At 49.3% G+C, this 115,343-nt stretch carries 108 protein-coding genes, 1 tRNA gene and 2 pseudogenes (2 of these 111 running past the window's edge); 76 read left to right on the top strand and 35 right to left on the bottom strand.

The window, feature by feature from the left end; genetic code table 11:
• Positions 1 to 567 carry the 5' portion of a spore protease YyaC gene (gene yyaC, locus ABD796_RS28010; RefSeq protein ID WP_344914543.1) on the bottom strand. 45 nt of this gene lie to the left of the window's left edge, so 567 of the gene's 612 nt are visible here — the first part of the coding sequence; it begins with the start codon at positions 565 to 567; the stop codon falls past the left edge of the window.
• Positions 568 to 732: 165 nt separating this feature from the next.
• Between yyaC and ABD796_RS28005 the strand changes: the two genes are divergently transcribed.
• From ABD796_RS28005 to ABD796_RS27990, 4 genes are all read left to right on the top strand, one after another.
• Positions 733 to 969 carry a putative Se/S carrier protein gene (locus ABD796_RS28005; protein ID WP_344914619.1) on the top strand — a complete coding sequence of 79 codons (237 nt, stop codon included), beginning with the start codon at positions 733 to 735 and terminating at the stop codon, positions 967 to 969.
• Between the two features lie 74 nt (positions 970 to 1,043).
• A complete protein-coding gene (locus ABD796_RS28000; RefSeq protein WP_344914541.1) occupies positions 1,044 to 1,919 on the top strand; it encodes a mechanosensitive ion channel family protein in 876 nt (291 codons plus the stop codon).
• 29 nt (positions 1,920 to 1,948) lie between these two features.
• Entirely contained in the window at positions 1,949 to 2,164 is a 216-nt protein-coding gene (locus ABD796_RS27995) for a DUF951 domain-containing protein (protein WP_344914539.1), read from the top strand.
• Between the two features lie 120 nt (positions 2,165 to 2,284).
• Positions 2,285 to 2,375 (top strand) — tRNA-Ser (locus ABD796_RS27990).
• 114 nt (positions 2,376 to 2,489) lie between these two features.
• Here the strand turns inward: ABD796_RS27990 and ABD796_RS27985 are convergent.
• Complete coding sequence (locus tag ABD796_RS27985) at positions 2,490 to 2,675, bottom strand: YjzC family protein (protein ID WP_344914537.1); 186 nt, start codon at positions 2,673 to 2,675, stop codon at positions 2,490 to 2,492.
• Positions 2,676 to 2,908: 233 nt separating this feature from the next.
• Between ABD796_RS27985 and rpsF the strand changes: the two genes are divergently transcribed.
• From rpsF to ABD796_RS27965, 4 genes are all read left to right on the top strand, one after another.
• On the top strand, positions 2,909 to 3,193 hold the full coding sequence (gene rpsF, locus ABD796_RS27980) for a 30S ribosomal protein S6 (RefSeq protein WP_344914535.1): 285 nt from the start codon (positions 2,909 to 2,911) through the stop codon (positions 3,191 to 3,193).
• Positions 3,194 to 3,243: 50 nt separating this feature from the next.
• Positions 3,244 to 3,750: a single-stranded DNA-binding protein gene (gene ssb, locus ABD796_RS27975; RefSeq protein ID WP_344914532.1), complete on the top strand. Its 507-nt coding sequence runs from the start codon at positions 3,244 to 3,246 to the stop codon at positions 3,748 to 3,750.
• 20 nt (positions 3,751 to 3,770) lie between these two features.
• The gene (gene rpsR / locus ABD796_RS27970) at positions 3,771 to 4,046 is read left to right on the top strand and encodes a 30S ribosomal protein S18 (RefSeq protein WP_138880904.1); all 276 of its coding nucleotides are present in this window, start codon (positions 3,771 to 3,773) and stop codon (positions 4,044 to 4,046) included.
• A 195-nt stretch (positions 4,047 to 4,241) separates the two neighbouring features.
• The gene (locus ABD796_RS27965; RefSeq protein WP_344914528.1) at positions 4,242 to 4,739 is read left to right on the top strand and encodes an RNA polymerase sigma factor; all 498 of its coding nucleotides are present in this window, start codon (positions 4,242 to 4,244) and stop codon (positions 4,737 to 4,739) included.
• 101 nt (positions 4,740 to 4,840) lie between these two features.
• Here ABD796_RS27965 and ABD796_RS27960 read toward each other — a convergent pair whose 3' ends face one another.
• Positions 4,841 to 6,082: an SGNH/GDSL hydrolase family protein gene (locus ABD796_RS27960; protein WP_344914526.1), complete on the bottom strand. Its 1,242-nt coding sequence runs from the start codon at positions 6,080 to 6,082 to the stop codon at positions 4,841 to 4,843.
• 229 nt (positions 6,083 to 6,311) lie between these two features.
• On the opposite strand from ABD796_RS27960, the gene ABD796_RS27955 reads away from it, so the two are divergent.
• The 12 genes from ABD796_RS27955 to ABD796_RS27900 all read left to right on the top strand — a co-directional run bounded on the left by ABD796_RS27955 (position 6,312) and on the right by ABD796_RS27900 (position 20,676).
• Positions 6,312 to 7,247 (top strand): DUF2232 domain-containing protein, encoded by a 936-nt coding sequence (locus ABD796_RS27955; protein ID WP_344914524.1) that lies wholly within the window; start codon positions 6,312 to 6,314, stop codon positions 7,245 to 7,247.
• Positions 7,248 to 7,266: 19 nt separating this feature from the next.
• On the top strand, positions 7,267 to 9,228 hold the full coding sequence (locus ABD796_RS27950; protein WP_344914522.1) for a DHH family phosphoesterase: 1,962 nt from the start codon (positions 7,267 to 7,269) through the stop codon (positions 9,226 to 9,228).
• On the top strand, positions 9,225 to 9,665 hold the full coding sequence (rplI, locus tag ABD796_RS27945; protein WP_344914520.1) for a 50S ribosomal protein L9: 441 nt from the start codon (positions 9,225 to 9,227) through the stop codon (positions 9,663 to 9,665). The genes ABD796_RS27950 and rplI overlap by 4 nt, the downstream gene beginning before the upstream one ends.
• 28 nt (positions 9,666 to 9,693) lie before the next feature.
• Entirely contained in the window at positions 9,694 to 11,055 is a 1,362-nt protein-coding gene (gene dnaB / locus ABD796_RS27940) for a replicative DNA helicase (protein ID WP_344914518.1), read from the top strand.
• A 182-nt stretch (positions 11,056 to 11,237) separates the two neighbouring features.
• Positions 11,238 to 12,524: an adenylosuccinate synthase gene (locus ABD796_RS27935; RefSeq protein WP_344914516.1), complete on the top strand. Its 1,287-nt coding sequence runs from the start codon at positions 11,238 to 11,240 to the stop codon at positions 12,522 to 12,524.
• 192 nt (positions 12,525 to 12,716) lie between these two features.
• Positions 12,717 to 13,289 carry a hypothetical protein gene (locus ABD796_RS27930; protein WP_344914514.1) on the top strand — a complete coding sequence of 191 codons (573 nt, stop codon included), beginning with the start codon at positions 12,717 to 12,719 and terminating at the stop codon, positions 13,287 to 13,289.
• Between the two features lie 379 nt (positions 13,290 to 13,668).
• Positions 13,669 to 15,024: a peptidoglycan DD-metalloendopeptidase family protein gene (locus tag ABD796_RS27925; protein ID WP_344914512.1), complete on the top strand. Its 1,356-nt coding sequence runs from the start codon at positions 13,669 to 13,671 to the stop codon at positions 15,022 to 15,024.
• 170 nt (positions 15,025 to 15,194) lie between these two features.
• The gene (gene yycF, locus ABD796_RS27920; protein WP_344914510.1) at positions 15,195 to 15,914 is read left to right on the top strand and encodes a response regulator YycF; all 720 of its coding nucleotides are present in this window, start codon (positions 15,195 to 15,197) and stop codon (positions 15,912 to 15,914) included.
• A gap of 2 nt (positions 15,915 to 15,916) precedes the next feature.
• The gene (gene walK, locus ABD796_RS27915; RefSeq protein WP_344914507.1) at positions 15,917 to 17,758 is read left to right on the top strand and encodes a cell wall metabolism sensor histidine kinase WalK; all 1,842 of its coding nucleotides are present in this window, start codon (positions 15,917 to 15,919) and stop codon (positions 17,756 to 17,758) included.
• Positions 17,755 to 19,032 carry a YycH family regulatory protein gene (locus tag ABD796_RS27910; RefSeq protein ID WP_344914505.1) on the top strand — a complete coding sequence of 426 codons (1,278 nt, stop codon included), beginning with the start codon at positions 17,755 to 17,757 and terminating at the stop codon, positions 19,030 to 19,032. The genes walK and ABD796_RS27910 overlap by 4 nt, the downstream gene beginning before the upstream one ends.
• Positions 19,033 to 19,074: 42 nt before the next feature.
• Positions 19,075 to 19,833 carry a two-component system regulatory protein YycI gene (gene yycI, locus ABD796_RS27905; protein WP_344914503.1) on the top strand — a complete coding sequence of 253 codons (759 nt, stop codon included), beginning with the start codon at positions 19,075 to 19,077 and terminating at the stop codon, positions 19,831 to 19,833.
• Positions 19,834 to 19,836: 3 nt separating this feature from the next.
• Positions 19,837 to 20,676 (top strand): MBL fold metallo-hydrolase, encoded by an 840-nt coding sequence (locus ABD796_RS27900; RefSeq protein WP_344914501.1) that lies wholly within the window; start codon positions 19,837 to 19,839, stop codon positions 20,674 to 20,676.
• Here ABD796_RS27900 and ABD796_RS27895 read toward each other — a convergent pair.
• Complete coding sequence (locus ABD796_RS27895) at positions 20,642 to 20,851, bottom strand: hypothetical protein (RefSeq protein ID WP_344914499.1); 210 nt, start codon at positions 20,849 to 20,851, stop codon at positions 20,642 to 20,644. The two genes, ABD796_RS27900 and ABD796_RS27895, sit on opposite strands and share 35 nt — an antisense overlap.
• Before the next feature lie 176 nt (positions 20,852 to 21,027).
• On the opposite strand from ABD796_RS27895, the gene ABD796_RS27890 reads away from it, so the two are divergent.
• The 10 genes from ABD796_RS27890 to ABD796_RS27845 all read left to right on the top strand — a co-directional run bounded on the left by ABD796_RS27890 (position 21,028) and on the right by ABD796_RS27845 (position 31,081).
• Complete coding sequence (locus tag ABD796_RS27890; RefSeq protein ID WP_344914497.1) at positions 21,028 to 22,236, top strand: S1C family serine protease; 1,209 nt, start codon at positions 21,028 to 21,030, stop codon at positions 22,234 to 22,236.
• A gap of 3 nt (positions 22,237 to 22,239) precedes the next feature.
• Positions 22,240 to 22,407, top strand: coding sequence for a CxxH/CxxC protein (locus ABD796_RS27885; RefSeq protein WP_344914495.1), 168 nt, complete (start codon positions 22,240 to 22,242; stop codon positions 22,405 to 22,407).
• Between the two features lie 74 nt (positions 22,408 to 22,481).
• Positions 22,482 to 22,961, top strand: coding sequence for a 23S rRNA (pseudouridine(1915)-N(3))-methyltransferase RlmH (gene rlmH, locus ABD796_RS27880; protein ID WP_344914493.1), 480 nt, complete (start codon positions 22,482 to 22,484; stop codon positions 22,959 to 22,961).
• Positions 22,962 to 23,174: 213 nt separating this feature from the next.
• Positions 23,175 to 23,984, top strand: a complete 810-nt coding sequence (locus ABD796_RS27875) for a hypothetical protein (RefSeq protein WP_344914491.1) — start codon at positions 23,175 to 23,177, stop codon at positions 23,982 to 23,984.
• Positions 23,985 to 24,371: 387 nt separating this feature from the next.
• On the top strand, positions 24,372 to 24,932 hold the full coding sequence (locus ABD796_RS27870; RefSeq protein WP_344914489.1) for a hypothetical protein: 561 nt from the start codon (positions 24,372 to 24,374) through the stop codon (positions 24,930 to 24,932).
• Positions 24,933 to 25,250: 318 nt separating this feature from the next.
• Positions 25,251 to 26,753 carry an anti-phage protein gene (locus ABD796_RS27865; RefSeq protein WP_344914487.1) on the top strand — a complete coding sequence of 501 codons (1,503 nt, stop codon included), beginning with the start codon at positions 25,251 to 25,253 and terminating at the stop codon, positions 26,751 to 26,753.
• Between the two features lie 120 nt (positions 26,754 to 26,873).
• Positions 26,874 to 27,038 carry a hypothetical protein gene (locus tag ABD796_RS27860; RefSeq protein ID WP_344914485.1) on the top strand — a complete coding sequence of 55 codons (165 nt, stop codon included), beginning with the start codon at positions 26,874 to 26,876 and terminating at the stop codon, positions 27,036 to 27,038.
• A 19-nt stretch (positions 27,039 to 27,057) separates the two neighbouring features.
• Positions 27,058 to 27,363, top strand: coding sequence for a hypothetical protein (locus ABD796_RS27855; protein WP_344914482.1), 306 nt, complete (start codon positions 27,058 to 27,060; stop codon positions 27,361 to 27,363).
• 304 nt (positions 27,364 to 27,667) lie between these two features.
• Positions 27,668 to 29,407, top strand: coding sequence for an ABC-F family ATP-binding cassette domain-containing protein (locus ABD796_RS27850; RefSeq protein ID WP_344914480.1), 1,740 nt, complete (start codon positions 27,668 to 27,670; stop codon positions 29,405 to 29,407).
• 99 nt (positions 29,408 to 29,506) lie between these two features.
• Positions 29,507 to 31,081, top strand: a complete 1,575-nt coding sequence (locus tag ABD796_RS27845; RefSeq protein ID WP_344914478.1) for an ABC-F family ATP-binding cassette domain-containing protein — start codon at positions 29,507 to 29,509, stop codon at positions 31,079 to 31,081.
• Positions 31,082 to 31,495: 414 nt separating this feature from the next.
• On the opposite strand, the gene ABD796_RS27840 is transcribed toward ABD796_RS27845, so the two are convergent.
• A complete protein-coding gene (locus tag ABD796_RS27840; RefSeq protein ID WP_344914476.1) occupies positions 31,496 to 32,050 on the bottom strand; it encodes a TetR/AcrR family transcriptional regulator in 555 nt (184 codons plus the stop codon).
• A gap of 314 nt (positions 32,051 to 32,364) precedes the next feature.
• On the opposite strand from ABD796_RS27840, the gene ABD796_RS27835 reads away from it, so the two are divergent.
• The 4 genes and pseudogenes from ABD796_RS27835 to ABD796_RS35720 all read left to right on the top strand — a co-directional run.
• On the top strand, positions 32,365 to 33,204 hold the full coding sequence (locus ABD796_RS27835) for an SDR family NAD(P)-dependent oxidoreductase (RefSeq protein WP_344914473.1): 840 nt from the start codon (positions 32,365 to 32,367) through the stop codon (positions 33,202 to 33,204).
• 2 nt (positions 33,205 to 33,206) lie between these two features.
• On the top strand, positions 33,207 to 33,878 hold the full coding sequence (locus tag ABD796_RS27830) for an SDR family NAD(P)-dependent oxidoreductase (protein ID WP_344914471.1): 672 nt from the start codon (positions 33,207 to 33,209) through the stop codon (positions 33,876 to 33,878).
• Positions 33,879 to 33,955: 77 nt separating this feature from the next.
• Positions 33,956 to 34,324 (top strand): DUF6069 family protein, encoded by a 369-nt coding sequence (locus ABD796_RS27825; protein WP_344914469.1) that lies wholly within the window; start codon positions 33,956 to 33,958, stop codon positions 34,322 to 34,324.
• Between the two features lie 259 nt (positions 34,325 to 34,583).
• A pseudogene (locus ABD796_RS35720) lies at positions 34,584 to 34,769 on the top strand (SMI1/KNR4 family protein); the annotation flags it as partial.
• 228 nt (positions 34,770 to 34,997) lie between these two features.
• Here the strand turns inward: ABD796_RS35720 and ABD796_RS27820 are convergent.
• Both ABD796_RS27820 and ABD796_RS27815 read right to left on the bottom strand, forming a co-directional pair.
• A complete protein-coding gene (locus tag ABD796_RS27820) occupies positions 34,998 to 35,447 on the bottom strand; it encodes an RtcB family protein (RefSeq protein ID WP_344914617.1) in 450 nt (149 codons plus the stop codon).
• 59 nt (positions 35,448 to 35,506) lie between these two features.
• Positions 35,507 to 36,964 (bottom strand): pyridoxal phosphate-dependent decarboxylase family protein, encoded by a 1,458-nt coding sequence (locus ABD796_RS27815; protein ID WP_344914468.1) that lies wholly within the window; start codon positions 36,962 to 36,964, stop codon positions 35,507 to 35,509.
• 188 nt (positions 36,965 to 37,152) lie between these two features.
• Between ABD796_RS27815 and ABD796_RS27810 the strand changes: the two genes are divergently transcribed.
• The gene (locus ABD796_RS27810) at positions 37,153 to 37,653 is read left to right on the top strand and encodes a protein kinase family protein (protein WP_344914465.1); all 501 of its coding nucleotides are present in this window, start codon (positions 37,153 to 37,155) and stop codon (positions 37,651 to 37,653) included.
• On the opposite strand, the gene ABD796_RS27805 is transcribed toward ABD796_RS27810, so the two are convergent.
• Entirely contained in the window at positions 37,639 to 38,604 is a 966-nt protein-coding gene (locus tag ABD796_RS27805) for a helix-turn-helix transcriptional regulator (RefSeq protein ID WP_344914462.1), read from the bottom strand. The two genes, ABD796_RS27810 and ABD796_RS27805, sit on opposite strands and share 15 nt — an antisense overlap.
• Before the next feature lie 106 nt (positions 38,605 to 38,710).
• Here ABD796_RS27805 and ABD796_RS27800 point away from each other — a divergent pair, with 106 nt between their 5' ends.
• The 4 genes and pseudogenes from ABD796_RS27800 to ABD796_RS27785 all read left to right on the top strand — a co-directional run.
• Positions 38,711 to 39,190, top strand: coding sequence for a GyrI-like domain-containing protein (locus tag ABD796_RS27800; RefSeq protein WP_344914460.1), 480 nt, complete (start codon positions 38,711 to 38,713; stop codon positions 39,188 to 39,190).
• A gap of 23 nt (positions 39,191 to 39,213) precedes the next feature.
• Positions 39,214 to 39,636 carry a DoxX family protein gene (locus tag ABD796_RS27795; protein ID WP_344914457.1) on the top strand — a complete coding sequence of 141 codons (423 nt, stop codon included), beginning with the start codon at positions 39,214 to 39,216 and terminating at the stop codon, positions 39,634 to 39,636.
• A gap of 156 nt (positions 39,637 to 39,792) precedes the next feature.
• Positions 39,793 to 40,272 (top strand): GyrI-like domain-containing protein, encoded by a 480-nt coding sequence (locus ABD796_RS27790; RefSeq protein WP_344914454.1) that lies wholly within the window; start codon positions 39,793 to 39,795, stop codon positions 40,270 to 40,272.
• 25 nt (positions 40,273 to 40,297) lie between these two features.
• Positions 40,298 to 40,372 (top strand): annotated as a pseudogene (locus tag ABD796_RS27785) (phage tail protein); the annotation flags it as partial.
• Positions 40,373 to 40,611: 239 nt separating this feature from the next.
• Here ABD796_RS27785 and ABD796_RS27780 read toward each other — a convergent pair.
• Together ABD796_RS27780 and ABD796_RS27775 are read right to left on the bottom strand one after the other, a co-directional pair.
• Positions 40,612 to 41,217: a hypothetical protein gene (locus ABD796_RS27780; RefSeq protein ID WP_344914452.1), complete on the bottom strand. Its 606-nt coding sequence runs from the start codon at positions 41,215 to 41,217 to the stop codon at positions 40,612 to 40,614.
• A 162-nt stretch (positions 41,218 to 41,379) separates the two neighbouring features.
• Entirely contained in the window at positions 41,380 to 42,291 is a 912-nt protein-coding gene (locus ABD796_RS27775) for a helix-turn-helix transcriptional regulator (RefSeq protein WP_344914450.1), read from the bottom strand.
• A 100-nt stretch (positions 42,292 to 42,391) separates the two neighbouring features.
• Between ABD796_RS27775 and ABD796_RS27770 the strand changes: the two genes are divergently transcribed.
• Positions 42,392 to 42,859, top strand: coding sequence for a VOC family protein (locus tag ABD796_RS27770; RefSeq protein ID WP_344914448.1), 468 nt, complete (start codon positions 42,392 to 42,394; stop codon positions 42,857 to 42,859).
• A 97-nt stretch (positions 42,860 to 42,956) separates the two neighbouring features.
• Complete coding sequence (locus ABD796_RS27765) at positions 42,957 to 43,529, top strand: YdeI/OmpD-associated family protein (RefSeq protein WP_344914446.1); 573 nt, start codon at positions 42,957 to 42,959, stop codon at positions 43,527 to 43,529.
• A gap of 87 nt (positions 43,530 to 43,616) precedes the next feature.
• Here ABD796_RS27765 and ABD796_RS27760 read toward each other — a convergent pair whose 3' ends face one another.
• The gene (locus tag ABD796_RS27760) at positions 43,617 to 44,480 is read right to left on the bottom strand and encodes a helix-turn-helix domain-containing protein (protein ID WP_344914444.1); all 864 of its coding nucleotides are present in this window, start codon (positions 44,478 to 44,480) and stop codon (positions 43,617 to 43,619) included.
• 28 nt (positions 44,481 to 44,508) lie between these two features.
• On the bottom strand, positions 44,509 to 45,252 hold the full coding sequence (locus tag ABD796_RS27755) for a phytanoyl-CoA dioxygenase family protein (RefSeq protein ID WP_344914442.1): 744 nt from the start codon (positions 45,250 to 45,252) through the stop codon (positions 44,509 to 44,511).
• Between the two features lie 429 nt (positions 45,253 to 45,681).
• Here ABD796_RS27755 and ABD796_RS27750 point away from each other — a divergent pair, with 429 nt between their 5' ends.
• The 8 genes from ABD796_RS27750 to ABD796_RS27715 all read left to right on the top strand — a co-directional run bounded on the left by ABD796_RS27750 (position 45,682) and on the right by ABD796_RS27715 (position 56,782).
• Positions 45,682 to 46,485 (top strand): sugar phosphate isomerase/epimerase family protein, encoded by an 804-nt coding sequence (locus ABD796_RS27750; protein WP_344914440.1) that lies wholly within the window; start codon positions 45,682 to 45,684, stop codon positions 46,483 to 46,485.
• Between the two features lie 421 nt (positions 46,486 to 46,906).
• On the top strand, positions 46,907 to 48,694 hold the full coding sequence (locus ABD796_RS27745; protein ID WP_344914615.1) for a sensor histidine kinase: 1,788 nt from the start codon (positions 46,907 to 46,909) through the stop codon (positions 48,692 to 48,694).
• Entirely contained in the window at positions 48,687 to 50,303 is a 1,617-nt protein-coding gene (locus tag ABD796_RS27740; RefSeq protein WP_344914438.1) for a response regulator, read from the top strand. The genes ABD796_RS27745 and ABD796_RS27740 overlap by 8 nt, the downstream gene beginning before the upstream one ends.
• A gap of 156 nt (positions 50,304 to 50,459) precedes the next feature.
• Positions 50,460 to 51,848 carry an ABC transporter substrate-binding protein gene (locus ABD796_RS27735; RefSeq protein ID WP_344914436.1) on the top strand — a complete coding sequence of 463 codons (1,389 nt, stop codon included), beginning with the start codon at positions 50,460 to 50,462 and terminating at the stop codon, positions 51,846 to 51,848.
• Between the two features lie 77 nt (positions 51,849 to 51,925).
• Positions 51,926 to 52,825 carry a carbohydrate ABC transporter permease gene (locus tag ABD796_RS27730; protein ID WP_344914613.1) on the top strand — a complete coding sequence of 300 codons (900 nt, stop codon included), beginning with the start codon at positions 51,926 to 51,928 and terminating at the stop codon, positions 52,823 to 52,825.
• 138 nt (positions 52,826 to 52,963) lie between these two features.
• Positions 52,964 to 53,746, top strand: a complete 783-nt coding sequence (locus ABD796_RS27725) for a carbohydrate ABC transporter permease (RefSeq protein WP_344914611.1) — start codon at positions 52,964 to 52,966, stop codon at positions 53,744 to 53,746.
• Positions 53,747 to 54,280: 534 nt separating this feature from the next.
• Positions 54,281 to 54,868 carry a sensor domain-containing protein gene (locus ABD796_RS27720; RefSeq protein ID WP_344914608.1) on the top strand — a complete coding sequence of 196 codons (588 nt, stop codon included), beginning with the start codon at positions 54,281 to 54,283 and terminating at the stop codon, positions 54,866 to 54,868.
• Between the two features lie 123 nt (positions 54,869 to 54,991).
• Positions 54,992 to 56,782 carry a response regulator gene (locus tag ABD796_RS27715; protein ID WP_344914606.1) on the top strand — a complete coding sequence of 597 codons (1,791 nt, stop codon included), beginning with the start codon at positions 54,992 to 54,994 and terminating at the stop codon, positions 56,780 to 56,782.
• Positions 56,783 to 56,893: 111 nt separating this feature from the next.
• Here ABD796_RS27715 and ABD796_RS27710 read toward each other — a convergent pair whose 3' ends face one another.
• Positions 56,894 to 58,909 (bottom strand): serine hydrolase domain-containing protein, encoded by a 2,016-nt coding sequence (locus ABD796_RS27710; protein WP_344914434.1) that lies wholly within the window; start codon positions 58,907 to 58,909, stop codon positions 56,894 to 56,896.
• A gap of 343 nt (positions 58,910 to 59,252) precedes the next feature.
• Between ABD796_RS27710 and ABD796_RS27705 the strand changes: the two genes are divergently transcribed.
• Positions 59,253 to 59,783 (top strand): DedA family protein, encoded by a 531-nt coding sequence (locus ABD796_RS27705; RefSeq protein WP_344914604.1) that lies wholly within the window; start codon positions 59,253 to 59,255, stop codon positions 59,781 to 59,783.
• 159 nt (positions 59,784 to 59,942) lie between these two features.
• Here the strand turns inward: ABD796_RS27705 and ABD796_RS27700 are convergent, their stop codons facing one another.
• Entirely contained in the window at positions 59,943 to 60,149 is a 207-nt protein-coding gene (locus ABD796_RS27700; protein WP_344914432.1) for a helix-turn-helix transcriptional regulator, read from the bottom strand.
• 267 nt (positions 60,150 to 60,416) lie between these two features.
• On the opposite strand from ABD796_RS27700, the gene ABD796_RS27695 reads away from it, so the two are divergent.
• Complete coding sequence (locus ABD796_RS27695; RefSeq protein WP_344914430.1) at positions 60,417 to 62,111, top strand: methyl-accepting chemotaxis protein; 1,695 nt, start codon at positions 60,417 to 60,419, stop codon at positions 62,109 to 62,111.
• A 123-nt stretch (positions 62,112 to 62,234) separates the two neighbouring features.
• On the opposite strand, the gene ABD796_RS27690 is transcribed toward ABD796_RS27695, so the two are convergent.
• A complete protein-coding gene (locus ABD796_RS27690) occupies positions 62,235 to 63,119 on the bottom strand; it encodes a helix-turn-helix transcriptional regulator (RefSeq protein WP_344914428.1) in 885 nt (294 codons plus the stop codon).
• A 123-nt stretch (positions 63,120 to 63,242) separates the two neighbouring features.
• Between ABD796_RS27690 and ABD796_RS27685 the strand changes: the two genes are divergently transcribed.
• Positions 63,243 to 64,802: an ADP-ribosylglycohydrolase family protein gene (locus ABD796_RS27685; RefSeq protein ID WP_344914426.1), complete on the top strand. Its 1,560-nt coding sequence runs from the start codon at positions 63,243 to 63,245 to the stop codon at positions 64,800 to 64,802.
• Positions 64,803 to 64,960: 158 nt separating this feature from the next.
• Here ABD796_RS27685 and ABD796_RS27680 read toward each other — a convergent pair whose 3' ends face one another.
• Positions 64,961 to 65,599: a nitroreductase family protein gene (locus ABD796_RS27680; RefSeq protein WP_344914424.1), complete on the bottom strand. Its 639-nt coding sequence runs from the start codon at positions 65,597 to 65,599 to the stop codon at positions 64,961 to 64,963.
• Positions 65,600 to 65,713: 114 nt separating this feature from the next.
• Here ABD796_RS27680 and ABD796_RS27675 point away from each other — a divergent pair, with 114 nt between their 5' ends.
• On the top strand, positions 65,714 to 66,076 hold the full coding sequence (locus ABD796_RS27675) for a MerR family transcriptional regulator (protein ID WP_344914422.1): 363 nt from the start codon (positions 65,714 to 65,716) through the stop codon (positions 66,074 to 66,076).
• 214 nt (positions 66,077 to 66,290) lie between these two features.
• On the opposite strand, the gene ABD796_RS27670 is transcribed toward ABD796_RS27675, so the two are convergent.
• Positions 66,291 to 66,911: a TetR/AcrR family transcriptional regulator gene (locus ABD796_RS27670; protein WP_344914420.1), complete on the bottom strand. Its 621-nt coding sequence runs from the start codon at positions 66,909 to 66,911 to the stop codon at positions 66,291 to 66,293.
• Between the two features lie 116 nt (positions 66,912 to 67,027).
• Here ABD796_RS27670 and ABD796_RS27665 point away from each other — a divergent pair, with 116 nt between their 5' ends.
• Complete coding sequence (locus tag ABD796_RS27665) at positions 67,028 to 68,206, top strand: MFS transporter (protein ID WP_344914418.1); 1,179 nt, start codon at positions 67,028 to 67,030, stop codon at positions 68,204 to 68,206.
• Between the two features lie 99 nt (positions 68,207 to 68,305).
• Here the strand turns inward: ABD796_RS27665 and ABD796_RS27660 are convergent, their stop codons facing one another.
• Complete coding sequence (locus tag ABD796_RS27660) at positions 68,306 to 68,659, bottom strand: DoxX family protein (RefSeq protein WP_344914416.1); 354 nt, start codon at positions 68,657 to 68,659, stop codon at positions 68,306 to 68,308.
• A 140-nt stretch (positions 68,660 to 68,799) separates the two neighbouring features.
• Here ABD796_RS27660 and ABD796_RS27655 point away from each other — a divergent pair, with 140 nt between their 5' ends.
• The gene (locus tag ABD796_RS27655; protein WP_344914414.1) at positions 68,800 to 69,159 is read left to right on the top strand and encodes a winged helix-turn-helix transcriptional regulator; all 360 of its coding nucleotides are present in this window, start codon (positions 68,800 to 68,802) and stop codon (positions 69,157 to 69,159) included.
• Between the two features lie 63 nt (positions 69,160 to 69,222).
• Here the strand turns inward: ABD796_RS27655 and ABD796_RS27650 are convergent, their stop codons facing one another.
• Both ABD796_RS27650 and ABD796_RS27645 read right to left on the bottom strand, forming a co-directional pair.
• Positions 69,223 to 70,263, bottom strand: a complete 1,041-nt coding sequence (locus ABD796_RS27650; protein WP_344914412.1) for an NADH:flavin oxidoreductase — start codon at positions 70,261 to 70,263, stop codon at positions 69,223 to 69,225.
• A 175-nt stretch (positions 70,264 to 70,438) separates the two neighbouring features.
• Positions 70,439 to 71,020 carry a TetR/AcrR family transcriptional regulator gene (locus ABD796_RS27645; RefSeq protein WP_344914410.1) on the bottom strand — a complete coding sequence of 194 codons (582 nt, stop codon included), beginning with the start codon at positions 71,018 to 71,020 and terminating at the stop codon, positions 70,439 to 70,441.
• A 192-nt stretch (positions 71,021 to 71,212) separates the two neighbouring features.
• Between ABD796_RS27645 and ABD796_RS27640 the strand changes: the two genes are divergently transcribed.
• Both ABD796_RS27640 and ABD796_RS27635 read left to right on the top strand, forming a co-directional pair.
• A complete protein-coding gene (locus ABD796_RS27640; protein WP_344914408.1) occupies positions 71,213 to 74,350 on the top strand; it encodes a hybrid sensor histidine kinase/response regulator in 3,138 nt (1,045 codons plus the stop codon).
• An 88-nt stretch (positions 74,351 to 74,438) separates the two neighbouring features.
• The gene (locus ABD796_RS27635; protein WP_344914406.1) at positions 74,439 to 75,572 is read left to right on the top strand and encodes a hypothetical protein; all 1,134 of its coding nucleotides are present in this window, start codon (positions 74,439 to 74,441) and stop codon (positions 75,570 to 75,572) included.
• Between the two features lie 4 nt (positions 75,573 to 75,576).
• Here ABD796_RS27635 and ABD796_RS27630 read toward each other — a convergent pair whose 3' ends face one another.
• The 3 genes from ABD796_RS27630 to ABD796_RS27620 all read right to left on the bottom strand — a co-directional run bounded on the left by ABD796_RS27630 (position 75,577) and on the right by ABD796_RS27620 (position 80,347).
• Entirely contained in the window at positions 75,577 to 77,544 is a 1,968-nt protein-coding gene (locus ABD796_RS27630) for a helix-turn-helix domain-containing protein (protein ID WP_344914404.1), read from the bottom strand.
• Between the two features lie 213 nt (positions 77,545 to 77,757).
• Complete coding sequence (locus tag ABD796_RS27625; RefSeq protein ID WP_344914402.1) at positions 77,758 to 79,308, bottom strand: right-handed parallel beta-helix repeat-containing protein; 1,551 nt, start codon at positions 79,306 to 79,308, stop codon at positions 77,758 to 77,760.
• Between the two features lie 256 nt (positions 79,309 to 79,564).
• On the bottom strand, positions 79,565 to 80,347 hold the full coding sequence (locus ABD796_RS27620) for a helix-turn-helix transcriptional regulator (RefSeq protein ID WP_344914400.1): 783 nt from the start codon (positions 80,345 to 80,347) through the stop codon (positions 79,565 to 79,567).
• A 233-nt stretch (positions 80,348 to 80,580) separates the two neighbouring features.
• On the opposite strand from ABD796_RS27620, the gene ABD796_RS27615 reads away from it, so the two are divergent.
• Both ABD796_RS27615 and ABD796_RS27610 read left to right on the top strand, forming a co-directional pair.
• On the top strand, positions 80,581 to 81,915 hold the full coding sequence (locus ABD796_RS27615) for an ABC transporter substrate-binding protein (protein WP_344914398.1): 1,335 nt from the start codon (positions 80,581 to 80,583) through the stop codon (positions 81,913 to 81,915).
• A gap of 54 nt (positions 81,916 to 81,969) precedes the next feature.
• The gene (locus ABD796_RS27610) at positions 81,970 to 82,743 is read left to right on the top strand and encodes a LamG-like jellyroll fold domain-containing protein (protein WP_344914396.1); all 774 of its coding nucleotides are present in this window, start codon (positions 81,970 to 81,972) and stop codon (positions 82,741 to 82,743) included.
• A gap of 104 nt (positions 82,744 to 82,847) precedes the next feature.
• On the opposite strand, the gene ABD796_RS27605 is transcribed toward ABD796_RS27610, so the two are convergent.
• Positions 82,848 to 83,840 (bottom strand): Gfo/Idh/MocA family protein, encoded by a 993-nt coding sequence (locus ABD796_RS27605; protein WP_344914394.1) that lies wholly within the window; start codon positions 83,838 to 83,840, stop codon positions 82,848 to 82,850.
• A 138-nt stretch (positions 83,841 to 83,978) separates the two neighbouring features.
• Between ABD796_RS27605 and ABD796_RS27600 the strand changes: the two genes are divergently transcribed.
• Entirely contained in the window at positions 83,979 to 84,866 is an 888-nt protein-coding gene (locus tag ABD796_RS27600; RefSeq protein WP_344914392.1) for an AraC family transcriptional regulator, read from the top strand.
• A gap of 583 nt (positions 84,867 to 85,449) precedes the next feature.
• On the opposite strand, the gene ABD796_RS27595 is transcribed toward ABD796_RS27600, so the two are convergent.
• Genes ABD796_RS27595 through ABD796_RS27585 form a run of 3 tightly spaced genes read right to left on the bottom strand, consistent with a single transcriptional unit; the run spans position 85,450 to position 88,852 of the window.
• On the bottom strand, positions 85,450 to 86,991 hold the full coding sequence (locus ABD796_RS27595; RefSeq protein ID WP_344914390.1) for an extracellular solute-binding protein: 1,542 nt from the start codon (positions 86,989 to 86,991) through the stop codon (positions 85,450 to 85,452).
• A 33-nt stretch (positions 86,992 to 87,024) separates the two neighbouring features.
• Positions 87,025 to 87,891 carry a carbohydrate ABC transporter permease gene (locus ABD796_RS27590; protein ID WP_344914388.1) on the bottom strand — a complete coding sequence of 289 codons (867 nt, stop codon included), beginning with the start codon at positions 87,889 to 87,891 and terminating at the stop codon, positions 87,025 to 87,027.
• A gap of 19 nt (positions 87,892 to 87,910) precedes the next feature.
• Positions 87,911 to 88,852 (bottom strand): ABC transporter permease, encoded by a 942-nt coding sequence (locus ABD796_RS27585; protein ID WP_344914385.1) that lies wholly within the window; start codon positions 88,850 to 88,852, stop codon positions 87,911 to 87,913.
• 306 nt (positions 88,853 to 89,158) lie between these two features.
• Here ABD796_RS27585 and ABD796_RS27580 point away from each other — a divergent pair, with 306 nt between their 5' ends.
• The 9 genes from ABD796_RS27580 to ABD796_RS27540 all read left to right on the top strand — a co-directional run bounded on the left by ABD796_RS27580 (position 89,159) and on the right by ABD796_RS27540 (position 101,212).
• Positions 89,159 to 91,417, top strand: a complete 2,259-nt coding sequence (locus ABD796_RS27580) for a helix-turn-helix domain-containing protein (protein WP_344914383.1) — start codon at positions 89,159 to 89,161, stop codon at positions 91,415 to 91,417.
• Positions 91,418 to 91,620: 203 nt separating this feature from the next.
• Complete coding sequence (locus ABD796_RS27575) at positions 91,621 to 92,442, top strand: helix-turn-helix domain-containing protein (RefSeq protein WP_344914381.1); 822 nt, start codon at positions 91,621 to 91,623, stop codon at positions 92,440 to 92,442.
• A gap of 160 nt (positions 92,443 to 92,602) precedes the next feature.
• Positions 92,603 to 93,640: an ABC transporter substrate-binding protein gene (locus ABD796_RS27570; RefSeq protein WP_344914378.1), complete on the top strand. Its 1,038-nt coding sequence runs from the start codon at positions 92,603 to 92,605 to the stop codon at positions 93,638 to 93,640.
• A 103-nt stretch (positions 93,641 to 93,743) separates the two neighbouring features.
• Positions 93,744 to 97,352 (top strand): ABC transporter ATP-binding protein, encoded by a 3,609-nt coding sequence (locus tag ABD796_RS27565; RefSeq protein WP_344914376.1) that lies wholly within the window; start codon positions 93,744 to 93,746, stop codon positions 97,350 to 97,352.
• Positions 97,353 to 97,620: 268 nt separating this feature from the next.
• A complete protein-coding gene (locus tag ABD796_RS27560) occupies positions 97,621 to 98,313 on the top strand; it encodes a response regulator transcription factor (protein WP_344914374.1) in 693 nt (230 codons plus the stop codon).
• A gap of 82 nt (positions 98,314 to 98,395) precedes the next feature.
• Positions 98,396 to 99,319 carry an ABC transporter ATP-binding protein gene (locus ABD796_RS27555; RefSeq protein WP_344914372.1) on the top strand — a complete coding sequence of 308 codons (924 nt, stop codon included), beginning with the start codon at positions 98,396 to 98,398 and terminating at the stop codon, positions 99,317 to 99,319.
• Positions 99,312 to 99,989, top strand: a complete 678-nt coding sequence (locus ABD796_RS27550) for a hypothetical protein (protein WP_344914370.1) — start codon at positions 99,312 to 99,314, stop codon at positions 99,987 to 99,989. The genes ABD796_RS27555 and ABD796_RS27550 overlap by 8 nt, the downstream gene beginning before the upstream one ends.
• 18 nt (positions 99,990 to 100,007) lie before the next feature.
• Positions 100,008 to 100,916, top strand: a complete 909-nt coding sequence (locus ABD796_RS27545) for a sensor histidine kinase (RefSeq protein ID WP_344914368.1) — start codon at positions 100,008 to 100,010, stop codon at positions 100,914 to 100,916.
• A 5-nt stretch (positions 100,917 to 100,921) separates the two neighbouring features.
• Entirely contained in the window at positions 100,922 to 101,212 is a 291-nt protein-coding gene (locus ABD796_RS27540; RefSeq protein WP_344914365.1) for a hypothetical protein, read from the top strand.
• A gap of 63 nt (positions 101,213 to 101,275) precedes the next feature.
• Here ABD796_RS27540 and ABD796_RS27535 read toward each other — a convergent pair whose 3' ends face one another.
• Positions 101,276 to 102,244, bottom strand: a complete 969-nt coding sequence (locus tag ABD796_RS27535) for an Ldh family oxidoreductase (protein ID WP_344914363.1) — start codon at positions 102,242 to 102,244, stop codon at positions 101,276 to 101,278.
• Positions 102,245 to 102,545: 301 nt separating this feature from the next.
• Positions 102,546 to 103,724, bottom strand: a complete 1,179-nt coding sequence (locus ABD796_RS27530; protein ID WP_344914361.1) for an epoxide hydrolase family protein — start codon at positions 103,722 to 103,724, stop codon at positions 102,546 to 102,548.
• 151 nt (positions 103,725 to 103,875) lie between these two features.
• Between ABD796_RS27530 and ABD796_RS27525 the strand changes: the two genes are divergently transcribed.
• Together ABD796_RS27525 and ABD796_RS27520 are read left to right on the top strand one after the other, a co-directional pair.
• Positions 103,876 to 104,829, top strand: coding sequence for a helix-turn-helix transcriptional regulator (locus ABD796_RS27525; protein ID WP_344914359.1), 954 nt, complete (start codon positions 103,876 to 103,878; stop codon positions 104,827 to 104,829).
• Positions 104,826 to 105,194 (top strand): SDR family NAD(P)-dependent oxidoreductase, encoded by a 369-nt coding sequence (locus ABD796_RS27520; RefSeq protein WP_344914357.1) that lies wholly within the window; start codon positions 104,826 to 104,828, stop codon positions 105,192 to 105,194. The genes ABD796_RS27525 and ABD796_RS27520 overlap by 4 nt, the downstream gene beginning before the upstream one ends.
• Before the next feature lie 38 nt (positions 105,195 to 105,232).
• On the opposite strand, the gene ABD796_RS27515 is transcribed toward ABD796_RS27520, so the two are convergent.
• The 3 genes from ABD796_RS27515 to ABD796_RS27505 form a co-directional block, all read right to left on the bottom strand.
• Complete coding sequence (locus ABD796_RS27515; protein WP_344914355.1) at positions 105,233 to 105,664, bottom strand: flavodoxin domain-containing protein; 432 nt, start codon at positions 105,662 to 105,664, stop codon at positions 105,233 to 105,235.
• A 12-nt stretch (positions 105,665 to 105,676) separates the two neighbouring features.
• Entirely contained in the window at positions 105,677 to 106,159 is a 483-nt protein-coding gene (locus tag ABD796_RS27510) for a MarR family winged helix-turn-helix transcriptional regulator (protein WP_379119006.1), read from the bottom strand.
• A 270-nt stretch (positions 106,160 to 106,429) separates the two neighbouring features.
• Positions 106,430 to 107,884, bottom strand: a complete 1,455-nt coding sequence (locus ABD796_RS27505) for an esterase-like activity of phytase family protein (RefSeq protein WP_344914353.1) — start codon at positions 107,882 to 107,884, stop codon at positions 106,430 to 106,432.
• Positions 107,885 to 108,091: 207 nt separating this feature from the next.
• Here ABD796_RS27505 and ABD796_RS27500 point away from each other — a divergent pair, with 207 nt between their 5' ends.
• From ABD796_RS27500 to ABD796_RS27485, 4 genes are all read left to right on the top strand, one after another.
• Positions 108,092 to 110,083 carry an AraC family transcriptional regulator gene (locus ABD796_RS27500; protein WP_344914351.1) on the top strand — a complete coding sequence of 664 codons (1,992 nt, stop codon included), beginning with the start codon at positions 108,092 to 108,094 and terminating at the stop codon, positions 110,081 to 110,083.
• Positions 110,084 to 110,314: 231 nt separating this feature from the next.
• Positions 110,315 to 110,491: a hypothetical protein gene (locus tag ABD796_RS27495; protein ID WP_344914349.1), complete on the top strand. Its 177-nt coding sequence runs from the start codon at positions 110,315 to 110,317 to the stop codon at positions 110,489 to 110,491.
• 157 nt (positions 110,492 to 110,648) lie between these two features.
• A complete protein-coding gene (locus tag ABD796_RS27490) occupies positions 110,649 to 111,155 on the top strand; it encodes a MerR family transcriptional regulator (protein WP_344914347.1) in 507 nt (168 codons plus the stop codon).
• Positions 111,152 to 111,583 (top strand): SRPBCC family protein, encoded by a 432-nt coding sequence (locus tag ABD796_RS27485; RefSeq protein ID WP_344914345.1) that lies wholly within the window; start codon positions 111,152 to 111,154, stop codon positions 111,581 to 111,583. The genes ABD796_RS27490 and ABD796_RS27485 overlap by 4 nt, the downstream gene beginning before the upstream one ends.
• A 108-nt stretch (positions 111,584 to 111,691) precedes the next feature.
• Here ABD796_RS27485 and ABD796_RS27480 read toward each other — a convergent pair whose 3' ends face one another.
• From ABD796_RS27480 to ABD796_RS27470, 3 genes are all read right to left on the bottom strand, one after another.
• On the bottom strand, positions 111,692 to 112,462 hold the full coding sequence (locus ABD796_RS27480; protein WP_344914343.1) for a class I SAM-dependent methyltransferase: 771 nt from the start codon (positions 112,460 to 112,462) through the stop codon (positions 111,692 to 111,694).
• A 230-nt stretch (positions 112,463 to 112,692) separates the two neighbouring features.
• The gene (locus ABD796_RS27475) at positions 112,693 to 114,147 is read right to left on the bottom strand and encodes an MDR family MFS transporter (protein WP_344914341.1); all 1,455 of its coding nucleotides are present in this window, start codon (positions 114,145 to 114,147) and stop codon (positions 112,693 to 112,695) included.
• Between the two features lie 35 nt (positions 114,148 to 114,182).
• Positions 114,183 to 114,422 carry a hypothetical protein gene (locus tag ABD796_RS27470; RefSeq protein ID WP_344914339.1) on the bottom strand — a complete coding sequence of 80 codons (240 nt, stop codon included), beginning with the start codon at positions 114,420 to 114,422 and terminating at the stop codon, positions 114,183 to 114,185.
• Between the two features lie 435 nt (positions 114,423 to 114,857).
• Between ABD796_RS27470 and ABD796_RS27465 the strand changes: the two genes are divergently transcribed.
• Positions 114,858 to 115,343 carry the 5' portion of a peptidoglycan DD-metalloendopeptidase family protein gene (locus tag ABD796_RS27465; protein WP_344914337.1) on the top strand. 57 nt of this gene lie beyond the right edge of the window, so the window shows 486 of its 543 coding nt (coding positions 1-486); it begins with the start codon at positions 114,858 to 114,860; its stop codon lies off the right edge, out of view.

Genomic DNA, 115,343 nt, shown 5'->3' with positions numbered 1-115,343 from the left:
CATCATCAAGGAGCGAAAGATGGAGCGGGAGATGATCTCGGACATTCTCATGACGACGCTCAATCTCGTGTTTTGCAAAACGAAATATTCCATGAATCCGCCAACGTTCACGATGCCGGTAACATGCATATCGCCAAGCGAAGGAAGCTCCTTCTGCACGCCGGCGCCCGGTTTGACCGGCCCATCGGCTACGGTGATGCATCCTACGCTGGACACTTGACCGAGGCATGCATCTATAGCGACAATGTAAGGAGAGTCGTACGACCGTTCGATCTCGGCAATGGAGTCGTTCAGATTCATGGCGTGGACCGGTTCATCCAAAGTCCCGAATAAGTGCAATCCGCTGTATTGGTGCTTATGGAGATGAGTGCCGATTAAAGGACCGAGCGAGTCGCCGGTCGACCGATCCGTTCCGATGCAAACGAATACGATTTGTTGATGGGAGGGGACTTGCGCGAAATATTGAAACAAGCGCTGAGTCAGTCCGTTCACGACGTCGGGATCGCTGTAATTGAAACGATATGAGGCTGGGTCGGGTTTCTGGAATAAGCCGAGCGAAAACTTCATGGACGGTTCCTCCCAAATTGGATCTTGTATTCGTACGATCTCTTGTATCGTTCGCTATTGTTCTACTAGTATACGAATAAGAGAGCCTATTTATACGTAGCAAAGCGATAGAATCGCACGACTTTTGCACGCAGACGGAAACGGAGGGGAATACGCTTGGAAACGATGCTGATCGCCTTTGACTCGACCCAGCAAGCGCTGAGAACGGAGATGCTGCTTGAATATGCAGATGTGGATATCGACATCCGTCCTACGCCGAAAGAGATTACCGCAGGCTGCGCTCTGTCGATCGATTTCCCCGCCGACGATCTGGAACAGGTGAAGAGCATCATTCACGACGAGAACGTGGAAATTCGCGGAATTTTCAGAAAAATAAACAATGAGTACAATCAGGTGGTTTAAGCTGGACAAACGCTTTCTTACACGACGCGCGAATCAAAATCATGTGCCATACACGCATTATCGGAGGACAAGCCATGGATGGAAATACGAATCATACGTTGGCAGAGCTGGTGCAGGATTTGAGCGGATGGGAGCATTTTAAACAGACGACTTGGAATTATATCGTCGATCCGGTCAACTGGACCACCTGGCTGACGGTGGTACTGAAAGTCATCATTATTTATGCAGCGGGTCATATCGTGAATATGATAACGAGACGCGCAGTCTCCCATATGATTCAGGAACGGGAGAAAAGCCCGCTCAAGTTCGATCCGCGCCGAACGAAGACGATCGGCAAACTGATCGGCAGCCTGATTTCGTCGACGGTCAATTTTTTTATGATTATTTTAATATTGTCGCAGTTCGGGTTTAATCTGGCGCCGATTTTGGCGGGGGCGGGCGTGCTTGGCTTGGCGATCGGCTTCGGGGCGCAGAGTCTGGTGAAGGATGTCATTACCGGTTTCTTTATTATATTCGAGGATCAATTCGCGGTAGGGGATGTTATCCAGACCGGCACGTTCAAAGGAACGGTTGAAGAGATCGGCATACGTGTTACCCGGATCCGCAATTGGACGGGGGAAGTGCATATCATCCCGAATGGTCTTATTACGCAAGTCACTAATTTTTCCAGTCATAATTCACTTGCTGTGGTTGATGTGACGGTCGCTTATGAAGCAGATTTGGAGAAGGCGCTGGTGATTACGAAGGAAACGGTGCTGCGCGTCTATGAAAGCAGCGATCTGATCGTGAAGGAGCCCGTTGTGCTGGGCGTTCAGACGGTAACCAATACGGATGTAACACTGCGGATTTCCGCCGAATGCCGGCCTAATACGCAGGCGGACATCATGAGGGTGCTGAACTTGGAGCTGATGAAGGCGCTGGAGCAGAACGGCCTGAAAAAAATCGGCTGATCGCTGAGGGATAGGGGAGGGCGTTACGAGTGGAGAGAAAAGTATTCGACCTGGGCGATACGGTGCAAATGAAGAAACCGCACCCATGCGGCACGAATGAATGGGAAATTATCCGTATGGGGATGGATATTCGGATCAAATGCGTACATTGCAAGCATAGCGTGCTTATTCCGCGCGCCGAATTCGAGAAAAAGATGAAAAAAGTGCTTAAGACAGCGGCGCCCAAAGAAGAATCGGACACTTGATCCGGAACGGATTTGACCTACAGGTTTGCCGGTAAATTTAGCTAAAAACAACACTTGCTAAATGCCAAATCGGTGTGCTATAATCATTCTTGTCCTTATTTTTGGGGACAAGGCCGATACGGAAAGGTACCCAAGAGGCCCAAGGGGGCTGACTCGAAATCAGCTAGGCGTCGCAAGGCGTGCGTGGGTTCGAATCCCACCCTTTCCGCCATACTTCAAACATGATGAACCTCTCACCCGTGAGAGGTTTTTTGCTATTTAGCCACAAACAAACCTCCCGCAGAAGGAGGTCTGTTCGGCTAAAGCGGTTAGCTCTGGCGTTGGATCAATTGTTGCCTTTTTTGGTCCATTTCCGATCCTTGTTGGTCGTCTCGGGAAATTTTTCGCCGGCCTTCATATGGATTTGCTTCGGATCGTTAATACCCATATGAAAATCGTTTTCTCCGATTTCGATATAGGTTCCGTTGTTCGGGGCGACCGCGCCCGGTTTGAATTCCGTTTGTTCTCCCATGTCGTCACCTCCGGCTCATACAGAATGAGTGGTACGCCCTATAGGTTGCGAAAAATCGGCTTATTCCATTCCGGCGCGAATCGACCAACATTTAGATGAAACCGCAGCGGTCACCGACTTGTATTGTGAAACCAGTTTTGATATAGTGATAAGGTGCGAGTTTTGATTGAAAAGCCCGCTCCTTGCTTCTGGTCAATCCGGAAGCCGCTAAGTCCAAAAGGAGGTGAATATCCATGCGCAAATACGAAGTGATGTACATCATTCGCTCTGACATCGAGCAAGAAGCTGTTCAAGCGACGATCGAGAAATTCCAAGGCATCATCAACAACGGTGGCGAAATTGCAAAGCATGACGTAATGGGCAAGCGCCGTCTTGCGTATGAGATCAACAAGTTCCGTGACGGAGTTTATGTGTTGGTTCATTTCAACGCAACTTCCGAAGTCATCGTCGAGCTTGACCGCGTGATGAAGATTTCCGACGAAATCATTCGTTACCTGATCGTCAAAGACGTAGCTTAATTTATTGCGCTTATTTGTTTTGCAGTCCGATCGTTAGGGAGGGGTTTCGATTGTTGAACCGTGTTATTCTGATCGGCAGGCTTACTCGCGATCCGGAGCTGCGTTATACGCCTTCCGGCGTAGCCGTTACGCAGTTTACGATTGCGGTAGACCGTCCGTTCTCGAACCAGCAAAACCAGCGTGAAGCCGACTTTATTCCGGTCGTTACATGGCGGCAATTGGCGGAAACGTGCGCAAACTATTTGCGCAAAGGCCGATTGACGGCAGTAGAGGGCCGTATTCAGGTTCGCAACTACGACAACAACGAAGGCAAGCGGGTATATGTGACCGAAGTAATCGCCGATAACGTACGTTTTCTGGAATCGGCGAACAGCGGAGGGAACCGCGATGAGTTCGGCGGCGGCGGAGGCAATGGCGGTCCTGGCGGAGGCAGCTCTGGTGGCAGCGGCGGAGGAAACGGCGGCGGCAACCGATACGGGGGATCGCGGAACGACCAAGATCCGTTCTCGGACGATGGGAAGCCCATCGATATTTCCGATGATGATTTGCCATTCTAGGCAGAAAGGAATGATCTCGCATGAACAACAGACGTGAGGGCGGAGAAGACCGCGGCGAACGCAAGTTCTCCAAAAAAGGCGGACGCAACAAGCGCCGCAAGGTATGTTACTTCACAGCCAACAAAATCACTCACATTGACTATAAAGACATCGAAACGCTGAAGAAATTCATCAGCGAGCGCGGCAAAATTTTGCCACGCCGTGTCACCGGTACTTCGGCGAAATACCAACGCATGCTGACGATCGCAATCAAGCGGTCCCGTCAAATCGCATTGCTGCCGTATACAACGGAGTAGGATCGGCGATAGCCGTCTTGACCGGATATATGAATACGTGAATGAAAGAAGCAGGGCGCTTGCGCTCTGCTTCTTTTTTTGCCCGCGGAATGTCTATTTTAAGAGAAAGTTAAGAATTAGGCCTGATTCTCCTTAAGGTTTGCGCGGTACAATAGTCCCGTGGATCAAAAAGAAACATGAAAGAGGCTGGGCCACATGACACAAGCTGAAGAACAATCGTTTCAACATGTATATAGACTTTATCGGGTGCCTTTGCACCGTTATTTGGCGCGTCGGACGGGCGATGACAGCGAAGCGGCCGATTTGGCGCAGGAGACGTTCGTACGCATGTACGAGAAGCGGGTTCAGCCCGAGACGGCCAAGGCATGGCTGTTCAAGACGGGCTATCATCTGTTCGTCGACCAGTGGCGTAAAAAAAGAAGAGCCGTGCACGTTCCGCTCGACTCGATTCCGGATATGCCGATGCTCGACGCTTCGCCCGAAGGGGCGGCGGTTGGGGCCGAGCTGCGCAAGGAGATTCGCCAGGCGCTCGATCAATTGAAGCCGCGCGACCGCCAAGTGCTGCTGCTGCTGATGAACCGCGGTCTGACCTATAAGGAAATTGCCGAACAGATCGGCGTCACCGAAAATGCGATCAAAACGTTGGTGCACCGGGCCCGGAAACGGATGAGAGAGCTGCTGGAAGCGCGCTGATCCGAAACTTGGACAGATCGCGCCTTCCTTCTTAAATAAAGAAAAACCTCCGACTCTTTTGGAAAAGGGTTAGGAGGTTTTTGGCGTGTCTACAATAAGCATTACGGGTTAATATAGGCGGTACTGCTCTGGGGGACGTATTGGACGTCGAAGCCCAGCCCTTCCGCCATAAGACGTAGCGGGATATACGTTTTGGTTTCCCCGGCGCTCTCATGGGCGTGCGGGGCTGGCAGCTCGCCGATCGTCTTCGGTACGCCGCCCACGACAATGGTGGCAGAGTCGATCGTCAGCGCCACGCTGTTGCCGCTGTAGCGTACGGTCGCGGTTTGGGTAGCGGCATTCCAGTCGACCGTGGCGCCCAACGCCTCGGCATATTCCCGCAGCGGGACGAAGGTGCTGCCCTGCAGCAAGGCGGGCACATGCGGCGTTTGCACCGTGCGGCCGGCAACCACGACCGTAATCGGCTCGGTTCGAATCAGCCCGTTGCGGTATTCGCCCCAGATGGACTTGGCGAATATTTCGGCTATTTTGTCGTAGCCGGATTGATTCGGGTGAATGTCTCTGACGGCGATATGCGAATACGTGCCTTCGTTGCCTACGAAAGCTTCGGCGACCGGAACGGCGGTAATCTCGTATTTCTTGTCTCGGAACGATTGCTCGATCTTTTTCAGCGTCGCGGTGAACCCGTTTTTCAGCTTCTGGGCTTTCGGATATTCGGCCTTCATCACGGCAGGCACCGGAGAGTACTGATCGGCTATGTAGATGCGGGCCTTCGGGTTGATCGCGAATAGATTTTGCAGGACGGAGGTCACATTATCGGTGTAGGTGCTCATCCACTGGCTGGCGAACGTATCCAGTTGGGCATCGTCCATGTCTTTCAGCTCGTTGATGATTTTGGCTCCAATATCGTTGCCGCCGATCGTAATCGTAATGAACGTCGCCGCGGCGATGTCCGCTTTGATCTTGGCCGTATCGGCAACGACTTGATCGGCGCGCGGATCGGGCAGCGAAGGCTGGATATCCGAGCCCTTGATCTTCCGTCCTTCGGCGACCGCCTGCATCATCGTTTTCAGACCGGAGCTGGTCAAGCCGCCGATGCCGTAATTGGCCATCGTGATGCGTCCGCGCAGCAGCGCTTGCTCGTATACCCGGTCGGAATAGCCGTAGGGGACCGAGGCGGTCGTTAAGCCGGGTTCGAAGCCGATGGCGAGCGAATCGCCGAAAATAACGTAGCGCTCGGGCGCAGCGGACGCCGGGGCCGTTCCAGCCGCCAGTGCTGCCGGACCGAGCCAGACCAGCAGCAGGCAGCAGGCGAGTCCGAACATTGCAAGTTTTCTTCTCAAGATAAGTCCCTCCTGGAAAAATAACGGTTTGTAAACCATTCGCTGCCGGATAGCCGGATACCTGCCGTTCCTAGCCCGCAGACCGGGTTTTTGGCGAACGAGGCCGCGCGCGGGACAGTACCCGGCGTTTGTGCTATAATTTGTAACAGAGCCGTAAAGAAAGAGCTATCCTGCCGGAAGCCGGGCACATCGGTATCGGAACAACCTGATTCGTTAAGAGGTGAAGTTTTTGTCGAACAAGCAAGCCTTGTTTTGGAGCCTTATCCTGGTAGTGCTGCTCTTGCTGATATTCAGCCCGCTGGCATTGATAGCGGTCAGCTTGGCCATGATCCCAACCGTAGTTTTGTTCGTAAAATTGGATATCAAACGCTTTATCGTTCATTACGCGCTGGCGCTGGTTGTGGTCTATGCGGCAACCGCTTTATTCGGGGCGGGCATATTGGGAACCGCGTCGGCGGTATTCTCGTTGTTTTTGTTTATTCCGAGTATCGTGATGGGCATTTTGTACAAGCGCCAAGCGACGGCGCGCTCGGTCATTACCGGCGGAACGATCGCTTTTCTCGCCCAATTGCTGCTGTTCCTGCTGATTTTGACGCTGTTCGGCGTTCATGTGACCGATGAGATGCGGCAATTCGTGCGCAGCAGCCTCGACACCGTGCCGCCGGAGCTGAAGCAGATGCTGCCGGAAACGTTGATCGAGCAAGTGATCGACATGATGATTCAACTGCTGCCGCTTTATTTGATCGGCATTTCGTTCTACTACAGCGTAGTGACGCATTGGCTCGGCCGCAAGGCGCTTGTACGCAGCGGCGAGACGGTTGCCGCGATGCGTCCGGCGAAGGAGTGGATGCTGCCGCGTTCGTTCGTCTGGTATTATCTGATTGCGCTTGTGCTCGGACTCGTATTCACCGGAGGCAGCGGATCGATGATTGCTATGGTGCTGCTGAACGTGATGCCGATTCTGATGTTCGCCTTTGCCGTGCAGGCGTTCGCTTTCTTTTTCTTTATCGCGGACACGCGGGGCTGGTCCAGAGGCATTCCGATCGCGATTGTAATCGTGTTTTTCCCGTTGATGCTGCTGCTGCCTTTCTTCATGCAACTGTTGACCTTGTTGGGTTTGTTCGACGTCGCCTTCCCGATTCGCGGCAGAATGAAGAAATCATAGAAGTTTAGGAGCGAGACGTATGCCGAAGTTTTTGTTGAATCGCTGGCATGGACTTCATATTTACTGGTCGTCGATCGCTATCCTGCTGCTGTCGATCGCGCTTTTTTTCTATGAATGGGTGCTGGGTGCCGTGGGAGTCGCCATCGGGGGAGTGCTGGCGTATTATACGCTGGCGGCCGAGCGCTCGTTCCGCAAAGGACTGAACCAATACGTCGGAACGATCTCGTACCGGATCAAGAAGGCCGGCAACGAGGTGTTCAACGAGCTTCCGATCGGCATCGTGCTGTACGACGAGGAACGGGCGATCGAATGGCATAATGGCTATGTCGGCAAAATGCTGGACCGCGAGTCGCTGATCGGCGAACCGCTGTTCGAGATGTTTCCCGGGCTCAAGGGCAAGGATGATAAGGACAGCAAGCTGGAGTTAGCCGTCGGAAAGCATATTTTTCAAGTGCATGTGAAGGCGGAGCACCGCCTCCTCTATTTTCAGGACGTGACGGCGTTCAAGGCGTTAACGATGAAGTATGAAGAAGAGAAGATCGCTCTCGGGATCGTCATGCTGGACAATCTGGACGAGGCGACCCAAGGCATGGACGATCAGAGCCGCAGCGTCATGCTGGCCAAGGTTACCGGAGAGCTGACCGGCTGGGCGCAGAAGCATGGCGTGTACATACGACGGACCGCGTCGGACCGGTTTCTGATCTTCATGAACAACAAGGCGCTGCGTCAGCTGGAGCAGACGCGGTTCGAGATTTTGGACGATGTGCGCGACTTGACGATCGAATATAAGCTGCCGCTTACGCTAAGCATCGGCCTGGGAGCCGGCGTCGAGAGCCTGATCGAGCTCGGACAGCTCGCTCAGACGAGTCTGGACATGGCGCTGGGCCGCGGAGGCGACCAGGCGGCGGTGAAGGTGGGGCAGCGGCTGTCGTTCTACGGAGGACGCTCCAATGCGGTTGAGAAGCGCACCCGGGTACGGGCTCGCGTCATCTCCCATGCGCTGCGCGATTTGATCCGGGATAGCGACAAGGTGGTCATTATGGGACACCGCATCCCGGATATGGACGCGATCGGTGCCGCTGTCGGCGTGCTGAAGGCGGTGCATGTCAGCCAGAAGGAAGGCTATATCGTCCTGGAAGGAATGAATCCGTCGATATTGAAGCTGATGGAGGCGATCAAGGAGGACGAGAAGCTGCACCGCTGGTTCATTACGCCGGAGCAGGCGATGCAAATTACGACGCCGCGCAGTTTGGCCGTAGTCGTCGATACGCATAAGGCGTCCATGGTGGCAGAGCCCAAGCTGCTGCAGCAGACTCACCGGATTATGGTCATCGATCATCACCGCCGCAGCGAAGAGTTTTTGAACGAAGCTACGCTCGTCTATATGGAGCCTTACGCCTCGTCAACGTGCGAGCTCGTTACCGAGCTGCTGCAATATTTTCACGATAGGCTGTCGATGGATGTGCTCGAGGCGACCTCGCTGCTCGCCGGCATCGTCGTCGATACGAAGAGCTTCTCGCTGCGCACAGGGGCGCGCACCTTCGAGGCGGCTTCCTTCCTGAGGCGCAACGGAGCGGATTCCGGACTGATTCAGCGGATGCTCAAGGAAGATCTGGAGCAGTACATCCGCAAAGCCGAGGTCATCAAGCATGCCGAGATGATGTACGATCATATCGCAGTGGCCTCTACGGAGCCGGGGCGCAAATATTCCCAATTGCTTATTGCCCAGGTTGCCGATACGCTTATTAATATGACGGATATTATGGCTTCCTTTGTCGTCAGCGAGCGCACGGACGGTCTGATTGGCATCAGCGCCCGGTCGCTCGGTCAGATCAACGTCCAAGTCGTCATGGAGCGGCTTGGCGGGGGAGGGCACCTGACGAATGCCGCCACACAGCTGGACGGAACGCTGGAGGATGCGCTTGCCAAGCTGAAGCGGGTACTGAAGCAAATGAATGAAGAGGAGGGGCTATTCGAATGAAAGTGATCTTTCTGAAGGATGTCAAGGGACAAGGGAAAAAAGGGGAAATCAAGGATTTGTCGGAAGGCTACGTTCGCAACTTCCTGCTGCCGAAGGGACTGGTAGCGGCGGCTTCGGATGGCAATGTGAAGCAGTTGGAGCACCAGAAGCAGGCGGAGGACAAACGCAAGGAGAAGGAGAAAGCCGATGCCCAGGCGCTCGCCGCGAAGCTTGGCGAAATGGTCGTCGTGATCAAATCCAAAGCGGGAGAAGGCGGCCGGCTGTTCGGTTCGATCACAAGCAAGCAAATCGCCGAGGAGCTGGAGAAGGCGGGCATTCATCTGGACAAGCGGAAAATCGAGATGACCGACGTGATCCGCTCGTTGGGCACGACGATCGTTAAGGTCAAGCTGTACCCGGAAGTGACGGCCGAGCTGCGGGTGCAAGTATCGGAATGAGCGGGCCGCGTGAAAGAAGGCGCTTGATATGAACGGGGAACAGTTTCTCGAAAACCGCATGCCGCCGCAAAATCTCGAGGCGGAGCAGGCGGTTCTCGGGGCCATCCTACTTGACAGCGAAGCCCTGATTACCGTTATGGAGAGGATCGGCAGCGACGATTTCTACCGAACCTCCCACCAGCACGTATTCGGCGCGATGCTCGAGCTGGCCCAGCAGAACGAACCTATCGATCTCGTTACGCTGACCGCCAGGCTGCAGAATAACCAGCAGCTCGAAGGGATCGGCGGTATCGGCTATTTAAGCCAGCTGGCCAATGCCGTTCCGACGGCGGCCAATGTGGACTACTATGCGCAGATCGTCGAAGAGAAATCGATGCTGCGGCGGCTGATTCGCACCGCCACGCAGATCGTCTCCAGCGGCTACGCCGGCGAGGAAGATGTCAGCAGTCTGCTTGGCGATGCCGAGAAGCGCATACTGGAAATTTCCCATCGCCAGTCGGGAAGCGGCTTCATCGCCATACGCGACGTCTTGATGGAAGTATTCGAGAAGGTCGAGTTTCTGTACAACCATAAGGGCGGCTCAAGCGGCATCCCGTCCGGCTTTCCCGATCTCGACCGGATGACGTCCGGCTTCCAGCGCTCCGACCTGATTATCGTGGCGGCCCGGCCTTCTGTCGGGAAGACGGCGTTCTCGCTCAATATTGCCCAGAACGTCGGGGTGCGCGCTAGAGAGACGGTAGCCATCTTCAGTCTCGAAATGGGCGCCGCCCAGCTCGTCCAGCGGATGATCTGCGCGGAGGCCAATGTGGACGCGACACGGATGCGTACGGGGCAGCTGGAGGGCGACGATTGGGAGAAGCTGACGATGGCCATCGGGACGTTGTCGGAGGCGGATATTTATATCGACGATTCGCCGTCGGTTACCGTGGCGGATATACGCGCCAAATGCCGCCGGCTGAAGCAGGAAAAGGGACTTGGCATGATCCTGATCGACTACCTGCAGCTGATCCAGGGACGCGGCAAATCCGGAGAGAACCGGCAGCAGGAAGTATCGGAAATATCCCGGACGCTCAAGCAGATTGCCCGGGAACTGAATGTGCCGGTCATCGCGCTGTCGCAGCTCAGCCGCGGCGTCGAGCAGCGGCAGGACAAACGGCCGATGATGTCCGACTTGCGGGAATCGGGCTCGATCGAGCAGGATGCCGACATTGTCGCCTTCCTGTACCGCGACGACTACTACGACAAAGAGTCGGAGAAAAAAAATATTATCGAAATTATTATCGCCAAGCAGCGGAACGGGCCGGTCGGCACCGTCGAGCTTGCTTTTTTGAAAAACTACAACAAATTCGTCAGTCTCGACCGGACGCATCAAGAGGCCGGGGCGAGCTGACCGGTAACGGGATAGATCGGATCGGAAAGTGTATAATTTCCGAACATTCAATAGGTTATCGTTCAAATCGTTCGTTATTCGTTGACTTTACACGGAGTGACTGCTACACTGAAAATGCCGCCTTGGCGAGACAAAGCGGTGATCTCGGTGTGTCGTCACACCTTAACTTGGAGGTTAAGCGTATGTCAACCGTTGTTGTCGTCGGTTCCCAATGGGGCGATGAAGGAAAAGGCAAAATTACCGACTTTTTGGCGGAAACCGCCGAAGTGGTCGCACGATATCAGGGCGGGAACAACGCCGGGCACACCATTTTGATTCAAGACAAAAAGTACAAGCTGCATTTGATTCCGTCCGGAATTTTTTATACGAATAAAGTTTGCGTTATTGGCAACGGAATGGTTATCAATCCTTCCGCACTTATTGAGGAAATCAACTACATTCACGAAAACGGCTTCTCCACGGATAATTTGAAGATCAGCGACCGCGCCCATGTTATCATGCCGTACCATCTGCTGCTTGACGGCTTGGACGAGGACCGCAAAGGCGCGAATAAAATCGGTACGACCCGCAAAGGGATCGGCCCGTGCTATATGGACAAAGCGGCACGCAACGGCATTCGCATCGCCGACCTGATGGATGCCGACGAGTTCGAGCGCAAGCTCCGTCACCTCGTTGCCGAGAAAAACACGCTTATCGAGCAAGTATACGGCGGTAAAGGGCTCGACGCCGATTCGATCCTGACGGAATATTTGGCTTATGCGGAAATGCTCCGTCCTTACGTGACGGATACGTCCGTCGTCTTGAACGACGTCATCGATCAAGGCAAACGCGTGCTGTTCGAAGGCGCCCAAGGCGTTATGCTCGATATCGACCAAGGCACCTATCCGTTCGTAACGTCCTCGAACCCGACGGCGGGCGGCGTCTGCATCGGTTCGGGCGTAGGCCCGACCAAGATTCACCAGATTATTGGCGTTGCCAAAGCGTACACGACGCGCGTAGGGGACGGACCTTTCCCGACCGAGCTGAACAACGAGACGGGCGATTGGATTCGCGAGAAAGGCAACGAATACGGTACGACGACTGGCCGTCCGCGCCGGGTAGGCTGGTTCGACAGCGTAGTCGTTCGCCATGCGAGAAGAGTTAGCGGCATTACCGGTTTGTCGCTTAATTCGATCGACGTGCTTTCGGGCCTCGACACCGTCAAAATCTGCACGCACTACGAATACCGCGGTCAAAAGATCGACTACTACCCGGCCAGTCTGAAGATGCTGTCCGAATGCACGGCGATATACGAAGAGCTGCCGGGCTGGAAAGAAGACATTACGGGTGCCCGCTCGCTCGAGGATTTGCCGGAGACGGCCCGCCATTACGTAGAGCGCGTCGCTCAACTGACCGGCATTCCGATCTCGATCTTCTCCGTTGGCCGCAATCGCGAGCAAACGAACCTGGTTCGTCCGATTTACGCTTAATCTCGGCTCCAAGCCGTTGCGCCGTTCCACGACATACGAACCGCTCTTCCTTAGCCCTTCCGGGTAAGGAGAGCGGTTTTTTGCATGCTCAGCGGGCTCGAAGCTTTATCGGGTCGTTTCAAGCACTGTATTTTCGTCAATACTGGCTAATAACCCAAGCAGGACGGAAGCGACGAAAGGCAGGCGTACTCAATGAAACTGTTCCGATGGCTCGGAAACGTCATTTTGGTCGGAATCGTAGCGGCAAGCATATCGGCGGCAACGACCTATTACGTGTTGAACGTGTATGTGCGGGAGATGTTGAAGCCCTATGAAGCGGTATTGCCGCTTCCCGAGATGGGCATTTCCGATTTTATCGGGAAGCTGTGGACGTATTCCAATCCTTCGAATACAAGGAGCACGGCGACAGCGGGGACAAGCATTGGGTCCGCACCGGAACCGGCCAAGCCGACAGCGGCTCAGCAGGAGGATGAAGCGGTGGCCGCCTGGTCGCAGAGCGGCAGAGAGGCTGCCCGCGAGAAGGATAAGATCGTCATCAGCACCCAACAGTTTCAGGAAAAGCGGGAGAAGCTATCCGGACAAGACAAAAGCGACGTCTTCACGATGCTGTCTACGCGATTGCCGGAGGACGCGCTTCAGCGTATTTCGACAATGCTCGAGAGCGGGCTTACGGCGGGGGATCTGCAGGAGATCGAGAAGATCGTGCAGCAATACTTGAAGCCGGAGGAGTATACGAAATTGATGGAGATCGTAAACAAATACTAGATTCGAAGGATAGCGGCACCTGTCGCTGAATGCAATCTTTGCTTATGGGGCCTGCATTCCAGGTTCTCCTCGGGTTGCTTTACCACGTAAAGTTGAAACGATTGGACATCCTGTGGTAAAGTAGAAACATTGATGTCGGCATATGCTGCCGAATATTGCCAAAGTTTCGTCAAAACCATCGTAAGAGGAGACACTCATGGACTCATTCAAGGGTAAACATTGGGTTAAGGCTGCGCTCGGTTCCGCGAAGCGTATGTTTTCTAAAGCCCATTACATAAGCTTGACTGAAAAAATCAGGCAACGGAAACCTCTTCACCGTACGGAATCTCTGCTCCGGACGTACAGGCTCCGCCTTCTTCAAGGTGTAGGGGCTTTGGGATTGCTGGCTTCGATCTCCATCGGAGGCAACGAATATGTGCAAATGCATACGTACGAAGTGTACCACGTCTACGTTGGCGATCAGTTGGCCGGAACCGTCAGCGATCCGAAGATCGTGGAAGACTTTATTATGGGCAAAGTGAAGCAATTGGAAGAGGAAAACCCGAACGTACATATGGTTTTGAACAGCGATCAGGTCGCCTATAAAGCTGAAAAGGCTTACAAAATACAAAGCGACGACAGTGAAGCTCTATCCTCTCTGGACGGGCTGCTGAAAAGCCACGCAGTAGGCGTTCAGCTCGTCGTGAACGATAAGATGCTCGGCGTCGTCAAGGACAAGGAAACGGCCGAGACCGTGCTGAGCCGGATCAAGGAGAAATATGCGCCGCAGAAAAAAGATGCGGGTCGCGTATCCGTACTGTCCGCCGCACCGGAGCCCAAAGTCGGAGAGCCTCTGATCGAGTCGGTCGACTTCGCGGAGAAGGTGAATATGAATATCACCGAGATCAAGCCCGAAGACGTGGCCAATCCGGACGATCTGGTTCGCAAGCTGGAAACCGGCAACGTAGCGCCAAGCAAGTATACGGTCGAGAAGGGCGATTGCGTAGGCTGCATCGCCAAGAAGCTGGGCATTTCCAAGCAGCTCATCTATGAGAAGAATCCGTGGATTCAGGACGATAAGATCCGTGTCGGAGACGTGCTCGACGTAACGATGCTGAAGCCCGCGCTAACGGTCGTCACCGTCGAGAAGGTCGTCGAGAACCAGGAAATCCAGCACGAAATCATCTACGAGAAAGACGATACGATGAGGGCCGGGGAAATCAAGACGACCAAGCCGGGCAAGAACGGCATGAAAAAGGTCACGTTCCGGGTAACGAAGGAAAACGGCTATATGATGGATATGGAGCTGGTCGATGAACTGGTCGTCGAGCAGCCGATTCCGGAATACGCCAAAAAAGGAACGAAGGTTATTCTCGGCGAAGGTACGGGCAAGTTCATATGGCCGGTGCTGAACGCCAAGCTGTCGGACTATTTCGGGATGCGCTGGGGTAAAATGCACAAGGGCATCGACGTTACCGGAAACCGCAATATTATGGTAGCCGATAACGGTGTAGTTACTTATACGGGAAACAAGAACGATGGTTACGGAAATAAGGTCGTCGTCGACCATAAAAATGGTTATGTGACCGTATACGGCCACTTGAGCAAAATTGAGACGACAACGGGGAAAGTGTTGGAGAAAGGCGAGAAGATCGGCGTCATGGGCAGCACGGGCGATTCCACCGGCGTCCATCTCCACTTCGAAATCCAGCGCAACGGCGAAGCCGAAAATCCGCTGAAGTTTTTGTCGCGATAGGCAGTCCGTTCTCATAAGCGCGTGTACCCCGAGGTGTGGGGCCGAATCCGTTTCGGCTCCGGACCTCTTTTTGATTTAACAGGGATATTTTACTATTAACCGGCAAGATGCGATTTGAAACGCTATCTATGGTAATATAGAGAAAAGAATCGAAATGGGCGGTGAAGCGGATGCACGGAAAAATACTGGTCGTGGACGACGAGCAACCGATTGCGGAAATATTGAGATTCAATCTGGAAAAGGAAGGCTACCAGGTCGTATGCGCATTCGACGGCGGCAAAGCGGTAGAGCTTGCCTTCTCCGAGGATCCGGACCTTATTCTGCTGGACATCATGCTTCCGGTCAAGGACGGCATGGACGTATGCCGCGAGGTGCGCACGAAGAAGGATACGCCGATCATCATGCTGACGGCCAAAGATTCCGAGGTGGACAAGGTGCTGGGTTTGGAGCTTGGCGCCGACGACTACGTGACGAAGCCGTTCGGGACGCGGGAGCTGCTGGCCCGGGTAAAAGCCCATTTGCGGCGGCAAAACAAATCTGCTCAAACACAGCAGGAGTCGGCCGCCGAATCGGCAGGCTTGCATTTGCACCGGCTATCGATCGATACCGACATGTATTTGGTGTACAAGGACGGCCAAACGCTGGATCTGACTCATCGGGAATATGAGCTCGTTTACTATATGGCGAAAAACTGCGGCAGGGTTATGACGCGCGAACATTTGCTGCAAGCGGTATGGGGCTTCGAATATTTGGGCGATGTCCGAACGGTTGACGTTACCATCCGACGGCTGCGGGAAAAGATCGAGGATGATCCCAGCCGGCCGGAATACATCATGACCCGCCGCGGACTCGGCTACACGATGCGCAACCCGAAAGCGGGAGGCGCTTGACGTTGAAAGGATTGCGGATTTTCCAAACGATCCAGAGCAAGATCATAACCATCTACATCTTGCTTATTCTGATGGCGATGCAGCTGATCGGCATCTACTTCGTCCGCACGATGGAACGATCGTTTATCGATAATTTCGCCTACTCGCTGAAAGGGCAGGCCGACGTGCTGGCCGGTTTTGCGGAGCCGTATTTGGCGGAGAACCAAAGCGCGGCTTCTTCGGCGGAAGGGAAGAAATCCTATGCCGAGCTGAACGGCATCGTCAACAACCTGTTCAACATCAACGATGCGGAGATTCAGATTATCGATGCAAACGGCATCGTGCTGACGACGTCGGCGCAAGCGAAGACCGGCCTGATCGGGCAAAAAAATATTCAAGCCGAAGTCGTATCCGCCCTGCAGGGCATCAAGGACATCGAGTCCGAGACGATCGACAACAACGGCCAGCGCCGTAAAGTCGTGGCTCAGCCGATCGGCGACGGGGCGAAGGTGCTCGGGGCGGTATACATTGTCGCTTCGATGGAATCACTGTACGGCACGATGAACCGGATCAATAAAATTTTCCTATCGGGCACCGGGATCGCTTTGACGCTGACGGTGTTTCTCGGCGTCATTCTGGCCCATACGATCACCAATCCGATCAAGGCGATTACCCGGCAGGCGACGGCGATGGCGGAGGGCAATTTCAATCAGCTCGTCTCGGTCAAGGGGCAGGATGAGATCGGCCAGCTGGGCAATGCGTTCAATCATATGACGAACCGGCTGAAGGAAGCTCTATCCCTGAACGAGGAAGAACGGGAGAAGCTCGCCTCGGTGCTTTCAAATATGAACGACGGCGTAATTGCCACGAACGATCAGGGCGTCATTATCGTCGTAAACCGGCAGGCCAAGCAGATGCTGCAGCTCGGCAACGAGGACATTACGGAACGGAGCATCTCCGAGGTGCTGGGCATTGCCGAGGAGAAGATCGGCCATTATGTGCAGAACGAGCACCAGACGGCGACGATCCAGATCGGCGGGGAGGAAGAAGGGGACTTCATCACGCTGCGCGTCGTCTTTACGCCGATTCACCGTCGGGACAAAGGCATAACCGGAACGATCGCGATGCTGCACGATGTCACCGAGCAGGAGCAGTTGGAGGACGCCCGGCGCGAATTCGTGGCCAACGTATCCCACGAGCTGCGGACGCCGCTGACGACGATGAAGAGCTATCTGGAGGCATTGGACGACGGGGCGATCGAAGACCCTGCGCTTGCGCACCGTTTCGTCGGGGTTATGCGCAACGAGACGGAGAGGATGATTCGGCTCGTCAACGATTTGCTGCACCTGTCGCGGCTCGACTCCCGCAACGCCTTGATCAGCAAAGTGCCGACGAACATACCGGATATGCTCGAGGAAGTGGCGGACCGGTTCTCGTTCCAGCTTCATCAGAAGGCCATCTCCATCGAGATCGATGCCGGGGCGGACATCCAGAGCGTGATGCTGGATCGCGATCAGATCGACCAGGTGCTCGACAATCTCGTTTCGAACGCGATTAAATATACCCCTGAAGGGGGAGCCATCGCGCTTCGCGCAACCCTTACGGAGAAGGCTTGGCTGGAGATTGCGGTTCAGGATAACGGAATCGGCATTCCCCGCAAAGATTTGACGCGTATTTTCGACCGGTTTTACCGCGTAGATAAAGCCCGTTCGCGCAATATGGGGGGGACGGGGCTCGGGCTATCGATTGCCCGGGAAATAGTAAAGGCGCATGGCGGAACGATCGCACTCGATTCCGAGCTGAATCAGGGAACGCGGGTTACGTTCGCCCTGCCCGTCCAGCAGATGGAAGGTGAGCCGGCATGATCGAGAAATTCAAAACGGCGGCGCTCGCTTTCCTCGTACTGGCGAGTCTGCTGCAAAGCTACCTGCTGCTGTTCAGCTCTCCGCGCCAACTGCCTACGAACAAGACGGAGTATGTGCAGGCGGACCCGATCGGCACCCAAATCTCGGCCGAGGAGCTTATTTTTCCGGAGCAGATCGTGCTGCATACCGGCAAGCAGACGCATATGGCGCTTTATCCGAACCATGCGCACTTCAAAGAGATTATGAAGATGCTCAAGGGACGGACGTTCGATAACTTCCGGAAGTCGGGGCCGATGCAGACCGGTCTGGATTGGGAGGAAATCCGCAGCAAGCAGGCCGGCGTGGAGGTGCGTTTTTCCCGGGGAGGCGTGCCGTTCAGCATTTTGAAGGGCGTGTTCCAACTGCGCGGGGATCTTCCGCTGGATACGGAAGGGGTCAATCGCATCTGGATCTATGTCAACCGCGATGCCGAGGAGGTCCGTACTTTTTTCCTCACCGACTATAACACGTATGAGGCTCGCGCCGACTTGAACAATAAAAACGTCGAGCAAATGGTCGGTTTCGGCGAGCTGCTGGTCACTTACCATATGAAGGACGATTTCTACTTGCCCGACACCCCGCTCGAGGTGGCCAAATATAAAATTGCTACAAGCACGATGCCGATCGATCAGCTGCAGAAGACGCTGTTCGTCGACCCGCTCAATACGCGCAATTTCCGCAATAAGGACGATTCGGATATTTACTATACCGATGGAAAAAGAGGGCTGCAGGTGAAAACCGCGCAGCTGTGGATGAGCTACACCGACCCGGTGCCAGCAGTCGACAGCCGCAACGATGTGAAGGAAAACCTCAATTCCGCCGTCCAGTTCATCAACCAGCACGGAGGGTGGAACGGCACGTTCATGGCCCGTTCGCTAACGCAGTCGCAGCTAATCGGCCGGCAGCAGTATACGTTCCGGCAATATTACGACTCGTTCCCGATCATCGGCGACCGCAGCGAAACGTTCGGGCTGATCCGGGTTGTGCTGCAAAACCGTGTCGTTGCCAACTACGACAGGTCGATCATGATGCTGGACACCGGCAAGGTGGAGCGATCGCTGAAGACGCTGCCGGGCGGCAAAGTCTTGGACGACATGTTGAATGCCTATAGCCGGAAAAACCAGATTGTCGCAGTCATGCCCGCTTACCAGCCTATCGCGCGCGAAGGGGAGATGGAGCTAAATCCGGTATGGGCGGTTGAACTGCGAGACGGGACGTACGATGTGTTGAAATAATAAAGACCGGGCAGCGGGAATAAACGGGGGGAATCGGCAAGTATGGATTGGAGCAGAGCCAAGTCGATATTCATATTGTCCTTTCTGGCGCTTAACCTGCTGCTGGGGTATGAGCTATGGAGCGGCAAGTGGAACGCGATCGGCGAATCGAAGAAAACGTCGGCGGATATCGCTCAAGAGCTGGATCGGATTATGGTTAGCCGGGGCATCAAGATGAGCGCATCCGTGCCGAAAGAGACGCCGAAAATGCGGGAGATCACGGTCAAATGGGTAGACGGCGAAACGTACGGACGCAAAATCTCGCTGCCGGAGCCGCTCCGGTATAATTTGTTTCTGAGCAAAGGCTCGCTGAAGGATTTGGCCAGCCGGGCTATTCCCAAGATCGAGTCGTACGCGTACGACCGGGTGACGAGTAAGGACGGCCTGTTTATGATGAACCAGCTGTTCGGGGAATACCCGTTGTTCGATGTGAATCTGGAGCTATACATGACGAACGGCGAAGTAACCGGCTATCGGCAGGCGTTTGTCGAGGTCGATACCGGATCGGAAGGCAAAGAAGAGAAGAAAGTCATCTCCGCCTATACGGTGCTGCGGACGCTGGCGGAGAAATATTTGCAGAACGGCTCTGTGGTGACGGACATCCGGCTCGGCTACCATGGGCAGTTTTTCGAAACGGAGCAGTGGTCGACCTTGCCGACATTCCCGACGTGGCGGGTGGCGCTGGATAACGGGGATATTTATTACGTACAAGGCTTCCGCGGCGATGTGGAGACGGCCGAGCGGGGAGCCAAGAAGCCGTGAAGGATGAATCAGGGTACAGAGGGGAATGACGGTTTAACGATGCGGTATACGGTATTGGCAAGCGGTTCGACGGGCAATTCGCTGCTCGTGGAGAGCGGTCAGACGCGGGTGCTCGTGGATGCGGGGCTGAGCGCCAAAAAAATCGAACAGCTGATGGAGGAACGGGAGGTCAAAGGGGCGGAGTTGGACGCGATTCTGATCACCCACGAGCATTCCGACCATATTAAGGGAGTCGGCGCGCTCGCGCGCAAGCACGATCTGCCGGTATACGCCAACGAGAAGACGTGGGAAGCGTTGAACAAGCATCTCGGGGAGCTGGCCGAGGAGAAGATCAAAGTGATGGAGACCGGCAGCGTCGTATCGTTCGGAGAACTCCAAGTCGAGTCTTATCCGATCTCGCACGATGCCGCCGAGCCGGTCGGCTATTGCTTCTACGAAGGCGAGAGCAAGCTGAGTCTCGCAACTGATCTCGGCTATGTCAGCTCCAAAGTGAAAGAGAAGATCATAGATTCCGACGCGATCATTCTGGAGTCCAATCATGATGTGGAGATGCTGCGGATGGGCAAATATCCGTGGAATATCAAGCGGCGCATATTGGGCGACACGGGACACTTGTCCAACGAAGCGGCGGGCGTCGCCCTGGGCGAGATTTTGTCCGGTCAGACCGAAACGGTCTATTTGGCGCATTTGAGCCGGGATCACAACTTGATGGATTTGGCCAAACTGACTGTGAATAATATATTAGAGGAGCGCGGGATTGCCGCCGACGAGCGCAAGGTCGAACTGAAGGATACGTATTTCGACCGGCCTACGAGATGGGATACGTTGGGTCGGGAATCATAATCCGGTCCAGCTCGGCCATTCTCGACTCGATCTCGCTGCGCGTCATGACGCCCTTCTCGATAAGCAGATCCATCAGCGCGGTAATAAGCAGAGTGTTGCGATAGTGCTCTTCCTTCAAGTCGGCCAGCTTGCCGATCCAGTTAATCTCTTGCATGGGGGAATGGATACGATTCATTCATTTTTCTCTCCTTTTCCAGTGAAATCGGCTCGAACTTTCGGTTCAAATCTAGTAAAATAAAGGGAGCGGCGCTTTGTTACTAGTATAGGTCGCGAGACGTAAAAACATTCCTCTTTTTTCCGGTTGGAAATCGAGTGGAAATAGAGTGAAGTCACCCGAGAGGAGAAGCGGGCATGAGCTTGTTTGATGATGATTTCTACACGACGAAGCTGCCCCGAAGAACCCGCTGGACGCATGACGGCTCGGAGCTTTCGTCCGTCAGGCGGAGCCGGAACGCACTTCCCGCAGTCATGCCGATTGCCGGGGCCGCTGCCGTGCTCATGCTGGGCTCGATCCTGATCTGGAGTGGCTCGAATCGGCATGATCCGGTTCAACCGGCTGCCGTTCCCGTCATGTCCACCGGCAACAGCTACCAGTTTATGGAGGACCAGGTCGTCCGCGCCGTGGAACAGGTGAAACCTGCAGTCGTCAGCATTATTAGCGCGATCAAGGAGGACGGTACCACCGACACGAAGAGCCTGGGGATCGGCTCCGGCGTGTTGTTCCGCAAGGACGGCGACAGGGCGTACATCGTGACCAATAACCATGTGGTGCAGTCGGCGACGCAGATCGAGGTTATTCTGGCGAATGGGGAGCACCGCAAGGGAAAGCTGAAGGGCAAGGACCTCATTACCGATCTGGCGGTAATCGAGATCCCGTCCGGCGGCATCCAAGAGGTTGCCGAATTCGGCGATTCGGGCAAGCTGAAGGCCGGGCAGACGGCGATTGCGATCGGCAGCCCGCTCGGTTTGCGGTTTGCGCAAACGACGACGGTCGGCGTTATCAGCTCGCCGCACCAGAAGGTGCCGATCTCGTTTGCCGGGGACGGGAACTACGACTGGGAGATGGATGTGATCCAGACGGATGCCGCGATCAATCAAGGCAACAGCGGCGGAGCCTTGGTCAACCTGGAGGGCAAGCTGATCGGCATCAACAGTATGAAGGTGGCGGAGAAGGGCGTCGAGGGGCTAGGCTTTGCCATTCCGATCAACTCCGCCAAGGAGACGATCGAGAGCTTGATGAAGTATGGCAAGGTGAAGCGTCCTTATCTGGGCATTACGACCGAGCCGCTGCGGGCGTACAAGGGAACGGAAGTGTTAAAACTTCCGGATTCGGTCAAGAATGGTCTTATCGTCATCGATGCGATCGGGCCTTCCAAGGAAGCCGGGCTTGCCACCAATGACGTCATTACGGAGCTGGACGGGAAGCCGGTGTACGACAATATTACGCTGCGCCAATATTTGTACGGGGATAAGAAAATTGGCGACAGCATCAAAATTACGTATTACCGGGGCGGGAAGAAAGCGATCGCCACGGTTCAACTGAGCGAGAAAGAGGACTAATCGATGCTTGTCGTATGCAAGGAGCACGTAGAGCTGGCCATTGACATCTTCGTCGACGAATATGAGGAAGCGCCGGACATTTACGATTTGAACGAAGTCCGCTTTACCGCATGGGAGCCTCCGGCTACGTGCGAGCGGTGCGGGAATAAGCCGCAATATTTGGTGATTTGAGGGAACGGGGGCCTGCGAAGGGCTCCTTTTTCTATTAATGGTTGTCATTCGGATCGAAGAGGAGATAAGGGCACGTGCATATTCAGATTGTGGCCGTAGGGAAGCTGAAGGAAAAATATTGGACGGACGGCATCGCGGAATACGCGAAGCGGCTGGCGCCGTATGCCAAATTGACCATCACCGAGGTGGCCGAAGAGAAGGCGCCGGAGCGGATGAGCGAGGCTGAGGAGCAGCAGGTGAAGCAGAAGGAGGGGGAGCGGATCGCGGCTGCGCTCAAGCCCGACAGCTATGTCATCGCCATGGCTATCGGCGGACATATGTGGTCGTCCGAGGAGCTGGCCGGCCAGTTGGACCGGCTCGGGACGTATGGCAAAAGCCACGTCACCTTCCTGATCGGCGGCTCGAACGGGCTGTCCGACGATGTGCTGAAACGCGCCGACGCCAAGCTGTCGTTCGGCCGTATCACCTACCCCCACCAGCTCATCCGCCTCGTCCTCGTGGAGCAGGTTTATCGGGCTTTTAAGATTATGCGGGGGGAACCCTACCATAAGTGACGGCGAAAAATTGGTTTGTCGATGGAATACAACGTGAAATAATACGCCTCTGAGACCATTGGTTTCAGAGGCTCTTAGTTCTTTATGACTAAAGGTTTGTCCACTATTTTCCATGTGTATGGTATGATTAGATAGGGTAAGCGGTTTCGGATACCAGGCTGTAAAATGAATGGTATTCACAAAGTTCGTGAACACGATGTGGAGGTCGTTCTTTTGACTACAGAACAAGTTAAATCCTGCTTTGTAATTATGCCAATTGCAGACACTGATGGCTATGAGAAAGGGCATTTTAGTAGAGTATATCATCATATAATAAAGCCCGCTTGTGAAATGGCTGGTTTTATTGCGACAAGAGCTGATGATGTGAAAAACACAAATATGATAATTCTAGATATTATAAAGAAGATTGTAAATGCAGACATGGTTGTATGTGATTTAAGTTCGAGAAATCCTAATGTAATGTACGAGTTAGGAATCAGGCAAGCATTTAACTTGCCAGTTGCACTTATTAAAGATTCATCAACCAATAGGATATTTGATATTTCATCATTAAGAGATGTTGAATATGATAGTAGTTTAAGAATTGATACCGTTACAGTTGCAGTTGCAAACATATCGAATGCAATAACAGCAACATATGAGAATAAATCTGATACAAACTCTTTAATCCAATTATTAGGGATAAATGCAGCAAAAATACCGGATAAAATGGAATTAAACCCTGATACAAGTATATTATTAAACGCAATAGAAGGACTGAGTCAAAGCATTAGAAACAGTATTGAAAATACTGAAACAAGAAATGAAAAGGAAATAAATAGAGGGACAGTAATTAAAATGAAAGAAAATGTTGTAGAATATCTTGATTTTAAAAAAAACATAGGACACCGTGTGTTTCATGAACGTTTGGGTGAAGGGGTTATTGTCAACGCTCAAGACGATAGCATGGATATATCTGTTGAATTTAATGACAAGACAGTAAAGCGTATAGGAGCGCCATATAAAGGATTAGATTATATTTAGTTCTAAAATTTATATGTAAGCTAAATTTATTGTAGGCATTAACTTCTGATAACACCGGACTCACGCTGCACGACTGTCGCCGCTGGGTCCGGTCTGAGGTTTTATGCGTCTGACATGGTGGAGCAGGTGTATCGGGTAATTAGATTAATTGGGGGAAGCTTGGGGAAGGTGTTGGACGTGTGGGACATAGTGAGTATGAGCCTTTAAGACATTTGTTTTGTATCGCATCAAGTTTAGAATGCTGTAACTATTTCCCATCGGTGAGATATGATAAATGGAGTAAATGGAGATAGTCTCACGTACTAGGAAAGTGCAACTTAGTCTTAACCATAGTTTAAGTCTCGTGGATATCAGAAACACAAGTATCCTACGTGTAGGAGAAATGAAATGATTGATAAACATCGTATAATAGATCGTATTAATAATTTGAATGAGGAGTTTCTTGATCACCTCAATGAGATTGTTGATAGATATGAAGAACAGCATAATAAATTTATGGAAGAAACAAGTGGAGAAAATAACTTTCAAGTTATACTAAGAGCTCATCTCTATATTGAGTTTGAAATGAAGGAATTATTACACATTAAATTAAAACACCCTCAAGAGCTTGGAGAGCAAGTAAAGTTTTCAGATACGTTAAGAATTTCACTTGCTATTGGAGCAATTCCCTTGGAATTAAAAAATGCAATTAGTTATGTTAATAGAATTAGAAATAAATTCGCTCATGATTTAAACTATCAATTCAACGAGGCGACACACAAAAAGTTTATAGATAATTTCAGTAATGATATGAAAAATGATTATTTAAGGAGACTTGAGAAAAATATTGATAATGGATTCCTGACAACTAAATTAAAGGAAGCATTATTTACAGTTTGGTTTGTCTTAATTGATTTAAGACTAGTAAGTGATGAAATACGTGTAGAACTAAAGAATCTCTATAAATAAATCAAGTAAAACAAAAACGTTCGAGCCAATGGTGGCTTGATATCGGGGGTATGGGGCTTCTATCCCATTACACCAGGTGAGCAGCGTTTCCATCAGCTGATGCGATTTTTTTCATTTTGGTCAAGTTGTCTGGGGCTCAAGAAGAATCGGGGAACTGTATTATAGGTGACGGCGATAATTGGAACCGATAAGCTTCGAGGTGCTTGTATAAGCACTAATCTATGCCCACTGAAATTGGGATGGACATATTTATTATTTCCCTTGTAAAGTAACGAACAATATTTTACTATTAGGGAATATGTGTGAAGGGGGATAGCTATGCTTATTAATAGATTCCTAAGACTTCATAACTTCACTGAACATCCTTTTACTAAGGTGGCTGGTGAGAAGGAAGAATTACTCCAGTTATATTTTGTGGAGCCCAGATATTTCTCTGAGGCGCTTGGTGACGCGAATCACCCTAAATCTTATGTTATTTTTGGTCCTCGTGGTGGTGGCAAAAGTGCTATTCGATCGATGATCGAAGTATACACTAACTCAGAAAAATTTGAAGAAGACATTGGCGGGAAAGTACTGTCTATTACATACGATGATTTTACGGCATTAAGACTGGGACAGCTGAACACAATAACTTTAACGGACCACGTTAATGAGATACTCAAAAGAGGCGTTGCAAAATTAGCATTTTCTCTAGTAGAACAAGGGCTTGTCGGGGAAGATTTGCCTGTCGAGAGTAGAGGCCTGCTTCGATGGTATATTGATGAATACATGACCGATCTTTCGAGATTAGAACTTGATAGTATATTGAAGGCGTTAGAAAGTAAAAGTGAGAAGATAACAAATATAATTTCAAATGTCGTGGAAATATATAATGCTCTAATTAGCGTTTTAAATTTAGAAAGAATTGATCCTTCGAAGCCAACAGAAATACCAAAAGCCAGACGTGATGCAATTAGTTCTATTCATGTAATGGAGACATTCACGAAACTTGCTGATGATGCCGGATATAAAGCAGTTTACATTTTAGTTGATAAAATTGATGAGACTGGTTATACGGGTGGGCAAAGTAATAAAGCTGCGAAGTTAGTCCATCCTTTATTAACAAATATTCGATTGTTGGAAATTGCCCGTGGAGCATTTAAATTCTTCTTGTGGGAGAACGTTAAGTCACATTTTGGCGAAGAGTTACGTACCGATCGAATTAAAATGAAGCCAACCGAGTGGACTGATAATGATTTAGAAAGAATGTTGATTGCTCGAATAGGCGCATATAGTTTAAAGCGAGCAACAATTGATTCTGTGTTTAAAGATGAAATTAAAGCTGAAGTCATCACCATGTTAGTTAAATTGTCATTTAAATCACCAAGAGATCTCAATCGTCTAATGGAATCGATTTTTGCTGAAGCCGCTGTTGAATCAACCGATGACGATTACAAAATTGGTCGAAATGCTGTTATAATAGGCATACGTAAATTTGCGGAAGAACGTTCTGAGGAATTGTACGGAAACGAAGTTGTAAATCGGGTTGTGAGAATGAAAAAACAGGTCTTTACTATTCCCGATGTGGCTGCTACATTTAAGATTACTGGCGGTAGGGAGACTAGTGAAGTCGAAACTACACCTGATAAAACCGCAACAAACAGGGCAAGGAATGTAGTGGTAAAGTGGAAAGCATGTGGAATTATCGAACAATTAGAGTCAGGCATACAAACAGATCACACAGGTAGAAGAAGGCCTGTAAACCAATATGGAGTAATTGACCCGAGGGTTGTATATTTGATGAACCCAGACTCGTTTATGCGGCAGATGGTCATAGTATAGTATCTCTTTTTTTAATGATAATACATAACGTTTGATTGAGCGCTGGGGCTTTCCCGAATTAAGGGAAAGCTCCTTCCGTTATTGGATTTAAAAGAAAGGGCTTCGCTTATAGAATGCTTCTTGATTTTTTTCATTGAAGGCCGATTCGCGGACTCCACTTCGGCGCTCCGCCGCTACAGCGAGCTTCACCGGGAGGAACTGGGCCGCGAGTACTGCTTCTTTCACACGTCTCGTCCCGAGCTGATCGCCAGAGAACGGTACGTCGGCGTTCGGGGGCCGCGATGATTTTCGCCGAGGATACGGATTGCCTTTCATTCCTGTCACCATTCACTTTCGGGGCCGGACGCTCGAACTGGTCAAGGTGCTGCTGGACACCGGCTCGGCGAGCGCGCTACTCAAGGCCGACATCGTGGGTGAAATCGGCATTGTTCCTAGTAGTGGCACTGCCATGGGGAGCATGACATGCGAGACAAGCAACTGTTTTGATGGAATGAGCGAGCTGGAGGAGCTCTCCGGAGACATTCTGGCGGTTCCTGTACCAGAGGAGAAGCGAGAAGAGGTCTTCGAGGAGACTCGCAAGGCGATCGAGCTCATGAAGCAAGGCAAGTAGGTACCACTCGACACGAAGCGCCCGGCCTCAAAGTCCCGATTGATGTAAGCGCAATGTAGACAACTTTTATATACAGCTACGCAAAGAAGGCACCTGATCGGGTGCCTTCGATTTCGCTCTATAGATGACATGGTGCACCTTTTCATAAGTAATCATCAGAAGGCATTCCCGCCCTTATCCTTATTTGAAAATGGATTTGAGATTTGTTGTAAACAGTGCTACGCTAACAACGGCGAACTTATAATCTATGCGCTTCCAGACATCCAATAGTGGTCACCAATTTAGCTACATGAAAGGTAACACGATGATCAAAGTTGAAAACTTATCCTTCACCTTTCCGCAAAAAGAGCTATATACAAACATCTCCTTTACGCTCGAAGAGGCACAGCATTGCGCTTTTATTGGAACAAGTGGCAGTGGCAAAAGTACACTGATCGATATACTGATGGATCCGGAACGATATTTGTTCGAGGGCAAGTTAGAGATCGACCCAGCCTGCAAAATCGGGTATGTAAGTCAGTTCTCTCAACTAGACAGAACGAAAGAAACAACGGTTTTTGAATATATCGGAGAACCCTTTATTAAGGTACAAGATGAGATCCAAGCTATTTGTGCTGAAATGGAAACAGCTTCTGACCTTGATCCGATCCTAGAAAAGTATCAAGAAGCTTTAGATGCTTTTGAGGCGATGGGCGGGGGAGATTTTGAAAGCAACATTAATAAGAAACTCAATCTAGCAAACCTTATGAAGCTAAAGGATGCTAGGGTATCCGATCTGAGTGGCGGGGAATTCAAACTCGTTCAAGTGATGAAGGAGATGCTGAATAGCCCAGACGTAATGGTTATGGATGAACCAGATGTATTTTTGGATTTTGAAAATCTAAATGCGCTCAAAAATCTGATCAACGCGCACAAAGGCATCCTGCTAGTGGTTACGCACAACCGGTATTTATTGAATCATTGCTTTAACAAAATTATTCACCTTGAAAATACGGAGCTCCAAGAATTTGATGGGCGGTATATCGATTATCATTTCTCCTTACTTCAGACCAAAATTGAGTTACAAGAACTCACAGTAGCTGAGGAAGAAGAGCTTGAGCGAAATGAGAAAATCATCAATCATCTAAGAGCTATTGCAACTTATAATGCAGATGCTTCTAAGGGCAGAGCGTTAAAAGCTAGAGTTAGCTATCAAGAGAGATTGGAAGCACGTAAAATTAAAGCTCCGTTTGTAGCTATAAAGCAGCCGACGATCCGTTTCAGTATGGAAAATGAAATGGAAGATACCACTGTTATACAGGTCAGTAATTATAGTGTTGCCTTTGATGAGTTGCTGCTAGACAATGTTAGCTTTGAGATCAAATCTACGGATAAAGTGGCCATTATCGGACCCAACGGTACTGGCAAAACGACTTTACTTCGAGAACTCTTTAACAATAAGCACGCTTCAATTGAAATAAATGCGGATGCTAAAGTGGCTTATTTATCACAGCTTCAAGGTGAAGTGCTTAATGATTCTAATACCATAATAGAAGAGTTCATCGATGCTGGGTTTGACACTTATGATGAGGTTAGATCGTACATTGCGAACTATGGCTTTGAAGGAGAAATCGTTAATCAGAAGATCGCATCGTTGTCTGGCGGAGAGAAAAATTTGCTTCAAGTGGCTAAAGTCGCTGCCAGTAAAGCAAATGTATTGCTTCTTGATGAACCGACGAGTCATTTGGACATCTATGCACAAATCGCGCTGGAAAAAGCCATTGAAGACTATAAAGGCGCGATTGTCATGATCTCTCATGATTTTTATTCGGTTGTGAATGGGATGGATTATGTACTAATTATTGACGATAAGACGATTCGAAAAATGAGTATACGGAAATTTAGACAGATGATTTATGCTCGTCATTTTGATAAAGACTATTTAGAAACGGAACAAAATAAAAAATCAGTTGAAATGAAAATCGAATTGGCTTTAAAAGAGACTGATTTTGAACGTGCCAAAGGATTAGTTGATGAGCTGGAAGCGCTAATTAAGCTGCTTTAAATGACAATCCTCTTATAAAGACGCTGATGGATTGAGAATCTCAGTGTCTTTTTTACTGTAGCCTATTGAACTATAACGTTGGCCAGAAGGGTGATAACCATGAGCGTAATACGGCTGGAGAACGTCACGAAGAAGTATGAAGAGTCCATGATCTTTCGCGACATTTATTTTCGAGTGATGCAAGGGGAACGGATCGGCCTCATCGGACGGAACGGCGCCGGCAAGTCGACGGTATTTAAGCTCATCATGGGCAAGGAAGAGCCGACGTCCGGTAAAGTGGAAATAGATCCTCAGGTGAGAATCGGGTATTTCTCTCAGTTCTCAGAGCTCAGCGGAAGCTTGTCCGTTCAACAAGAACTAGAAGCATGCTTTAAGCAGGTTGCCCTTATTGAACAAGAGTTACAGGAAGTCGGAGATAAGCTTGGTGTGGTGACCGACGATCGTGAGATGAATGCGCTGCTAGCAAGGCAAGCGGAGTTATTCGAACAGATGGATCATCTCGATGGCTGGAACGTTTCCGTCGAGATCAATACGGTGCTTACGAAGCTAGGGTTCAATGACAGAGCTCGCAATCAGCCCATCGATGAGTTGTCCGGGGGATGGCGTAACCGCGCGGCGCTCGCGAAGATGCTAATCGAGCTGCCCGATGTCGTTCTGCTCGACGAGCCTACGAATTACTTGGATATGGAAGGGATCGCATGGCTGGAACAGTGGTTGTACCGATTCAAGGGAGCCATGATTCTGGTGTCGCATGACCGGCAATTCATCGACAAGGTGGTCACGCGCACGATCGAGATCGAGAACTATCATTTCCAGGAATACGAAGGCAACTACACCGATTACGTCCGTAAGAAGAAGATGCGCAAGAAGGAGCTGGATCGCCAGTTCGAGTGGGAGGAAGAGCTGCTGCTCATGGAATCCGAGGCGATCGACGATCGCGCGAGCCGGAAGTCCGGTTCGAAAGACCGTCTCTCGCGGAAGCTGGCGGATAACAAGAAGCGGGTAGAGCCTCATCCCGTTAACGTGCTGATTACCGATATCTACGAGAGGTTGCGCTTTCCCGACAAGCTATGCGAAGTGAAGGCGATCGGGCAGACCTACGAGGGCAGGCAGATCTTCGAGAACGTAAGCTTCGATATTCAGAAGGAAGATCGCTTGGTCATCGTGGGACCGAACGGAAGCGGGAAGTCCACGCTCATTAAGGCGCTTACCGGGCAGGAGAAGCCGGATTCCGGGGAGGTTGTCTGGGAGAAGGGAGTCAGCTACGCCTACTTCAACCGGATGTGGGAGGAGCTTGACCCTAAGGATACCGTCAGCCACGCGGTGAATACGTATGGATTGGGACTGGACGCTCCACGTAAAAAGGTGAACAAATTCCTGGCTATGCTGCAATTCTCGGAGGCGGATCTGAGCAAAGCGACCGGCCATCTGTCTGGCGGGCAGAAAGCTCGGGTGGCACTGGCGAAGTGTCTTCTCTCGGGCGCAGCTGTAATTATCTTGGACGAGCCGACCAACCATCTGGACCTCACGAGCATACAGGTTATGGAGCAAGCTCTGATCCATTTTCCCGGCGCGGTCATAACGGTAAGCCATGATCGATTCTTCATCGATAAGATCGGGACCAAGATGCTGACCTTCGATCCGGTAACGGGAGTGACCGAACAGAGCTTGTAAGAGAGAAGTCCCACCATAATAGCCACAACTGAGTTTAACGGGAATAACGGCTTTTTTGTTTTGGAGCTTCGATGTTAGACGGTAGCAAGCAGTAATATAATAAGCTATGCAAAGCAGGCACTCCACTGAGTGCCTTTAATTTCGCCCTACTTGTGATACGCTGAACCTTATCATAAGTGACGGCCAAATTTTGTGTTGAGAAAACCTTGTAGGCACTCTAAATTTGAGCGTAATGCTCAAGTGAGGGGGTGCTTTTTTTTAACCCGATAGCTGTCTAGGCAGAGCGACTCGAAGGAGTTGTGATCGGTTGCGATCATGATGGTCTTTCCTTAATTTTCGCCGATGCTCCCGTTAAGCTGAAACCGTATCCTAAGTAAGTCGAACGCTCGCATATCGGTGGGTTGTAAGTACGAATTAACTTTTCCCAACAACCATATCGGTAACTCGCTGAGCGGTTTCTTCCTTTGTTAAATCTAATTTACCAGTCGTCCATAAATAGCCGGCTTCAACTACTATATTTGCATAAATGGGCGCATAGAAACTAATTTCCGACTCATCATTTACACCAATCAAACGTTTTGATAAATAGTCCCTCACTGCATTAAATATCCTCTCTTTTAATAGAGGAATCATTTCGAAGTAGCTATTTCGACATGGGAAATCCGGTTGTTGGTTAACTTCACATACAGCAAAAAAGAGTTGAGTGATTATTTCGCGATTAAACTCCTGACTACTGTTCGCTGTATATTTTTCAATCATTCCCGAAGCCGAGTCGCCAATTATATGATCCAATAAATCATATTTGTCTTTAAAATGGGCATAAAAAGTAGTGCGATTTACATGAGCTCTTTCGGTTAAGTCCAAGATCGTGATCTGCTCGAAATCCTTTACATTTGCCAATTCAATAAACGCATCGATAAGTGATTTTTTGGTATGCGTGATGCGAATATCCCTCGCCTTAGTTCCCAATTCGTTCACCTCTCATCCCGACAATTTCATGGTTTTGTTGCTACAGCGACATCCTACTTTTATTGTTGATTGTCCCACATTTGAATAGGGAGTATGTTTATTAAAGCAACACGCGTTGGTTATCATATCACAATGATAGAGCATCTAAAAGGTACTGCGAGGCACTTTTGTTAATTATGCCTCTGGCAGCTTGGTTCCATGCAAGGCGTAAAAAATGTTCAGCCTTAACGATGAACTTCAATTTAGTGGTATTTGCAAATTTGTTGGAATTGGTCAGATACAAGCTGATTGTCATTCTCGAGGAGGTAGTAAATTTGAAAACCATACTTGTAACAGGTGGATCGGACGGTATTGGAAAAGGCGTTGCCATGCATCTTTTAAGAAGCGGGAATCAGGTAATCGTTGTAGGGAGTTCCGCTACGAAAGGCCGCTCCTTCTTAAATGAGGCCAAACAGATCGGTGCAGGAGAACGAGCAACATTTCTTCAAGCAAACTTAAGTTTAGTATCGGAGAACAAGCGAGTGATTGAGGAGGTCCAAACGCGGTTTGCTTCTTTAGATAGTGTCATTTTTTGTGCAACTTCACATACGACAAGAGAACAATTGACCGAGACTGAAGAAGGATTTGAATTTAATTTTGCATTATCTTATTTAAGCAGATTTGTTCTGAGCTTCGGGCTCAAAGAAATGCTTGAGAAAGCAGCAAAGCCCGTCATTGTTAATGTTTGCGCACCAGGAATGAACGGAACGGTTAATTTGGAGGATATCCAAAACAAAAGAAATTACAACGGAGCAAAAATAAAATATCACGGTAGTCGGTTAAACGACCTTCTTGGCGTTGCCTTTTCCGATTTGAATTATGGAAAGATCAAGTATGTGCTATTTAACCCATGGGCTGTTCAAACAAAAGGCTATTTGGATTCAATCAAAAATCCGATTAATAAGGCGCTTGCAAGGGTGGCTTTTAAATTGATCGGCAAACCAGTTGAGAAGGCGGTTCTCCCGATTATTGATCACATTGAAGCCCCGCCTGCACAAAAATTGTCCGCGTATATCCAACGAAAAGAAGTAAGTCTCTCTAAGAATACGTTTAATTTAGACAATGCTCATCAGCTTTACCAAAAAACATTGCATTTGATGAAAGGGGAAAAATAAGGATGAAAACGATCGTAATCATTGGGGCTGGACCAGGGCTAGGCTTATCCATCGCTAAAAAATTCGGGGCGAATGGGTTTCAAGCTGCGCTAGTCGCAAGAAATGCCGAGAAATTATCTCTTATGGTGTACGAGTTGAAGGCATTAGGAATCAACACTAAGTATTATGTAGCGGATATTTCGGAATTACCTGCACTTAAAGCGGCGATTGATGCTATCAAGCATGATTTTGGTTCCATTGATGTGCTCGAATTCAGTCCGTATGCGGGACCGCATCAATTCCGAAATGTCATGGATACGACGCCAACGAATGTGTTAGAGCAGATAAACGGGCACTTGCTCCCTGCCATTCTTGCTGTGAACGAGTGGCTTCCAGACATGATTCAGCAGGGGGCTGGCGCCATTTTGTTTACGACAGGGATATCCGCTATGCAGCCGATCCCTATGATCGGGAATGTAGGTATCGTGATGTCAGGTCTTCGTAATTATGCAACAAACTTGCACAATGAACTTAAAGAGAAGGGAATATATGTAGGGCATCTTTCCATCGGCACATTGATTCAATCAGGTACAGCGGGAGATCCGGATCGTATTGCGGACGTTTGGTTTGATATGTATGAGAAGCGGGATCATTTTGAAAATGTATTTCCAGAAGGGCTGTTCCAATCTAACTAAAGAACGAAAATTACAAGACAGAAGGGGTTGAAGCTGCATTGACCAAGTCATTGCGAACATCGAAGAGATTGCCTCTTATGAGCTACGTGTGGAAGGCTCTCGTCGCCGCCTTTCTAGCTACGGTGATTAATGTCATCCTATTCTATATCGGAGATGCCAATGGGGCGTTCCCGGAGCAGATTATGGTTATGTCAGACAAGCCACTCGGAATTTCCAATGTCATCACGTTGTCCATCATCGGCACGGTCATTGGCATCGGTATTTTCGCAGCACTGGGAAGTGTTAAGGTATTCCGAATCATAGCCGTAATCGGATTGATCCTCCTTATTTATACACCGTATTTCGTTGAGGGCCGTACGACCTCATTCATTATTTATCTGGAACTCATGCATCTTGTTGCAGGTGTCATTACGATTTGGAGCGCCTCACGGAAAGTGAGATCGTAACAGGGATTCAACGACGAATTCGTTAAGCTGAACCTTATCATAAGTGACGACAGTTGAGCATTATAGACAGTAACTGGGGAGAGCCATGTTGTTGGGCTTGCAAACGCGATTTTAACATTAAGTATGATTTGAACAAGCCCAGTGCTACACGTGAAGATATAATAAAGAATTGGGGCACTGATGCCAGTAATTTTCATGTGATAAAATAGGATGAAAGTTGGCAATTAAACAGCTGTAGGGTGAGGAGTGGTGGGTAAGCCGGTTTCCCCACAGACTAGACTTGTTCGTTCCGGATAGTGATGAGCTTTATTTTTTTGATACGTCTTCCAAAGATGAACAGGGTGAATTTCCCATTATGTGTTATGATCTCATGAATGACTTGATCGACACGTATGCTTCGACGTTTGCGGAGTTTTTAGAACGGTTGATTGACGAGCGTTCTTAAATAAGAATACATCTTCAATTGCAGCTTGAACATCCAGGGTCCCGTTGTCGCGGTGCCCTTCCCTTGCGGCCTTGGCATCCTTCATTATTGTGATTCGGAAATGGTGAGTCGCATGCGGTCAATCGTGCAAACTCGCTTTGAACCATGATCGGGGCATGCTGGAATAGGCTGCCCCGATTGGACGGATTTCGCTTGATTAGTTTGGAGGGTAGCACACCAATAGGTTACTTACCCTTTCACGGTTGCAATCGGAGCCACTTCGGCCACAATCGTAGCCATGCCATGATCCACATGCGACTGTATAACCGGTGTAATATCTTTGTAGGCGTAAGGCGCTTCTTTCTTCAATTCTTCTTCCCACTTTTTCAAAATATCGCTCCGTCCGCGCAAGTCCGCCCGCTTGGGATCAATCGGATTGATGACTCTGAATTGGGCCAGAAATTCGCGAAGCTTGGCATCGTCCACTTTAGCCGCATCGCCGCGCGAGAGTGCACGACCTGCGCCATGGCTGGCGCTGAATAAGCTTTCCCGATTACCGAGTCCCGCCAAAATAAAGCTGTGCGCCCCCATGGAGCCGGGGATGAACACAGGTTCGCCCGTATATTGAAACGGTGTGCCCATCATTTGCTCGGCTGATTTTGCCGTACATGATCCTTTGCGATGCAGAAATCCACCCACTTGCTCCAACGTTCTTCCCATTGTTTTGATGAGACCAGAACCGTGTAACCAAAGGTCAATCAAGATATTGGCTTCGAACCCATACTAACGAGCACACGCGCGACTGCGTTAATAGTCGCATGCACATCGGAGTCCGACGTGCGCCAGTTAACAACGCTGATTCGCATTGCACGACGTCCTTTCCAAACGGTCCCACTAAAAAATGCCGTTCCTTCCGCGTTGATAGAGGCAATCACTGAGGCGGTGTGTGCGTCGTGATCTTCTTCAGATGCATTGGGCTTAGGGGACAGGAACCTAACCAGTCCTTGGTTCAGCGTAGGTGCGAAAACCAGTTCGGCACCATGCAACGCGGCGATACCGTTTGCAAGCGCTGCGGCATGGGCACAACTCCGATCAATGAGATCGGCCACGCCATGTCTACCGAGCTCGCGAAACGCCGCATAAACCGCAAAGCCTCGTGCGCGTCGAGTCCAATCAGGCGTCCAGTCGATTTGATCGCGCGTTGTCGCATCATGGGTCAGGTAGTCTGCGCTAATCACCATTGCCGCGCGATGTGCATTAGAGTCCGTAATGAGGGCAATTCCCAGGTCCTTCGGTGTATTCAGCCACTTATGCGCATCCGTCGCCCATGAATGCGCCATTTCGACTCCTGTCAGTTTACTCCGGTGTTGCCCACTTGCACGCGCCCAAAGTCCAAACGCACCGTCAATATGCACCCATGCCCCCGCTGTTCGCGCGATGGGGATGAGTTCACTGAACGGATCGATCGCGGCAACATTAAGATCAGCTGCGTCAAGAATAACAATCGTTGGGCTGTCAGAAACTCTAAGCGCTTTGAATAGCACATCTGCTGTGACACGCGCGTCTGCGTCGGTTGTGAGAGGAACCAGGGCAGCAGTTCCGATGCCGAGGAAACGTAGAGCTCGTTCGATACTTCCATGGCGTTGTTCCGATGCCAGAATACGTATTGCGGGGGCTCCGGTCAACCCGTCTTTCTCTACATTCCAACCCCTATCTCGAAGGAGCGCGTGACGCGCTGCGGCAAGGCAGGTGAAGTGCGCCATCTGACAGCCTGTGGTAAAAGCGAACGAAGCTGTACTAGGCAGATCAAGCACTTCTTTAATCCAGCTTCCGGCAACCTCTTCCACAACAGAAGCGGCTGGCCCGCAAGCATAAAGGGCGGCGTTATTGTCCCATGTGGAGGTGAGCCAATCTGCTGCAAGTGCTGAAGGCAGCGCGCCGCCAATCACCCAGGCAAAAAAGCGTCCCCCTGCAGAGCCTAAATGTCCTCCCTCAGTGGCAGCCACCAAATCGTCTATTACGCGTTCGGCGGGAATGCCGTCATTACCGAGAGGAATGCCTAATCGACGCCGTAATGTATTTGTGTCTGTAGTTGCGCTGACAGACCGCTTGTCCAGTTTATTAAGAAAATCAACGGCATGAGCCTGTGTACGCTCAAGCAGAGCATGGAAATTCGACACTCCGATTTCAATACCGTTTTGTGTGTTATTGGTCATAAAAAAACCTCCATGTAATAGATGAGCTTAATACAAATTCATTATAACTCGACAACTATTTTGAAATGTTGCTCATCCATTCGAACATTATTCCTTACACCGTATCGTTCATGAGCGTTCCTATATTCTTCTCTTTCGTGAAACTTTTCAAGATTTCTTACAAGGATAAACTATATCGTGAATTTCAGATGCTTGAAACATTGAAGGATGTAATACCTGTTCCCAAAGTGTTGGAATTTTGGGATGGGGATGAAATTATTACTGGAGCATTGCTTCTTTCGGCGATTCAAGGCATACCTTGTACAGAAGATATTGATGAGAAACTATCTTTTCAAATTGGCGTGTATCATGCGATGCTTCATGAGGTTAAAACTCCAGGTTACGGTTACCATGTGACTGATGGATTTAAGAATTTCGATCCAAATAATTGGAGACTACATATCAAAGGTAATTTTGAAAAGTGGAAAAAGCCTTGCAAAGAGGCTCTCGATCCGGAGCTGGTAAATGATAACAAGGTCACTGGCATTATTGATTTCGAGAGTGCCCGTGGTGGATCCTCTGAAATAGACTTTACAAAAATCAATCGATATATTTGGGGAGTAAACCCGAGAACAAAGCTATTGATCAAGACCATTGAATCGCAGGATATGAACCTTTACCACAATGGGTCATTTTTACTTATTTCCTAAACCAACCATTCTCTCCTTTAAAACCTCCACTATCTCTTTCGGCATTTCCCTAATCTTGATATCCCCGCCTAAGAAAAGCAGCCAATTTGTTATTTCTGCCAATTCATCCGAATGAAGAACATCGATAAACGTCTTTAAAATAGCCGTAGTTTGATAAGGATTCGTATATGAAATTGTGATTTTTAAAGGATGGTACTTTTTGAACTGGGCAATCGCCTTGGGACCAAGTTCGAGAACTAGGTTGATGGCTTCTTCCTGCGTACTTAGTTGTTCTACAATCTTCTTCTTGCTTATTCTTTTTTTCTCAGGGTATGGTTTGACATCGGTAAGATTGTCGACAGGGATGATCCGCCTCTTCTCCTCCTCTAGGTCGAAGCCTTCAATTTGCCAAGAGCTTTTTTCACGATATAGCCGCATGAGATAGATGGGGTAAGATTTGATTTCCCTTTCTTCTTCGACGGAAACCACTAAGTAGCGGTCTACAAGAAGAGTTTGGATGAATTGTTCTAACATCGGATGCGGCAGGTCTGACAGATCAAGCAGGTCAGGATTGTGGGGATTGGTACCTTCGAAGAGCAAGATTTGATTTAACAGAACAAGATCATCTTGCTGGTTTTGAGAGATAAGGCCGAGCAGCTTCTCCGCTAAAGAATGGCGACTCTTGAGATAAGGGAGTTGCAGATTTCGTGTGGCCATGAAGGCGATAAAAAGGGCCTTAATCTCATTATCGGTAAAGCGGACAGTGGGCAGGACGGAGTTGTTCATCACAAAATAACCCCCGTCCCTCCCGACTTCGGCGACTAGAGGCATTCCCATCGCTTCAATTTCCCTGATGTCTCGAATTGCCGTCGAACGAGAGATGTTAAACTCTTGCATGATTTCCGAAATGGTAAAATGGGCGCGGTTATTGATATACCGCATGATGATGTTAATCCGTTCTACTTTTTTCATCGGGCCCTCTAAACAGTATCATATTTTGACATGATTTATGATTATTATAAATCCATCAAGTAGAAAAACAAAATGACTTGATCAAATCAAAAAAGGAGCTGGGATAATGGCAGCATATACCCTTGAGGAAAAAGACGGCTTTGTCGTTCTAGGTATTGGAACGGAACTGAAGAGCGATTACACGGACTATGCGGGCATGAACAAGGAGAAGGAAAGCTTTTGGCGGACAGTGGAGCAGGATGGAAGGCTTGATACTTTAAAGGCGATCGCGGCGAACGAGTACATCTTTGCTGTGAACGAACTGGTAAACCGCAAGCGGATGTATTATGCCGGTGTCATGACAGAAGCATTGGTACCGGAAGAAGACAGAGTGATCCAATTCCCTAAGGGACAATACCTCGTCATTAAAGGCGAAGGAAAGACGGCTGATGAGTTGAGCAGCACGCTTACCGGCATTGCCTTTGGACAAGTCCTGCCGGAATCTGATAACTTCGCCTATGTCGGCGGGCCTAATGCAACGGTTGTAATGGGGAATAGAGACGGCACTGTGTATGGTGAAATGTGGATCCCGGTTATAAAGAAATAAACGAGATCAAAGGAGGCTTGGGAATGAGTATGATTACCGGCAATGAAAAAATCGCGGAGGTTGAATCTCGTCCTATTGGAAGGACGGCCGTTTATTGGACCGTCACCATCATTCTCGCAATCTCATTAACTTTAAGCGGGATCGGGCAATTGATGCGCTATGGTGGCAATGTGGATTTAGTGACCAATATTGGTTTTCCTTTATATGTCACGAACATTCTCGGAGCTTGGAAATTGCTTGGCGTCATTGCGATCGTCATGCCAGGTTTCCCTCGGCTTAAGGAATGGGCTTATAGCGGTATCTTTTTTCTAATGACGGGTGCGGCCTTATCCCATGCGTTCGCTCATGATTACGGCGATGGCGGATTCCATGTTATTCTTCCGCTCTTCTATGCCGCGCTTAGCATCGCCTCCTGGGCGCTGCGTCCGAAAAGCCGCATACTCTAATGGGAAGTGAAATGAATTCCAGCCCAGCGACTCTGATAGACTTTAGTTACCTAAGGCAATAATATTAGGTAAGGGCGCTGTAGGAGAGTGGTTATGATTGACCTATTAAGTGAATAAACAAATCAAATTAATCAATTCAATAAAGGAGCTGGGATTATGGCAACATATACTTTTGAGGAAAAAGACAGCTTTATCGTTCTTGGTATTGGAACGGAGCTGAAGAGCAATTATACGGATTATGCCGGTATGAACAAGGAGAAGGAAACCTTCTGGAGGTCAATGGAGCAGGATGGCAGGCTAGACACGTTAAAGGCCGTTGCTGCGAACGACTATATCTTTGCTGTAAACGAAGCGGTAAATCACAAGATGATGTATTATGCTGGCGTCATGACAGATTCAACGGTACCGGAAGAACACAGAGTAATCCAATTCCCTAAGGGACAATACCTCGTCGTTAAGGGTGAGGGGAAGACAGCTGATGAGTTGAGCAGTATGCTTACTGGCATTGCCTTTGGTCAAGTCTTGCCAGCAACTGATCATTACGCCTATGTAGGCGGGCCCAATGCAACGGTTGAGATGGGGAAGCGAGACGGCTTCGTGTATGGTGAAATGTGGATTCCGGTTGTGGAAAAGTAAATGAGATCAGCAAGAGGAATGTGGAATGTCCCCGATCGTTGATTATAACAATGTGTCTACAGTTGGTTTAGAGTCTTCACCAGTAGCAGAAGCAGAAGCAGCACCATATGACAAGTCTGTCTGACCCTGCATGTGTAGCATTTAAGTGAGCGAAAACAGGAGACCGTTTTCGCTCACTTTACATGGTAACAGTCGCGAAGTAAAGGTCAAAAAAACCTTGCTGTATGCGGTTTTCAGAGTACAAGCCCAGGCATACTCTTTCATTGCGTGACAAGATAAACAGCGTATATTCGGATAAATGATTGAGTTACTCGCATGCACTTTGCAAAAAACAGCTTATTAGCCGTATGTCAAATTATATTTTTCCAGCATTTTCTTAAACGCCTCATCTTTACGTTTGCTGCCAAAAGCGCCGCTCATTTGTTTCATGCCCTGTTTTTGCGCAATAAATTCCAAATCTTCAACCTCTGGTGGAGTAGCGCAAATTCCAAATGATTTTAGATTTGGAATTAAAGCGACATTAGAAATATCAGTCAGACGCTTACACCCATCAATATTCACTCGTTCTAAGCTATGGCAATCTTGAAGATTAGGGAAATAAGTAATCAGAGGATAATTACAAATACTTAAATCGTTTAGACAATGAAGTTCAGCAATAAAATCAAGATTATCAACCCATCTGCGCAACCTTCCATTTAGAAATAATTTTTTCAGCTTTAGAAGTTTTCCTAGAGCTGAATAGTCACCAATCTTCCCGCCATAGATATCCACTTCTTCTAAACAACTACATTCCAAAAGAAAATCTAGGTTTGTTAGTTTTTGCTCTTCAGCCCATATTTGAACTCTCGTTGTTTCTGAATGTGTTTTAAGAAGAGCAAAATCCTCTTCCGTAAAGGATTGAAGAACAACGCCTGTTTTTTCATTATAATAGCTTTTTTTTGACATAAAAAGAAAGCACCTCAAAATATTAAATTTTCTGCGTTAGGCTTTGTTGTGTACTATAAGATACAGAGTTTACTTCAGTCAATAGAGTGGCGAATAGGTCATGCTCGGGTTTGGAAGCGAGTCGGGTAGACAAGCTCACGTCTACGTTATATGGTTCACCTTTCAACAATAGTTCTCCATCATTTTATTTAAAAAATTGCGAAAGTCTTCCATGTAGGCTCTCGGTTCTACGATTTTTAGATTTGTACCGAAACTTGCTAAAAATTGAAATCCCGTATTGTTTTGAGGGACATAAATGGTTGCTAATAAATAGTCGGGACTATAGGTTTCAATACTCTTTCGTCCGTACCTTTCAATGAATTGATCTTGTATGCCAGGCGAAATCAGCGCCTTGACTACGACTAGTTCCGGTTGATAACTTGCTTCCTGCCCTTGCTCCAACAAATCGTCTCTAGGGCTAAACGTTTGTTCATTCATATTAAGATGATCGATCCGGGATAGTTTAAACGTTCTATTTCCCATACGTTGTAAACAGAATCCTTTCAGATACCAACTCGTTTCGCTAAAATGAAGCTGATAGGGCTCGACCGTTCTTTTCGTCGAAGTGCCATTTTTATCTATATAATCGAATGAAATTAATCTTCTCTTTAATATGGCTTCCTGACATGTCTTCAAGGTTTGACGAATCTCAGACCGACCCTCCCAATCATAAAAAGACAGTTGAATTGAACCTTTCGGAGCCAATGGGCTAACCATGGCTTCTATTTTTTTGATCGTTATTTCAATTTCTTCGCTAATTAGAATTTGTTCCAATCCGCCGAGCGCAGTCAATATATTCTCTAGGTCGGAGCTGCTTAAAAGACGTTTATCAACCTTGTATTCATCCATAATGCCGTAGCCGCCATGAACTCCATTGACCGAATAGATCGGGATGTTTGATAAACTCAACGTTTCCATATCGCGAAGAATCGTTCTTTTGGAGACGTTAAATAATTGCGCGAATTCTTTGCTGGAAACGACATCTTTTTTCAGCAAGATCATAATGATAGAGATTAGTCTCTCAACCTTTTCCATCGGTTCCCCTCTTTTTTCTACTTCAGTATGAAATGGTGACATATAGTTGTCACCTATTATGTATTATACTACATTTATAACAAGAAGGAGGTTATGCTGTATGTCAGCTATTGCCTATTTAAACTTTGATGGAATTGCAGAACAAGTGATTGAATTTTATTCGAAGGCTTTAAACGCAATTGAAGTAAAAAAAGCGAAATTTGGGGATATCCCGCAAGATCCAAACTACCCCATGCCGGAAAATGAGTTAAATATGATCATGGAGTCCTCCATAGAATTCGCAGGCGGGAAAATCATGATGTCGGATATTTTGCCTTCCATGAAGGCGGTAACTGGCGAGCTGGTGAAAGGGAATAATATTCTGATTAGTCTGGTCATGGACGATAAGGAAAAATTGGAAGAATACTTTAATCAGTTGTCCCTTGGCGGCCATGTCATCATGCCGTTATCCAATACTCCTTGGTCTTCGTGCTTTGGAATGCTAGTTGATAAGTTTGGAGTAAATTGGAAATTTAATAGCGACGCAGATCAGTTTCTTGATAACGTAATCTCCAACAAACAACAGTAATCATGATAAAAATAGCAATTTCCAAATCAAATGTTGAGAAAGTAAGGATGAATTAACGGATATATGATAAATATGGAAAGGAAATTCTAATTCAAATATGGAAATGGATCATTTAATTCCTGTAAAATCGAGAGAAGAGTTGAGGTTTTGGCTACAGGGAAATAGTAAGACTGAAAAATCTTGTTGGGCCTTGGTCAGTATGACGCCCAAATCGGATACGCTCTTCTATTTGGACGCGGTCGAGGAAGCTTTGTGCTTTGGATGGATCGATGGAGTCAAGAAGAAAATATCTGAAACGGAGCTGGCTCAGAGACTGTCCCCTCGAAGCAAAAAAAGCTCATGGACGGAATTGAATAAAGAACGTGTCCGCCGCCTCGAAAAGTTGGCGTTGATGACAGACGAAGGAAGAAAGGTGCTTCCTGATATGGATTACGATTCTTTTCGAATCGATCCGGTTATAGAGCAAAGGCTGAGAAAGGAAAAGCAAGTATATGAGAATTTCAAGGCATTTCCGGATCTGTATAAAAGAGTTCGGATCGACACGATACAAAGCATAAAAAAACAACCGGAATTATTTGAGAGCAGACTAGACAAATTCATAGCAAACACGAGAGAAAACAAAATGTACGGTCAATGGAATGATAATGGACGTTTACTCCATGGGTTATGATAAAAATTATGGAAAAGCAAAAAAACCTCATCTTGGAGGTTTTTTGTCTATAATGCTTAATTGCGTGCGGGCCATGCACTTTCGCAACTACCGCCCTTGCTGCTGGTACTGTCGGGGGGAGCAGCCGTATTTGCTTCTGAACACCCGCTCGAAGTGGGTCAAGGTGCGGAAGCCGGAAGCGTAGCAAATATCGGTTACCGGACGATCAGAGGCAAGCAGCAGTGCAGCCCCGAATTCAATCCGCAAGTTTTGCAGGTAATGCTGGAATGTAAGCCCAGTCGTCTGCCGGAAGCACGTGCTAAAGTATCCGGGAGCGAGATTGGCCTCTCTGGCGGCATCCTGCAGACGCAGCGGTTCTCGGAAGTGATGATGAATGAAGGGAAGGGCGTTCGCAATCGCGACGTGACTCGATGTCGAAGCCTCTACCGCCAATAAGTTCCGATCGGCCGAGCTGATCTCCCGCTGGCGCAGCAGTTCGATCAGTATGCGTTCCAATGCGCCTTTTACCATCAGCCGTTGGGCGGTTTTCGGTTCCCTTACTTCCCGGTCGATAGTCTTATATTCCTGCTCCACCCGCAGAAGCGCATCTTCCTCCAGACGGATCATCCTGCTTGCATTACCGTAAAGCAGTAATTCGCGCAGCTCGCCGACAAGCATTTCCTCCGAGAAGATCACATTATACACGTGCAGAACGGAATCCGGGTCCGGATATATTTCGTGGAAATCCGCCGGGGTAAGCAGAAATAGACTGCCTCTCTCCAGAGGATGGGCCACTCCGTTCAAGACGTTCGATCCTGTTCCTCCCGTGATGACGCACATTTCATAAAACTCGTGCCAATGAAGCGGAGACGGCTTCGTCAGCCGCTGTACAAAGATGTTGAACGACCGGTTAAGCTCCATATACTGCTCATTCAACAGTCGTCTAGGCTGAGTTCCATTCTCTCGCTTCATCGGTTCATTCCTTTCCGCTCACAGGAGTCTATACGTTCTCAAACTTGCTTCCAGCTATATCCCGCCCTCTGGCAAGCCATACCTTGTGATTCTCATTACGCTCCGGAATGACTCGCGTTTCCGTAGAGAAATAACGCATCGTATAGCCGCATCTGCGGTGAGGGCTCGTATTGGCCTTTGCGCCATGGATGATCCGGCTGTCGTGCAGCGAGCATTCGCCCCGCTCCAGTTCAAAGTAGACGGCTTGCGAATCGTCGATATTTTTCACTTGCGACTTGAACAAGTTCGTGCTTTTGTCCACGGCCTCGTACTCGGAAAACCCGTTGTTATGAGTGCCGGGGATGACGCGCATGCAGCCGTTCTCCTGATTGCTGCGGTCAATGGCCAGCCAGACCGTCACGATGTGATCGAAGCTGCTCACGCGGCCTTTCCAGTAGGCGGAGTCTTCGTGCCATGGAGTTGCGCGTCCCACCACTGGTTCTTTGCTGATGAAATGGCTTGACCACAACCCGATGTTTGGACCGATGATCGGTTCTACCAGATCCAGCACCTCATCGGCGAGCAAAAATTCCAACAGCCGTTCATCACGGAAGTGCGGGGTATCCAGCTCATCCGACAGCTTCGTGCCCTTCAAGGCCAGCTGCTCCTCGAAAATGTTCGTCAAGCGATTCAACTTTTCTTCAGAGAAAAGCGGCTTTTTGTACAGATAATAACCATTATGATTATAATAGGCCGCGTCCTCCGGAGATAGCAAGCTTTCTTTGTTTTGCATGAACATCGCCTCCACCAATCGATTATAGGTACAACTCTACTGTAGCAAATCGGGTGAGGCAGACGCTCATCTTTCCATACGGAATACTAAGCGTATCTTCAGATGGTTGTCGATGAAAGTGTAAAATCCGATGCCTATTGACGAACGTTCATCGCAGCTTCTTTATTTTTTACTCGTATTCGTTATAAAGAAGCCGTGGATCATATTTTCTTTTTTAGTCGCAGAGGATCATCGCATCTGAAGATAAGCCAATAAAGTCGAAAGAAAAGATGAGAATACCCATTGACGGGCAGTTATACTAACGGAGACTTCATCTATCATGATTCGGACGTATACATGATGAACGCAATCACCCGGAAGATACGAAATTTTAGCAAACCCTGTAAACGATTTTTGAGGAACACTCTATAAAGGAAAGAGGCTAGTAAAATGCAATTGCTCAGCTTTAAATCTTTATGGGACATGACTGGAACATTGGAAGAAAAATTAGAAAAAATCGCGGAGGCTGGGTACGGTGGAGTCGAATTCACGCTCCCATCCCAAGACAAACATAAGCATTTCCGCGAACTCCTTGAGCGATACAATCTCGCATTTATTGCACAGGTCGTCACACGGGATGACCATATTTCATCATTCGAATCGCTTGCTAGACAAGCAGCGGAATTTAATCCGGTAAAGATTGTTTCGCATAGCGCAAAGGATAGCATGTCCTACGAGGATCAACTGCGCTTTTTTGAGAAAGCACTTGCCGTCGAGGAGGCAATTTCTATTCCGGTTGCTCATGAAACGCATAGGGGAAGGGCGATGTTTACGCCATGGGCAACCTCGAAGCTACTGCACCAATTTCCCGAGCTGAAAATTACAGCAGACTTTAGCCATTGGTGCTGCGTATGCGAATCGCTGCTCCAGGATCAATCAGACCATATGTCGATTGCGCTTGATCGTGCTATTCACATTCACGGGCGTGTTGGATACGCGGAAGGGCCTCAAGTCGCTGATCCGCGAGCGCCGGAATACTCCAGAGAAGTCAGATCGTTCGTCAATTGGTGGTTGGAAATATGCAAGCGACGTGCGTCGGATGGCTATGCAATCATGACGTTTACACCGGAATTTGGCCCACCGGGTTATATGCATACACTGCCGTTTACAAACCAGCCCGTTACGGATGTTTGGGATGTAAACAAGTGGATGAACCAGTTCTTTTCCGAAAAATATAGAGACGTGTTCGAATGATGCACTCCCTCACATGCTGATTTTGAATATTTCGAAACCATAACGTGCCGCGTGTTTACAACTACGAAATAACGCATTCCAGTCCCCGTCTGATCATCAGGTGGGGACTATTTTACGCTAACCTTCTACCGTTTGGCGGACAGGGTGTCGGATAGGACCATATCTTGACACCTCGATTTGCTACTACAACATATCCATATAAGCTATACTATTAGAGTTGAGAAAGAATCGCTGCGTTGGTCGATAGCGGTGCCTTAAGCGTATGCGTGCATATCTACGTATGGGGGGCGGTAAACGATGATGAGAATTGCGATTGCGGCGCCGCACGGGTTCATCGAAAAAAACGAAACGAACGTCGTACGCGACGAACACAATTATATTAAAGCGCTGCTGAGTGCAGCGGTGGAATAGGTCGTTGGCGATGCGAATTAAATCATGGTTCTACGGATTGTCGTTTCGGAGCAGGGTCTGGTTTACGATTGTTCTGCTCATCACACTGGCAGTCAGCGCGAATGGGACGATCTCGTACTTCATCGCCGCCAAGGTCGTGCAAAAAAACGCCTTCCGGCTCAGCGAAGATACGATCAACAAGACGGCCCAGGTCGTCGACCAGCGCCTGCGCAACATTACGGTCTCGATGATGTCGCTGACAATGAGCGATTCGTTCAAAGAGATGATGGACGATGTCGCATCGGCGAATACGAGCCGGTACTACCAGCATTTGACCTTGTTGCAGAAGGTGTTCTCGCAATTCAGTTTCTACGACAGCTACATCCAATCGATTCTGATCGCCACCCCGATCGGCGACTTTTATCCGATGACTTCGATTCGTCTCACGAATCAGTCGTTCTACGAAAGCGACATGTACCAGCAGGCCAAAATCGAGAAACGGCCGTTCTGGGTACCGCGCCATGAAGACGCTTTCTTCTCAAATCGGGAGCAGGTCATATCGCTCGTGCTGAGCACGATCGGGGAAATACCGAATCAGGATTATAACGTCTACATCATTGTCAATGTCAAGGAAAACGATTTGTTACGCTTAATTGCGGACAACCAGGATACGACCGAGCCCGGACTGAGCTATATGTTCATCAACGAGGAAGGGCAGGAAATCGTTCGCTCGCCTCTTTATGCGGCTACCGACGCCAAGTGGCGATCTTCCTTCCTTGAACGGCTTTACAGTGACCAAAACGGCTACTTTTTTTATCCGCTGAATGGCAACGAATCGCTCATCAACTATGCGCGTCTGGAGGTGGGCGGGAACTGGATTTTACTTGGCGTCCAGTCCAAGGAGCGTCTGCTCGCCCAAGTCAACGGCATCAAACGATCGACGCTGTACGCGCTGTCCGGTTGCCTGCTGCTCTCCCTGTTCGTGTCGAACGGGCTGACGAGGCTGCTGCTCAAGCCGCTATACAAACTGCAGGAGCTGATGAGGCGGGTGGAGCGTAACGACTTGAACGTGCGTTATGCCAGCCCTTACCGGGATGAGGTTGCCCAGGTCGGATTACGCTTCAATCGCATGCTGGACGAAATCAAACGATTGATCCAGGACGTCACGGACGGGGAAACGGAAAAGCGGAAGGCGGAAATCAAAGCGTTGACCGCCCAGATGGATCCGCACTTCCTTTATAACACGCTGAACACGATTTATTGCAAATCAGAGCTTGGGGCGAACGACGATGTGAACGACATGATTCTTTCGCTGGCCCACATGTTCCAGCTCGGGCTTAGCAACGGTCGCGATTGGGTTACGCTGGAAGATGAAATTACCCACATGAAGATGTATTTGGCGATCCAGCATAAATGCTACGACACGCTATTCGATTACCGCCTCGATATCGGCAGCGGGGTGAACCTGTCGTCGACCGTACTGAAAATTTTACTGCAGCCTCTTGTCGAGAACGCGATTATCCATGGCTTTCAAAACATCCAAAACGGCGGGCACATCGAAATCGCCATCCATGCGGAGGCAGCGCAGCTCGTCCTTTCGGTCAAGGACAACGGCTGCGGCATGGACATCGAGGAGGTTTATCGCAACATGCGTCAGGCCGCCACAAGCAATAAAGGCTATGCTCTAAGCAACATTGCGCATCGGCTGCAATTGTATTATGGCGAACAAGCGCGGATGGATCTATACAGCGAACCGGGCTGTGGCGCGGAAGTCGTGCTGCGGCTGCCGGTAACGGAAGGAGGAGTCGCAGATGACTGAACGGCTCATTCGACTATGCGTGATCGACGATATCAGCAGCGTCGTCGAGATGATTACGAGCCGGATCGATTGGACGTCATACGGGATCGAGATTGCAGGTACGGCCGGAAGCGGTGTCGACGGCCTGCAGCTCGTCGAGGAGACACGCCCGGATATCGTATTGACGGACATACGGATGCCGAGAATGGACGGTCTGGAGATGACTGCTCACATCATGAAGCTGGCTCCGCACTGCAAAGTCGTTATTTTGAGCGGCTTTACCGATTTTGCCTATGCGCAACAAGCTATTCGGCTTGGTGCGTTCGATTTTTTGAAGAAGCCGTTCTCGCGCGAGGAAATAGTCAAAGTGGTGCTGAAAGCGAAGGAGGCGTGGGAAGAGGAGCGGCGCAGCCTGATCGAAGTCCACGAAATGGAGAAACGGCTGAAGGAAAGCATGCCGCTCCTGCGCCAGGAATATTTAAACACGCTCGTTCATCACCGAACAAACGCCGAGCAGGCCGAGAATCGTTGGCGGTATTTTCAAATTCCGCTGGAACCCGTGAAGCTCGTGGCAATGATTGTAGAAATCGATCGTTTCGATGGCAACTACGCGGCGCTGCCGACCCATGAAGTGGAACTGATCCGGTTTGCCATGCAAAACATTCTCAAGGAAACGATTGGCACATTTACGAAAGGCGTCGTATTCCGGGAGAGTGCCAATCGCCACGTCTGTATCCTCAATTGTGACGATCCGGAGCTGGCCAGCCGCATCGCCGACCGCTGCTGCGCTCATATCGCGCAGTATACCCGCTTCACGATCTCGATCGGCATCGGCTTGATTGCGGACGATATAAGCCAGCTTCCGGATTCGTACGAGCAAGCGTTGCACGCCTTTTCCTACCATTTCTACACCGGAGGCAACGGGGCGTTCAGCTTCGCTCATATCGCCGGCGCTGATAAGGAGCCTCCGCGTTTCGCGCCCGCAGCCGCTCAGGAGCTGCTGTTCGCATTGCGTGCGGGGAACCTCGAAAGAAGCTCGGGGCTGCTTACGCAACTGCTAAACGATTTGTTCGCCGGGACGCCAAAGCCCGATTATATGATCAGCGTTTGTTACGAGCTGGCGTTTATGATGCTGCGGGTGCTGCTGGAGAAGCTGCCTTATGAGCAAGTTCGGGGATTGGAGCGGCGCATTCGCGAGAACAAGGCGGCGGAGCCGACGATGCAAGAGCTGCGGCAGTTGCTCGACGACATTTGCCGCAAGGGCTGCAAGTGGATCGAGATGCAGCGTACGAGCGAGTCGGAACAAATCGTCCGGCAGTCGATGCAGTACATCCGGGACAATCTCAAGCAGCCGCTTACCGTCGAACAGTGCGCCAAACAGGCTAACCTCAGCGCCGGTTACTTCTCCAACGTGTTCAAGAAAATCGTCGGCGTGACCGTTCAACAGTTCATCACGCAAGAGCGGATCAATCGGGCCAAGCAGATGCTGATCGAAGACTACCAGGTGCAGGAAATCGCTGATGCGCTCAGCTACGAGCACCGGCGATACTTTAGCGAAGTGTTCAAGAAGGTGACCGGCATGACGCCGTCGGAATTCAGGCAGGCGTACTTGGGCAAGGACGGGCCGTAAGCGAAACTTCACCGTTTTGTTACCCTGGATGTTGGTCATGCCGCATGTACTGTCGGTGTCCCAGGCTTCATACTGGAAGAGTAAGTAGCAAATACTTCAGGGGGCCCGCATGATGTTACCGCAGCGCGGGTAACGAACGAAAGGGAGGATTTTCGCATGAAGAAAAAGATCGGGTATACGGGACTCACCGTTCTGATGTCGTTGGCGCTGGCCGCTTGCAACAGCAGTGGTGGCACAGGCGGCACCGACGGTGCAAGCCCGGACGCGTCCGCAAATAAAAAGGGTTCGGAAGATAAGGTGAAGCTGGAGTTCTGGTCGGTTGATCGTACAGACGCCGATTACACTCGAGAAAAAATCGCCAAGTTTCAAGCCGAAAACCCCGGGATTGAAATCAATTATGTGGTCAAGACAGAAGAGTATAACCAGGCGATCGATCTCGCTTTTGCATCCTCGCAGTCGCCGGACATTTTTCGCGTCAAGGAGAACACGATCCAGACGTTCTACAAAAAAGGCTATCTGGAGCCACTCGACGATTATTTTAACGCCGAGTTTAAAAACAAGTTCACGCCGCTGAAAGATCTGAACCTGTTTGACGGCAAATTGTACAGTTTTCCGAACTACGGCTACACGATGCGGCTTGTATATAACGTTGATCTGTTCGAGAAGGCCGGCATCAAAAATCCGCCGAGCACGCTGCAGGAAATGGTTGAAACGGCGAAGAAGCTTACGGCCGTCGGCAAAGCGGACGGAGCTTACGGATTCGCCCTCAACTTCAAGAGCCCGGCCAGCGCCTTCGACCGTTCGGCGCGCGCTATCGCCGAGCTGAACGGCTATGGCGGCTTCGGCTTTGATTTTAAAACAGGTCGGTTCGATGTAAACGGATTCAAGCCCATTGTCGAAGCGTTCCGACAGATGCAAGTCGACGGCAGTACCCTGCCGGGCATGGAATCGCTCGACATCGACCCGCTCCGCGCCCAGTTTGCCGAAGGCAAAATCGGCATGTACATCTCATTCTCTTCCGAGCCGGGCGTCTACCAGAACCAGTTTCCGGCCAAAATCCGCTGGGCGGCGGCGCAGGTGCCTTCGTTCGATGGAACCGTGCGCGGCGCATCCGGCTTCCTTGGCGGTCAGTGGCTTAGCATTAGCAAAAACTCCAAGCATAAGAAAGAAGCCGCCAAGTTTCTGAATTTCATGTACGGCGAGCAAATATTGCTCGATTATCATGAAAAAGGATACGGGATCTCAATGGTGCCATCGGTCCTGAGCAAGGCGAAAAAAGCGGATATCAAAGGCTTCGAATGGTTTACTCCGACAAAGTACGACGGCGCGTGGCCGATTCAGCCAACCGTAGCCGTACAAGGCGAAAAATACCAGGACGCGTTCTTCAAGTACATGCTGCTAGGCGGCGATCTGGACAAAATCATCGCCGATCTGAACAAGCGCTACAACGAGGCGCTCGACAAAGCGATCGCCGCCAAGGAAGTGGATGTGAAGCCTGATCCAAGCTTCGATCCGAAAAATTTGCAAAATATGTTAGTGAAGTAAGTTAGCTCGACAGGTCGTAGGGTCAGAAGTGGCTTCTGACCCTTTGTCGTAATTTCGGGGAAAGGTTCGTGGGACCCATGAAACAATGGAGAACGAATGCGGCGGGCGCTTTCTTCACCTTGCCCAGTCTTCTCTTGACGCTCGTGTTTACGGTTTATCCAATCTTTTGGGTGTTCCGGTACATGTTTTATGATTACAAAGGGTACGGCACACCCCGTTTCATCGGCTTGGACAACTTCCGGACCTTATGGTCGGATCATTTGCTGTGGAATTCCGTCGTCCAAACATTCGTCTATGCGGGCGGGAAGCTGATTCTGACGCTGCCGCTGGCGCTCCTACTAGCGGTCATCCTCAATCGTGCGATCAAAGGACGACAGCTTTTGCGGGCGATTTATTTCTTGCCGACGATTATCAGCTCTGCGGTGATTTCCGTTGTGTTTTTCATCGTGTTCAACTCGTACAACGGCATTTTGAATCAGTTTCTAATCAAGCTCGGAATCACCGACAAAGGCATTGAATGGCTGGGGCCGAAATACGCCATGCTGACGGTCATTCTCATCGCGGTATGGGGAGCGATCGGCAACTATATGATTTTATTCATCGCCGGTTTGCAGAATATTCCGCATGAGGTTCATGAGAGCGCGGATTTAGATGGCGCCAATGTCTGGCAAAAGTTTTGGTACATCACGGTGCCGATGCTTGGTCCGGTGCTGCAGATGGTCATCATGCTGGCGATCATCAACTCGCTCAAAAGCTATGAAAGCATCATGGTGCTGACGGACGGCGGGCCGATTGGCAAAACCGAAGTGATGTTTCTGTACCTGTATCGTCTCCTGTTCCCGACGCCATCGGCCAGCACTGTGCTGGAGCAGCAAATCGGCTACGGCAGCGCGGTCGGTTTCGTGACGGCGTTAATCGTCGGCGGCGTGACAGCCCTGTACTTTTATTTGTCCAGAAAATTAAATCAAAACGTTTAATCCCGTCTATCTACCGTTTTTTTCTTGGAGGAATGAATCATGCAGCAAGCAACTGCGGGAAAGCCGAGCGCTTCGAGCGGCGTCGTTCCCGTCTTTCTACGACCCGGAACGATCTTTCTATGGATCTTTTTGCTGGTCATGGCGTTTCTCACGCTATTTCCGGTGCTTGTGGCCATCCTCGGTTCGTTCAAAACGAACGCCGAGTTGACCGCCGGCGCTACCATACTGCCGAAGACTTGGCACTTCTCCAACTACGTGGAGGCATGGAAGACGGCCAATTTTTCCCGGTATACGTGGAACAGCTTGTTTATTAGTCTAGCCACGACAGTGGGAACGCTGCTCGTCGCTTCGATGGCTGCCTATGGGGTGGATCGGCTGCGATTCGTGGGCAGACGGATGTATATCTTCATTCAAGCGGCCACGATGTTTATCTCTGTCGGTCCGCTGGTGCTGCACCCGCAATTCCGAATCATGGTCACGCTGCACTTGCAAACTTCGCTGTGGGGCGTCGTTATTTTGCTGGTCAGCGCCCACGCAGCCACTTACTTCATCCTGTATAGCTTCGTAAGGGCAATTCCGCGGGAGCTGGACGAGGCCGCCAAAATCGACGGCAGCTCGATGCTGGGCACGTATTGGCGGATCATCCTGCCTTTGCTTGGGCCGGGGCTGGGGGTATCGGCGCTGTTTACGTTCCGTGCGGCCTGGAATGAATACATTATGCCGCTCGTGTTCACGATGAGCCAGCCGAAATTGCAGCCGCTCACGGTAGGCTTGTCCAACTTACGCTACGGCGCTGCTGCGGCTGCGCAAACGCACTATATGATGGCCGGCGCCTGCCTGTCGATCCTGCCCATACTCATCGTTTACGTGTTTGCCAACAAATCGTTTATGCAGATGACAGCAGGCTCGCTCAAAGGATAATACCGGTTTTCATACAAACCAGCCCTCGCTCTCGCGGGGGCTGGTTTTTTGCAGTATGCTGGTTAAACAATTGGGTGACTAATAAAATATTTACTTCTATATCGGTATAAAAAACTTGATTTTTCCATCATTTCGTATCATGAATTAAATAAAAAAATTAGGAATTAAGTTAATTTGAGTAAAAAAGTGATTGTTCGTATTTAGGAGGCAGACCGGATTTTTTCCTTTGGACTGTTGCAAAATCGCAAGGCATAAACAAAATCCCCGCCTGAGTGGAAATAATTCCATTCGGGCGGTTTTGTATACTTCGCCGTTATCAGATCGTCGCCGCCGCCGTTTTCCTCTAACAACTTGAAGAAGCGCGCTCACGCTGATTCTTGAAGCTCGCGAATTCCTCCCCATCCGGGGACCTGTCTCACTCGTTGCTGCGGGTAGCTCCGTTCATTTTGTGTCACATGACATTATGACACTGGCGGATTTGACATCAAGAGCCGTAGAATACGTCTACTACTTGCAAAGGATGTGGGCTCTTTGATGGCCAGAACCGCCGTCAGCTTTGTTCAAAACGGCTATTTCCTGCTGCTTACTTTCGTCACTGGATTGTTTTACTTCAGCTTTTATCTGGTCACTCTTACATTGGGCTTGAGCCTTTCGTTTACCGTCGCGGGGGTTCCTCTCCTGACTCACGTTTTGCGGACGACGACCGCCTTCCTGCAATTTGAACGGGTACAGACCAAGATCTATACGGACATTACCACCGAGCCTTGCGTTAAATCCGTCAACCCCAATGTGTCCAACTGGCTTCAAGCGAAAAAGGAGCTGCTGAACCTACGCAACTGGATCGCAATTGGCTGGCTGCTGTTGAAATTTCCGGTAGGGATTTTCAGTCTGATCAGTGCGACCTTGCTCTACGCGGCGCCGCTTGTATTGATTGCGGTCCCGTTCCTCTATCCGTTTATCAACCTTTCCTTTATGGGTGCGCCGGTAGATACGGTTACCAAAGCCGTGATGGTATCGGCCACAGGGGTCGTATGGATGATGGTGAGCTACAGGCTAGCGGATCGCTTGGCGCGCTTGATAGGCGGCTACACGCGCCTGATGATCAAGCATGTGAACCGGTAGACGCCATGCTCGGCTTCGCCTCGTAGGTATCGTCTGATGGTGGTTTACTTTATAGCCGTTTACTCAATAATAGTTACGTAATGTCATATTGAATGTTTTTAGGAGTTGATGGTTTTGTTCGATATGGTCAAGCAATGGTACTGGTACGACTGGCTCATGTTCATAATCCGTCTGATATGCAGCATTTCTCTCGTGTTTACGACCATAGAGCTGCAAGAATATTTCACGCTGCCGATTGCGGTCCTTGTGCTGTGGCAGCTTATTGCTTTTTCTGTTCCATGGCTTTGCTTGCAGCTCGATTATAAATACTACCTGCTTACCGAAATCGTGATCTCGGGCGGGTTGTGCTTGTATCTGGCTTCATTTTTTCCGCAAGCCTACTTCTCATTCCTACTGTATGCCTTTTTAATTGCTGCCAACAGCGCGAAAAGGGCCTATCTCTGGTCAGGGCCTGTATCCATATTGCTCCTGCCCGCCATAATCAAGCTGATTGCAGAGCAGAGTGAATACTGGGTCATGGCCGTTCACATCGGGATGGCGTATGTCTTCGGATTCTCCTTCCATTTACTCGCGCTCAATCATCGTCAAGGAGAAATTATTCGCGAGCAAAATGCGGTGCTGGAGCAGTACCTGTCCCAAATCGAGCGCATCACGCTTGCCGAAGAGCGGAATCGGCTGTCCAAAGAGCTTCATGATACCGTCGGTAATGCCTACACATCGCTCATAATGGGATTGGAAACGTTGCGTCCTGAGCTGGCAACGGATACAGGAACGGAAAGGCTCGATTCCCTATTGAACCTGGCCCGCCAAAATATGGAGGAGGTCAGAGGCTACGTGCATCAAATCGAATCGCCGCATGAGGCGCTCCCGCTGCTTCAGTCTTTGAGGAAGCTGGCGGAGGAGTTTCAGGAGCATGCCAAGGTGACGGTTCGTTTCCATGCCTACGGGGAAGAATATCCTGTAACGAAGCAAGCGAAGACAGCGCTCTATCGCTGCTTGCAAGAGTCGTTGACGAATGCCGTGCGTCATGGACACTCGACAGAGATTAAGGTTTCCGTACAATTCGAGCCCCAGCAGACGAGACTGGAAATTCAAGATAACGGCCGCGGGATGGAGCATGGGAGGGAAGGCTTCGGCTTGAGCGCCATGAAGGAGCGGGCGATGAATTTGCAAGGCCATGTGGCTGTCTATTCGGAGCCGGGAGAAGGCACTCTCGTTACCTGTACACTACCCAGACAAACGGAGCTTAAGGATGAAGTCATCCGCCTGTTGGTCGTAGATGACCAGCCCTTTTTCCGTGAAAGCCTGCGGACTCTGTTGGAGGAGCAGCGGGATTTGCAGGTTGTCGGGACGGCAGAGGATGGAGAGCAAGCGATCGAGCTGTGTAGGCAGTTTCAGCCACAGCTGGTGCTTATGGATTTGGAAATGCCGAATGTGGATGGAATCTCCGCATCCCGTACGATAAAAGAAACGTGGCCCCACATCCGCATTCTGATTCTCACCACGTTCGAGGATACCAGACAGGCTCTGGAGGCGATGCGAAGCGGGGTGGATGGATACTTGTTGAAGTCCATGCAGCCTTTAGAGCTGGCCGAAACGATACGCACCGTCTACCGCGGGGGCACGCTGATCGATCAGGGCGTATCTCACAAATTGTTTGCCCAGTTGGAAGCGGACAATAGCGGGGATGATCCTTCGCCAATCAAAGCGTCATCGGCCTATGAGTTAACGCCGCGGGAGCTTGAAATTTTACAGTTCGTGTCCAAAGGGCTGCGATATAAAAGCATTGCTTCCAAATTGTATTTATCCGATGGTACGGTTCGAAACTACGCGTCATCGGCTTATGTGAAGCTGGGGGTCCGCAACCGGGAGGAAGCGGTGCAAAAAGCCAGGGAGGCCGGGCTTCTGGAATAATCCTCAATTCATTTATCATGGTGGCGGATGCCGATCTACGGAGTGATTCTGCTTCGTAGGATCGAACACCCGCCATTTAAATTTTTAAAGGCCGGTATTTACTTTTCAGAATTATGGTTTTCGTTCATTACGAATTGGTAATGTATAGTAATCAAATGCCAGATCCAATAAGGCACTCGCTTCCTGCCGCTTCAGCAGCTGCTTGGAACGGAAGTTGATGGAGCCGTCCGAATTGTTCTTGGTATCCGGGTCCATGATGCCTTGGGATACAAGGGTTGTGATAGCTTCAACTGCCCATGCATCCGTTTCGCCACTTAATGCAACCTTGGCTCCAGGCTCAGCTTGCCTCAAGTTTTGGATCATAACTGCCGCCATCTGTCTGGTGACTGGAGAATCAGGCTGATAATCAGGCAATCCGGACAGCATCTGCTTCTTGTTTGGTTCAATCGTATAAGGCATGGATTCCCAGCCATGGGCGTGCAGTAGCAACTCCGAGAACTCATCCTGAGTCATCGTTCCATCCGGATCGAAGAGGGTGGCGGACTTTCCGTCCATGACCTTCAAAGCATGAAGATTATGAATATAAGACGCATACTTGCTGTCCGCGGGTACATCAGTGAATGGCGCATCCATATTTACTTTTTGAGCATAACCCACGTAGTGCGGAAGTGCCATGTAATAGAAATAGGTGATTTGGCCTGTCCCATTTTTTTGAAAGGCCACTTTATTGCCGGATTCATCCTCAAAGAGTAAAGGGTGGATCATTTTCAACGTACTCTTGCCCAAATCTCCTGTCTCCATAACCAATTTTCCGTCTGAATAGGAAACCTGCGTTCTTATGGATCCAAGACGCGTGTTTTGGTACAATCCCGTGTAGTCCTTAGCCTGCTGCTCACTGATTGGCGAGTAGGATGGCTGTGGAGCCTCTTCTTTTCTCGGGTAATAATGATTCATGAATGCCTCATACACGTCGAGACTCATCATGGAGTCGTTATTGTAGGACATGTAGAACGCTGTATTTTCCTCCGGCAAAATAACAATCAAGGAAGAATGACCGGTTACATTTCCCCCTTTGATAACCACATGATGACCATTCATCTTCTCTTTGAAGTAGCCTTCGAATCCGATGGTTGTGACAGGGAACTCTTTGTCAGGGAACACTTGGTAGGTGTGCATTTGCTCGATGCTCTTGGAACTTAAGATCTCTTTGCCTTCATACGTTCCTTTGTTCAGATGCATCATCAGGTACTTTACCATGTCATCTGCGTTTGATACCATGCCGCCGCTAGGCCGATCGGTTGGTTTGAACCCCTCTAGGGGAATCAGCTCGCCTTTTGGCCCATAATGGGCAGCCATTCTGCTGAGCAGTTCGGGGGTAAACCGCACATTCGTCGAGTTCATGCCTAACGGCTTGAAAACATGTTCCTCCATATACTGGGCGAATGACATGCCCGATACTTCCCCTACCGCGTACCCCGCCAGTGTGAATCCAAAATTATCGTAGGTGTACGCTTCACCCGGAGGCCTGACAACAGTCGGCATATTCGCTTCGAGAGACTCCTTCATCGGGAAAAATTGATTCACATATTCCGGTTCCGATCCCGAGAGGATATCCGGTTTGTCAAAGCCGCTCGTATACGTAAGCAGATCGTACATCGTCAGTTTTTTCCCTGTTGTATTCGGTACCTTCATCCCTCCCAGGTATTCCTGGATATCGTGATGCAAATCAATCTTTCCCTTATCGACCAGCTGCATAGCTGCCAATGCCGTGAACTGCTTCGTCACTGAACCAATTTGGAATACAGTGCTGCTGTCTACCGGAATTTTATTTTCCCTGTCGGCAAAACCGTAACCCTTGCTTAGCAGCACTTTCCCATTCGATACGACCGCAAAATTAGAACCAACCGTATTATACTTCTTCATTGCGTCCGCAAAAATGCCATCTGCAAAGGCCTCCAGTTCCCTGGCATCCCGTGGCCCCTTCAGGCTAGCTTCCTCAGATGCAACTGGCGCGGGAGCCTGCGAGGTATTGGGTGCGTTCCCTGGTCCCATACAAGCGGTAATGGCGGTAGTGACCGTAGCAGTTAATAGCAGAACTGCGAGATTCGTGCGAGTCCATTTCTTCATAAATGGTGTCTCCTTGTCCATTAGATTTGCCGCTTAACAATCGGCTGAGCCCAGTATGGCAAAGGAGTTGTCACACCAACAAGTTGCATTTCGTCATCCATGATATCCAGCCACTTTGAAAGCGTCATGTGACAATTCGGCACTAGGTTTATTGACAAGGGGGGCATTAAGATACGTGAAAGGGCGATGAATCATTCAGGAGACGAGATGCTTCGCAGCGTACAAGGACAAGCCCGGCTCATTAACCTTTATGCAAATCGGGTTGACTTGGGGTGTGGATTTTCCGGCGGAGCACAAGACAGTCTTCCTTGCCCAAAGCCATTAGAACTGGAGTGTGAACATCATCGCTTTCTTACAAGATATCGTTATCCAATACGGTTATATTGCCATCTTCCTCTGCCTTACGCTTGGCATTATTGGTTTGCCTGTGCCTGATGAGGTTCTCATGATAATTGTTGGTTATCTTTCTTCAATTGGGCTACTTTACTTCCCTGTATCCCTTGTGATCAGCGTCCTCGGGGCTATGAGCGGCATGCTGTGCAGTTACGCCATTGGGCGGAAGTTTGGCAAGCCGCTGCTGTGGAAGTATGGAAAATGGGTCAGGCTCACGACCAAAAGGATAGAGAAAACAGAGAACTGGTTCGAGCGTTACGGCCCCTGGGCGATATGCATCGGCTACTATATTCCAGGGCTCCGCCATCTGACTTGTTATCTGGCAGGGATGAGCACCATGAAACCACGGAAATATATAGTCTACTCGGGCTTGGGAGCCCTGTGCTGGTGTGCAATTTTTATTTCAATTGGGTATTTTCTAGGGGGATATATTGATTTTTCGGATTATCATGGTTCTATTTTGGGGTTGTTTTCCTCTTGAGTGCTGCGCGGCGAGTTAAACGATTTGGCGGAGGAATATTGCCCGGAGCGCTGAAAATCAGAGCGTTGATTCGGAATCCCCAAGGCGATGCAAAAAAATACCCGCAAGGCAACGGGCCTGCGGGTTAAATTTATATATTCAAAAGGGGGTCGTCTTTTATTATAGACGGGCATCATTAGAGACAGATGAAGAAAACATTTCAATTGTGTAACAAATTGTTGCGATCCTCGCGGTATTCAGTAGGGGAAAGGCCGTGCCTTTTTTTTGAACTGCACTGGAGAAATACAAGGGGTCATTAAATCCGACCGACGATGCGATTTGCTTGATCGTCAACGGTTTGTGAAGCAGAAGCTTGGCTTGCTCCATACGCAAGTTCATCAAAAAAATGACGGGGGACATCCCGGTATATTGGGTATCACATCTTGCTGGAAAAGCCGATGTCACCCGAATGCGTCGAGCTGGAACTGACGGCCCAAAAGCATGATCGTTTGCAGACGATTTGCTATGTGCTGCGGTACACCAACTTGATTCTTCTAAAATGAATAGTTTGTAAAGCTATATATTGTCAAAAGCAGTCTACCGATATAGTACTATAGAGCCATTTTCTAAAACATCAGGAGTTGGGGGATTCTATTGAAGATTGCAACCTGGCTTAAAGCGACGAGTGGCGTTTTTATTTTACTATCGGTTCTGAATGGAGTCACTATTCTTAAACTTCAGAGCAGCGTAGCGCTAGAACGCTCCGCTGTAAACAAGCAAGCCGTATTCAAGCAATTGGGTATCGATCTAGCGAATGCCTCGGACTATTTAACAAACGAAGCAAGAGCTTATGCGCAGTTCGGAGATAAAGTCTATTATGGTAATTATTGGAAGGAAGTCAACGAGACCAAAACGAGAGATCATGTCGTGGCTAAATTGACTGAATTGGGCGCGACCAAAGAAGAACTGGATCTCATAGCAAAGGCCAAACAAGATTCGGATGCTCTTGTCAAAACGGAAGACGCAGCAATGAAAGCTGTGGAAAGCAAGGATTTCAATAGAGCCCGGCAACTCATGTTTGACAATAATTACGACGCCAATAAAAAAGTCATTATGGAATCGCTGCAGCAGTTTCAACAAAAGATGAATACGAGAGCGGAACATGAAGCGGACGCTGCCAACCAGCAAGCAAGCTTGATGCTTACGGTAACTGTACTCTTGCTTACCACTACATTTGCGGTATTACTGGCGATGATCCTGATGATCTTCATCAAGTTGAAGCCTCTTAAGCTTGTCAATGGAAAAATTGCCGAACTTGCCAAAAGCGGCGGTGATCTTACCGGGAGACTGAATTACTCCGGCAAGGATGAAATCGGAGAAATTTCAAATTCCTTAAATGCCATGCTGGAGGTCCTGCAATCGATTATTAGAGATGTTCGAGATACTTCTCGCAGCGTATTAAGTTCGTCAAGCAAGCTGGTCGGAAATACGAAAGAAACGGCAAGTACGACAGAGGAAATTACGAGGCGAGGAGCTGTTATTGAGCAAGGGGCGACAACTTCTGTGCAAAATACGCTTGATGCACTTCGTGCAATCGAAGAAATGTCCAAGGGTGTGCAGCGTGTTGCAGAATCCGCAGAGGATCTTTCTAAAGCGGCATTAAAGACGGAACAAGACGCCGCCAACGGAGCAGGTTACATTCAGCAAGTCAACAAACAGATGGTCCAAATCGGAAATTCCGTCAGTGGTACGGTAGCCATCGTGGAACACCTTAAAGAAAGATCGACTCACATTGAAAGTATCGTTTCCGCTATATCGGAAGTATCGAACCGGACGAATTTACTATCGCTAAACGCATCGATTGAGGCGGCAAGAGCTGGCGAACATGGCAGAGGTTTTTCTGTTGTGGCTAACGAAATTCGAAAACTGGCCGAGCATTCCGCAGCTTCGGCAGGACAAATAGCGGTACTCTTACAGGATATTAAGAAAGATTCTTTTGAAACAGAGCGCGCGATGCAGCAAGTGACGGAAGAAGTGCTGAACGGTCAACAGAAGATAGAAGAAGCGATCGAATCATTTGAAAACATTTTGAAGTCAAGCCAGAGAGTGGCTGCACAAGTCCAGGAGCTTTCTGCCGTTAGCGAGCAAATGGCGGCAGGGTCAGAAGAAATTGCCGCATCTGTTTCGGATATGGCTGCAGTCGCTGAAGAATCGCTCGAAGGAGTTAAAAGCGTTAACGATATGACGGTAAAGCAAAACGTTTTAATTCGGGAGGTTTCTTCATTTACCGAATTGCTTAGCGGTGATTCCCAGGCCTTGGAAAACCTCGTGATGAAGTTTAAAGTGTAAGTATCAAAGTATCAACGGTTCACCGTTACGAACTCCTATCCAAACTGCGAAGAGCACCCACATAGGTGCTCTTTTCATTTCGCCGATCGATGATAGGTTTCCACTCTGGTTTCGGATGGAATGTCATGTTGACTTGCTCCCACCCCGGAAACCTTCTCTGTAATGTTTGGGCGTACCGCCTGTCAGTTGAGTGAACATCCGGATGAAATAGGAGGAGCTGTTGAATCCGGTTTCTCCGGCGATTTGGTGGATCGGCATATAGCTGTTTTTCAACAGCAGTTTCGCCTGCTCGATCCGGTAGTGGTTCAAATAGTCCAATGGCGTGCAGCCGTAAACCTGCCTCATGCAGCGTGTTATGTATACCGGGTGAAAATGGAACGCATCCTTCAACACTTGATGATCGATCTTATCCGCATAGCGGTTGCGAAGAAATTGCGCCACGCTGTCTGCCAGACGACGAGGCGGCGTCTCCCATTTCGGACGATCGACATTGCCGAGCGTGTACAGCATCTGCTGAAAAAGCAACTGTTGTTTCCACTGCGGCGCAACATCTTCTTCCCCGGCGGGCCGCGAAACCTCCTCCAACCAATCGAACACCTGAAGCGATTCCGACAACCTGTGATATTGGGGCAGCGTTAACATAAACCGTTCGATCGAACGGAAGAAAGGGCCCTCCTCCGGTTGATCCAACTTGGATCCAGACCAAGCCTCCTGACCGGCGTGCCACTCCCCCGTCGTCTGAAAATGAGCCCAATAAAACTCCGTCGTCTCCGTGCAAGGTTTGAAGCCGTAATGATGGGCATCGGGCCGCAGGATAAGAAACTCCCCCTTACGAATCTCGAAAGACTGCTCTTCTTCCGCGATATACAACACGCCTTTACATACCGCAAGCAAGTCGAATACCTCGATCGCTCTACGGTTCGGATGGCAATCCCCCACTTCGTAGCGCGTCATCCCGCTGCTGATATAGTGAGGCAAAGGGGGGGCCACAAAGTGAATAAATTCCATTCCATCTACCCCTAAAACGTTTATTTTGTACAACTAATTGGTTTATTTACTAGATTTAACATCCTAATTATACCGTGTATAGTTTATTTGTGAAGTTTAAAATGTATGATTGGAGGAAACGACGTGTTATTGGATCTCAATACATATAGGGATAAGGTGATGGGCTGCTGGATGGGCAAAAATATCGGCGGCACGCTCGGAGCTCCCTTCGAAGGGAAGCGCAGAATCTTTGACGTGGTCGGATACACGGAGGAGGTCAACCAAAACCCCCCTCCGAACGACGACCTGGATTTGCAACTGGTATGGCTGAACGCGGTCGAGAAATACGGCCCGACGGTGGACGCGCGCATTTTGGGCGAATACTGGATGTCCTTCATCATTCCGGATTGGGCGGAATACGGCGCAGCCAAAGCCAACATGAGAATGGGACTCGTTCCTCCACTTTCGGGTCATGTCGGCAATCCGCTCAAAGACAGCTGCGGCAGCTTCATCCGTTCGGAGATCTGGGCGTGCCTCGCCCCCGGTCAACCGGAAATGGCAGCGCGATACGCCTATGAGGATGCAATCGTCGACCATAGCGGGGAAGGTGTATACGGCGAAGTGTTTTGGGCGGCGCTCCAGAGCGCCGCGTTCGCGGAGTCGGACAAGTGGAAGTTGATTCAGATCGGTCTGTCGTATATTCCCGACAACTGCGGGGTTGCTCGGGGCGTGAAGCTTGCCATCGACGCCTACCGTTCCGGCGCGAATTGGCAGGAAGCTCGAAAAGTCGTCATGAACGGCGTTCCCGGAACATTCGGACTGATGGGACAGCCGATTTCTGATATGGAAACCGATATTGCCATAGGCGAGCCGGGTTGGGACGCTCCGAGCAATATCGGCATTACGATCATTGGCTGGCTTTACGGAGAGGACGATTTCGGGCGCAGCCTCTGCACGGCCGTCAATTGTGGGGAGGATACGGACTGTACGGGGGCGACGCTTGGCGCCACGCTCGGCATTATTCTGGGTCGGCAAGCCTTGCCGGAGGAATGGACCGCTCCGCTCGGCGATGTGATCAACACCAAGTGTATCCACAATCTGAGCGTAACGTTGTCTGTACCATCCACCGTTACCGAGTTAACCGAACGTGTGCTCCGGCTGGCGCCTTCGTTCCTCGGCTATCCGATCGTGGATATATTGGCTCCTGGCGGCTATACGCTTCAGATGAAGGAAGGCGACGAGCTGTTTTGCCGCAACGATGATCGGTATAGCAAGGGAGTTTACAACTATGGCTTGCCGAAAAATCCGACCAAGTTGAGAGATGTGGTGTCGCGCGCGCCGTATGCCGTATTGTTCGACTTCGTCGCATTTTCCGCCATTCTCGACTACCGGGAAGATCCGTTCTTCTGCCCGGGCGAGGCTAGAACGGTACGGATCCAACTGGAGACAAGCGATTTCATGAACCACCCGCAATGGCTGGAGCTGAAATGGTATTTGCCCGAAGGTGTGAAGCTTGCGGCAAATTCGACCAGCAGCGTCTTTCTTCCTACGTACAACATGGGCAAAACCGAGCTGGAATTTACATTTCTGGCCGACGAGTTCAAGGGAGACCGGCTCGAAGCGCTGCTCGACATTACATCGCGCGGCCGCCATTCCCGCGGCACGGTTCCGGTGCTGTTGCTGAAAGGAACGGCTTCCTTCTAGGGCACATTTTCGCGGATGAAAGGAAAGAAACAGCGGCAGCCATGGACGAGAAAGTAAAGTCCGAAGCTGCCGCTGTTTGTATTGCATATAAACTATCGCTTTCCGTAGGCTCCATATTTGATTTGATCGGAACCAAGCTTATAAGTGTATTTTTGAGGTTACCTCCAAAATGTAATCTTGTCCGAGCTTAAACGAACGGATTCATATCCGTCTTGTTTGGCTTTTCCTATGGAGATAATCATTACCGGAGTATAGCGTTCTTCATCCAAGTCAAAAGCTTTGGCTACCTGATCGACTTCAAAGCCTGCCATTGGGTTCGTATCATACCCATGCGCACGAGCTACCAGCATGAACTGCATGGCAAAAAGGCTGCTATCGATTTTGGCAACTTCAACTTTCAATTCTTGGGGGAGAGCCGGGTACATCGATAGGATGGTTTTGAGTTGGCTGTCTCGTATTTCAGCCGGCATTTTTCCTTGGTCCACGGCCGTATTATAGATTTCTTCAGCATTTAAATAGCTTTGGGTATCGCCGAAAATCAACAACATGGCCGATGAAGTGTCGTTTTGTACCGTATTGAACCGCACAAGAGGTCTTAGCTTTTCTTTTCCTTCCGGAGTGTCGACCACGACTACGCGCCAAGGCTGCATATTGGCAGAGGACGGAGCCAAGCTCGCTTCCGTAATCATCTCATTCATCTCATCTTTCGATATTTTAAAGTTCTCGTCATAATGACGAACGGAACGTCGTCCCTTGACGATACTGGCGAAATCGTTGTTCTGGATATGGCTGAACATAGAATCTCTCCTCTGGATAACCTTAATTTTTTGACATGGCGTATGTCATTGGTTATCCTATTCGTATTATGAACTATAAACTTAGGTTCATAGCAATATATAAAGAGAGGTCCCATGATGAGAATAAATGACGTTTCAAAAGTAACGGGTCTGCCGATATCCACCTTGAGATTCTATGAACGTAAAAACCTCATTCCGGACGTATTTCTTCAACGGGATGCGAATAATTATCGTATTTACTCTGAAGAAATCGTTGAATATCTCAATGATGTGAAGGCATTGTTAGCCGTGGAATTTTCTATAGAAGAGTTAAGTTTGCTGGTCAATCAACAACTTCATTTATCCTATGAGGAAAAGAAAAAAGTGGTGGAGCAGAAAATCAAAGAAATTGAAGGCATTCAGAACCAGTTGAGAAAGTCGAAAAAATTCCTGAAGGCAATCTTGGAAGGAAAAGCAAATTTCCAAACAAAGTGTTAAGGACAGCTTGCTGGCTATTGTGCAGATTAACCGACGCCATCAGCCCCGTTAAGCTGAACCTCGTATCACAAAACAGTGGTAAAGTTGAAGATTGAGTTGAAAGTGGAAGCAACTTTGTAAGGGATTAAACTTTAGCCGCAATAACTGTAAGATGAACCTTACACGTTATTGCGGCTATTTGATTTTGGTAGGGAATACGCAGCCAAAGCTTTTGTTATCGATTTCTCAATGTACTCGGGTTAGAAAAGACTAAGGAATTTCCCAGCATACGCCCGATCACCCGATTGAATGACAATCTCTTCTGTTCTAATACATGGTCCTGCCATAAGAAAATCCCTCTGTCGAACATAAAGTTAATCCCAACGAGTATAAATTCAGCGGTTTCCTGAAGGTCTTGAATTTGAAAGATGCCTTCGGACATCCCTTGTTCCAGAATTTGTATTACATAAGGCGCGCTTTCCTGTACGATCTGTACGAGGAATTTCTGGTGAATCGATGCATTGTATTCATGATGGAGAACTTCACCGATCTTGCTCTCATCATCGTAGGACTGTTCCCACAAGATGGTATAGAGCTTTGCATCCGCACTCATTCCTTCGGTTTCGGCTAGAGCTTTGATCTTGTTAATCTTTTCATCCACCAAGCGCCCCACAATGGCGATCATAATATCGTTCTTGGTTTTGAAATGGTAAAAAAACGTACCTTGAGCAATGCCCAGTTTTTTGACGATATCGCTTACAGCGGTTTGATCGTAGCCCTGTTCTCTGAACAGTTCCAATGAGGTCTCTATTATTTCATTGCGTCGAATTTCTGGTTTTTTGTTAACTCTCTTCATGGGTATTCCTCCTCCTTATATTTTATTTTATTGACTTACAGTCAGTTAGTCAAATATAATGAACGGGATATAAAATAACTGACTGATAATCAGTTAGGGGAGAGGGAGAAGACTTTATGAATTTACGCCTTATCTTATATCTTGTTGGCTTCAGTGCCTTCACAGGATCCTTAGGACAAAACTTATATACGCCTCTGTTGTCCGACATGCAAAAAGAGCTGAATACAACAAGCTATTTAATGAGTTTGACGGTCTCTTTATTTTTGGTTGCCTTGGCTGTCATGCAGATCGTGTTCGGACCACTGGCAGATAGCAAAGGAAGAAGAAAGGTGCTTTTACCTGCGCTTGTCTTATATTGTGCAGCATCTTTAGGCGCCGCATTCTCCCATTCCATTGGTTTATTTTTGGTGTTCCGCGTCTTGCAGGGCATAGGTTCGGCAGTCCTTCCTGTTGTAGGGGCAGCTGTAATCGGGGACTTGTTCCGTGAGAAAGAACTGGCAAAGGGAATGGCCGTTTATCAGCTTATGATTTTACTTGCACCTGCTGTAGGGCCACTTCTCGGTGGAGTGATCGGGGAAAAGTTCGGTTACCAAGGAGTATTTCTCTTTTTAACGTTCTTAATACTGTTGCTTCTGCTCGCTAATATGAAGTTCCTACCCGAGACAAAGTCACAGACATTATCCACGAAAAAGTTCAGTCTAAGATCGTTCAGTATTATTTTTCGCAACCATCTTGGCGCTGTCGTAGTATTATATGGATTTGTACAATGTGTTGTTTACTTGGCCTATATTGTGTTCGTGCCCCAAATACTAAGTACGTTTTATCGAATGTCATCAGGAAAAGTCGGCCTTGTCCTCCTCCTTATGTCCGTCTGTACGATTGTAAGTATTACGATTGGCAGTTGGATGCGCAATCGAATGGGAAGCGGAAGAGGCTTACTGTATGCATTCCTCTTTCAATCGTGTAGCGTAGTTTTGTTTGCTTTAACCGCCCATCTATCGTTGCCGCTCTTGATAGTGGACGTCTGTTTGTTTGGCTTTACGATGGGATTGACTGCGTCGATGCCCACTACTATTTTGGCGGAACAATTTCCAGAGGAACGCGCTACTGCGATCGGCGTTTTTAACTTGGTCCGATATATAGGCAGTGCGCTTGGCCCGATGATTGGTTCCTTGCTCTATGTGGAGAACAACTTGAAGCCTTTGTTCTTAACTTGTGGCATTGTTTACTTCATTTCTGTCTTGCTCGGGGGCTGGTGGATGCGTTCGAAGCGTCTGAAGGTTGTTACATCTTGAGGAGAATGAAGGAGAAATCCGTAAAATTTCAGGAGCTGTCACGCCGTGACAAGCTCCTGTTACTTCTCGCATGACAAGAAGAAACCTCATAACACCGGCTCAAAAACGACTAATAGCAACAAGTACCGTTAACGCGAAGAAGACAATGTTCACGCCAATTTCTCGATATTCCTTACGTGCAATATGAAATAGAGCGCCGAAACAAACTACTGCGGCAAGTGCAATTGCCGCAATTGGCGTCCATATAGGCGTGATATTCAGCGCTAAAGGTAGAATGATTCCAAGTGCCCCAAGCAATTCTGCTAACCCGATCAAGACGACGAACGTTTTGGAAACGTCTTTTACCCAACCCCAAGACGCTCTGGCTTTATCATACTGAAATGCCTTCAACCAGCCGGAGTAGATAAAACCTAGCGCAACAAGCCCTTGAACGATCCATAATGCGATATTCATGAATAGCGCCAACCTCCTTATTTTCAACATTCTCTAAAGGTATAATAAACTCAAGTATTGGAATTGAGGAAGTAGGCACTTTTTCTAAACCTGGTATATAAAAAGTTACCTAACAGAGCCGAGGGAGGTGGGAGGTTCCAATGAAAGAATACTGTAAATTTGAATCAGCCCTGGATATTCTAATAGGAAAATGGAAGCCAGTCATTCTGCTTCAGCTTATTTCAAACGGTACGATGAGATTCAGCGAGCTTCAAAAGGCAATACCGGATATAAACAAAAAGATGCTCGCCCAACAATTAAGAGAATTGGAGTACAACGATATCGTACTTCGCGTGGCTTATAACCAAGTCCCCCCAAAAGTTGAATATTCGATTTCGGATTACGGCAAAGGTTTAAGCACGGTGTTACAGGCTTTGAATGATTGGGGAGAGGCTCATGTGGAGCATATGAATGAGCTATATGGGGAAGAGCGTTCAGGACCCGGAGAGCTTGATTCGTAAATAAGGGGCGAGCCAGGACAAGAATATGCCCTAACCCGCCCCTTCTGTTTGTCTTTCGTTGGCTTAATATAGAGTCTTAACAGCCTCCGGTGTGAAGGGGATCAATTCGGCAATGCGCCCTTCTCGGATTTTAGCGGCCCAGGCTGGGTCGACCAGCAAGGCCCGGCCTACGGAGACCAGATCAAATTCTTTGTGCTCCAATTTCTCGATTAACTTATCAATGTTGGCATGCTCAGCTCCTTTACCTTCGGACCAGAGGCTGGTAAAATCACTGTCTAGACCGACAGATCCAACCGTAATCGTCGGTTTCCCTGTCAGTTTTTTGGTCCAGCCGGCCAGGTTCAGGTCGGAGCCTTCGAATTCAGGTTCCCAGAAGCGGCGAGTGGAGCAGTGGAAGATATCAACCCCCGCAGCGACCAGCGGCGCCAAAAATTGCTCAAGCTGTTCCGGGTTGGCAGCCAGTTTTGCTGTATAGTCGCTACTCTTCCATTGGGAGAACCGCAACACGATAGGGAAGTCCGGCCCGACTGCACGACGGCAAGCTTCGATGACCTCCACGGCGAAGTTGGTGCGCTTCAGCATGTCGCCGCCATAGCGGTCGGTACGGGAGTTTGTTTTTTCCCAGAAAAATTGGTCGATCAAATAGCCGTGCGCACCGTGAAGCTCAATGCCGTCAAACCCAATATGCTTGGCATTTGCCGCTCCCTGTGCGAAAGCTTGGACGATGTCCGCAATTTCCGATTCGGTATATTCGCCGACATGGCCTCTTGCCCCCATGTGCCAAATCTGCGGGATGATGCGTCCGCCGGCTGCGTGGACCTCGGCCACAACGTTGGCCCAGCCCTGTAGTGCCGCTTCCCCATAGATGTGCGGGACGTTGGCTTGATTGGAGGCATCCGGGTGATCGACCACCGTGCCTTCGGTCACGATCAAGCCCACACCGTTCTCGGCTCTGCGGCGGTAATAGGCGGCTACATCCGCACCAGGGATTCCGTCCGGTGAAAACGCCCGGGTCATCGGCGCCATCACGATACGGTTGGCCAGCTTCAAATTCCCGATTGTGAATGGTTCGAATAAGGCTTGAACAGTTTGAGTATGATTCATAAGAAGTACCTCCCAAGATGAGTAATGGATATGCTGAATTCGGATTATTTTTGGTTTAAGTTTCATTACACTTATTATTGCCTTTGCACCACCTCCTTCATGAGATCTTTCTTATCCTTATTTTTCAATAAGCACTTCATTATTGACTGTGTAGTCAAGAACTTTTCAAAAAAAATTACGGCTCCATCATTGCGAAAGAAGTACGCAAGATCATGGCGATCCGTTCCTGGGATGCACCTGATTTCTCCAGGATCTTTGCGCCAAGCAGAGCATTATTCAGACAAGCGGCAAGCTCATGGCTGCTGAAACGGGTCGTAATCTGCTTCTGCTCCTGACCGCTACGAATGATCTCTTCCAGCAGTTGTTCAACGCGGGAGAACATCAACTCGATCTCGCGGCTTACCTCCTCGTCTTCGGTTCCAAACTCCAATATGGAATTCACCATGAAGCATCCGCAGTCAACCGTGTCGTCGTCTGGACGCAGCATGGCTTCGCGGACGGTCTGCAACTTCTGTAAGGGAGATAGCTCCTGGGAGACCCTTTCTTCCAAGGACGCTAAACTCAGTTCGCGATAACGCGTCAATGTCTTCAAGAACAAGGCTCGCTTATCTTTAAAGACACCATAAAAGCTTTGCTTCTTAACCTTAGTCGTACGGGTCAGATCCTCAAAGGAGGTAGACTTAAAGCCCTTGGTCCAGAATACTTCCATGGACTGATGCAGGGCACGATCGATATCAAATTCTCTTGGTCTGCTCATGGGAACCATCATAGCAGTTCTTGACCGTGCAGTCAATATCTCCGGCGGGGCCTTGAATCAGACTGGTGAGTACCAGAAACTCCCCATGCCAGTTTATTCCGTTTAATCTAACACCATTTAGCAGAGATGGCTGTATAATAGACATAAGGAAATCTCGCTCATAGAAGAAACCGATTAGGAGAGGAATACTTCTTGGCAGATCAGTCACCCAAATACCAATTGAATTTGAGGCATATTCTATTATTGCTAGGATTATTCATTGTTATTTTATCCGGGTCCCGCCTTTGGTGGATGGACATGTTTCAGGGTCATAAACTGGAGCCGATCAAAAATGGACAAGTCGATTTGCGAAATTGGAATGCAGAAGACGGGGATGTTGTTTCACTTGATGGGGAATGGGAGTTTTATCCCTCGCAAAGGCTGATCGGTAGCAAGCAGCAGCAAGAATTAGGCGAGATGGAGCCAACTCTTATTCAAGTTCCGGGAAGATGGAATGAAGCTTTGCATGCCGGGAAGCCGACTCCATACGGATTTGGTTCTTATCGCTTGCGACTTTATGTAAATCCGGAAAAGGAACTTAATTATAGTATTCGGGTCCCCAGCGTACGCACTTCCTCAGAAGTATATGTGAATGGCCGATTGCTTGCTAAATCCGGGCGGGTGGCGGAAACAGAGGATGCCTACATAGCGAAGAACCTGCCTTACTCTACCAGCTTTACGGCAGATGAAAATGGTGTAATCGAACTGGTCATTCAGGCAGCCAATTATGTGGATAGTCGAAGTAGCGGCATTGTTCGATCCATAAAATTTGGTTCAGAAGAAGCGATTGCAAAGAACACGAAGGTGTCCATTTCTATGCAGCTTCTGGCAGCCATTATATTTTTTATACATGCTGCCTATTCGTTGATTTTGTTTTTATTGGGAAATAAGGAGAAGAAGCTGCTTTATTTTTCTTTGCTCACTTTCTGTATGACACTGAGTAATGTATTAAGCAGTGATGAGAAGTTGTTCCATCAAATATTTTATATCGGCCATGTTTGGGATTATCGGCTGGCGAATATTACTCTCCTGATTGGGATCCAAGCTTTGTTGGAATGCATCAATCATCGCGAACTTCGTTATTGGAACCGGATTTATCCTGTGTATAAAGGAATCAATTTGGGGATTGCCGGTATTACGTTGTTTTTAAATCCGTATCAGGTGACGATGCTCTTCCCGGTTTATTATTTACTCGGTGGAATTGCCGGAGTCATCACGATGATTACGATCTTTAACAAAGTACTGAAGGATATAAAGGGCAATCTTTTGCTGTTGTTTTCGATCCTTGCGGCGATTCATCATTTTATTTGGTTGCTGTTCTGGCGGGAAAGCGGATTTAGTCTAGTCTACTATCCGTTTGATCTCATTATTTCGATGGGTTGTTTAGCCTCAGTATGGTTTAAAGATTATTTCATCATGCATGCGAACACGAAAGAGCTTGCGACAACTTTGCAACGAATGAATGACCATAAAGACCAGTTTCTGGCCAACACTTCGCATGAATTTAAAAATCCGCTTCATAGCATTCTTAATATGTCACAATCCGTGTTAAAACGGGAACGACATTTGTTGCAGGATCGGAGTATCAAAGAGCTTGAAACGGTGTTATCGGTAGGACGACGAATGACATTGATATTAAACGATTTGATTGATGTGATGAGTTTACGGGAAGGCAATCCGCGCATACAGAAAAAAGTCATCTATGTACAACCCATTGTGACCGGAGTACTTGATATCCTGCAATTAAACGCCGAAGTGAAGTCTATACAAATAACGAATCAAATTCCTGAAGATTTTCCTCCCGTCAATGCAGATGAGAACCGGGTTGTTCAAATCGTTTTCAATTTACTTCATAATGCTGTGAAATATACGAATGACGGGGGCATTTCGATTCAAGCATTTGTAAAGGACGGACGAGCTCATATCGTTATTGCCGATACAGGGATCGGAATGGATGAGAATATGCTTAAGCGCCTATTCCGCCCGTACGAGCAAGCCAGTACAAGTGAGACCTTGATTGAAGGCGGCTTTGGGCTGGGCTTGAGTATAAGCAAGCAACTCGTTGAGCTTCATGGGGGTGCATTAGAGGTGTCTTCCGCTTTGGGGGAAGGCTCTACATTCACCTTTTCATTAAAGCTAGCAGGCTTCGACGTGGTGGAAGAGCATGAGGCGAGGGGCGAATTTGAACCGATATCCATACCATCGATGCCGATCCCCCCAAATATGACAATAAACACGGAAAAGGCAGATATCTCGCTGGCTGCAAAACCAACAACTTTATTAGAAATGAATCGTGACCGTCCGCTCCTATTAATTGTTGATGATGATCCCGTCAATCTTCAAGTGCTCGAAGCCATTTTGCCACCAGACGAATATGATATAACCATGGTAACGAGCGGCATGGAAGCGTTGGCTGTACTGGACGTAAAGGAATGGGATCTGGTCATCTCCGATATTATGATGCCGCTGATGTCCGGGTACGAGCTGACACGAAAAATACGAGAACGGTTTACACTTACAGAGCTCCCGGTTTTGCTTCTTACGGCAAGAAGCCGACCGGAAGATATTCAGAATGGTTTTCTAGCGGGAGCTAACGATTATGTGACGAAACCGGTGGAAGCGATAGAAATCAAATCGCGGATAGAGGCGCTAACGACGATAAAACAATCCGTTCGGGAACAACTGCGATTAGAAGCGGCATGGCTGCAAGCGCAAATCCAGCCTCATTTTATATTTAATGCGTTGAATGCCGTAAAAGCTTTAAGTGAAATCAATTTGGATACGATGCGTAATTTGCTGGATGAGTTCAGTGTTTATTTGCGGAACAAATTTAAATTTCAAAACATGGATGCTCTTGTTCCGATCGAAGAAGAGCTGCGGCTAGTGCGCGCTTATCTATATATTGAAAAGGCTCGATTTGAAGAAAGGTTACGGGTGATTTGGGAAATAGATGGCTGCGAGGACGTCCAGGTCCCCTTTCTTACGATCCAGCCTCTCGTTGAAAATGCGATAAAACATGGCATCATGAAGCGCAATCGCGGAGGAACGATTTTGATTCGGATTTCTCTCTATGAGACGCATGCAGAGATAACAGTCGAAGACGATGGGGCCGGAATAGACGAGGATCAATTGCAGCGAATTTTAGAAAGAAATGCGGATAGTCGTTCAGGCGTCGGATTGATCAATACGGATCAGCGATTAAAACGGCACTTCGGAACAGGACTTTCTATTAAAAGTACATTAGGTACAGGGACAAAGGTAACGTTTCATGTACATATAAAGGTTGAATAGCGGGGTAAAGGTATAAGCTAATGGGAAAAATTGCGTTGTGATCAAGGGGTATCCCAATTAAAGTAAGGAAGAGGAGGTGCGGGGAACGATGGGAAACCGGACGTTTTTGAGCGTGACTGCGGAGGCAGTAGAGGGGCAGTATGAAGATGTTGCCTTTGAGACGAACAACTTTCTCGCACCCTTGTGGTTCAGTTTCGTCACTCAGGAGCACTATCAATGTTACCGCGAGCGGCTGATGACAGCTTGGCATGCAGTTAAACCCCACCTGGAACATGAGGATCTTGAGGATTTACCCGAATGGGAAGCATTTGCGAAGGCATTAAATTGGCATATTCCATGGGGAGAGGCTGTTACGCAATTGCGCCAGAGCTTGCCTGTTACATTGGCACGTTTCCCGGCGCTTGGTCCTTATATGTTAGAATGGTTGGAAACTTTATTTACACACGTGCAAACGCATCAATCTCCTGTTATTCATCTGGAATTGGCTCAGTATTTTCATTTTTATACGGACCCCCATCAGTACTTGGAGCAGATCGAGCAATGCCTTCATCTGTGGTGGCGTCCAGACGAATTATGGTTTGAGCGCTGGAACGATACCATGAATCCGTATCAGTTGGGAGGCGAGCATTTACCAAAGAGAGAAGGGAATAGTGAAGACCAGAAAAAAGAAGAAGCCACGGTTACGCCGGAGCTAGAAGAAACGCGGCTTGCTAATTCGACATCTTCAAAAACTTCGAAACGGTTGGAAGGGTTATATTTCTGGCTGCTTGGTAGCCTATCGGCGGGACTTTTTTTAGGAACGTTGCTGTTAACCTCAAGCAAGGGTCTGGCCGTTCTAGCCTTCCTTCTTCCCGCTATTTGTATCGTTTTGTGGGAGCTGTTTATTCGCCCTAAGAAGATCCCCTCTACCAAGAAAGAAAGATCGGTTCCATCGCTTGTTACAAGCAAGATCACGTATTACGATGGAGCTTCGCCAATCAAACTTCAAGGCATCGAAGCCGTGAATTTGGATAAAAGCGGTTCTTTCACTGTACTTTGGCATCATATTCTGCGTGCTCAAGTTGGCCTGCCGAATCAAATCGTGCTTATACTCCATGCTGAATTTGAGAGTTTGTATCCGTCGCCAGCGGTTGTTAGGGTTGACGACGAATTAGCGGCCGGACATATCGCCTCTGCCGCTAATTCTATTGCCAGTCTTTCGCGGCTTGAGTCACATTACTAGTTCCTTACCGATTTTTCTCCACGAGCAGCTTCGTCATGATATCCAACTGATAGGACACACTGATCGGATCGGTGAGCAGGAATAGGTCGAAATCGATGTCGTATACATGGCCCTTGTGCACGGCCGCCGTGTTCGCCCATATTTTCTGATTTTTTTGCAGTGCCTCCTCGGCGCCTTTATTGGTGGCGATGAACAAATGATCGCCGATGTATTCCGGGATGACCTCGGCCGCTATTTCCCACACATCTCCCCGAATGACATCGGTCAGTACCTTTGCCTGCGGCTTGAGTCCGAGATACTTATAGATGACGTTTCCACCCATGTTCACATCGTTGTATATAAAAAACTGCTTCGCCCGCACGTTCAAAATCGAGAAGGTTTCGTCGGGTCCGATCACGGCGTTCACATTCTTCTTCGCCTGCGACACCTTGGCATGAAAGTCCGCCAGCCAAAGCTCGGCCTGCTCTTTTTTGCCCAAGATATCGGCAAACATCCGGAGCTCCTCGTCCATATCCTTGGCATGGTTCGGAATAACGACAGTAGGCGCAATTTTGCAGAAAGCCGCATAGCCGCCCCCTTCTCGCCACGCTTCCGTCAAAATAATCAAATCCGGCTCAAGCATAGCCAGCTTTTCCAGACTGAGCGGGAAGTTTCCCAAATCCTGAATGCCGGTCGTATCAAAAAAGCCGGTTTTAAGCGGATAACTCGCACTGCCGATCGGTTTGACGCCCAGCGCCATAAGCTGCCCCACCTTCAGATCAGTCACAACACGCTTTGGCTGAACCGGGATTTCCGTCTCTCCGTCGATATGCTTATACAATCGCGTCGTTTTTAATGCTCCCGCATCGGCTGCCCCGCTTTCTGCGTTCTTGGCGGTGGTTGAGGGCGTCGTTGACGCCTCTCCCGCCGTCTGCGGATTTGCTGCAGACTGGCAAGCGCCCAGCAATAACGAGATGCCGAGCAGGAGGGACGCAGCCATGGATGGGGTTTTTGCAAGTAACATGAATAAGTTCTCTCCCTCTTCTAATTGATAATGGTTATCGTTATCAATATTAGTATAGAGGGTGTGACCAAGCTGATCCATGTCAAATCCGGCACGGTTTAATGGAGAATCCGGTACTGCCGGCTCCTCTTTCGGTTGAGCAAATTGCTTACGGAATTGCAAAGGCGAATACCCGGTATGCTTCTTGAACATGCGGCTAAAATAAAAGGCGTCGGGATACCCGATTTTGGCGGCAATATCTTTCAAGCCCGTATTGCTGCCCAGCAGCCATTGCTCTGCATGCTTCATGCGGATGCGGATCAGATAGTGAATCGGACTCATTCCGGTTTCCCGCTTGAACAAACGGGACAAATGCGTAATGCTGCAGTTAAACATGGCCGCCAGCACGTCCATTGCGATAGGCTCCTGGTAATGATCCTGCAAATGGCGGATGGTCAGCTGGACCAGATCCGGTTGGCTTCCCGTTCTCGCCCGCTCCTCCAACATCCTTATCAATTCAAAAATGAACTGGTGAAACGTTGCTTTCACGCGCAGTTTGTCCATCGGCTGCGACTGTCGCCAATGCGAAATCATATCGGTCAAATATACTTGCAACAGCGAGGTTTGGGAGAGCGAGCAGCTGTACAACGCATCGAACGGCTTGTTCTCCGCATACAAGCGCTGCAGACTAAGGCTGTGGGGGTGGCTAAGCGAAGCCTTGTAGAAAATCAAATAATAGGCAAACAAATCCCCTTCCGGCGTGAGTGCAAGCTTCGTTCCCTTGCCTCCGTGCAGCAGTTGGTGCCGTTTGACTTTATAGATAGCCGTTCCCCAATGGACGGATGCCTGTCCGCTGACCGCATACAAAAAAGCGCTGGCCGGCAGCCGGTATTCCGGGGGAGACTCTTCCCCTTGGAGCGTTATGTACCGGATATCCAATAGCCGGATCGAAGCGTGACTCCACAGTAACGCGTGTTCATTCCAGTCCATCCTGATCTTCCTCTTCGACTCTTTTTCCAAGTGTCCTGATTATAATAAAGCCTGCTTTTGTCCGTGTTGTCAACGTAAGATTTATAGAGGTGCGGATGGCGGTCCATTCGTTTTTCTTGATCGCCGGATTGGGCTGGATTGCTTGATCAAGTCCCTTTAACAAAAACGGGGTTAACCAGACTATACTGGCTAACCCCATGTCAACGCTTTATACTAAAAGCCAATATTATTCGCAATGACGTGACTCGGGTCCGTCAAGCCCCGAACAGCCCCTGCACCGTTGCCCGATACCCGATTCCCGGTTACAAGATTGGAGCGTATACTCGGATCTGCATCAATACCGTATAAAGCATGATTGATGATCAGATTGGTAGTAAACGCTCCATCGTGTCCTCCGCCCGTGAGGCCGGAACCTCCGCAATCCCGAATGACGCAGCCCGTCACTTGCAGATGCTGCACCGTCGTCAGCTGTGCAGCAATGCCTGAGCCTACAGCTTGATGAATCGTAAGCTGATCCAGTGTGATCCTCTTGCTGATGCCCGGTATAAACGAAAAGGCATGTGCAGGAGCGTCGGAAATGGTCGTGCGCGTTACGACGACATCGCTTGAGCCTTGAAAGGTGACGCCCCCTCCGAGGACGAAGCTGTTTGCAATTACAGCATGAGTGACGTTGCAGAACTCAATCAACTTGCAGGTCACCTGGTCCATGACGATGTAGTCGATCGGCTCCGGACTTGCCGTTACGCCAAACCGGACTTCGTCAAAACGGCAGCCTCGGAATGCAATATGGCGCGTTGTTGCACCGCCTCGGGTCAAGACGATGGCAGAGTGCCTGATGTTTCCTTGGGACACACAGTTGATCAACTGTATATGTTCGCAGACGGTTCCATTCCGAATATCCGCCGCGAAGCCGCGGCCGGCATTGTTCAAAAACTGGCAGTTCTCGAAGACGACGTGGCGAACATGGTCCGCTGCGTTATCGGGTTCAATATCGACCCCTGCTTCCGGCAGCGCTCCATTCGTATTTTGGAAGACGCAGCCGTTGATGTACAAATTATTGGCAGATACGATGCTCATGCCCTGCCGCCGGTTATTGTCGCATACACAATTGACGATCGTACCCGAGGATGCTCGGACATAAAATCCATCCCCCCAGCAATCCCGGATATTCACCCCTTGGACAAATACTTGCTGGCTGCGCTGTATATGGATGCCCATCCCCCATTCCCCGGTCGTCCCGGTATGGGTATACCGCTCCCCGATCAACGTTCCGCCAATCACGCTTGCGCGAACACAGTCGAAGATCGAAATAATCATATAAGTTCCTTGGTTGTTGGGCAGTGCTTGAAAGACTGCGCCCTGGTCAAGAACAAGCGACACGTTGCTCTTCAACTGCACACCGCCCGCTCCTGACCCCGGCGGACGTACCGCATCGATCAGATACGTTCCTTTCGGTACGTAGACCGTGCCTCCCCCAGCGCCAAAAACGGCTGCTATCGCTGCATTAATGGCCGCTGTGTCATTTGTATTGTCATCGCCGCGGGCCCCGTAGTCTTTCACACTGACCCGGTCACGCAATCGTTCGGCAACCGTTCGTTCGGTAAGACCAGTCGCATACTTATAATTGATTTCGTCCGCTTGCGATGGTCCGGTACCGTATACCATTTCCGTTACCGAGGAGGCTTGTACCCCCTGCAGCGATTTCCCCAATAGAGCGGAAGCTCCTACAACACCGATCGTTGCCAGCATTTTTCTACGATCCATATTCACCCTCCTGTTTGTCCTATTTTTGGAAGAGCTAAACCACATTCCAAAATTGAAAGCGTTTGCAATTCCGTGTTGAAAATAATACGCAGGCTACCTGTATTCCCGTCAACACTTCTTGTTTGAGATGTTCCGAATAACCCCCTTTCTATTCCGATTAGAGAATGCTGGGCGATTTCATTTCTTATTTTAGAAGTATCAGGCGTTCTTTTGATATAGAAGAATTTACGATTTTTATCACGATTTATTTGAACCCCTATTTCGGATTCAATTTCAGTGTATGGGTCGGGGGATAGCCCATCAATCGCTTATATCGTTGGGCAAAATAAGTTTGGTTGCAATACCCTAAAAATTCCGCGACTTCTTCCATCGACATATTTGAATTTAAAATAAGATCACGTGCAGCGGAAATCCGCACCTCATGCATAACATCCATGATCGATTTGCCTGTAGCCTGCTTGAAGGCGGAAGATACGTAGGCCGGAGAGCGATCAATCTTGTTGGCTATTTCTTGCAAGCGAATCGGCTCACGATAGTGTTGTACGATATAGTCTCGCACTTGCTGGACCAAATTTCGCTGAACGGGCGATAGTTGTTCATCCGCCAACTCGCCATGCAATAATCCGATCATTTCCATCACAATCCCTTTGGTCAATTGCATCCATCCCGGCGGTTTCCCGAGCCAGTATTCATGCAAAGTAACAAAGCGGCTCCGAATATAATGATATTTGCTCGTAAATTGGAAATGAGCAAATGTTTTGTCCAACAATGCGCCAAGATCAGCATGCTCCACATCCCGGAAATAAGTAATATACAGTTGATGGGGACCCGGGAAACGGAGCGATGTCCCTGTTCGTCTCGAGTCTTGAGGGATAAAGATACCGCTGCCTTCCTTCAACTCCACCGTCTCATCCCCGACTTGGTATAGAAATCCGCCTTTGACCACCAAGATAAAAATATGAAAAGGAATCAATGCCCACGGAGCCAACAATTGACCTTCGCCCTTCACCAGATGGGTTTTTACGTGATCAATCAGCAATGTGATCCTCCTCTTCTACTCGTATGAATCGATAAATGATGATAAAAATCGAAAGTTCTTCTATATCAAGCGCGGGCCAGCCCATCTAGAATGAAAGATGTAACCGGCTGCAAAATCCGTCCAGTTCATTATAAAGGAGGAAAAGATCGACGCAAACCAGAATATTTGGAAACGCTTTATAGAGATGTGCCAAACGAACGGATGTCATTTCCTCAAAAAGGCGGGCGAATCGCATGATGAATCACGAAAGTAAAAGCAGCAGGCGGAAGCTAAGAATGCTACTGCCAATCATGATGACTACATTGTTTCTCGGTGCTTGCAGTGAAAAAGCATCTATAGAAAAAGAAACGGCACCGAATGCCGACACGATTTCCAAGGAACCCGTAGAGCTGTCCATCTACTGGATGTACAATTCTTCATCCGAACAATTGTTTATGGAACAGTTTGGGAATAGTATCGTGAAAAAGTATCCGAACATTTCTTTCAAATGGGTCAGTGCAGCATCAGTCGGTTTCGATGCAGTGGTCACGAATAAAGAAAAAGTCGATATTTTTTATGGGAACATCAATAATGCCGCTGCGTTATCGGATGCAGGCTATTTAAGAGATATCACGCCACTAGCTAAGAAACAAAATTTCAACTTGGAGCAAGTGGAACCCAAGGCGTTAGACATGCTTGCCTCGGCAAACAATGGGGTTTTGCCGGGTTTGCCGTCTTATCTCAATTACCATGTACTTTACTACAATCGGGATATCTTTGATAAATTTGGTGTGGCTTACCCTAAAAACGGCATGACCTGGGATGAAACTTATGACCTGGCTCGTAAAGTAACCCGACTTGAAGGTGGAACACAGTACGTCGGATTTAGCCATCAATTTTTAAACGGCACCTTGATTCAACTCAATTCCTACGGTCAAGAAGTATTCGTTCCGAAAACCAATAAAGTAACAATCAACGAAGGGCAATGGCCCAATATACTGCGTACGTTCCAACGCTTCTTCGACATTCCGGGTCATGAATATTTGGTTGGTACAGGGACTGTTGACGCGTTTATCAAAGAGCAACGTCTAGCGATGAGGGTCGGTTTGGCCAGTTACGTATCCGATCCGACACAGCTTCCTCCCAATTGGGATGTGGTATCTTTGCCTGTGTTCTCTGATTTGCCGAAGGTGGGCTCCGGAATTGAACCGATTTACTTCTACCTGTCATCATTGAGCGAAAAACCGAATGAAGCATTTGCGGCTATGACAGCGATTTTATCGGAGGAGGGACAGCTGACTTTGCTGCGCAGAGGACAATTACCGGCTTTAAAAATGCCGAATATAGCAGAGAAGATGGCACAAGAGGTGCCTTCGTTAAAAGGAAAAAATGCAAGCGCGTTGACCTTCAACAATTTTCCGGCTGTGACATCGTTCACAAAGGAGGCGGCAGCCGTGCGTCCTCCTTTCACAGAAGCAATCACTGCGGTGATGACGGGAAAATCGGATGTCAATACTGCACTGCGGACTGCTCAAGAGAAGGCGGAGCGTACGATGGAAGAACGAAAAGCGGCGGGATTGGCTAAATAATGGAACCAGCACGAGGCAATCGAAGCGTTCGGTTTCAAGAGGAGTGACGATTCATTGAGTAACTTTCTTTATCAGGCGGCAGCCGATGCCGTACACACGTTCCCCAATTTAGTTTGCTTTTGGGATTTTCAAGAGCCTGCCGGAACGATACGTCAAGGGCAAGGCAAGTTCGCTTATCGCTTACAGGAAGCAAACCTCCCTGTTCCTACCGTAGCAGAAGGCGTTTTCGGACCTTATGCAGCCGATCTGTCGCCAGGCCGTTGGTTCCGCATTCCGCGCGCGGAATGTCCAGCCTTGCATTTTTCAGGAGAACACGCCGCGTTCACGATCGTGGCCTGGATTCGCTGGCGTTCGGAACAAAGTCAAGGCTGTCAAGCGGTCGCCGGCATTTGGAACGAAACAGCGAAACAAAGACAGTACTGCCTCTTCCTTGATTTGCGGATATGGGAAAGCAAGAAACAAGTTTGCGGACATGTTTCGGCTGAAGGAGGACCTACTCCGGGTTACCCATTTTGCATGACCAGTGCGATTGGTCAAACACCGGTCGATAGCGAATGGCACATGGTCAGCTTCACGTATGACGGCGAATATGCCCGCGTCTATCTGGACGATCGTCTCGATGAGCGGGAACAATGGAATCCCTTCCATTACCCTGACGGATTGTTTGACGGGGGTGAGGCGGGTGCCGATTTTACGGTAGGAGCCGTCGACCGTTCGGGAGAGATGGGGAATGACTACAATGGCTATCTGGGGGGATTGGCGATTTATGATGGCGCCCTGACAGAAGCTGAAATAACTGCTTTATATGAAATGACCATGAAAAAGTAAAATTTCAGTTCGACGAGTGTCCGTCCCGGCGTCGACGCGCAGTCATAAAAAACAGCCCGCAACGGAAAACCGTTGTCGGGCTGTTCCTATTCATTTGCGCCATCTTACAGCCTGACCAGCCGGCTGCCTTCTGCCGCGCTCTGCCACGCAGCCTCCGTCAGCCGGGCGATCGCCAAGCCGCAGCTTGCGGGCGCAGCCGCCTCGGTTACGCGGCCAAGCACGAGCTCGGCGAAATCCCGGCTCGGATCGCCGGACGGCGGGAACTCGCTTTCGTCTACTTCGGTGACGCGACGCTCGCCGTTTTTCGTCACGAAAATTTTATGGTTCCGATAAAGAATCGTTCCCTCTTCGCCATGAATGGACATATCCTCTTGCCAGTCGATGTTGGAGCTGCCAATGACGTTGAACGTCGCGATCGCGCCGCCTTTGAAGCGGACGGTGACCGCCGAGTCGATATCGACCTCGGCTCCGCGGTTGTCGATCATCGCCGTGACCGCTTCCGGCTCCAGACCGGTCGCCCACAGGACGACGTCGAGCAGGTGACTGCCGGAGTCATTCAACTGGCCGCCGCAGGAGAGCGCCGGATTTTGCCGCCAGGTTCCCTTCATAGGGATGAGCCAGTTCTGCGCCTGGTAGGCGCAAATGAAATTGACCTTGCCGATGCCGCCGCTGCGAACGACGTCGTGGATATACCGGTACGGGCCGGACAAGTGTCGCTGGTAGGCCACGGCCAGATGTTTGCCAAGTTTCTCGGCATGCGCGATCAGCCGCTCCGCATTGTCCGAGCCGGCGACGAACGGCTTCTCCATCAGCACGTGCAGCCCGCCGTCGAGACACGCCATCCCCTGCTCAAAGTGCAAGCTGTGCGGGGACACGATAATGGCCGCGTCTGCGTCGGCTTGGGCGATCGCCTCCCGGTAATCCGTGTACGCATCCGTCTCCGCAAGCTCCGGGAACCGCTTCCTCGTATCCACCACCGCCGCTTCGGACGGGTCCGCGAGCGCGACGATTTCCACTTCCGGAACCTGCAGCAGCCTGCGAATATGCTCCCTGCCCATACCGCCTACGCCGATCATGATGAATTTGACTTTATCCATGTCCGTTGCCTCCTTCTGGGCGCTTGTCCTATTTCGTGCTTCGTGCTACCCCTGAAGTATACAAAGTTCCGTCGGAATGGAATATACTATATCGAGACAACCTTCTTTAGATATCCGGACATGATGGAGGCGTCCCAGATGAGTTCGTTCATCCCCATTTCGAGCGATGTCAATTTGGATTTCATGCTAGGCAGTCTGACCATCCGCATCGTCAGGCTGATTCATGTTCTCCCGGATCCCGACTGGTATACGCCCGAGCATTTCCACACCGATTACGAGATTCACATCATCCCGTCCGGACGCGGCTATATCCGGATCGACGACGCCGAGCTGCTCGTGCAGGCAGGGCAATTTTTCATTACGGGCCCTTTTGTGAAGCACAGCCAGCGTTCCGATCCGGACGATCCGATGGCGGAATACTGCATCCATTGCGAAATAATTGAATCCGCCAACCGTCCCGAGGAGGCCTCGGCCAATCCGCTGCGGTCGATCCTTTCCGCCTTTCTTCCGCTCGTCTTCCAGGACACCCGCTCGATCGTACAGGATTTCGAATCCATCATGGCGGAAGACTCCATGCAGCCGGTCGGCTACGTGCACAAAATCCAGTCGCTCTTGATCGGCATCCTCGTGCACCTGGTCCGGATCGTCACCGAGCATCGGCCGCTTCCCGGTCCCGATGCCGGGCGCGGCTGCATGACCTCGAACGAGCAGCGGGTCGACCGCGTGCTGAACTACATCCATACGCAGTACCGGCAAACTATTCGTGCGTCCGACGCTTCCCGCATCCTGTTCCTGAGCGAGCGGCAGATGAACCGCATCCTGAAGCAGGCGCTCGGCCTGACGTTCCAGGAGTATCTCATCCAATACCGCGTGCGGATGGCCTGCCAATTCATGAAGGAGGGCGAGCTCTCGATTGGGGAGATCGCCGAACGCACCGGCTTCTCCAGCGTCAGCTATCTGTATCAGACGTTCAAGAGCCGCAAGCTCGACACCCCCGGCATGCTGCGCAAGCGCCTGAAACCGTAAGAAAGAAGGAGGACGGACGGCTGTACCCCGTCACTCCAGTAATTCGCAAATCTTCTTAATATATTAGTATAGAGTAGGAATTGGAGGACACGAAACAGCACTGATTAATCTCGGATCAAATCCATAATACGTCCAGATAAAACCATTCCATCGATAACCTGAGACTCGACCTTGCTCAACGCTAATTGGGTAATACCAGAAGCTTTCCCCGTTCCATAACCAAACATAGGTATATTGATATACGCAGTCAATGATATAAGATACAGCAGGTTTTGGCGGGACGTAGGAGGGGGGAGGGGAGAGTTGAGTAGGTAGTCCTTGATACCCCGGAACTGGCATAAATGCCATATGATTTCACTCCTTATCGAGGGTTTGATTTGAGCCATAAAGCCTCATAATAATTTATTTTCATCCTATGCGTATACCTAGTTTAAGGTTCGTTACAGTGTCACTAAACAGGGTGTGTTGAACAAAGCGAGATCAACAAATTTTGAATCGTCCCAGCGTTAACAGCAAGCACCCGTTCCGGATCTCAACGCGATACCCGGCCGGGTGCTTCGTATTTGCATGTTGATGAAGATTGTTATTTTGCCGCTTTTTGCATACGTTCAAAGGCCGTTTTATAAATCGCGACTATTTTGTCGATGCCCAGTTTATTTTGTTCCTCGGCGTATTTGTCCCATTCGGACAAGCTTCTTTCGCCTATAATAAATTTGGACAAGTTTTCGTCCCGGCTTTTGACGAGCGCATCCCCGATCGTGCTCAACGTCTCGATTTCCGCGGAGGTGAACGCTGGTTTCGGCTGTTGTTCGGAATCGTATTTTGGCGCCAGTTCATAAGCCTGTTTCAGCTCGGGAGAAGCGAGCGAAATGTGCGCGTCGTAATCGAACCAGATGTAAGTGCCGTCCGTGGACAAGCCGGTCTTTTTGCGGAGATCGGAAACGTCTTTCACGTCGCCGATGAACGCCTTTTTGCCGTTTTCCACTTTGTAGGTTTCCCCCTCGACGCCCCAGCTTACGAGCGTCCGGCCTTTTTCGGTGTAAAAGAAATCGAGAAATTTGGCTACTTCTTTCTTGTTTTTCGTTTTGGAGGAAATCATGAACCCTTCCTCCGCCGTTTGGGTAAACGCATTTTTTTGCGGTCCTCCCGACCAGCCGGCCGGCGGCGTCATGAACAACAGGTTGAATTCCGGATTCTCCTTGCGCAACGCCGAGTTAAAAAAGTCGATTCGTCCGATGTAGTCCAGCGTAACGAATGCACGATTTGTAGACATCATGTCCTGCCAAATCTTCGTGTCGACGGTCAGGAAATCCGGAGGCAGCAGCTTTTCTTTATAAAATCGGTTCAAATACTCGATCATCTTTTTAAAGTTGTCTTCCGTCGGGCCATACTTCCATTGCTTTGAACTCGTATCGTAGTAAACGCTCGGATCGGTGCCAAGCGTAGCGACGGTATTAAAGGAAGCACCCAAATTTTGTAAATAGTTCAGCCCGTACCGGAACGTTAACGGATAGCTGTTCGGATAAAGCTCCTTTAGCTGCTTGAGCGTTGCATACAGCTCATCCCACGTAGCCGGCTGTTTGAGTCCGTGTTTTTTGAAAATATCTTCCCGGTACATCCAGATCATCCGGTTCGTTTCGCCGATCCCCTGGTTCGGCAGCGTGTACATTTTGCCGTCGGAGGCGATGGTCCTTTGCGCGACCGCCGGATGCTGGTCCAGCCACTTTTTAAAGTTTGGCATCTCATCTACATAATCGAGCACGTTGGCGAGCGCCCCTTGCTGCCCGTATTTATTGGCCAACGATTTGTTTTGCGTCCATAGCAAATCCGGCAGCGTGCCGGAGGCGATCGCCAGACTGAGGGCTTCCTCGAGCTTCCCGCCCGACGGAGTTTGGATGTCCAAACTAATGCCGGTTTCTTTCTTCAAAAAATTCCATATGGGCCAATCTTTCGAATACGGCCAGCTCGGATTGCTGTAGTTCAGGAACGTTAATGTTTTGTTCGCCGATGCATTGTCGGTCGAATCGGACGGCGATGACGGCTGATCTTTGACTCCCCCGGAACAAGCGGCGACGGTCGCCATGCCCATCGCGCATACAAGCGTCGTTATAACGAGCTTTTTCATTTGTAATGCCCCTCCCTTTTATCAACAAATAGGTCAGCCTTTGATCGACCCGATCATCGCGCCTTTGGCGAAATATTTTTGCAGGAACGGGTAGACCATCAAGATTGGCAATGTAGAGACGATGATGGTGGCGAATTTCAGCGACTCGTCGATCAGCAGCGTATCTCCGCCGATATTCGTCGCTTCGCTCGAATTGCTTGCCCCCTGGAGCACGATATTGCGCAGCACCACCTGCAGCGGGAACAGCTCGCTGGTGCGCAAATACAGCATAGCGGAAAAAAAGTTGTTCCAGATGCCGACGGCGTAAAACAGGCCGATCGTGGCCAGGATCGCTTTGGACAACGGGAGAGCGAGCCGGAAAAACACCCCGATGTCGGTCAGCCCGTCCATTTTGCCAGACTCCTCGATTTCCTTCGGAAACCCGGCAAAAAACGTTCGCATCACGATCAAGTTCCAGGTGCTTATCGCGGTCGGGAGAACCATCCCCCAAATCGTATCGACGAGCCCGTAGCTTTTGACGACGAGAAAGGTCGGGATCATGCCGCCGCTGAAAAACATCGTGATGACGATCATCATGATAAATCCGCGATAAAACAGCAAGTCTTTTTTGGAAATGGCGTACGCTCCGGCGGCCGTCACAAATAACGATATCGTCGTTCCAAGCACCGTATACATAATCGTGTTCGCATACGACCGCATGATGAGCGGGTCTTGCAGCACGACGCTGTACACTCTGAAATTAAGTCCCTTGGGCCATAAAAACACATCTCCCTTCAGGACATGAACGTCGCTGCTAAGCGATACGGCGATCATATAAACGAACGGATACAAGGTGACTACGACGATTCCGGACAGGACGATGTACAGGATGATGTCGAAGCCGGTCACTTGAGCCTTCATGAAATGCGCCTCTTCCCTTCTACCATAAACTTGTTTCGCTCGTTTTACGGCTGATCCAATTCGCGGCCATAATGAAGATCAGGTTGACTACGCTCGTGAATAGGTCGATGGCCGTCGCGTAGCTGTAGTTGCCTCTGCCGAGCCCGGTGCGGTATACATAGGTGCTGAGAATATCCGCTGTCCCGTAAATCGCCGGATTGAGCATCAGGAACACCTTCTCGAACCCGATCTCCAGGACGCTCCCGACATTCAAAATCAAGAGGATGATGATGGCCGGCAGCATGCCCGGCAGTGTGACGTGGATCAGTTGCTTCCACCGGTCTGCGCCATCGATTTTGGCCGCTTCGTACAGCTGCGGATCGATCGCTGTAAGCGCAGCCAAATAAATGATCGTCTCCCATCCGACATGCTGCCAAATGTCCGACAACACATAAATGCCACGGAACAGATCTTCACGGGCCATAAAGTTCACAGGCTCCATGCCGGTCCACTCCATAACACGATTGACGATCCCGCTTGAGGGCGACAAAAACAGCACCATCATGCTGACGACGACCACATTGGATATGAAGTGAGGCAAGTAGCTGACCGACTGGACGAATCGTTTGACCACCATATGCCTCACCTCGTTCAGAAGCAGTGCCAGGATGATCGGTGCCGGGAATCCGAAAACGAGCCGGTATATACCGAGCACGAACGTATTGCGCAGCAGCTTGAAGAAGTCGGGGCTTTCGAAAAACATGCGGTAATACTTGAGACCGACCCAGTCGCTTTCCCAAACGCCTTTAAACAAGTTATAATCTTTAAACGAGACGAGCACCCCGAACATGGGGATGTACTTAAACATGATGTAGTACACCAACGTGGGCAAAAACAGCAGAAGCAAATATTTGCTTCGTCCCCATTTTCGGCCAAACGATTGTTTGCCTGCCGCAAGGTGTAGTCGGCTGTCGATTTCCATTCCGCTATTCCTCCAACTCTATAGATGCGCCTGTTCCATCATGATGAACTAAGATTTGCTCCCCCCTTCTTCCGCCAGTTCTTCTTGTATGTCTTCCGCTCCAATTGTGGTAAACGCTCGTTCCGAATGTATCGTAACAAAATGAACGCGAGCGGAACACGATGTTTTCTTTGGAACATTGATTTTGATTGCGTTTTCATTAAAAATGGGCAAGAAGTGAAACGGGAGTCAAGAATCTTGAAATCAGGTGTTTGTTGCCGCGGAATAACGGATGGTATACTGAATCCAAAAAAAGGAATGGTCGGAGTGAACCGAGTCAAAGCCAGTTACAATACATCGCTTTTCTTCGCATTGTCCGCCAGCTTCATCGGCATAATCGCTTTGCTGATGTCGTTCAATTTGCTGACCTATATGTATTTCCACCAAAACGCACGGACCGAGCTGATCCGAAACACCAGCTTGAATTTGAATGCGACCGTAACGCATTATGAAAAGCATTTTCAGCAACTCAAAATTTATCTCATGAACTATATATTTCGTTCGGACACGCAAACGCTCGCCGAAAGCCGCAATCGTCCCGTCAACTACGAAATGTTTCGCCAAGTTCAGTCCGACCTGCAAAGCGCGTTAAACAATCCGATCCTGTATATCAACAACATCATCTATTATTTCCGGGACAAGGATCTGCTCATTGACAAGAACGGTACCCGCGATCCGCGTACGATGTTTTCCAAATTGTACGTCAGTTCGACCTATCAGCCTGCTTTTTGGAATGAGGAAATGGATAAGCGGCAAAGCTTTCATATCTATGCCGGGGAGCCTTTTCGAGAGCAAACGGCATTCGGCCAAACGTCCCTCGGCAACCTGATGCCGGTGTTGGCCAAAAAAGAATACGACAATCAGTTTGCATTTATCGCTTTGCTGGACGCCAGCTCGATGTATGCAGAATTTCATCAGCCTGTCGAAAACGAATGGTTTTCCATTTTCGATCCGCAAGGCCGGCTTGTATTTGCCGCGGGCGATCGTTCAGATGAAAGCGATTCCAAGTTTAGCGAATTGACCGGCCAAGGATCTATGGTACTCGGCGATTCCCTGTACCTATACAAGCGGGCGAAGGAATCGGGCTATTTGTATGTGGACATGATTCCGATCCGCCACATTACGGAGCCGATCAAACGGCTGAACTTCATCTTCGTGATGATCGTGATCATTTCGCTATTGCTCAGCCTCACGCTCTCTTTTCTGGTGGCCAGAAGGTTCCAGAACCCGCTCAGAGGACTTGTACAGGCTATTGAAGAACTCGGCAGTCGGCCGGCTCCGAGACAGAGCCGGATCAAGGAGTTTAACGTGCTGTTCCATAAAGTGCAAGACTTGTTCCAATCGCACCGCCATATTCATCGCGATTTGGACGCCAAAAATTCGCTGCTGCAGCACTACGCGTACATCAGCCGGCTGAAAATGATTTCCGCCGATGTTGCCAACATTCGAATGGCGATCGATTCCGACAAGCCATATCGGCTCATTTTGCTGCACCTTGTTCTTAATGAACAATCGCAGGCGGATATCGCGATCGAACCCCATCGCGCCTATGCGCTGATCAAGGAGATGATCCAGCTTCATTTCTCGGCAAACTATCCGGATTCGCTTACCTTCCAGATTGAACAGGACCGTATCCTGACCGTTCTTTTCGAGCAGCCGGAGCGACCGCTGTTGGCGGATGAAGTGATCGAACCGCTGACGGCCCGGCTTCTTCCGGAGACGTTGTATTTTTATTTTACAATCGGTGTTAGTCCGATGCGCAAGGATGCTTCGCAGTTCGCCGAGACGTACGACCATGTTGCCGAGCTCGTGAATCAACGAACGCTTGGCGAGCATATTCAAGTGTTTACCGAAATGACGCCGACACCGCTTCCTCTGATTCCTACCCTTGCTCAAGAGCAGGAGCTGGCCACGAACCTGAATGTGGGCAACGATACGATCTGCATTCCGCTCGTGAACCGGCTCATGGAGCAGCTGGAAAAAGCGAATGCGCCTGCACAGCAGGTGCGGGCGCTCGGCCGGCAAATCGTGGAGAAGGCCGTCAAGGTCATCTATGCCCAAAATTTGTCGGTCGCCGGGTACGAAAATCCCAAAAAGGTTTACGAACAATTGAACCAATGTTACACGCTCGAGCAGTACAAACAATTCTTCCAACAATTGTTGTCGGCCCATGCCCAATCGATTCGCTCCAAAAAAACCGAAGCAGAGTCGGATTATATGGTCACGTTCGTCAAAGATTACATTCAGTCCCATTTGGGCGGCGACTTGTCGCTCGATCTGCTGGCGCAAAAGCTAAACATTACAAGCTCTTATTTATCGACTTATTTCAAAGAAAAAACCGGGGTTAACCTGAGCGAATATACGCATGTGCTGCGAATGGAAAAGGCGATGGAAATGCTGCAAAATACGGATTTGAAAATTCAAGATATCGCTGCGCTCGTCGGCTATTTGACGGTCGCCCCTTTTAATCGCGCCTTCAAACGGCATACCGGGGCGACTCCGACAGAGTACCGCAGGCAGCGTTAAACATACGGGGAGCGGTTCATTGACTTAAGTTAAGACGAAACGATTTTTACAAGTTGTAGGCTTATTGAGTGAAAAAATCTGCCTCTAAAACATTTTGTTTTAGGGGCTGCTTTTTCTGCGCACGTAACACATTTCCATTCAAGTGAGAACTATTATTACTTATAATGAAGTAAACAAGGTTATGAGGAAAGGCGGCACTTGGCATGACGGACATTGATTGGAATGTGCTTTCGAAGCAGTGGGCCGAATATAGCTTCCAAGTCGGTCTGATCGCCAATTTTGTTAGAGGGCCGCATGAGCTGTCCACGGCTTATCGAAGCGATACCCCCTCGTTCACGATCACGAAGCGGGGGGAAGGCAAGCTTGTACTCGACCAGCATACGTATGACTTGAAGCCGGGCACCGTCGTTCACAGCTCCGCCGATATGTCGGTCCATGCCTGGAACATCGGAGAAGAGACATTCGAATGCTACCGCGTGCTGTATACCGGGCATCTGCCCGCGGGCTGGAAAGGTAAGGAGCCGTACAGGCATTACCAGATCGAAATCGGGGAATGCCCGCATTTGTATGCGCTGCTGGATCACATGAACGAGACGGCGGGCCGGGGGGACGTTCAATCCGAGCTGCAGATGAAGACGCTGTTTTATCAGTTTCTGAACGAGATGAGACTGGCCGCCAAAAAACTGCAAGTTAGCGAACATCGGGACATTATCGAGGAAACGATCGCTTATATTCATCTCCATATCCAGGAAACGCACTCCTTGTTCAGCTTGGCCAGCCGCTACGGCATGAGTCCGAAATATTTTGCCGAGCTGTTTTTCAAGGCGGCCGGAGTCAGTCCGATTCACTACGTCATTCGGCATCGTATCCATCTGGCGGAGAAGATGCTGCTGACGACAAACGCCTCGATCCGGGAAATCGGGAAAAGCGTCGGCTACAACGATCCGTACCAATTCAGCAAAATATTCAAGAAATATAGGGGAGTGTCGCCGAGCGAGCTGAAAACCTCGGATAAACCGCTATAACCGGCTTGAACCGCAGCCGCAACAGCCGAGCGGATGCTTCGGAATATTTCACATCAAAATAGCAGCATAATTGCCATTTCCTTTTGTGTCCCTCTTAAGCTAGAATCAATAACGATAATCATTATCATTATTTCGACTGCAAGGGGACAGGAGAGAAACCATGAGGCGGAAAGCAATAGGATGGATTGTACTGATCTTTATGATCGTGCTGGCGACAGCGTGCTCGTCAAGTCCGCAAGCGCCGGAGACTGGCAGCACGGCTGGCGCTCAGAAGGGGGAGCAAGCGACAGGGGAACCCGCGGATCAAAAGCAAGCCGCACAAAAAGAAAGCGTATTTCCTCGCCAGGTGGAAAGCGCCGGAGGCAAAATCACGATCCAGAAACAACCACAGAAGGTGGCGCTCGCTTCGTGGCAGTTGGTTGAAATGGTTCTGCCCTTCGATCAGCCGTCGGTAGGGGTAACACTCCCTTTTTCTGCCGCCAATTCGGTATTGGAATCGGAGCAGTTGAAGCCGTATGTCGGCAAATTCAAGGAATTTAAGATTGTGGGCGAAGGAACCCAGGTCAATCTGGAGGCGCTGCTGAGCTACGGTCCGGATCTGATCATAGCGGGCAGTAAAACGAATCAGTCGATTAAGGAGCAGCTGGAGAAAGTCGCCCAGACCGTCTGGATCGACGAGGAAGCGATCAATATGCGGACGGAATGGCTGAGGGTCGTGGGGATGATCGGCAACGTGCTGGGGCAGGAGAAGCGTGCGGAAGAAGTGATTGCCAAGTTTACGGAGACCCAGAAAGCAGGCAAGCAAAAGCTTGCTGCTAAACAAGGCGAATCGGTACTGTTCGTACAGGTTCGCGAAAAAGCGGTTTACGTCATGCAGCCGAGTACGCTGCCTGCCTATTATGACGGACTTGGCTTGACGTTTCCGAAAATGTCGGAAAATATGCCGGCCAATGGACAACTTACGCTGGAAGGCTTGAGCGTGATCAATCCGGATCATCTCGTGCTTGGCTATTTCAATTACACGAACAAATCTTTGCCGGCATTGACAGACGAATGGGAGAAGAGCGAGGTATGGAAATCGCTCAAAGCCGTGAAACAAAACCAGGTGTATGCGATCAATGGAGAACTCGCTATGGGCCTGGGCCCGATCGGTCAGCAATACGGACTGGAAACGCTCATCAAGGCAATGGGAAAATAGAATCGAAAGGGTGATTTCTACGACATCATCCGCATCCACCGAAGGAGCGCAGCGTGAAAAACGGACGAAGCCGCCATCGCCAATCAGCCGACTGAAGCCTTTTTTGGGAAAACGCAAGGCTGCGCTTTGCGGCGCTGTCGGGGCTGCGGTGTTGGCTACGCTGCTGGGACTTGTTCCGTACTGGATCGTTTACCGTATTTGTGCAGGATTACTCGACGCCAGCCTGTTCGTTGACCAAAAGCAGCTGCTGCTTTTCGCCGCGATTGCGCTGTTGGCGATTGTTCTTAAAGGGGTATTGACCGCAGTATCGATCGACTGGACGCATCAGATCGCTTATGATGTCGTGTACAACATTCGAATGGCGCTGGCAGACAAGCTGACCCGGATACCGCTCGGCTACTTCGATCGGACGGACAGCGGCAAGATCAAACACACGCTGAACGAAGATGTGGAGCAATTGGAGGAAGGGATCGCGCATTTGCTGCCGGATATCAGCACAAGTACGGCGCTGCCGATCCTGTCCTTTCTATTGATGTTCGCGCTGGACTGGCGCATGGGGCTGGCGGTGCTCGGCTTTATCGCCCTGATGGTGGTCGGCTATAGGATCGTTTTAAAGATTGTGAAGCCGATTCAGGCGGGATACGGCCAAGCGGGACCGGCGATCAGCGGCGCTATTCTGACGTATGTGTACGGGATGAAGGTCATTCGCGCGTTCTCGCGAACTGATCATGCGTTCGAAGCCTATGCCAAAGCCGTTCGTGTTTATTCCGAGGCGGTCTCCTCGATCGAGCGCCGGACCATGCCGGCGAAAACGGCGGCTGTCCTGCTGTCGCGTACCGCCTTGCTGATCGTTGTTCCGGTTGGACTGTGGCTGATCGCACGGGATGAGACGACTGTTCCGGTATTGATCTTTTTTGTTCTCATGTCGATGAGCGTGGGGGCGGCCCTGTTCAAGATGCTGCGTTCCAGCGGCATCACGTCTCATCGCTTGTCCGCCTCGCTGAACAATGTGAGCCGGCTGCTTGAGGAAGCGGTGATTCCTTCCGCTGAACGGCCGCTGCTGCCGGAAGATACGACGATTCATTACCGTCATGTCACGTTCGCCTACAATCGGCACAATGTACTGGAGGATATCTCGCTGGATATCCCGACGGGGACGATGACCGCGCTTGTCGGGGCCTCGGGAGCCGGCAAAACTACGGTGGCGCGCTTGCTGCCGAGGTTTTGGGACGTGTCCGGCGGCTCGATATCGATTGGCGATGCAGATGTTCGCGATATACCGGAGGATAAGCTGATGGCGCTTGTTTCCTTCGTGTTTCAGGATGCGTATTTGTTTCGCGGAACGGTAATGGACAACATTCGGTTGGGCAAGCCGGACGCGACCGATGAGGAAGTAAGGGCAGCCGCCCGAAAAGCGGCATGCGATGCGTTTATTCGGGAACTGCCCGACGGGTACGAGACCGTTGTCGGCGAAGGCGGAATGACGCTCAGCGGAGGGCAGCGCCAGCGGATCAGTCTCGTACGGGCCGTGCTGAAGGATGCGCCGATCATCGTGCTCGACGAGGCGACGGCGCTTGTCGATCCCGAGAATGAAGCCGGCATTCGCGATGCGCTGTCTGCGCTGCTTCAGCCGGGGGAAGGCAAGCCCAAAACGATTGTGGCCATCGCGCATCGTCTCGGAACGATCGTTCATGCCGATCAAATCGTCGTGATGGATGAAGGGAAAATCGTCCATACCGGGAAGCATGACGCCCTATTGCAGGAAAGCGAGCTGTACCGGAGAGCTTGGGAAGCGTATCAGGCAGGGACGGACGATCTCGATGATCTGGAGGCTGCGGATGCGGAACGGGCAGCTGGGATGATGGATGCTTCCGGTGGCGACGCGGAGCGGACAGAGACAAGCGGGAACGATGAACAGACGGGCGGCAGTTCGTCCGGGTCAGTTGATCCGCACCGTCATTTGCTGAACATGTCCGCTCCTAAGCAAACGATGCTACTGGCAGGCGAGAAGAGCCGTAGCATGAAGTGGATTTATGCGTTCTCTATTTTGGAAAATGTGTTTGTCGCCCTCGGGTCGCTTGCGATCGTCGGCGTCATCCATGCGCTGCTTATCGGAGATAACGATACGGCATGGCAGAGAACCGCTTGGATGGGGCTGGTGTTTGCCGGACAGGCTGTTTTCTACTATTTGACCAACCGGTGGTCGTTTCCGTTATTCGGTCATTTTCTGACGCATATGCGGCTATATTTGGGGAACCGTCTTCGTCGCCTTCCCTTCGGTTTTTTTGTCGAGAGGGATGCTTCTTTGATTGAGTCGCGCATCAAAGCCGACGCCGGTACGTACGTCTATATTCCGTCTGTTGTGATCATCATGATGAAGGCGGGCGTCATTCCTCCGATTTTGCTGGCGGTGATGATCGGGATCGACTGGCGGCTGGCGCTCGCCTCGCTGGTCGGGGTGCCGTTAAGCGTGCTGACTGCCTGGCTCGCGGAACGGAAGCTGCAGGAGGTGCTGCACCGGCTATCGCTGGCCCGGGAGGATGCCAACAGCCGCATTCTGGAATACATCCGGGGCATCACTGTCATTCGCTCCTTCGGCATAATGGGCAGCCGAATGCGCAGCTATGAGGAAGCCATTCGCCGGTACAGGGACGCCAGCATTGCCATTAACCGAAAACTGACGCCCTATACGTCGGTCTACAGCATTTCATTCGAACTCGGATTTACGCTAGTGCTCCTTGTCGGCGGTTATTTGACTGGAGTCGGAGCGGTTGCGCCTGCGGTTTTTATGTCGTTCCTGGTGCTGGCGATCTGTTTTTATCAGCCGCTACCGTTAATGGATTATGCGTTGTACCGGCGCATGTATATGACGAACGTCCGCCATATGAACGATATTATTCAGGCCGACGATCTGCCGGAGGCGTCCGGTGCCGCAAGGCCGGCAACCTATGAAATCGCCTTTCGCAATGTTTCTTTCGGATATAAGGAAAACGATGTGCTTCGAAACTTGAACATGTCGATACCGGCCAAAGGAACGACGGCGCTGGTCGGTCCGTCGGGCGGCGGAAAGACGACGATCCTTCAACTGATCGCCCGGTTTTGGGATGTGAGGGAGGGAGCGATTACGATTGGCGGTACGGACGTGCGCAGCATGGATAGCGATGAACTGATGAAGCTGCTCTCCTTCGTATTCCAGGACGTCTACCTGTTCGACGATACGGTGGCGAATAATATCCGGTACGGCAAACCGGACGCGACGCTCGAGGAGGTTATGGAAGCCGCCCGGAAAGCGCGCTGCCATGACTTTATCATGAAGATGCCTCTCGGATACGATTCGGTTGTCGGCGAGGGCGGCGGTTTGCTGTCTGGCGGACAAAGACAGCGCATTTCGATTGCCCGCGCCATGCTCAAAGACGCGCCGATCGTGCTGCTCGATGAAGCGACCGCCAGTGTGGACCCGGATAATGAACGGTATATTCAGGAGGCGTTCGAGGAACTGGCCAGGGATAGAACTGTCGTCATCATCGCACATCGCCTGAATACCGTTCGCCGTGCGGACCGGATCGTCGTGATCGATCAGGGACAAGTGGCGCAGACTGGCACGCACAAGGAGCTCATCGGCCAAAGCGGCATTTATCGCCGTTTTTGGGAGGAGCGCCGTCGTGTCCGGAACTGGGAGTTCCGGGCGGAAGCCGAACGGCAAGGAACATGAACGAAATATCGGACGAGCAAGCGGTCGATGCGTCAAAATGAAAACCTGCCGGTTCCTGATGAGGGGGAACCGGTAGTTTTTTTTAGCATTATATTAAGTTATACATCTGAAGCCCGGGTCTATGAACGATCAGGGCTTTTTTATTTCTACATAAGTTTATGCTTGTTTATATAACAGGAGTACCTTTTATAAATGATGTGATGGTAAAATATCACTCAAGATAATAATCGGCAATGAAGGAAACCTTAAGACTTTAAAGGAGATAACCATGTACATTGGGAAAATACTGATTATTGAGGACGATACCGCCATTAGCGGTTTACTGGTAAACATATTGAAACAAAATAACTATGCCGTTACCTGCGCCTATTCGGGCACGGAAGGGAAGCTTTTGCTTAAGCACGAGCAATTTGACTGTATTCTTTTAGACTTAATGCTTCCGGGGCTAGATGGCGAAAGTCTGATTGCCGACATGCGAAAAGAGCAAACCATCCCCATTATCGTGATCTCCGCCAAACTCGGAACAGACGCGCGGGTAAACGCATTGCGGCTTGGCGCCGATGATTTTATCCCCAAACCTTTTGAGTTTGAAGAAATTGTAGCGCGAGTAGAAGCACAGCTTCGCAGAAGCCGAATCTATTCCGCGGACCAGCAGCCCGCTCAGATTTTATCTTGGAAAAACTGCACGCTCCATACGGATACCGCAGAAATTACAGTGAAGGATGAGGCCTTGGCATTCACCGCGCTAGAATTCAGGATCATGGAAATGCTCATGCGAAATCCTAAAAAGGTTTTTACCCGTTCCAATATTTTTGAAAGCTGTTGGGAGCAATCCTTTCTTGGCAACGAGAATACCGTAGACGTACATATCAGTCATATTCGCAATAAGATTGCAAAGATCGATCCGGATACTCTTTATATTAAAACGATACGCGGTATTGGATTTCGCCTGTCCGAGTAACTTCAGAAAATCTTCAGACTCCTTTAAAGGGAACTCAAAAGTACTGGATTACAATTGATTTACCCAGTAAAGGAGGGGCCAAATGAGTGAAGCTATTTTACAAACGATGGGTTTAGCGAAAGTATACCGGAATACGGCTGCGCTTCAAGATTGCAGCCTGAGGGTCGAGCGCGGCCAAATTTATGGGCTTGTCGGAAAAAACGGTGCAGGAAAAACGACTTTGATGCGCCTGATATGCGGGCAAAGTTTACCGACTGCCGGGAAATTATCGTTATTTGGAGGAGAAAGCAAGAAAGAAATTCAAGAAAATCGCACCCGCATTGGCTATATGCTAGAGACGCCGGCGTTTTTCCCAAATTTCAGCGCAAGGAAGAACTTGGACATTTATTGCATTAAAAAAGGTTTGCCGAATAACGGGCAGATCGATCGGCTTTTGAAGCTTGTCGGATTGGAGCATACGAAGGACAAAAAGTTCAGTCATTTTTCCCTCGGCATGAAGCAAAGGTTAGGGCTGGCGTTAGCCATGCTCGGCGATCCTGAAATGTTAATATTGGATGAGCCCGTCAATGGACTTGATCCGGTTGGGATTGTCCAAATCAGGGAAATTTTAGTGAGGCTTAATCAGGAAAAGGGAGTCACCATTCTGATTTCAAGCCATTTGCTCAAAGAGCTTAGCAGCATCGCTACGCATTACGGTTTTATTGATAAGGGAAAGCTGATCCGAGAAGTCAGCTCCAGTACGCTTCAGCAGGAATGTCAAAATGTACTGCGGCTGAAAGTCAGCGACCCGTCGCGCGCTTGCGCCGTCCTGGAAAAGATTTGTGGCATAACGAAGTATAAGGTGCTGCCCGGAAATAGTATTGAATGTTACGAACTGATGGATCATCCCGAGCAAGTGAATCGGGAGTTGGTTACGAATGGAATTGATGTATATTCGCTCACGTTAGAGGGAAAAGACTTGGAGGAATATTTTTTGGATATGCTGGGGGGAACGGAACATGTTTAATCATATCAAAGCGGACATGCATCGTATCCTTCTTCGTAAAGGCTTCCTCAATCTTACCGCTATTTTGATTGCTGTTTCCGTGTTAGCCGTTCTGGGGTTTTCAAGCCAATATTCTGCCGAGAAAGTTCTTTCCTTTTATCCGGCTATCAACTTTTTACTATTTCTGCTCATCTCGGTGGTAGTTAACGACTATACGCTCAAAGAAGAGTTGTATTTGAAAGTAATAAAAAATGATATGAACACCGGCGTTTCCAGAAGCCAGTATTACACCTCGAAGTTCCTATCGGGAGTTATTTTGATCGTCACATTTTGGCTTGTTCTTTCCATCGTGATAAGCGTAGCTGCAGGATTTGCGGCATCGCCGGAACAAGCAATCCAATTTTTCGGGGGTTTATTTTCCTTACAGCAGTTTCTCATGATTTTGCAAGTGTTATTTTTCGTGGGCGTGTTTCAGCTATTTGCTCTTTTTATTCAAAAAACGGTCTTGATGTTATTGATATGTGGCGTGGTGCAGCAAGGTCTCAATTCGATCGCAAAGACGGTTCCCCACATGCAGGATATTTTGAACAAATACAATACAGGCGATTTTGTAAGTGTGTTTTTGACTGTTCTGGGTATTATCGCGATCGTATGGGTAGGTTGTCTGCTTTTTAACAAAAAGGAATTATAACAGTCGAGGGTGAGTCCTGTGGTCGGATGGTTAGTAGCATCGATTGGTGTTAGTTTGATCTTGTTCACTCTGCTTCTATTGCAGCAAGTACAGAATAGACAACTGACTGCAAAGTTGCGGCGGTTGAACGACGAACAACGTACCGAGCACTTGACGACATTTTTCCCTTCAAAAGGCAATTACAAATTGATCATGGAGATTAACCGGTTTGTTGAGGAAAAAGATTGGGCCGCCCAGCAATACCGGGTGAAAGAGATTGCTCTCCATCAAGCGATTTCTAATATATCCCACGACATGCGAACGCCGTTGACAGCGATATTGGGTTATATTCGTCTGCTGAACAATCCGGATTTAACCGAACAAGAACGACAATCGTATTTATTGATTGTACAGGAACGGGCGCGTTCTCTACAGAGATTGATTTTGGATTTTTACGACTTATCCCGATTGGATGAAGGGGAATACCAGTTTTTGATGCTGCCGCTGGATGTTAACAAGATATGCCTTGAATTGTTAGCCCAGTTTTATGAAGATTTTGAAACAGCAGGTATCGCCATCAATACCGAGCTGTTGCCTGTTGGTTCAACCGTTATCGCTGACGAAAGCGCGGTTATCCGGGTGATCAACAACATTCTGCAAAATGTAAGACGTTACGGGCATGAACGATTGGATGTAACAAGTAGAATAGAAAACGAATCATTGGTTTTATCTTTTTCAAATGGAAGTAAGCCGCTGAAGTCAAACGAACTTGCCAGGGTGTTTGAGCGATCATTTACAGCAAGTTCTAGCCGGGAGAACGGGAGTACAGGGCTCGGACTATCCATATGTAAAGCATTGTTGATGCAAATGGGGCATTCGATTTCGGCCGATTATGCAGCGGGAGTATTCACTACGACTATTTATTGGAATAGGGGAAGAGAGGAATAATAGATATGAACAAAGAGAAGAGGACGTTAGGGATCGGTAGTTTAGCTCTGCTGTTCGCCCTGATTAGTATGGTATCGCTTATTCGGGTAAATGGGAGTTCTGTATTTGACTACTTGTTCGGGTTGGCGGATGTGAGCAGCCGATATATCACCCCAAGCGTGATATTCCTTTTATCCGTTTCGGGTATTATCATTGGTTTTTTGAATAGGCGGGATTGGGGATCAAAATGGGGCGGAGTATTATGTGTTCTGAATTTGATTTCAGGTGTTAGTTTGGTTACAAGTTGGTTTTCGTAAAAAGCACAGCCCCTTCAGCCGATTTGGCAGAGGGGGCTTGTTCAGAATAATGCTTCGTTAAGGTTAACCATATTGCTCAAGGGTCGCAACAAGTGAAGACGGAAGGACGATTTCCATTTCATCTTCCGTACAGCTGCCCCCGGGGATATGAATACCTTTGGAGGACAATCGTTCGATCTGTAACGCCATTCGGGCGGAAAAATCAGGAGCGAGCAGTTCGGGATTGAGGGCCACAATGAACAGGCCTACACCAGGCGAGTGACTCCCATCCGCAAAGGATGGAGCATCAAGCGACCAGTTCGCGCCTGTCGTACCCGCGGCGAGTACTTCAACCATGAGTGCAATATTAGCACCACGAGCACCCCCGAAAGCAAGCAAAGCCCCCTTGATCGCTTCACGCGAATCCATTGTGGTTTGTCCCTTCGCATCGATGGCCCAGCCTTCGGGAATTCTCTCCCCTCGCTCTGCCGCCTGCCGAATATTGACAAACGCCGTGGCGCTAGATGCCTGGTCGATAACCAAAGGCGCCTTGTTGTCGACAGGCGCGGCGAAGGCTAGCGGGTTAGTGCCATAGACAGCCTCGCTGCTTTGTCCCGCGGCCATTAAGGGAGATCCATTGGTCGCCGCTAGCGCTACCAATCCTTTACGGGCAAGCCGCCTTACATAATAGCCCAGCTCTCCAGCCGTATAGCTGTTTTGCAACGAAAATACGGTCACCCCATAGGTGCTTGCCCGCGTTAGCAATTCTTCGAATGCACGATCAAAACCAAGCTGGGCGATACCTCCCTTGGCATCGACTTGAATGAGTGCAGGGGCTGGAAAGAAGATCGCAGGCTCTTCTAGGCCATTAATGCGACCATTTAACAAACTTTCCAGGTAGTCGGGAAGATGAGCAAATCCAACCGAGCTCCGACCCGAGCATTCCGCAGCGACAGTTGCTTCAGCCAGAGAGATGGCCATCGCTTGGCTCGCACCAGCGGCAACACACACCCGTATAGCCAACTCTGTTGCACTCTTCCGATCATATCGCATTGGCAATTATCCTATTACTCGACTGAACGGGCTTGAATCCTCTTAGCATTCCATCACGCTCCCGGCTGAATTTCCTTTGTTTTTAAACCGTGCAAATTTTCTTGTCCAGAATAGCTGTATTTACTTGCCCGTGATGTCAGGGTTGGAGGACATGATAGCCTCGGAAGTCTCCCAGAGTCTAGGTAGGAATTGGATAACATCATCAGCACGCCGCGTAATGTCTCTGGTAGAGGGGATCCGAGGTCAGCGAGCTCATTTTACCGTACTGTATATTTTACCCGCAAGAAATATAAAAACAACCTCACTTCACACTCCGGAAGAACGTTCGGATATCGTTGATCATTAAATCGGGCGCATCGATTGCCGCGAAATGCGTACCTCTGTCGAATTCGTTCCAATGTATAATGTTATTAGCCTGCTCGGCGTAACGGCGAATCGCTACATCGGACAGTTGGAATATGGCCACCCCGACAGGAGTTGTAGAAAGCTCCTTTGGCGCCCAAGCCAATGGATCATGTGCTCCTTCGTAATACATTCGAGCAGAAGAGTTTGCTGTTCCGGATGTCCAGTACAACATGAGATTGGTCAGGAAACGGTCGCGATCGACAGACCCTACAGCGTCTCCGAAGCCATAGAACAATTCGCAGGTCCAGGCGAGCAAACCGACGGGGGAGTCATGAAGCCCATACGCAAGCGTCTGCGGCCTAGTCGATTGAATCCTATTAAAGCCGAATCTTTCCTGCATAAAATGTCCCAATCGAGCTAACCGAACTTTCTCCGCTTCGGTTAGTGTCGCGAGCACTTCCTCCTCAACTTGGCCGAATGGAACAAAGCCCATCGTTGCCGCGTTAACATGTATACCGACGACATGAGATGCCGCTAGGCGGCCGAGCTCCGGGGCAATCATGGCGCCCATATCGCCTCCTTGCACGGCATAACGCTCATAGCCCAACCGTTTCATCAGTTCCGCAAATGCTCGTGCCGCTCGGGAAGAAGTCCATCCGGCCTCTGCCGTAGGACCGGACAGCCCGAAACCCGGGATCGATGGGATGATGAGATGAAACGCGTCAGCAGCATCACCGCCATAAGAAGTTGGATCTGTCAGCGGTCCGATCAGATCCAGGAACTCGACTGGCGATCCCGGCCACCCATGAATAAGCATGAGCGGGAGAGCATTAGGCTCTGTGGATGTAATGTGCAGAAAGTGGATGTTGGCCTCGTCAATCGTCGTGGTGAATTGCGGATATTCATTCAGGCGCGCCTCCTGCTTGCGCCAGTCGAACGAAGTTTTCCAATATTCAACCATCTCTTTCACAAAACTCAGGGATGCACCATAGTTCCATCCCGAGCCCGGAATTTCGTCAGGCCACCGTGTTAGCGCCAAACGATTGTTCAAGTCGTCCAGCTCGTTTTGGGCAATTTCAATTCGATAGGGACGGATTTCATTCGGGATTGTGCTGCTGACGTTTTTCGTGTTCATGGCTCATGTCCTCCTCGGTATTGGGTTGACTTGACTTATACTCTCATTGTACGGCGCTGTCCCTGACAACTGTCTGTCAAGGAAAGTAAGGGATTCACAAATATTCGACTATACTCTGATTGGTGAGTAGAATGAGGGAGGAGGGGATTTTTTGAAAATACAGAGATTACTTGGTATTACGATGATGCTTCTAAGCCAGCGAAGGGTGAATGCTCAGACGCTTGCGGATAAGTTCGAGGTGTCGCTTCGCACGATCTATCGCGACTTGGAGACTATTAATATAGCGGGCATTCCCATCGTTTCCTACACGGGCAATGATGGTGGCTATGAAATTCTGGAGCAGTTCCGTATTGATCGGCAGATCGTCACGTTTGACGATCTACAGTCGATTCTGATTGCATTAAAGGGGGTACAGTCCTCGTTAGCTGATCAGGAGTTGAACGCACTGCTGACCAAGATCAAGGCATTAGTGTCCAGATCCGAACAGAAACAGATGGAAGAGACTGGCGAAACGCTTATGTTTGATACAAACCTGTGGCATGGAGGCGGATTAAAGGACAAGTCTATTCTAGCGTCGATTAGACAAGCGTCCAAAAACCGGTCCGTCGTCTCTTTTCTATATACAAATACCGAAGGAAACGGAGAACAGCGGGAGGTTGAGCCGATTGGCCTTGCTTGGAAGGGGTACGCCTGGTACTTGTATGCGTACTGCAGGCTTCGAGAAGACTACCGAACGTTCCGCCTTTCACGAGTAAGCGGCTTACGGGTTCATCTGGAGCCGTTCAAGAATCGAGGCGTTCGTATGGAAGAGCTTGATGCACGCTGGGGGAATCAAGAGACCGGCCCTCTCGTTCATTTGCTGCTGCGTTTTGACTCCCGGGTAAGAGTGAGGGTGGAGGAAGCCTTTGGGTTGGACAAAATCGTGGTGGATCACGACGGCTCGCTGCTAGTCAGAGTCAGCTATCCGGACAATCACTGGATGTACGGCATGATACTGGGATATGGACCGGATGTTCGCGTGCTTGAGCCCGCTTTTGTGGCGGAAAAGATCAAAAAGCAAGGGGAGCGAATCGTAGATATTTATGCTAAGGGGGATCGGGAATGAAGTACATTATTTTGACGGGAGCTTCACGTGGGATAGGTGAAGCCCTCTGTAGAAAACTGTTATCAAATCATCATCATCTGCTATGCGTTTCAAGGAAAAAGAATGATTCTCTGATTGCCTTTGCCCATTCTGAGCAGTACAAAATGGATTATTTCGAATTTGATTTGAACAACGTACACGAAATTGATGAGCTCATGAGAAACATCTTTGGGAGGATTGATTCATCAAATATGGAATCAATCTATCTAATTAATAATGCTGGTATTGTTTTTAATCGACTTATAGAAGAGACAGATCCAGCTTCAATTATTCAACTGCTGAATATCAATCTGGTTTCGCCGATGATTTTGACGGGAAAACGGTAAAAGCGTGGTAATAATGTTCTGTGATTATTACGATTCTACTACTTGAATTTTTCGGCAAATTCTTTTATTTTATCCACGAAAATGCCCTTCAGTTGATCGGTTCCTTCTTTTGGTGCAGCATAAGCTTTATAGCCGCCAAACGATTCCAAGCAGATAGCGGCTTCTCTTAGATCGACTGGGATATTCCTCGTTATTATTTCTTCTGTTTCCTTTGGCTTCTCGTTGCAGATAAAGTACCCCATTTTCTTTCCCAACAATGCTTGATGATTTTTTTTGATAAAATCGCGAATCGGCTTATATATTTTTCCGTCTCGAACTCCAGCACCCAAAATAATGCTATCAAAGTCTTCGATGGCAGGCTTCTCCGCTTGAATATCGCAAATCGTACAATTCGAAATTTCTTCCGCAAGAGTTTTTATGCATTGCTCGGTTGCTCCTGTTTTCGTAGCATAGATAGCTAACACGGCCATTTGACTCATTCCTTATCGTTTAGTGTTTGAATGCAAATGATGAATTTGCTCCTCTAGCACGCTGCTTGCTTTGTTTAGAAATTGTGAAATGAGCTCAAGCTCTTCATCCGAATAAGAGGAGGCCAGTTTGACCATCGCTGCGTGAAGCTGGAGGTACGTAGCACTGACGTCTTCTTTATCTTCATATAAGGGGACGATAATTACTTTTCGACGGTCATGGGGATCCTGCTGCCTGCGCACGAAGCCGTTTTTTTCTAGTCGGTCGATTAAGGAAGTAACGCTGCCTGTTGTGAGTCCGGTTAGTCTCGACAGCTCTCCGGCGGTGACGGGGCCCTTTTCATGCAAAATGTCGATAGATAAAAAGTCATTATTATAAATTCCTAAGGAAGCAGCTACACTTTGTTGGTAAAGTACCGTTCTAGTTCCCAATCCGCGCATGCTCATCGTAAGTTTTTCCTGCTGCTCCGTGGGTTGTTCAAGTCGATCGCTTGGCAAACGATAGTCCTCCTTGAATTCGCATAAATATCTTGATAATCAAGATACTTTATAACCAAGATACTTTATTATGCTTTTGATGTCAAATGTTTCGCTTATTGCGTGGTCAGCGAAGTACAACATGTACATCGAAATCAGAGCGTAAAATCGCCGAAAGCACGGGTACTCGATGTGCCCCGTAACATTAATAACAGCCCTTGATCGTTATTGGAACGACCAAGGGCTGTTATGAGAGGTCAGGGATAATCGCGCCTGTCTACTCGATTCTTATTATTTTATGGAGTAAGGCAGTTTGAATGTCCACAGCTCCGTACCATTTTTAGGAGAGGTACTGTCGATACCGAAGTCGTTATCGTTGATAATAGCTAAAGTGTTGCCGTTCACAAGCGATATGCCTTCGATTTTCTCATAAGGGAATTTGAATTCGACAGAATCCAGTATCGTACTTTTCGAAACGGGTACAATCCCATTGGCTTTCAAATCTGCAATCTTCATTTGTTCAAGCGTTTTGCCGGCCTTAGATGCATCGTCATACTTGCCCAGGATGTTTGTTGCCGTGGACAGGTCTACCTTATAGATTCGTTTCAATTGAGCCTTATCTCCTGCGAATTTGTCGCGTTCGTCGATAAGGAGCGTGTTCTCGTTAATGGCCACCATGTCGGACAGGACGATGTCGCCTTGTGCCAAGTCTTTGTAGGGAGCAGCATCCTCCAGAACATACACATACTCCGCTACCGGATTCAGTGTCGCCAGATCGAACTTTATGATACGTACTTGACGGGAGTTATCCATCTGTTTGTCAGGGTTGCGCAGTGCATTCTGCATAGCCATGTACATATATTTGCCGTCCGGTGTGATGCCTACAGACTCCGCACCACGGTTTTGGCGGAGTTTATTGTACACGGCGGGGAGTATTTCCCGTGCCGGAACGAGCGGAGTCTCTATTTGAGCCGCCCAGCCCTTCGGTACAATACGCTCTATGATCGTTCCGTCGCGTTTTACGTGCACGATGGATGGGCCGTATTCATCGGATATCCAGAACGTATCGTCTTTCGGGTTATAGGCAATCCCTTCGATATCCAAGCCGTACGGATCGTAAGAGAGTTCTTTCTCTGCCTTCGCATCGTAGGGCACTTCGTCACGCCCTTTGATATTCGGCAATCCGGTAATCGTCGATTTACCGGACACGGGATCCACGCCGGCCACCTTCAACGGGATTTGCTCGAGGATCGTAATTTCGCCATCGGCAATTTTAATTTTATAGATGCTGGGAGCATAGTCTTGGAGAGGGAAGGTACGGCGCGAACTCCCGTTGACATCGATTTGGCCGTTCGGACCGCGGTCGGCCGTTGAATAAAACACGTTGTCCGGGTCGCCGGGGATGTGTGTCAGGGAGGAACCGACTCCCATTTTTACACCATCCGCCAAGTCAGGCGCATTCAGCGAATATTTTCCCGTTAAGGTAGGCTTGTCCGTAAGAGCGACGCTGCTGCGGAACTCGTCCCAATCCGCATATTTATTCAGCGATTCACTGAGTGCACGAACCGGAAGGTAAAGGCTGCCGTCAATGTTGACCGCCGGGGCCGATGGAGCAACCGTTTGTCCGTTGTTCGAGTACTTAATTTGATCGTTCGTCGTGCCGGTGAGATTGGCAGCGGTTACGGTAGTTGCCCCCGTAGAAAGGACTAATACTGTTGAAGCGGTAATGAGCGACTTTTTAAACATACTTTCTATGTACCCCTTCCGTCCTATCTGATTTGAATACAAGGATAATTTTACAAGTGCTTTGTTAAAATTAAGGCAAGATCGTTTGTTTTTTTTGTAAAGATATCATGTAAAGCGGGACAGATTTCCGGTTTGAGCCTTGAACTGAGAATGATTATCGATTATAATTACCCCAATTCTGCAATGGGCAATCGTGAGGTGTGAGCATTGAATTGGGACGAGCAGATGCTGCTGTGGAATCAGGCCGCTGCCAGTATATTGGATATTCGTCATAAAGTGTTGTGGGAGGGGCAAGATCTGCTCTCTTATCAGCTTCCAGCGAATATGTTTCTACTTGTCGTTAGCGGCAGCGCTTACGTTCGAATCGATGAACACAAATGCTATCTCAAGCAGCATCATCTACTTCACGCAGGCAAGGGGATGAATGTGGACATCATGCCGGCCAAGCATGAATTTTCATACTATCTCGTTTACTATAAAGCCGTCCTGCCCGGTTCCGCGGCAAGCGATTTCGCTAACGGAACGGTCGTGCCCGCACAACCCTTTCGCCTGTTCTATCATGTTATCCTTCCGGAGCCGGGGCCCGTGCACGGTCAAGTTCGCCGAATGTACGAGGAATGGCAGCAGACCGGCATATTGGCTCAAATTCGAATGAAATCGATGCTGTTTGAATTGATCTATGTATTGTTCAGTCAATTGAAAAACTCCAAAGATCGGGGCAGCCCCGCGGATCTTATGGCGTTCGCACTGCGTTACATCCATGAGCATTACACCGAAGTCGTATCCATGGATCAATTGGCCGATCTGCTCGGCTGCAGCAGCAGCTATATGTACAGACTGTTTAAAGCGGAGATCGGCAAAAGCCCGAACGATTACATAATCGGAATACGGATGGAGCAAGCCCGGCAATACTTGCTGACCACGCAGTTGAATCTGCGGGAAATTGCTCTGTCCGTCGGTTATTCGGATGTGTATTACTTTAGCCGGTTGTTCAAAAAACAGTTCGGGGTCTCGCCCCTTCAATCTCGCAAGCGCGAATCTGAACATAGCGCTCTGCACTGTAATCCATCAAATGCGTCAGTATCCTCCATTGTTCCGCCCATGCCACTCTCCTATAATCATAATGTAAATGAAAATGATTATCATCGAAAAGGAGAGTTATCATTGCTATCAAACAACCCTTCAAAATCATCAATGACGGCCTTGGTCATGTTATGCCTGACACTGCTTATTAGCGCCTGCCAAACAGGCATCCGCAATGGAAGCTCGGAAAGTAAGGGGAGCAATGCGTCCTCCACAGCCGGCTCCGCCGATTCCGCGGCTGAAAGCAAAGGGGCAGAGTCGTCTTCCGGGACAAGGCTGTACAAGCATAAATTCGGCGAAACATCAATTCCGGCGAACCCCAAACGGGTTGTCACCGCCTACCACCTCGGACATATGCTGGCATTGGACGTTCGTCCGCTCGGTGCTGCAACCTACATTCTGCAATACTCCCAAAAAGCCATGGATACGAACGGTGTCGTGGATCTGGGCGCTCCCCTCAATCTCGAGTTGATTGCCGAACTGGAGCCGGATTTGATTATATTAATCGAAGCCTATCTCGAGCCGAGCGGAGGGTATGAGCGCTTCAATAAAATCGCGCCGACAGTCGTCCTTGAGGCCCATCAGGATCCGGTGAAAGATATCCGGCTGATTGGGGATTTGCTGGGCAAGCAAGAAAAGGCTGAACAATGGATTTCCCAATATCAGGCGAAGATTACTCAAACGAAAGAGCGCGTGCAGCAAAAGTTCGGCCCTAACGAGACTTTCACCATTCTGAATGTACGGAGCGAGAAATCTCGGATGATTTATCGGGATCGCAATATGGGGGGCAACATTTTGTACTCCTATTGGGGATTAAAGCCGCAAGAGAAAGTGCTCAAAGATGTCATTCGTGGCATTGACGACGAATCCTCTTATCTGTCCATAACCGAAGAAGCCATTCCGGAATACGTTGGCGACCATCTCGTTGTGGCCGCCGCTCCCAGCGCTCAAGGCTCGGTTGACAAGCTTATGGCTAGCGGGCTATGGAAAAATCTCGATGCTGTCAAAAACAACCGTGTATACCGGATTGATTTCGATGAATTTCTGTTTAACGATCCTATCTTTGCGATGAAACAAGTCGATATTTTGGCGGATGCCCTGACCAAGAACCGTTAAGAGGTCCTGCCGCGTTTCCGATAGCCCTCATCATCGCATGGTGAGGGCTGTTTGACGCTTACTCTGGATCCATTTACCTATTTGGATCGATCTTTTATGTGATACGATGATCGAGAGAGGTAAGAATGAACCGACACATGCGCTTCAACATTTGCCGATTCTTTGCAACGGCTAATCGATGACTGCGGCGGCGGAAATTTCAACTCGTAGAAAGGAGGAGGGCACTGATGTATGTTTTATCGCCAAATATACGGGAGCAGCCAAGAGGGAGAGGTGTATTACGAACCGTGGTCGGAGACTCGGAATCATCTTGTTTTGCGCTTGCCGCCGGAGCGCGGTCAGCTGTCCTTGCCGGAGTTGGCCGGCATGTGCTGTTATGGAACAATGGCTTATCTCAAATGGGTGTGAACCGTACTTCAAATAAAGTGTATATGTACGGCAGCGTGCAGGAGAGAAGGAAGTATGAGCACGGTCGATAGTGTGAAAAATAGTGGTTGCACCTTACGTAACGTCATCATTTATAGTGAAGCTACCGGTAATAGTTAGCGCTAACGAGGGAGTTACCATGAAACGATATTGGAAGGTTGGGGACCTTTCTCGAATGACGGGACTCACCGTGCGAACTTTGCGATTTTACGATCAAATCGGCTTGTTCTCGCCTTCCGGCCAGACGGAGTCCGGTCACAGGCTGTACAATGAGTCCGATCTGTCGCGTCTGCAGCAGATTTTGTCGCTTAAAGAGCTTGGCATGTCCCTGGAAGAGATCAAGTCCGCCATGGCTGGCGAGCAGTTCAGCCCGTTGGAGATCGTCAATTTGCAAATGGCCCGGACCCGGGAGCAGATCAAGATGCAGCAACAGCTCCTCGAGCAGCTGCAATATGTATCGAAGTTGATGCAAGGGAAGGCGCTAATAGCCGTTGAAGATTTCACACGACTTTTGCAAGCGATGAAGGAAAGCCATGAGAAGCTGGTCATCGAACGGCGGACGAGCTGGGAGTACCGTCTGGATGTACTGGGTGATTTTCTTGCCGATGAACATGAAGGAATGCACTTAAAGGAGGACAAACCGTGACTGAACGATTCGCCAAACACGCAACCTTTGTTGTCGAACGAACCTATGCCGCATCGCCTGCGAGGGTCTACCAAGCTTGGGCCGACCCGGCCGCCAAATCCAAATGGTTTACCAAGCCCGATATTTTCGAATTCCGTGTCGGAGGACGCGAGTACAGCAGAGGAGGTCCGCCGGACGGACCAGTCTTTACTTTTGACGTCTGCTATCAAGAGATTGTTCCGGAGCAGCGCATCGTCTATAGCTATACTTTGGATTCGGACGACACACGCATCTCCGTTTCGCTCACGACAGTCGAGCTCATCCCGACCGATGGCGGTACGAAGCTGATTTTCACCGAGCAAGGGGCCTTTTTGGACGGGTATGATACGCCGGAAGTGCGCGAGCATGGGACGAATGAAATGCTTGATGCACTGGGCAAAACACTGTAAGGGGCATCGCCATGGCAGCGATCGTGGGAGAAATGAATTTGGGTTTCAGATTAACGGAGAGTCGATTTCTCGCTCTCCGTTTTCTGTTACTCCCAGCTTCATAGAAGTTCAGCGGAGTTTGACTGCCCGGGTCGCCATATAGGTGCTGATGTAGGGATCGAGAAGATCGCCGCCGGCTTTGTCTTCGTAGAATCCGGCGATTACGAATCCGGCTGCGATTTGTCCGCCGATTTGGCTTTCCAGCGAATGGCCGAACTCCATCGGCTCGCCGGCGGCCAGCTTGGCCGCTAATTGTTCTTGCGGGAGCTGTTCCGGATCGGAATAAGGAATGCTGTACTTCACCTCAAGCTTCCCATTGTCCCATTCCTGGACGTCGAACAGGAACAGGAGCGGATTACATACGCCGGCGAGCAAAGCCCCTCCCTGACGCAAGATGCGGTAGCATTCGGTCCAGACGCTGCCGATCTCGGGAATGAAGCAATTGGATACCGGATGGACGATCAGGTCGAACGACTCGTCCTTAAAGCGCGACAAATCCCGCATATCTCCTTGCTCCAGTATCAGGGTCAGCTTGTCCCGCTCGGCAACGAGAAGATCCTGTTCCAATTGCCGGGGGCTGTTATCAAATACGGTCACATCCGCTCCGAGTGCGGCTAATATCGGGCCCTGCTGCCCCCCGCCGGAAGCGAGGCACAGCACCTCTTTGCCGGCGACCTCGCCAAGCCAATCCGTAGGAATCGGCTTGGTTGGCGTCAGTACGATTTGGTACATCCCTTGCCTTGCCCGTGCGACTTCTTCCGGCGAAACGGGCTGCGTCCAACTGTTTCCTTTGTCCACTTGTGCATTCCAAGCTTCGCGATTATGCTTCACAATATCCAATGGTCAACTGCCTCTTTTCTTTTCAAAATCGATTTTCTGACATCTGGTATCTGCTTTTTTAGTCTAGCATCATACTAGCCGTCTTGCGAGACATGGATGATTTGCACTGGATTATGCGGTAGATGAAGAAGCGTTACAGTCTCTCATGCCCAATATCATGAATTTTGTTTGAACGGTGAGCACAGTCCTTGCAGAACAACCGCCCATTCGAGTGCTTGCCCCGCTATAGGCTATAATTCATTCTGTGCTGGTAATGAACCTATTTCATTAGGCGCAGGTGATTTTTTTATAAACCAGCCCAGTATCAAAACAAGTATGGCGAGAATAAATTCGATCCAAAAAACGGTTTGCAGGCCGACAACCGTGCTTTGTGTTTTCTCATACAACGCAGTTGGATCGAGCGAGTGTTGAAGATCACCATTCGCTCTAGACGACATGACGCCGACGAACAAAGCGATTCCAATTCCTCCCGCAATTTGTTGGAGCGTATTGTATATGGTTGTTCCATGGGGGACCAAGTGACGCGGAAGTTGATTCAATCCTGTCGTCTGAGCCGGCATGACGACAAACGATATGCCTATAAATAAGAGGACATGAGGGAATAGAACAGAACCTCGCGTTGTATCACTGTCGATGCCGGCGAACAGCCACAACGATATGGCGATCAAGACCAGTCCCGGCACAATGACGAATCGCGGCCCGAATATATCGAGTAATTTCCCCGACAAGGGCATCATGATCCCGTTCAAAATACAACCGGGCATCAGGAGTAAACCTGTCGCGAATGCTGTCAACTGCATCACATCCTGCAAGTAGATCGGTAGCAGCGTCGTTGTCGCAAATAGGACCATCATGAGGACTACAACCAACACCGCAACCAGAGAAAAAGTGGGATACCGGAATACGGAAAGATTGATCAACGGCTCTTTGATCGTGAGCTGCCGCCATACAAGCAAGAGCAAGAAGAGGCTCCCTATGGCAATCGCCCCGTAACCCTCGGGCTCAGCCCAGACACTGCTCCGGCTGAAGCCGTAGGTGACGCAACCGAAACCGACCGTTGACATCACGATGGATAAAAGATCAACCTTGGGCTTGGTCAACTCGGTTACATTCTTCAAGTACAAGATTGCATAAATAATCGAAAACAGCGCGACAGGAATCACCAGGTAGAACAGCCATCGCCAGTGAAAGGTATCGATGATCAATCCCGACAAAGCCGGGCCGACGACAGGGGCGACCATAATGACCAGCCCCATGAGACCCATGGCGGCACCCCGGCGTTCTGGAGGATAAAGGGCGAGAATCGTATTCATCATCAACGGGATCAATAATCCTGTCCCGCAAGCCTGAACAACCCTGCCCGTCAGCAAGATTCCGAAGCCCGGGGAGCTTGCGCACAAGCAGGTACCGGCTAAAAATAAAGCCATCGCAGACAGAAACATCTGACGAGTCGTGAGCCATTGTTGCAGGAATGCGGTCACCGGCACCAGTACGCCGATAACGAGCATATAGCCCGTCGATAACCATTGTATGGTCGTTGCAGTAACGTTGAACTCCCGCATCAATCCGGGAAGCGCATTGACAAGCAAATTTTCGTTAAGAAACGCGACAAATGCGCCTATGAGTAGTGCGGTTAACATCGGTCCTCTCTTCACTCCACTTGCCTCTTGAATCCGTTTATTCATCGGATACCTCCCGAATTGTCAGCCTGACGTGCAGGTTATCCTACACCATCGCTTTCTAACAAGGAATAAAAATGATCCCGATCCTCGTCATCGAATTTGCCAAGCGTCCGTATCCTGACAAATTCGTGTCCACCATACATGTCGATTTCCTCGCCATACCTGTTATAGAGCGCGATCATATTGCCATCCGGATTCAGCTCCATGTACCCGTAACATGTTGTCTCCGGCGTCTCACCGTAAAGGAGCATAAATCTGATTTTGTCCACACTGTTCATGCAACTCCTCCTGTTCTGTCTTTCGTAATGACCTTGCATTCATTGCGATTGGTTTTTGGTGCGCATCCCGTACCTCCCCATCGGACTAAAGCCAATTTTACGTGAATCCGGATGAATTGGAAAAAGCGATATGGCTCTTGATATTCGGAAATTCATTCCTATTTCGAAAACATAAAGGGGGGCCTCCCGCTAAATCGCTCATTCGCACATTTTCTCTTGACGAGATGGGGTTTGGGGATTATGATAGCGTGCCGTTCAACTCTACAAGGTAAAGCCATAAAAAGACCGACTTTTCGAAGTGTCTCGGCAGCTCGTTTACCATTTTTCGCGTTGTAATCATTAAAGATCCATGCTAAGTGGCAGGTGACTGGATAAATATGGGGAATTAATCCATAATGGACGATCATTAATATTTTGGTAAAGGGAGTGCTAAAAGTGAATTCTGAAATCGAAGTGATTACTATTCATCCGATCCATCGGCACGCTTACTCTGTAATGGAACACCCGGAGGGGCAATATGAATACATGGGAGACGCTTTAGGTTGCGACTGTATGATTGAGAAGTTTGTTGACGGGTGCATGAGGAAGTACAAAAATGACGGAAGGAATAATGAAGAATGGTATGGCTGGGATGCCGAAGTTCTTGCTCCATTTGGTGGCGTGGTTGAAGCGATCTACATTAATCCAATGACTAACAAAGTAGGGGAGATTCATCCATCTAGAGCAAGTAGTATAACGTTTTTAAGACATGACGGTGTGAAGGTATTTTATGGACATGTAAAGGATGTACATGTAGGGAAGGGCGATTCTGTAAAGGCAGGAGATATCGTCGCCAGAGTAGGTAATAACGGTTATTCCAGGTGTCCGCATATTCATATAGGCGCGTGGAAAGAAAATACACCGCTTCAGATAAGATTTGAC

The organism is Paenibacillus hodogayensis (assembly GCF_039536325.1).
Classification (GTDB): Bacteria; Bacillota; Bacilli; order Paenibacillales; family NBRC-103111; genus Paenibacillus_AB; species Paenibacillus_AB hodogayensis.
This window is presented reverse-complemented; position numbering and strand designations above follow the sequence as displayed.

Bases quoted from the DNA above. Each gene is read 5' to 3' on its own strand.
- ABD796_RS28005 (WP_344914619.1), top strand. From the start codon at position 733: ATGCTGATCGCCTTTGACTCGACCCAGCAAGCGCTGAGAACGGAGATG.
- ABD796_RS28000 (WP_344914541.1), top strand. From the start codon at position 1,044: ATGGATGGAAATACGAATCATACGTTGGCAGAGCTGGTGCAGGATTTG.
- ABD796_RS27985 (WP_344914537.1), bottom strand. From the start codon at position 2,675: ATGGGAGAACAAACGGAATTCAAACCGGGCGCGGTCGCCCCGAACAAC.
- rpsF (WP_344914535.1), top strand. From the start codon at position 2,909: ATGCGCAAATACGAAGTGATGTACATCATTCGCTCTGACATCGAGCAA.
- rpsR (WP_138880904.1), top strand. From the start codon at position 3,771: ATGAACAACAGACGTGAGGGCGGAGAAGACCGCGGCGAACGCAAGTTC.
- ABD796_RS27965 (WP_344914528.1), top strand. From the start codon at position 4,242: ATGACACAAGCTGAAGAACAATCGTTTCAACATGTATATAGACTTTAT.
- ABD796_RS27950 (WP_344914522.1), top strand. From the start codon at position 7,267: ATGCCGAAGTTTTTGTTGAATCGCTGGCATGGACTTCATATTTACTGG.
- rplI (WP_344914520.1), top strand. From the start codon at position 9,225: ATGAAAGTGATCTTTCTGAAGGATGTCAAGGGACAAGGGAAAAAAGGG.
- dnaB (WP_344914518.1), top strand. From the start codon at position 9,694: ATGAACGGGGAACAGTTTCTCGAAAACCGCATGCCGCCGCAAAATCTC.
- ABD796_RS27935 (WP_344914516.1), top strand. From the start codon at position 11,238: ATGTCAACCGTTGTTGTCGTCGGTTCCCAATGGGGCGATGAAGGAAAA.
- ABD796_RS27930 (WP_344914514.1), top strand. From the start codon at position 12,717: ATGAAACTGTTCCGATGGCTCGGAAACGTCATTTTGGTCGGAATCGTA.
- yycF (WP_344914510.1), top strand. From the start codon at position 15,195: ATGCACGGAAAAATACTGGTCGTGGACGACGAGCAACCGATTGCGGAA.
- ABD796_RS27910 (WP_344914505.1), top strand. From the start codon at position 17,755: ATGATCGAGAAATTCAAAACGGCGGCGCTCGCTTTCCTCGTACTGGCG.
- yycI (WP_344914503.1), top strand. From the start codon at position 19,075: ATGGATTGGAGCAGAGCCAAGTCGATATTCATATTGTCCTTTCTGGCG.
- ABD796_RS27900 (WP_344914501.1), top strand. From the start codon at position 19,837: ATGAATCAGGGTACAGAGGGGAATGACGGTTTAACGATGCGGTATACG.
- ABD796_RS27895 (WP_344914499.1), bottom strand. From the start codon at position 20,851: ATGAATCGTATCCATTCCCCCATGCAAGAGATTAACTGGATCGGCAAG.
- ABD796_RS27890 (WP_344914497.1), top strand. From the start codon at position 21,028: ATGAGCTTGTTTGATGATGATTTCTACACGACGAAGCTGCCCCGAAGA.
- ABD796_RS27885 (WP_344914495.1), top strand. From the start codon at position 22,240: ATGCTTGTCGTATGCAAGGAGCACGTAGAGCTGGCCATTGACATCTTC.
- ABD796_RS27870 (WP_344914489.1), top strand. From the start codon at position 24,372: ATGATTGATAAACATCGTATAATAGATCGTATTAATAATTTGAATGAG.
- ABD796_RS27865 (WP_344914487.1), top strand. From the start codon at position 25,251: ATGCTTATTAATAGATTCCTAAGACTTCATAACTTCACTGAACATCCT.
- ABD796_RS27850 (WP_344914480.1), top strand. From the start codon at position 27,668: ATGATCAAAGTTGAAAACTTATCCTTCACCTTTCCGCAAAAAGAGCTA.
- ABD796_RS27845 (WP_344914478.1), top strand. From the start codon at position 29,507: ATGAGCGTAATACGGCTGGAGAACGTCACGAAGAAGTATGAAGAGTCC.
- ABD796_RS27830 (WP_344914471.1), top strand. From the start codon at position 33,207: ATGAAAACGATCGTAATCATTGGGGCTGGACCAGGGCTAGGCTTATCC.
- ABD796_RS27825 (WP_344914469.1), top strand. From the start codon at position 33,956: ATGAGCTACGTGTGGAAGGCTCTCGTCGCCGCCTTTCTAGCTACGGTG.
- ABD796_RS27815 (WP_344914468.1), bottom strand. From the start codon at position 36,964: ATGACCAATAACACACAAAACGGTATTGAAATCGGAGTGTCGAATTTC.
- ABD796_RS27810 (WP_344914465.1), top strand. From the start codon at position 37,153: ATGCTTGAAACATTGAAGGATGTAATACCTGTTCCCAAAGTGTTGGAA.
- ABD796_RS27805 (WP_344914462.1), bottom strand. From the start codon at position 38,604: ATGAAAAAAGTAGAACGGATTAACATCATCATGCGGTATATCAATAAC.
- ABD796_RS27800 (WP_344914460.1), top strand. From the start codon at position 38,711: ATGGCAGCATATACCCTTGAGGAAAAAGACGGCTTTGTCGTTCTAGGT.
- ABD796_RS27795 (WP_344914457.1), top strand. From the start codon at position 39,214: ATGAGTATGATTACCGGCAATGAAAAAATCGCGGAGGTTGAATCTCGT.
- ABD796_RS27790 (WP_344914454.1), top strand. From the start codon at position 39,793: ATGGCAACATATACTTTTGAGGAAAAAGACAGCTTTATCGTTCTTGGT.
- ABD796_RS27780 (WP_344914452.1), bottom strand. From the start codon at position 41,217: ATGTCAAAAAAAAGCTATTATAATGAAAAAACAGGCGTTGTTCTTCAA.
- ABD796_RS27775 (WP_344914450.1), bottom strand. From the start codon at position 42,291: ATGGAAAAGGTTGAGAGACTAATCTCTATCATTATGATCTTGCTGAAA.
- ABD796_RS27770 (WP_344914448.1), top strand. From the start codon at position 42,392: ATGTCAGCTATTGCCTATTTAAACTTTGATGGAATTGCAGAACAAGTG.
- ABD796_RS27765 (WP_344914446.1), top strand. From the start codon at position 42,957: ATGGAAATGGATCATTTAATTCCTGTAAAATCGAGAGAAGAGTTGAGG.
- ABD796_RS27760 (WP_344914444.1), bottom strand. From the start codon at position 44,480: ATGAAGCGAGAGAATGGAACTCAGCCTAGACGACTGTTGAATGAGCAG.
- ABD796_RS27755 (WP_344914442.1), bottom strand. From the start codon at position 45,252: ATGCAAAACAAAGAAAGCTTGCTATCTCCGGAGGACGCGGCCTATTAT.
- ABD796_RS27750 (WP_344914440.1), top strand. From the start codon at position 45,682: ATGCAATTGCTCAGCTTTAAATCTTTATGGGACATGACTGGAACATTG.
- ABD796_RS27745 (WP_344914615.1), top strand. From the start codon at position 46,907: ATGCGAATTAAATCATGGTTCTACGGATTGTCGTTTCGGAGCAGGGTC.
- ABD796_RS27740 (WP_344914438.1), top strand. From the start codon at position 48,687: ATGACTGAACGGCTCATTCGACTATGCGTGATCGACGATATCAGCAGC.
- ABD796_RS27735 (WP_344914436.1), top strand. From the start codon at position 50,460: ATGAAGAAAAAGATCGGGTATACGGGACTCACCGTTCTGATGTCGTTG.
- ABD796_RS27730 (WP_344914613.1), top strand. From the start codon at position 51,926: ATGAAACAATGGAGAACGAATGCGGCGGGCGCTTTCTTCACCTTGCCC.
- ABD796_RS27725 (WP_344914611.1), top strand. From the start codon at position 52,964: ATGGCGTTTCTCACGCTATTTCCGGTGCTTGTGGCCATCCTCGGTTCG.
- ABD796_RS27720 (WP_344914608.1), top strand. From the start codon at position 54,281: ATGGCCAGAACCGCCGTCAGCTTTGTTCAAAACGGCTATTTCCTGCTG.
- ABD796_RS27715 (WP_344914606.1), top strand. From the start codon at position 54,992: ATGGTCAAGCAATGGTACTGGTACGACTGGCTCATGTTCATAATCCGT.
- ABD796_RS27710 (WP_344914434.1), bottom strand. From the start codon at position 58,909: ATGAAGAAATGGACTCGCACGAATCTCGCAGTTCTGCTATTAACTGCT.
- ABD796_RS27700 (WP_344914432.1), bottom strand. From the start codon at position 60,149: ATGGAGCAAGCCAAGCTTCTGCTTCACAAACCGTTGACGATCAAGCAA.
- ABD796_RS27690 (WP_344914428.1), bottom strand. From the start codon at position 63,119: ATGGAATTTATTCACTTTGTGGCCCCCCCTTTGCCTCACTATATCAGC.
- ABD796_RS27680 (WP_344914424.1), bottom strand. From the start codon at position 65,599: ATGTTCAGCCATATCCAGAACAACGATTTCGCCAGTATCGTCAAGGGA.
- ABD796_RS27675 (WP_344914422.1), top strand. From the start codon at position 65,714: ATGATGAGAATAAATGACGTTTCAAAAGTAACGGGTCTGCCGATATCC.
- ABD796_RS27670 (WP_344914420.1), bottom strand. From the start codon at position 66,911: ATGAAGAGAGTTAACAAAAAACCAGAAATTCGACGCAATGAAATAATA.
- ABD796_RS27665 (WP_344914418.1), top strand. From the start codon at position 67,028: ATGAATTTACGCCTTATCTTATATCTTGTTGGCTTCAGTGCCTTCACA.
- ABD796_RS27660 (WP_344914416.1), bottom strand. From the start codon at position 68,659: ATGAATATCGCATTATGGATCGTTCAAGGGCTTGTTGCGCTAGGTTTT.
- ABD796_RS27655 (WP_344914414.1), top strand. From the start codon at position 68,800: ATGAAAGAATACTGTAAATTTGAATCAGCCCTGGATATTCTAATAGGA.
- ABD796_RS27650 (WP_344914412.1), bottom strand. From the start codon at position 70,263: ATGAATCATACTCAAACTGTTCAAGCCTTATTCGAACCATTCACAATC.
- ABD796_RS27645 (WP_344914410.1), bottom strand. From the start codon at position 71,020: ATGAGCAGACCAAGAGAATTTGATATCGATCGTGCCCTGCATCAGTCC.
- ABD796_RS27635 (WP_344914406.1), top strand. From the start codon at position 74,439: ATGGGAAACCGGACGTTTTTGAGCGTGACTGCGGAGGCAGTAGAGGGG.
- ABD796_RS27630 (WP_344914404.1), bottom strand. From the start codon at position 77,544: ATGGACTGGAATGAACACGCGTTACTGTGGAGTCACGCTTCGATCCGG.
- ABD796_RS27625 (WP_344914402.1), bottom strand. From the start codon at position 79,308: ATGGATCGTAGAAAAATGCTGGCAACGATCGGTGTTGTAGGAGCTTCC.
- ABD796_RS27615 (WP_344914398.1), top strand. From the start codon at position 80,581: ATGATGAATCACGAAAGTAAAAGCAGCAGGCGGAAGCTAAGAATGCTA.
- ABD796_RS27605 (WP_344914394.1), bottom strand. From the start codon at position 83,840: ATGGATAAAGTCAAATTCATCATGATCGGCGTAGGCGGTATGGGCAGG.
- ABD796_RS27600 (WP_344914392.1), top strand. From the start codon at position 83,979: ATGAGTTCGTTCATCCCCATTTCGAGCGATGTCAATTTGGATTTCATG.
- ABD796_RS27595 (WP_344914390.1), bottom strand. From the start codon at position 86,991: ATGAAAAAGCTCGTTATAACGACGCTTGTATGCGCGATGGGCATGGCG.
- ABD796_RS27590 (WP_344914388.1), bottom strand. From the start codon at position 87,891: ATGAAGGCTCAAGTGACCGGCTTCGACATCATCCTGTACATCGTCCTG.
- ABD796_RS27585 (WP_344914385.1), bottom strand. From the start codon at position 88,852: ATGGAAATCGACAGCCGACTACACCTTGCGGCAGGCAAACAATCGTTT.
- ABD796_RS27575 (WP_344914381.1), top strand. From the start codon at position 91,621: ATGACGGACATTGATTGGAATGTGCTTTCGAAGCAGTGGGCCGAATAT.
- ABD796_RS27570 (WP_344914378.1), top strand. From the start codon at position 92,603: ATGAGGCGGAAAGCAATAGGATGGATTGTACTGATCTTTATGATCGTG.
- ABD796_RS27560 (WP_344914374.1), top strand. From the start codon at position 97,621: ATGTACATTGGGAAAATACTGATTATTGAGGACGATACCGCCATTAGC.
- ABD796_RS27555 (WP_344914372.1), top strand. From the start codon at position 98,396: ATGAGTGAAGCTATTTTACAAACGATGGGTTTAGCGAAAGTATACCGG.
- ABD796_RS27550 (WP_344914370.1), top strand. From the start codon at position 99,312: ATGTTTAATCATATCAAAGCGGACATGCATCGTATCCTTCTTCGTAAA.
- ABD796_RS27540 (WP_344914365.1), top strand. From the start codon at position 100,922: ATGAACAAAGAGAAGAGGACGTTAGGGATCGGTAGTTTAGCTCTGCTG.
- ABD796_RS27535 (WP_344914363.1), bottom strand. From the start codon at position 102,244: ATGCGATATGATCGGAAGAGTGCAACAGAGTTGGCTATACGGGTGTGT.
- ABD796_RS27530 (WP_344914361.1), bottom strand. From the start codon at position 103,724: ATGAACACGAAAAACGTCAGCAGCACAATCCCGAATGAAATCCGTCCC.
- ABD796_RS27520 (WP_344914357.1), top strand. From the start codon at position 104,826: ATGAAGTACATTATTTTGACGGGAGCTTCACGTGGGATAGGTGAAGCC.
- ABD796_RS27515 (WP_344914355.1), bottom strand. From the start codon at position 105,664: ATGGCCGTGTTAGCTATCTATGCTACGAAAACAGGAGCAACCGAGCAA.
- ABD796_RS27505 (WP_344914353.1), bottom strand. From the start codon at position 107,884: ATGTTTAAAAAGTCGCTCATTACCGCTTCAACAGTATTAGTCCTTTCT.
- ABD796_RS27495 (WP_344914349.1), top strand. From the start codon at position 110,315: ATGTTTTATCGCCAAATATACGGGAGCAGCCAAGAGGGAGAGGTGTAT.
- ABD796_RS27490 (WP_344914347.1), top strand. From the start codon at position 110,649: ATGAAACGATATTGGAAGGTTGGGGACCTTTCTCGAATGACGGGACTC.
- ABD796_RS27475 (WP_344914341.1), bottom strand. From the start codon at position 114,147: ATGAATAAACGGATTCAAGAGGCAAGTGGAGTGAAGAGAGGACCGATG.
- ABD796_RS27470 (WP_344914339.1), bottom strand. From the start codon at position 114,422: ATGAACAGTGTGGACAAAATCAGATTTATGCTCCTTTACGGTGAGACG.